This is a genomic window from Oleiharenicola lentus, from assembly GCF_004118375.1.
In the GTDB taxonomy this organism is placed as follows: Bacteria; Verrucomicrobiota; Verrucomicrobiia; order Opitutales; family Opitutaceae; genus Lacunisphaera; species Lacunisphaera lenta.
Map to the genome: position 1 here is coordinate 1,287,865 of NZ_SDHX01000002.1, position 115,343 is coordinate 1,403,207.

Consider the following 115,343-nt stretch of genomic DNA (forward strand, 5'->3'; position numbering starts at 1 on the left):
CACCGCAATCATGCCGGCACTGAGGCCCTGTAGCGTGCGACCGGCAAAGAGGGCGCCGAAGCCTTGCGCCACGACAATGAGGACCACGCTGACGAGAAACACGACGGCGGCGGCCACCATCAGGCGCTTGCGGCCGATGAAGTCAGCCAGCGCGCCCGCCGCCAGCGACGACACGGTGCCGCCGGCGAGCACGGCGGCGACAATGAGCGATTCCTGCGTGACGCTCAGCGTGATCGTCTTGTTCAGGTAGAGCAGCGCGGCGCCGATGATGCCGATGTCGTAGCCGTAGAGAAAGCCACCCATGCCGGAGATGAAGAGCAGCAGGGCGGTGTAGCGTCCGGGAGTCATGGGGATCAGAAAAGCGGAGTGGCGTGGGCCGCGGGGGGCGGCGGCACACCCAATTGCCGCGCCAGGGTCGGCGCAATGGCATCGGAACCTATGCGTTCGACGGCGCGGCCCGGGGAGACACCCGCACCATACCAGATGAGCGGGATGTGCGAATCGTAGTCGTAGGGCGTGCCATGGTTCGTGCCGTTGGGGGACCGGTCCACGATGTAGCGGCGTGGGGACAACACCACGTCCTGACTGCGCTCGACGTTGAAGCTCAGGCGCCAGGCGGCGAGTGCCTCGCCCGCGGTGAGCGCCGGGTTCAGCAGTTCGTCACGCGTCCAGACGATCGCCATCTGGGGCGAGGTCAGCAGCGCCTGCTTCAAGACTTGCTGGGCGGCGGAAGACGTCACGCCCCGGGCGGTGAGCGTGGCCGGGATGAGCCGGTAGCCGTAGCTGTCGCGCACCGTCCACGCCGCCCCGTCGGCGGGAGCGCCAAAGGCGGAGGTGAGCGCCGTTTCGACGGTTTGGTTCAGGACCGGCCAGTCGATGCGGCCGCCGCCGCTGCGCTCGGGCAGCGGCGCGACGCCATGATCGGCCGAGAGCACGGCGGTCCACCGCCCGGGTCCGACTTCGGCATCGAGGCAGGTCAGCAGTTCCGCGAGCGCGCGGTCGAGCCGCAGCACGGAATCCATGATCTCATGGCTGTCGGGCCCGAAGGAGTGTCCGCAGTAGTCGAGCTGGGAAAAGGCCACGCACAGCAGGTCGGGCGCGGCGCGACGGCCGAGTTTTTCGGCGCGCACGGCTTCCTGCGCGAGCCGGCTGAGCACCTCAGAACCGTGCGGATCAACACGGTAGGCGTTGTGAAACTCCGCATCGAGGGACGGGCGGCCGCCGTCTAATTTCCGCGGGAAGGTGACGCCGAGTCCGTGCCGCGCCTGCTCGCCGGGCATGTCATCGGGGCCCTGGACCCGGTCGTAGAATTCCCGGGGCAGCAACCGGTCCCACGTCTGCCCGTAGCGCGAGTTGATCGGGTTCGTGGCGTTGAATGCCTCCACCCAGGCCGGCAGCGTCGGGCGGTAATAGCGCGAAGTGACGATCCGGCCGAGATGCATCCAATAAACCGCGTCGGCCCGGCGGCCGCTGAGGAAAATCCCGCCGCGATCCTTGTTGGCGAGGCCGATCACCCGGGTGTCGTCGCCGAACGCCGCCTTGAGCTGGTCGCCCACCGTCGCCGCCAGCAGACGCGCCGGCGAGGCGGTCGGATCGGTGTCGGCCACCCCGCCGGGCAGACGAACCGGCGAGTCGGGCGCCCCGACGAGGGGTGCCGCGGGATCGGCCACCGAGCTGACCACCTGGCCGGCGGCCGGATCGAACCATTCGTTGGCAATGATGCCGTGGACACTGGCCGACACCCCCGTGAGCAGCGTCGAGTGCCCGGGGGCGGTGGCCGTCATGGCGTGACGGTGATGCGCGTCCGCATACACCGCGCCCCCTTCCAGCAGACGCTTGAAGCCGCCCTCAACGAACCAGGGACGGAAACGCTCCAGATAATCGGCGCGCATCTGGTCCACGGCGATGACCACGGCCAGGCGCGGCGCCACGCGGAAAACCACGCGCGAGGCGTCCCGATAGTTCACCACCAACAGGCCGCCCTCGGAGCTGACGGAGAAATCCTTCGCGTCGGTCTCAACCGTCAGACTCAGGCCCGGCAGTTGCCACGCATCGCGGCCGAGCCGGCTGAGCTGCGCGCCCGGGGCACTGACGTGAAAGGTGAAAGCACCCGGAGCGGCGGCGGTGACCGTGAGCCGGCCCGGCGTCGCCTCGGCGTCGGCCGGCGGCGTGGCGAAGAGCCTCACCCAGCCGACGTCGTCGCCGGGGGTGCGCCAGTGGATCGTGGCCGGATGAAACTGACCGATACCGGGCACGACCCCAAGCGTGCGACCGGTGATTTCACCGCCGATCATGACGTCGGACGACAACCAGGCCGTGGCGGTCCGCATGGCGGTGATCGGACGGCGGAGCAGGCGTTCGCCGCGAAAGGCGGTGAAATGCTCCATCACCTCGGCGGGCACCTGAGCCCCGAGTGCGACATAGGCCGGCGTGCACAGGAAGTCGTGGGCGTGGCCCATCGGTTTGGTCGGATCGGGCAACGGCGTGAACTCAGCCGGCAGCACCAGGCCCATCCACACGCCGGTGAGCGAGGCGTAGCGGCGCAGGTCCATGCCGTAGGCGCGGTCATAGGGCCCGGCCAGATTCCGCAGGCCCGCGTGGTAGAACCGCGCGACATCGCGCCAGAGCCCGGCCTCGAGTTTCGCGCCGAGTTCGCGGATGCGCTCCGTGGCCCCGTAGCGGCGCATGAGCGCAAGTCCGTAGAAGTCCACGCCGTAGTAGGTGGGCGAGTTGTATTCCTCAAAGGTCTCGTGCACCGCGAAGGCGGCGGCGACCTCCTCCGCCCAGCGCTCGCCGCCGGTCACCCAGTCGGGCCGGTGGAACCGGGCGCCGGCCCAGCTCCAGAGGAAACCGTGCATGAGCTTGATGTTGGTGTGATAGGGTTCTTCGCGTCCCTGCGTGAGCTCACCCTCGACGGCGAGGCGGATCGCGGCCTCCAGCCGCGGGACCAGCCCGGAGGGCAGGCGGTCGGGAAACTGCTCGAGCATCAACGCAAACGTGGTGCCGATGAAATGGCGCCAGTTGGGATCAAAGTCCTGCCAGAGTTTCGCGCCGGGACCGGGGACGGGCTCGTTCAGGAAGCGGAGGAAGGTGCCGTGCCAGCGCTGCCCCGGCACGTCCAGCTGGCGCGCAAGCACCGTCTCGATGATGCGCACGGCGCGCGCGCGGTCACCGGGCGCGTCGCGCTGGAGCAGGCCGAGCGCATACCAGGTGCTTTCGCGGGTGCGGTGCAGACCGGTCTCGCCCGGCGCGGGTGAGCGGGCCAGACCCGCGGCTTCGTCCCAAAAGGTGTCGCCGAAGGCCGTGGCGGCGAACAGCAGTTCGCGCGGGCGGTCCGCCGGCGCAGCCGGGGCCGTCAGCACGGGCGCGAGAAACAGGAGGAGCAGGCACCAGCAGGAACGCAGCGGGGACATGGGGTTCTGGGAGGGAGTCAGACAGGATTGGTGATGCGGGGCGATGCCAAGAAAACGGCCCGCCGGGAACGCCGGCGGGCCGCGTAAACCAAACCCAAGCCAAGCAAAAGTTAGAAGCGGGTCGAGAGGCTCAGGTAGATGGTCCGCTTCTGGCCGAAGTAACCGTCGCTGCCCTCGCGATACAGCTTGTCGGTGAGGTTCTTCACGTTGAGCTGCGCCTTGTAGGTGCGGTCACCGGCCTTGAACTTGTAGGAGGCCATCACGTCGAACACGGTGAAGGCGGGGATCTGCACGATGTTGTTGGGATCTTGCGAGAGGTTGGTGCCGTCGTTGTGACGCACGCCACCGGCCAGCGTCAGGCCGGCCAGCGGGCCGTCGGTGAAGCTGTAGCGGTTCCACACGTTGTAGGTGTTCTCGGGGATGCCACCGAAGCGGCGGCCGATGAAGGTCGCATTGTTCGACTTGGTGGTCTCGGCCTCGATGCTGTTGGCCCAGCCGAAGATCAGGCTGTAGTTGTCGGTCGGCGTCCAGTTGAGCTCGAACTCGAGGCCCTTGCTCGCCTCGGCGTTGCCGAAGATGTAATAGGGCGAGCGACCGGCGGCGAGTTCGCGGGCGGTGTCGCGGTAAGCGAGGTTGTCGCGCTCGATGTCGTAGTAGGCGATGGTGCTGGTGAGACGGCCCGCGAGCAGGTCGGCCTTCAGCCCGAAGTCCAGGCTCTGGCTCTCGACCGGCAGGGAGGGCACGCCGTCGGCATCCAGCTGGAAGTTCGGCTCGATCGACTCGCTGTAGGTGGTGAACAGGGCCAGCGCGGGCGTCACCTTGAAGAGCGCGCCATACTGCGGCGTCCACGCACCCTTCGCGCCGATGACGTCAAAGGTGGCGAGGCCGCCGTTGGCCGCGCTCTGGCTGGAGTTGGAGACCGGCTTGTCGTAGGTGATCTTGCCGGTGAACTTGTTGTAGCGGGCGCCGGCGAGCACGTAGAGGCGGTCGTCAAAGAACTGGGCCTGGTCCACGATGAAGTAGCCGGCGTTGTTCTCGGTGCGCTTGCGGGTGATGCTGAAGGTCTGGCCGCTGGCGGCGAAGACGCTCTCCACGCTGGCCGGGGTGCTGCCACCCGGGAAATAATAGGTGACATACTGGTTCGGCACGCCGGTCTTGGTCGAGTTGCCGGGGGAGTCGTTGTAGGTCTTCACCGTGGCGCTGGCGTCGTTGTAGAAGCCCGGGCGGGTGAAGATCACGCGCTGGTATTCCTGACCGAACTGCACGGTGTGCTTCGTTTTGCCGAGGTCGAAGCGCCAGGTCAGCTTGTTGTCCACGTTGTAGGAGTCGCGGACGTTGATGAAGCTCTCGGTGCGGAAGCGCAGGGAGCCGTCGGCATAGGGACGCACGTCGCCGTCGGAGGGCTGCAGGCCGGAGGTGTTGTCGAAGCCGTAGTTGAGCGAGGTCTGCCAGACCAGGTTTTCGTTGATCTTGAGCAGATAATCGAGATCGACGGTCTCCGAGCGCTGCACCTGCCAGGCATCGCGGGCGAGGGTGGTCTGGTAGCCGTAAGGCGCGAACATGTCGTAGAGCGGGTAGAAGTTCGCGGCGCCAACGGTGCCGGAAAATCCGAGCGTCGTCAGGTAGGCGCGGTTGGTGGAGTCGGCGGTGGTGGTCTGGCGGTTGATGCCGGCCTGCGCGGCGATCGCGCCGGCGACGCCGTAAACCTTGGAGTTCGCGAGCGCGCGGAAGGGATAGGCGCTGTTGTAGAAGACCTGGCGGTCGATGGTCTCCACATCGAAGCTGAACTGCTGGTTCGCCGTGGGCTTCCAGATGGCCGAGGCGCCGAAATAAATCTCGTCCTTGTAGTCGAAGGGGCGTTCGCCGCCCGCATCGATCATGCCGGCGCCGACCCGGACCGCGAGTTTGTCGCTGAGCACCTGGTTGGTGAAGAACTCGCCCTGGTAGTGGCTCTCGGTGCCGGCGGTGACCTTCACATCGGTGAAGTTGCCGGAGAACTCGGGCTTGGCGGTCACGTTGTTCACGATGCCGCCCGGACGCACGGCGCCGAAGAAGATGGCGGCCGGACCCTTGATGACCTCGATGCGGTCCATGTTCCAGGTCGTCATCAGCTGGCGGCGATACTGGCCGTTGCGGTAGGAGATCAGGCCGCCGAAGCCGCGGATCGTGACGGCGGACTCGCTGCGGGGGTTGGTGAGCACCCCGGGGACAAAGTTCAGCGCCTCGCGCATCTCGAACTGGCCGGCATCCTGCATCAGCTCGCCCGTGACGACGCTGATGGCCAGCGGCGTGTCGGCGATCTTGGTGCCGATGCCCGTGGCGGTGATGGCATTGGTGGCGCGGTAGCCCTCGGCCTTGCTCGAGGTGACGACGAAGCTGTCGAGGGTGAGGATTTCGGAATCGGCCGGAGCGGCCGCGGATTTGCTTTCCGCAGCGGTCTGCGCAAAAAGGCCGGTGGCGGCCGTGGCCAGGAGACTGGCATGAAGCAGGCGGATGAGAGCGATGGTTCTCATGGGGGGTTAGGGGCGGGGGGATGGGGACGGCGCGCCCGGTGGTGAACCAGGCAGCAGGGATTCTGCGTCCCGATGTAATTTCACCCGTGATGGCCGGCGAAGGGTTCTTGGTCTAACCGTTAGGAAAAGTCACAAAAAAAGGCCCGCCGGCAACCAGGCCGGCGGGCCGCAAACAGACCCGGCCCCCGATCAGTAGCGGGTCGAGAGGCTGAAGTAGATGGTGCGGGCGGGGGCGAAGTAGCCGTCGGCACCCTCGCGGTAACGCTCATCGGTGAGGTTTTTCACGTTGAGCTGGGCCTTCACGTTCCGGTCACCAAGCTTCAGGTTGTAGGAGGCCATCGCGTTGTAGGTGGTGAACGCGGGGAGCCAGACGCGGATGTTCGGATCCTGCGAGAGGTTGGTGCCATCGTTGTGCTGGAAACCGAAGCCGAGGGAGAGGCCTTTGACCGGGCCCTCCGTGAACGTGTAGCGGTTCCAGAGGTTGTAGGTGTTCTCCGGCTGGGCGCCGAAGCGGCGGCCGACAAAGAGCGCGTTGTTCGACTTGGTCGTCTCGGCGCGCGTGGTGCGTGCCCAGCCGGCGATGAGGGTGTAGTTGTTGTTCGGCGTCCAGTTGGTCTCGAGCTCGAAGCCCTCGCTCGCCTCCGAATTGCCGAAGATGTAGTAGGGCGACTTGCCGGTGGCGATCTGCTTGGCCGTGTCGGTGTAGGCGAGGTTCGCCCGGTCGATGGTGTAGTAGGCGAGCGTCGAGGTCAGGCGACCGTCGTAGAAATCGGCCTTCAGGCCGAAATCCAGCGCCTCGCTCTCAATGGGCTCGGAGGCGTTGCCGTCGGCGTCGATGGCGAGGTTGGGCTCAATGGACTCGCTGTAGGTCGCGAAGACGCCGAGCTGCGGGAGCAGCTTGAACACAAAGCCGCCCTGCGGCGTGATGCCGCCCTTGCCCTTGCCGATGTCGTAGTTGGCCAGGCCGCCGTTCTTCGCGCTCTGGCTGGAGTTGGAGACGGGCTTGTCGAACTTGGTCCGGTTGGTGAACGAGTTGTAGCGGGCCCCGGCGAGGACCAGCAGGCGATCGTCGAAGAACTTGGCCTGGTCCGCGATGAAGTAGCCATACAGCGCGTCGTAGCTCTTGCGGTCGATGTTGAAGGTCTGGCCGCTCTCATTGAAGACCTGCACGATGCTCACCGGCGTGGAGCCGCCCGGGAAGAAGTAGGTCACGTATTTGTTCGGCACACCCGAGACCGTGCTGTTGCCGGGCGAGTTGTTGTAGGACTGGTTGACCGGATTCAGGTAACCCGGACGGTCGAAGCGCACGCGCTGGTATTCCTGGCCGATCTGCAGGGTGTGCTTCGTCGGGCCGAGGTCGAAGCGCCAGGTCAGCTTGTTGTCCACGTTGTAGGAATCACGGATGTTGATGAAGAACTCCGTGCGGAACCGGACCGAGCCGTCGGCGTAGGGACGGGTGTCACCGTCGGAGGGCTGCAGGCCCGAGGTGTTGTCGAAGGCGTAGTTGAGCGAAGTCTGCCAGACGAGGTTCTCGTTGATCTTGGCCAGATACTCGAGATCCACGGTGTAGGACCGCTGGACCTGCCGCGCGTCGTTGCTCAGCGAGGTGCCGTAGTCGATCGGCGCAAACATGTCGTAGAGCGGGTAGAAGTTCGCCGCGGTCGCGGTGCCGGAATAGCCGAGCGTCGTGAGATACGCGCGGTTGGCCGAGTCCGCGGTCGTGGACAGCCGGTTGATGCCGGCCTGCGCGGCGAGCGCGCCGGGCTGCAGGTAAACCTTGGAGTTCACCAGCGAGCGCACGGGGTAGGAACTGAGGTAGAAGCGGTCGCGGTCGATCTTTTCCAGATCGACGCTGATCTGCTGGTTGGGCGTGGGCCGGTAGATGGCGGAAATGCCGGCGTAGAGCTCGTTGAGATATTCAAAGTCCCGGCTGCCGCCGGTGTCGATGCCGCCGACCCCGACGCGGTAGGCGAACTTGTCGTTCACGACCTGGTTCGTGTAGACCTCGGCCTTGTAGTAGCTGTCGGTGCCGGCGCTGACCTTCACATCGGTGAAATTGCCGCTGAAGACAGGCTTGGATGTCACCGTGTTGATGATGCCACCGGGGCGGACAGCGCCGAAGAAGATGGCGGCCGGACCCTTGATGACCTCGACCTGGTCCATGTTCCAGGTCGTCATCAGCTGGCGGCGATACTGGCCGTTGCGATAGGCGATCAGGCCGGTGAAGCCGCGGATGACGGCGCGGGACTCGTTGACCGGGTTGGTCAACACGCCGGGCACCATGTTGAGCACTTCGCGCACCTCGTTCAGGCCGGTGTCTGAAATCAATTCCCCCGTGACGACGCTGATGGCGAGCGGGGTGTCGCCGATCTTGGTGCCGATGCCGGTGGCGGAGATGGCGTTGGTGGCGCGATAGCCTTCGGCCTTGCTGGAGGTGACGACGAAATCATCCAGCGTGATGACTTCGGAGTCCGCCGGCTTGGCCGCGGGACTGGAATCCTGGGTGGTCTGGGCAAAAAGGCCGGTGACGGCCACGGCCATGAGGCCGGAATGGAACAGGCGGATGAGAGCGGAAGTTCTCATGAGTGGGTTAGGGGCGTGGTGTTGGGGAAGGGGCATCCGGTAAGGGCACCGGACGCCGGGAAACTGGCCCTAGGTGCGATTTTTCCCTCGCGGAGGCGACGGGTTCGTTTTCTAACCGTTAAGAATCGCATGCCCAAGCCCCCGACGATTCGCAGTCTCGCGCTGCAACTTGGTCTCTCCGTCGCCACGGTCTCCGAGGCGTTGCGCAACAGCCCGCGCGTGCAGGAGAAAACCCGCCTGCGCGTGCAGCGCGCGGCCGACCAGGCGGGCTACCGGCCGAACCCGCTGCTCGGCGCCACGCTCTCGGCGTTGCGCCGCTCGCGCCACCAGGGCTTCAGCGGCGTGCTCGCGCTGGTGGACGTGAGCCCCGACGGCGGCACCGACCTCATGCTGTTCCACCGCGAGGTCGCGCGCGGCGCGGAGAAGCGCGCGCAGGAACTGGGATTCCGCACCGAGCTTTTCTGGGTCGGCCCCAAGGCGCCGGCGCTCTCGGTGGCCCGGCTCAACGGCGTGCTGCGCGCGCGCGGCATCCACGGTGTGATCTTCCTGCCCTTCGACCGCCGGCAGGATTTTGTGAACTTCGACCTCTCGCAGACGGCGGCCGTCGGCATGGACCACCGGCTGCTCAACCCGAGCCTGCACACGATCCAGCCCGACCACTACCTTTCGATGCGGCGGGCCCTGGAGATCCTCACGCAGCGCGGCTATCGGCGCATCGGCCTCTGCCTCGAGGCCCGCAAGGACGAGCGGGTGGATCACAAGTGGAGCTCGGGCTTCATCTCGTTTTATCGCGTCAGCGGCCACAAGCTCGAGGTGCCGCCGCTGATCGCCCCGAAGCTGGAACCGAAGGTATTCAGCGCCTGGTTCAAAAAACACGAGCCCGACCTCATCATCGGCCACGAGCAGGGCGTGGTGGACTGGCTGGCCGCGCAAAAACTCCGTGTGCCGGAGGACGTCGGTTTCTTCCGCATCAACGTCACCGAGCGCTCCAAACCCTGCGCCGGCCTCGACCTGCTGCCCCAGCAGCTGGGCGCCACGGCGGTGGAAACCGTGGTCGGCATGCTGCACCGCCGTGAACAGGGCTCGCCGCCCTGCCCCACCAGCATCTCGATTGACGCCGTCTTCGCGGACGGACCGACGCTCAAGCCCGCCGCGGGCTGACGGCGCCGGCGGCCGGATGCGTCCGGCGGCATGGTCCGGACGTAGTTTTGGCATCCATGTCCCCGCTGCCGCTCATCGCCCTTGCCCTCGCCGGCCTCTGCGTGCTCTTCGCGCTGCTCTGGCTGGTGTGCCGGCGGCTCGACAACTACGGTTTTGTGGACGTGGCCTGGGCCTACGCGTTCGCGCCGCTCGCCGTGTTTTATGCCTGGTTCGGGCCGGGTTGGTTCCTGCGGCGTTTCACGCTCGCGGCCATGGGCGTGCTGTGGAGCGTGCGGCTCGGTTCGCATCTGCTGAAACGCGTCGCGGCCCACCACCCCGTCGAGGACGGCCGCTACGTGCAGTTGCGCAAGGACTGGGCCGGCAACTTCGGCCCCAAGATGGCCGGTTTCTTCCAGCTGCAGGCCGCCTCCGTCGTGCTGCTCGGCCTGGCATTCCTGCTGCCGGTGTTCAACACGGCACCGCGCTTCCACCTGCTTGAAATCATCGGCGTGTGCCTGTGGTTTGTCGCGCTCTACGGTGAAGCCATCGCCGACGCCCAGCTCGCGGCCTTCAAGCGCAACCCGGCGAACAAGGGCCGCGTGTGTGACGTCGGCCTGTGGCGCCTCAGCCGGCATCCCAACTATTTCTTCGAGTGGCTCGTGTGGGTGGCCCTGTTCGTCTTCGCCCTCGCTTCGCCCCGCGGCTGGGTCGCGGTCATCGGACCGGCGAGCATCCTGTTTCTTCTCCTGCGCGTGACCGGCATCCCGCTCACCGAGGAGCAGGCCGTCCGCTCCAAGGGCGACGCCTACCGCCGCTACCAGCAAACCACCAGCGCCTTCATCCCATGGTTCCCGAAACAACCCGCCTCCGCCCTGACCGCCCGCTGACTTCTGCGCCCCGCCCCGGCGGTGAAGCTGTCCGGCCGGCGCAACCCGATTTGTCCATGATCGACCGCCTGCTGGAAAAAAACCTCCTGCCCGACTGGCTCATCCGCCTCGGCATCCGCCGGCTGCTGCGCCTGCGGCTGCGCGAGATCGCCCATCCCTCGCCGGAAATCCAGGTGGCGCAGTTTGCCGAGTCGCTGCGCGGGATGCCGATCGCGATCAACACCGCCGAATCCAAGGAGCAGCACTACGAGGTGCCGACCGCCTTCTACCAGCGTTGTCTCGGTCCGCGGTTGAAATACTCCTCCTGCTTCTATGAACGCGGCAGCGAGACGCTGGCGCAGGCCGAGGATCGCATGCTCGCCCTCACCTGCGAGCGCGCCCGGCTGGCCGACGGCCTCGACATCCTCGAACTCGGCTGCGGCTGGGGTTCGCTCACGCTCTGGATGGCGGAGCATTACCCCCGCGCCCGCATCATCGGCGTCTCCCACTCCCGCACCCAGCGCGAGCACATCATGGCGGAGGCGAAGCGGCGCCATCTCGGCAACGTCGAGATCATCACCTGCGACATGAACGACCTGGACCTGCTGCCCAGCGCCTTCGACCGCGTGGTCTCGGTCGAGATGTTCGAGCACATGAAGAACTGGCCGCGCCTCCTGGGAAACGTCGCGCGCTGGCTGCGCGCGGAGGGATTCTTCTTCGCCCACGTCTTCACCCACGCCCGCTTCTGCTACCACTTCGAGGTCCGCGACGAGACCGACTGGATGAGCCGGTATTTCTTCACCGGCGGCCTGATGCCCGCACACGCGCTGTTCCCGCAGTTTCAGGACGACCTCCAGCTCGTGCAGGACTGGAAGGTCAACGGCCGCCACTACGCCCAGACCGCCGAGCACTGGCTGCGGAACATGGACGCACACCGCGCCGAGATCATGCCGCTCTTCGAGCAGACCTACGGCGTGCAACACGCCACCAAGTGGTGGGCTTACTGGCGGGTGTTCTACCTCGCCTGCGCCGAGCTGTGGTGGTTCCGCGACGGCGAGGAATGGCACGTCAGCCACTACCTGTTCCGCAAGCCATGAAGCTCCTCCGGGCCGGACTGCTGGGATCCCTGCTGGCGGCCACCGTGGCGGCTGCCGACGTGGACGCCCTGCTCCGCGAGGCGCAGGCCGCCGAGGCGCGGCTCGATTCGCGCCGCGCCCTCGAGCTGTTCCTGCAGGCTGACGCCGCCAAACCGGACGACGCGTTCATCCTGCAGAAAATCGCGCGGCAATATTCGGACCTCACCACCGAGCAGGCCGCGGTGGAGGAAAAGAAGCGTTACGCCCAGACCGCGCTCGACTACGCGCTGCGCGCTGTCGCCCGGGACCCGCAAAACCCGGTGAACGTGCTCTCGCTCGCCGTCTGCCACGGCAAGCTCGCCGTTTACAGCGACACCCGCACGAAGGTCCGCTACTCGCGGCTCGTAAAGGAAGAGGCCGAGCGCGCACTCACGCTCGATCCGAACTACGCCTGGGCGCACCACATTTTGGGCCGCTGGCACCACGAGGTCGCCTCCCTCGGAGTCACCGCGCGCTGGGCCGTGCGCCTGTTCTACGGCGGTCTGCCCGACGCGTCGCCCGAGGAGGCCATCCGGCATTTGGAACGGGCCGTCGAACTCGAGCCCGGTGAACTCAACCATCACCTTGAGCTCGGCTTCGCCTACGCTGCCGCCAAGCGGCAATCCGACGCCGAGAGGGCCTGGCAGCGCGGTCTCGCCATGCCCGACCGCGGCCGCCACGACACCGCGGCCAAACAGCGCGTGCGCAACGCCCTGGAACCCCTCTAGCCCTGAATCCCTGCGGCCCGTCTTACACCAGGACGAGCACGATCGCCACGAGCATCAGACCGGCGCCGATCAGGCGGTTGCGCAGCACGCCAGGTTCCTGATGCTGCTCCTGGCTGTGGAACCAGTGACCGATCGCCCAGACGACGGCGACGCTCACCAGGCCCCGCGCGCTATAGACGATGTTCACCGCCGTAGCACCGCCCCAGATGCCGATGGCCAGCACGATGCCGGCGTTGTTCACCGCCATCAGGCCGGAGCCGACGCCCACCCACTTCCACGCCGAGACGGTCATGGCGCGCAACGGCGCGCTGAACACCGGGATCAGCGCCAGTGAGTAAATGCCCACCCAGCCGAACATCGCCGGGGCAAATGCCGTCGCCCCCCAGCCGGGCGCCCATTTCTGGATGCAGACGTCGCCGAGACCGTAAAACGAAGCGCTCAGCCACGCGAGGAACACCGTCCGACCGATGTGCCGCGTTCCACGCAGGCCCGGGCCCAGATGGAGCAGCAGCACCGCCGCGGCACTGAGCCCGGCGCCGATCCACCAGCGCAGCGGCATCGCGCCGGCGTTGAGCAGCACGGTGAACAACGCGACCATGATGACCTTGGTGCCCATCACCGGGGTTGTGACCGTCACGTCGCCGTGCTTGAGCGCGAGGAACATGCAGGATTGTCCGAGCAAAAAGAAACCCGCGGCGAGCGCCGGCTGCCAGTAGAGCGTCAGGTCCACCACCGGGCGGCCGGCGGCAAGCCAGATGGGCAAGAAGGCGAGGCATGCCGTCCAGTTCGCCACAAAGGTCGTGCGCCACACGCCGACGCCAAGCTCGGCCGCCCGCTTGAAGGCGAGCGCCGCCAACACATAGGTGAAGGCGCAGGCCAGCGGGATCAGCAGATGCCAGGAGAAGGTCATTGCCCGGCAAAAAGCCGGACCCGCGGGTCCGGCTCAAATCTAATCGGTTCCGATCAAGGGTGAAGCCCGCTCAGAGCGCTTTCTTCAGGATCGCCTCGTATTGCTCGTGGTCCATTGCCCCGCTTTTCTCGTGCAGGATCTTGCCGTCGCGCCCGATGAGGAAGGTGGTGGGAATGGAGTTGAACCCGCCGAAGGCCTCGACCGCGGTGTTGTCGCCCATGACAACCGTGTAGTTCAGGGCGTTTTGCTCGACGAATTTCTGGACATGCTTCGGTCCCTTCTGGTCGAGCGATACGCCGACGATGACCACACCATCCTTGCCGTATTTCTTCTGCATCTCGATGTAGCCCGGGATCTCCATCCGGCAGGGACCGCACCAGGTGGCCCAGAAGTCCACGACGACGACCTTGCCCTTGAGGGCGGCGAGGCTGACGTCCTTGCCGGCGAGATCCTTGAACGTGAGAGCCGGGGCGGCCTGGCCGACGACGGAAGCGGAGGCGACCGCGCCCAGCAGCGCGAAACTGGCGGCGACAAAAAGGGAACGAAGCAGGTTTTTCATGGGTGCGAGGTGAGAGGTCCGGCGAACCGGTTTTGTTCCCGACGAAGAAAGGCCGGCACCGTCGTCAGACCTTGGATGCGGCCTCGGCGGCGGCGCCCTCGGTGGCGAGCATCTCGACGAACTTCTTCATGGCCGGCGTGAGCACCCGGCCCTTGCGGTGGAGGATGGCGAGCGGACGGGTGAACTCCTTGCCCTTGAAGGGAATGATCGCGAGCGTGCCCTGCCGCAGCTCTTGCTGGACGGTGGCCTGCGGCACAATGGCGATGCCGTGGTCGATCTCCACGGCGCGCTTCACGGTCTCGATGTTGTCGAACTCCATGACCGGCGTGATCTCGAGCTTGTTGTCGCGGAAGATCGAGTCCACGGCCTTGCGGGTCGGGATGTCGGGGTCGAAGCCGATGAACTTGTGGCCGGCGAGCGTCTTCAGGTCCACGTCAGTCTGCTTGGCCAGCGGGTGGTTCGGGTGCGTGATGAGCACGAGCCGGTCGTTGCGGAAAGGCAGCATCTCGATCTGGCGCTGCTTCTGCGGGAAGGCCACGAGGCCGAAGTCCACGGCGTTGTGGAGGATATCCTCATAGACGAGGTTCGAGCGGCGGTATTCGATGCGGACGTTGACCGACGGGAAGGCCTGGAGGAAGCGCTTCACGTAGGGCGGCAGCTCGTGCAGGCCGATCGAGTAGATGGTCGAGATGCGGATCGTGCCGCTGATGACCTTCTTCATCTCCTGGAGCTCGCTCTCGAGCTTCTCATACACATGCAGGATTTCCTTCGCCGCCTCGTAGATGCGCTGGCCTTCGCGGGTCAGGTTGAACTGCTTCTGGCTCCGGTCGATCATCAGCGTCTTGAAGTTGCGCTCCATCGCGCGCGCCTGCTGGCTGACCGCCGACTGGGTGATACCGTTGAGTTTCGCAGCCTTGGAAAAGCTCTTGGTTTCGACCAGATCCGCGAAGATTTTGAAGTTCTCGATTTGCATACGTCGTGTATGTTGCAAACCCAGCATAACGCTAACTTATCGCCAATCCATCTTAAAAGAGCCGCTCATAGATGTTTATCGATTACGAGACCTTCCGCCTGCGGGCCGACGCATTGCAGGCGCGAATAGCCGCCACCTGCGCCGCGATCGGCCGCCATCCCACCGAGGTCGCGCTCTTGCCCGTGACCAAGACGCACCCGGCGGCCGCCGCCGAGTATGCGGCGCGGCACGGCTTTGCCGCCGTGGGGGAGAACCGGGTGCAGGAGGCCATGGAGAAACGGCCGCAGGCCCCCGCCACCCTGCGCTGGGAACTGATCGGCCACCTCCAGTCCAACAAGGCAAAACTGGCCGCCACCCATTTCGACCGCATCCAGAGCGTGGACAGCGAGAAGCTGCTCACCGTGCTCAACCGCGCCGCCGGCGAGCTCGGGAAAAGGCTGCCCGTGCTGCTCCAGATCAACGCCGGCGATGACCCGGCCAAGTTCGGCGCCGAGCCCGCCGACGCCGCCCGCCTGCTCGACGCCGCGCTCGCCCAACCCCACCTGCAGGTGGACGGCCTCATGACCATCGCCCCGCTCTCCGACGATCCGGCCGTCGCCCGCCGGACCTTTGTCCGGCTGCGCGAGATCCGCGATGACCTGGCGGCGCGAACCCGTGCGCCCCTGCGCGAACTCTCCATGGGCATGACCGGCGACCTCGAAGCCGCCATCCGGGAAGGGAGCACCCTGGTTCGCGTCGGCACCGCGCTTTACGGCCCGCGTTGACTGTCTGCCGTAAGGCCAGAAAATTTTTGGGGTGGCCCGACATTTTCCCCGTTGCGCCGCCCTGCCGCCGGGCTTGTCTATGAGGCCGTGGAAACAAGCGGATTCACGCCCGAGCAAAGAGCCACCTTCGCCCGCCTGCTGGACGACACGTCGCCCGCGGTGCGGCAGTCGCTGCTCGCGCACTTCATGAAACACGGCCACCACAGCGTGGAGTTTCTCCGCCAGCTCGCGAGCCAGTCCGACCGCACGCTCGCCGCGCATGCCGGCTGGTTTCTGCGGGAGCTCGACTACTCCGACCCCGTGACGGAGTTCCGCGGCTTCATCCGCTCGCTCAACTACGAGCTCGAGACCGGCGCGCTGCTGCTCAGCCGCACCATCAACCCCGACATCGACATCGGCGCCTGTTGTGCCCGGCTCGACTCGATGGCCGCCCGTTGCCGCGAACTGATCGCCGAACCGGCCAGCGTGCGCGAGAAATGCCGCGTGATCAGCCGTGTGCTCTTCCACGAATACGGCCTGCGCGGCAACACCGACCACTACGCCGATCCGCTCAACAGCTACCTCGACCAGGTGTTGATCCGCCGCAAGGGCATCCCCATCTCGCTCTCGATCGTGTATCTGCTCGTGGCGGAGCGCCTCGGCCTCTCGCTCGAGCCGGTCGGCCTGCCCGGGCACTTCGTGGTGGGCTGCTACGCCGAGCAGCTGCCCTTCTACATCGACCCCTTCAACTCCGGCAGCTTCATCAACGCCGGCGAGGCCGTGGACCTGCTGCGCCGGCAGAGCACCCATCCCACCATCGCCGACCTCGCCCCCACGCCCGTGCGCGAGGTCCTCTGCCGTTGCTGCCGCAACCTGGTGAACCACTACTCCGTCGCCAACGATCCCGACCGCGCGCGGCTCTTCGCCGAGTTCGTCGCCGAGTTCGAGGCCACCTACGAGCGGCACACGACGTGATTTTTCGATTTTGCACGCCACCGGTTCCGCTGCCTCAATCGAAAATCTGAAATCAAAAATCGAAAATGACGGAGTCCTGACCCTCGCCGACCTGGACGGCTGGTCGCACCCCGGTCCCGCCCTGGCCGTGCTCGGTCACCCGATCAAACACTCGGTGAGCCCGGCGATGCACAATGCCGCGCTCGCCGCGATGGCGGCACACGACGCCCGCTTTGCCCCGTGGAAGTATTTCCGCTTCGACATGCCACCCGCGCAGCTGCCGGCGGCTCTCGCCCAGCTGCACGCCGCCGGCTTCCTCGGCCTCAACCTCACCGTGCCGCACAAGGTGCTGGCCGTTGGGCTTGTCGCGGAAATCGATCCCGCCGCCCGGGCCATCGGCGCGGTCAACACGCTCCGCCGCACGGCAACCGGCTGGAAGGGGTTCAACACTGACGGCTACGGCCTGGCCACCGCCCTGAAGACCGACCTCGCCCTCGATCTCGCCGGGGCGCACGTGGTGCTGCTCGGCGCCGGCGGAGCCGCCCGCGGTGCGGCCGTGGAATGTCTTCAGCGCCGGTGCGCCTCACTCCGCATCGGCAACCGCACGCGCGCCAATCTCGATACGCTGCTTGCGGCGCTGCGCCCGCTGGCGGGCGACACGGTGCTGGAAGGATTTGATCCCACGGAGCCGCCGGCCGCCATGCCCGCCGGAGTCGTCGTGGTGAACGCGACCTCCGCCGGGCTGCAGCCGGGCGAGCCCGCGCCAATGGATTTGCGCCGCCTCCCGCCGGGCGCCAAGGTTTACGACATGGTCTACAACCCGCCGCAAACCTCGCTGTTGCGTGACGCCGCCACCCTCGGCCTGCCGCACGCCAACGGCCTCTCGATGCTCGTCCACCAGGGCGCCCGCGCGCTCGAGATCTGGACCGGCGCCGCCGTGCCCGCCGCCGTGATGGACCTGGCCGCCCGGACCGCCCTCGGGCTGCGCGCCTGAGCCGCATCGCATGACTTCCGAACTCCAAGCCATCAGCGAACAGTTCCCCTGGTTCTTCCCGCTCTGGGCGGGAATCTTCGGCGCCTGCATCGGCAGCTTTCTCAACGTCTGCATCTACCGCATCCCGAAAAACGAATCGGTCGTGTCGCCGCCCTCGCATTGCGGCTGCGGCCAGCGGATCGCGTGGTATGACAACCTGCCGGTGCTGAGCTGGTTCATCCTGCGCGGCAAGGCGCGCTGCTGCGGCCGGCCCTTCAGTTTCCGCTATCCCGCCATCGAGCTGCTCACCGCCGCGTTGTTCGTCGCCTGCTGGCTGCTTTTTCCGCCGGGCAAAGCCGTCGCGGGGGCGGTGCTCTGCAGCCTGGTGATCTGCGCGCACTTCATCGACCACGACCACATGATCATCCCCGACGCCTTCACCATCGGCGGGGCGGCCGTGGGGCTGTTGCTTTCGTTCTTGCTCCCGGCCCTGCACGGCCAGCTGCACGAGCTGTGGTTCATCGCCGGCATGCGGGCCCTGCTCGACTCCGTGCTCGGCCTCTTCGTCGGTTCCGCGCTCGTGCTCTGGATCGCGCTCTTCGCCGAGGTCATCCTGCGCAAGGAGGCGATGGGCTTTGGCGACGTGAAATATCTCGGCGCGCTCGGAGCTTTTGTCGGCTGGCAGGGCGCGGTCTTCGGCATGTTCGGCGGCGCCATGCTCGGCTGCGGGTGGTTCATCGCCGCCTATGCCTGGCAGAAGATCACCGGAAAAAAGTCGCCGGTCGCCCTGCCCGCGGAAACACCCGAGGGCCAGCCCGCCGAACTCGGCCTCGGCGTGCACGTGCCCTTCGGGCCCATGCTCGGCCTCGCGGCGCTCATCTATTTCTTCTGGGCCCACCGCTGGGTGGACCCGTATTTCTTCGAGCTGAAGCTACTGTTTTGAACCCGGCGGCGAAAACCCCGGCGGCACGTTGCCCTGGCGGCCTTCGACGAGGATTTGGAGCAGTTGCGCGAGCGCGGTCTCGCGCGTGATGCCGCGCTCGGCCGCGAGCTGATCGGCGCGCTTCAGGAGCTGGCGCGCCATCGTCGCGGCCTGTTCGGGCGAGGCGCCGAGGCGCTCGCAGATGACGGTGATTTTTTTGACTTCGTCAGACACGGCGGAGAATTTTTATCCCGCGGCCATGCGGCGCGAGGCCGAGGGGTGCGGCGGGATCGAGATGCACGAGCGAGAGCATGGCCATCGCGAGAAACTGGCCGCCCTCTGTCGCGCCCGAGCGAACTTCGCCGGCTTTGCGTTCGCCCTGGAACAGCGCCGTGCCCGGCGCGGGCGGCGCACCGTCACCCTCGATCAGGTGCAACGCGCGCCGCACCTGGCCGAGGTTTTTCAACCGCGCGATGACTTCCTGCCCGAGGTAACAGCCCTTCGTGAAGGAAATCGCCACCTCGTCGAGCGCGCCTTCGGCGGGAAGGTCGCGCGGGCCGATGTCCGTCGGCACGGCGGGCAACGCGGCGCGCAAACGCGCGAGTTCCGCCGTGTTCCGATCCGCGGCCCCCGCAGCGGCGGAAAGCTGCGCCGCCACCTCGCTCGCGTGTGCGACGGGCACGATAATTTCCTGCGCCGGGGATCCCGCCCGGCGGCTGACGAATATCTGCGCTCCGGCAGGCAGCGTCAGGACGGGCGTCGCGCCTCCCCAGACGAGCCAGTTGGCCCACTCGGCCGTCTCATCGCGCAGTTCCACCTCGTCGGCGATCAAGTAGGCCTCGAGCCGCGCCAAGAGCACGGCGGCGCTGGCCGAAAAACAAATCACAAGGTAATCGTTGGCGGCCAATCGGATAACATGGCTGTCGGCCAGGACTTTGCCCTTCTGATCGAGCCACAATCCGTAGATTGCCCCCTTTTCGGCGAGTTTCAGATCCTGTGTGAACTGCCCCTGCAAATAGCTATTAGCGTCAGGGCCTTGAACGCGGAGGACAGCTGATGCGTTTTTTAAATCATTGGTTGGCAGATAGTAAATCACAGCAATTTGCAGTCTAGTGTTGGCATGGGACCAGCTTTATCAAGGAAGTTCTCTGAAAGGTCCTGCGAAGCATTTGACGGAGCTAAGGAACCACGTATTCCTTCCGTTATCCAATTTATCACTTCTCCCGCCTAGCGGGAGTTTTGGGGTAACTAAGAAAGCAATGGCCGGTCGTCTAGGGGTAGGCGACCGGCCTTTTCTTTGCCCCAGTGAGGAAAAGGATGTTCTTACCAAAACCGCGAAGCACGTGAAGCAGCGCGGGAACAAAGGTTCGCCCCACCAGTCACACTTTATCACTTCTCCTGCCTAGCGGGAGATTTGGGGTAACTAAGAAAGCAATGGCCGGTCGTATAGGGGTATACGACCGGCCTTTTCTTTGCCCAGGGCCAGAATGCGTCACGGGCAAGCCGAGGCTTGCTCCGCCCGGGGCGCTTCGCAGGGTTGGCCCCCTGTGCAGAAAACATCGGACATCAATGTCGTCGAGACGCGGGCCCTTCCCTCCCCGGCCGCCCTCCTGAAGGAAATCCCCAAAACCGAGGCCCAGGCCGAGTTCATCGCCAAGGCCCGTGCCGAAATCCACCGGCTCATTTTCACCGACGACAAGCGCTTCCTCCTGATCATTGGCCCCTGCTCGATTCACGATGTCGACGCCGGCCGCGACTACGCCCGCCGGCTCGCCGCCCTCGCCCGCGAAGTATCCGACCGCATCATGATCGTCATGCGGGTGTATTTCGAAAAACCCCGCACCACCGTCGGCTGGAAGGGCCTGGTGATGGACCCGCACCTCGACGGCTCGCACGACATCGCCGCCGGCCTGCGGCTTGGGCGCACCTTTCTCCGCGACGTGCTCGACCTCGGTCTGCCGACCGCCACCGAGTTTCTCGACCCGATCACCCCGCAATACGTGGCCGACCTCGTGTGCTGGGGCGCCATCGGTGCCCGCACGACCGAGTCGCAGACCCACCGCCAGATGGCCTCCGGCCTCTCGATGCCACTCGGCTTCAAGAACGGCACCGACGGCTCGATCCAGACCGCCATCAACGCCATCAAGGCCGCCGGCCAGCCCCAGACCTTCCTCGGCATCAACCTCGACGGTGCCTCCTCGGCCATCGTCACCCGCGGCAATCCCAACTGCCACGTCGTGCTCCGCGGCGGCAGCGCGGGCCCCAACTACGCGCCCGACCACATCGCCCGCACCGAAGCCATCCTCGAGAAGGCCGGCCTGCCCAAGTCCATCCTCGTGGACTGCTCGCACGACAACTCCGCGAAGAAACCCGAGCTCCAGCCCGACGTCATGCGCGCGCTGCTCGCCCAGATCACCGCCGGCAACCGCTCCATCATGGGCGCCATGGTCGAGAGCAACCTCGGCGCCGGCAACCAGACCTTCCCTCAGCCCAAGGAAAACCTGAAATATGGCGTGAGCATCACCGACGGCTGCATCGACTGGGCCGCAACCGAGGCCATGGTGCGCGAGATCTACGCCACGCAGGCCCCGCTCTTCCGATAAGGCGACCCACTGTCGCGCAGCACCCGCGCTAAATCCGCCCACGCTTCCGCAATTCGTGCGTTCCCCGCCGCCGCCTTTTCTGCTTAACTCCGCCCCACTAATCCCATGAAAGCCCCCATCCGTGTTGCAGTCACCGGCGCCGCCGGCCAGATCGGTTACGCTCTCCTCTTCCGCATCGCCTCCGGCGCGATGTTCGGACCCGACCAGCCGGTCATCCTCCAGCTCATCGAGGCCCCCGTCGAGAAAGCCCTCCAAGCCCTCCAGGGTGTCGCCATGGAGCTCGATGACTGCGCCTTCCCGCTGCTCAAGGGCATCGTGCAGACCTCCGACCCCGCCATCGGCTTCAAGGACGCCAACTGGTGCCTGCTCGTCGGCGCCAAGCCCCGCGGCCCCGGCATGGAGCGCGCTGACCTCCTCAAGGACAACGGCAAGATTTTCATCGCGCAGGGCCAGATCATCGACGCTGTCGCGGCGGCCGATGCCCGGATCGCCGTCGTCGGCAACCCGGCGAACACGAACTGCATGATCGCCGCCTCGCAGGCCAAGCGCCTCCCGCCCGAGCGCTTCACCGCCATGGTGCGCCTCGACCAGAACCGCGCCCAAACCCAGCTCGCCAAGAAGGCCGGCGTGGATCTGACCGCGGTGAAGGACATCTTCATCTACGGCAACCACAGCCCGACCATGTTCCCGGCCTTCGCGCACGCGACGATCAACGGCCAGCCCGCCGCCAAGGTCATCAACGACGACGCCTGGCTGCAGGGCCCGTTCTGCGAGACCGTCGGCAAGCGCGGCGCCGCCATCATCGCCGCCCGCGGCGCCTCCTCGGCCGCTTCCGCCGCCAACGCCCTCGTGGACCACGTCCGCTCGCTCGTGACGCCCGGTGCCATCCACTCGATCGCGGTGAAGTCCAACGGCCTCTACGGCTTCGACGCCAACGTCTGGGCCGGTCTCCCCGTCCGCACGACGACCCCCGGCAGCTACGAGGTCATCACCGGCTACGCCATGGACGACTTCGCCAAGTCCAAGATCGCCGCCACCAACAAGGAACTCGTGGACGAGCGCTCCTTCGTGGCCGACATGATCAAGTGACGCGAAGCGTCATCCTGATCCCGCCCGCGCGGGAGAAGGATCTGGTTCTCACCCCAAGGCGGCCCACCCGGGCCGCCTTTTTCTTGTTGGGGCGTGGCTTGACCACGCCCTGCGCGGGCGGACTCAAGGTCCGCCCCTACAAAATTCACAGCAACCCCGCCAGCACCCGGTCCTTCGTCAGCGCAAACGCCGAGCGCACCGCGAGGAACGCCGCGATCATTTCCCGCGGCGAACCGGCGCGCGGAAACCGCATCTCCAGCGTCGCGCCGTCGCACACGACTTCCGCCGCCACACCTTCCACCGTCAGCACGCAGTGCCGGCAATCCGAGGGATAACTCACCTTCAGCGGGTCGTCCGCCGGCCGCGCCTCGATCGCATCGATCACCGCCTCGACCTTCACGCCCTTCGCGAGCGTGAAGACGATCGTCGAAAAGGTTCCCGCGAACAGCCGGTCGAACTCCTCCCGGTGGACGAGTTCACCGTCGCGCAGGCTGTGCAGCGTGCGGGTGATGCGGAACGCCGCCGGGTCGTCTCGCTCCAGCGCATAGGCGATCTCCAGCGTGAAATCCTTCGCCGTGAGCACCGCCACCGGACTCGTCACGTCGAGGCTCAGGTCCGCGCGTTTGTAGCCGAGCGCGGCCTTGGCGCGCTGAAAATAGTCTTCGCCCTCCTCGGTGAGCTCAGCGGCGCAAAGTTTGCCGAGAAACGCCGTGGTCACGGCGTTCACCGCATCCGGCACCGTGTGGTGCGGCTTGCGAAAGCCCGCGAGATTTTTCACCGCGCCCGCGCCGTGGCCGAGCAGGCTGACGGCGGCGACATAGGTTGGAGGTGGCTCCGGCGCTTTGGGCATGGCCCGCGAGTGAGGCAGGCCTGCCAGATGTCCGCCAACGAAAAACGGCGGCCCCGAAGGACCGCCGTTTCATTCCCGCGCACCTCAGGCCGTGACGACGTTCGGCTCCTTGGTGCGGAAAAGTTTCACGAGACCGATGACACAGAGCACCGGGATCCAGATCGGCGCGAGCGCCACCACGAGCGCGAGGGCGACGGCGACGAAGGCCGCGACGAGCGAGAGACCGATGGATCCGAGCACCGCGGCGGCGATGAGGCCCACGATGGCGCCGAGGAAGAGCACCGGGCTGAGCTTGATGGCGATCACCAGCAGGGCCGCCACGAGGAGGATTTTGAGGAAAGTTTTCATAGGTAGTCCAAGAACACGGACCACCCGGAAAAAGTTGCAGCCCGGCCGCTCAGGCCGCGTCACGCAGCGAAAGCAGATCCTGCTTGAGGCCGACGACGACACCCTCCACCGCCGAGGAAATGCCCGCGATGTCGGGGTTTGCGCCGGTTTCCTCGGCGATCACCGCCCACACCGGTTGTGCCTCCAGGTCGCCGTCGGATTCCTCCAGACGCGTGCCGCTGAAACCGAGTCCGTAGAACTTCGCGAGGTAGTTGGCCACGCTCACCACCGCCACCGTCAGGCGGTGACCCTCCGCCCGCGCCGGTTCGGCGTGATCCGCGATGGCGGCGATAACCTCGCCGGGCAGGCCGCTCTGTTGTGCGAAAATCACCCCGGCCTCGCTGTGCCCGACACCGAAGCACACGGCCTCCAGCGCATCGAGCCGGCCCTCGCTGCTCCAAGCCTTGTCCATGATCGCACGGTAGGCCTCGGGTGCGACGGTCGAGAGCACGATCTTGCCCACGTCATGCAGCAGGGCCGCGAGGTAAAGCTGCTGGCCGGCTTCGCGCCCGAGCTGCTTTTCAATTTCCTCCGCGATGGCTGCCGTGGCCAGGGCGTGCATCCACAGGTGGCGCCAGTCCACGCCGCCTTTCGTGTTATGCGCGTCGCGCATCATGAAGAGCGCATGCGAAAGCGTGTTCACCCGCTGCAGACCGAGCATCTGCACCGCGGTCGCGACATCCTCGATCCGCTGCTCCGAGGCGACGAACGCGGAATTGGCCATGCGCAGCACGCGCACACACAACGCCGGATCCTTCTCGACCGCAGCCACCACTTCCTCGATCGCCCCATCGCTGCGCGCCGCCGCCCGCAGGAAGCCCTGCGCCAGCGCCTGCAACGAGGGGATCTGCTGCAGCGTCGCGAGCTTCGCCAGCGTGCTGGCCCGCAGCGCGGGTTGTGCCACAGGAATAAACGGCGCCCGTGTCACGCCGACCGGTGATCGCGACCACGACGGCACCATGGCGGGCGGCGCCATGGCGGGCGGCGCCACCGGTTCGGCTTCAACCGCCCGTGCGACCGACGGTGCATCCTCGGTTTTAGCCAACGGTTCCACCCGGGCAGGTGTCGGTGCCGCCGGCTTGGGCCGGAGGAAGAACCGCACCCACCAGCCGCGAAAAAAGGCTGACAGGGCCGCTGACATGAGGATTGGGAGTGACACCTCTATCGGCTCGCTGACATCCCCTCTTGAGCCACCGGCACGCATGAGCGCCCCCCCCGAATCGAAACCGCCCGTCCCCGTCGTTTGTGCCGTCATCGAGCGGGAAGGCCATGTGCTTGTGGCCCAACGGCCCCCGCACAAGCTCCTGCCTCTGAAATGGGAGTTTCCCGGCGGCAAGGTCGAGCCCGGCGAAAATCCCGCCGACGCCATCATCCGCGAGATTCGCGAGGAACTCGGCTGCGAAATCCGCGTCACCCGCGCGCTTCCGCCCTTCATCCACGACTACAAAACCGTGGTCATCGAGATGATACCTTTCGTTTGCGTGTTGGCACCCGGCACCTCTGAGCCGCACCCGCACGAGCACGTCGCGATCGCTTGGGTGCAGCCCGCAGCGCTGCGCGGTTACGACCTCGCTGCGGCCGACTGGCCGGTCGTGGACGCGTTGCTCCACTGATAGCATAAAGGTCCTGATGGGCGGGCACTTGTCCTTTCCAGGCTTCTGGTTATATCCTACCCACCCTTCCCCTTCCCATGACTACCCATCTGTTCCGCCGCGGCCTGGCCGCGTTTGCCGTGTGTGCCCTGGCCTCGGGTCTTTTCGCCCAGGCCCCCAAGATCAACTTCCCCGACGCTAGTCCGAGCGTCGCCATCACGCAGCGCGTCGGCCTCACCGACATCCAGATCAACTACAACCGCCCCGGCGCGAAGGGCCGCAAGGTTTACGGCGGCCTCGTGGCCTACGATCACATCTGGCGCACCGGCGCCAACACCGCCACGAAGGTCTCCTTCAGCACGCCCGTGAAGCTCAACGGCACCACCATCCCGGCCGGCACCTACGAACTCTTCACCATTCCCGGCGCCACCCAATGGACCGTGATCATCCACAAGAACATGTCCCAGTGGGGCGCCTACACCTACGACGAGAAAAACGACGTCGCCCGCTTTCAGGTCGTGCCCGTGGAGATGGATGATCACGTCGAGACCCTCGACATCAGCGTCAACGACATCCGCGACGAGTCGGCCACGCTGAACATTTCCTGGGAAAAGACGCGCGTCCCCATCGCCGTCACGCTCGACGTGAAGTCCACGCTCGTCCCCCAGATCGAGGCCGTCATGGCCGCGGGCGAGCAACTCCCCCCGAACGTCTACGCCCGCGCCGCCATGTATTACCTGGAGAACCACCTCGACCTCAAGAAGGCCGCGGCGTGGATGGACGCTGCCCTCGCCGCCCAGCCCGACGCCTTCTACCTCGTTTACCGCAAGGCCCTTATCCTCGAAGCCATGGGCGACAAGGCCGGCGCCATCGCCACCGCGCAGAAATCCCTCGAAGCCGCCCAGAAGGCCCCCAGCCCCGCGCTGCGCGACGAATACGTCGGCCTCAACCAGGCTCTCATCGACCGTCTGCAGTGATGACCGCCGGCGCCCCGACGCGCATCGCCGCGTGCATCCGTTGGAACCGGGGCGCCCTCGCCCCGGTTCTCGCCTTCGCCAGTCTGCTCGCCTGCGGCCCGGGTCGGGCCGAGGAGGCCGGCCGAGTCCCGGCCATCGTCCAACAGCTGCGCACCTTTGCCAACACCGGCACCGTGCTGCACGTCGCCGCCCACCCCGACGACGAGAACACGCAGCTCATCACCGCCATGGCCCGCGGCCGCGGCTACCGCACCGCCTACCTCTCGGTCACCCGCGGCGACGGCGGCCAGAACGAGCGCGGCCCCGACTTCGCCGAGAAACTCGGCGTCCTCCGCACGCAGGAACTCATCGCCGCCCGCAAGCTCGACGGCGGGCGCCAGTTCTTCACACGCGCCATCGACTACGGTTACTCCAAGTCGCCCGAGGAAGCCCTGCGCATCTGGGACCACCAGGCCGTGCTCGGCGACGTCGTGCGCGTGATCCGCACTTTCCGCCCCGACGTCATCATCACGCGCTTCCCCATCCCGCCCGGCAGCGGTGGCCACGGCCAGCACACCGCCTCGGCCATGCTCGCAGTCGAGGCCTTCAAGCTCGCCGCCGACCCCGCCGGCTACCCCGAACAGCTCAAGGAAGGGCTCCAACCCTGGCAGGCCAAGCGCATCGGCTGGAACGGCTGGGGCAACAACCCGAGCCCGCTCAAGGGCCCGACCATCCAGTTCGACATCGGCGGCGCCGACCCCGTGACCGGCGTGCCCTTCGGCACGATCGCCAACCAGAGCCGCGGCATGCACAAGACGCAGATGCTCGGCGTCTTTTCCGAACGCGTCGGCAGCCCCGGCCAGAATTTCCAGAACTTCCAGCTCCTCGACGGCGAGCCCGCCACGACCGACATCATGGATGGCGTGGACACCACCTGGGCCCGCATCCCCGGCGGCGCCGCGCTCATCCCGCTCATCGACGACGTCATCGCGAAGTTCAACCCCGCCGACCCCGCCGCCAGCGTGCCGGCGCTGCTCGCGATCCGCACGAAGCTGGATGGCCTGAAATCACCCGATCCGCTGCTGCAGGAAAAGCGTGGCGACCTCGACCGCATCATCGCCTCCTGTCTCGGTCTCACGGTCGAAACCACCCTCCCGCAAGCCGAGGTCGTAGCCGGAGAAAAGCTCGCCTTGCGCCATGACGTCGCTGTGACCGGCTCCGTTCCAGTCAAGTGGGTCTCGGTGGACTATACTCGTTTGCCGCTGGATTTCGCATCGGAAAAGTTGAAGATCTCCAAATCGCTGAAAGACCCCGATCAGGTCGAGTGGGTCACCGTCCGTCAATCGCACCTATTCGCCAAAATCGAGGTCAACGCCGTGATCCCTGCGGGGTCACCCATGGTCCGGGAGTCCAAGCAACCTCTCCCCGAATGGCTGCCAGTCAGCCAGCCCTACTGGCTGCGAGAGGAAGGCACGGCGGGTATGTTCCGGGTTGATCAGGTCCACCTGATCGGCACGCCTGAAAACCAAGCCGCCTTTCCCGTCGACTTTGTATTCGAGGTCGGTGGTGAACAGCTCGTCCTTTCCGACGAGCCCGTGCAGATCGTCGCCGGCGCCCCCGAGGCCCAGCAACGCCGCCGGCTCGCCGTCATCCCGCCGGTCTCGCTCGGCTTTGCTCATGACATCGAGCTCTTCGCCCCCGGCTCCACCAAGGAAGTGACCGTTGCAGTAACCGCCGCGCGCGCCGGTTCGCGCGGTTCTCTGCAACTCGCCGCGCCCGCGGGCTGGACGATCACCCCGGCCAAGCGGTCCTTCGAACTCGCCACAGCCGGCGACAAGGTCGCGCTGACTTTCAGTGTCACCGCCCCGGCCAAGGCCGGTCGCGCGAGTCTCGCGGCCATGGCCGAAGTCGGTGGTGCCACCTACGGCACCGAGCGCCTCGTGCTCGATTACCCGCACCTGCCCGTGCAACTGCTCCAACGCCCGGCGCACACGCATCTCGTCGCCGTTGACACCCAGATCCGCGGCCAGCGCGTCGGCTACCTGCCGGGCGCGGGCGACAGCACCGTCGAAAGCCTCACGCAGCTCGGCTACGAGGTCGTCACGCTCACCGGCGCCGATCTCAACCCCGCCAAACTCGCCGGCCTCGACGCCGTGGTCCTCGGCGTGCGCGCTTCCAATGACCGCGCCGATCTGGCCGCCAACTTGCCGGGGCTCTTCGCGTGGGTCGAGGCGGGTGGCACCGTCATCGCCCAATACAACCGCCCCAACAACCTCAAGGCCACCACGCTCGGGCCCTACGAGCTCTCCATCGACGGCCCGGCTCCGCGCCTGCGCGTGACCGACGAGGACGCCCCTGTCACCTTCCTCGCCCCGGACCATCCGGTGCTCAACGTGCCCAACAGGATCACGTCCGCCGATTTTGCGGGCTGGGTGCAGGAACGCGGCGCTTACTTCCCGAGCAAGTGGGACGAGGCGCGCTACACCGCCATCCTCGCCATGAATGATCCCGGCGAGGCCCCGCTCCGCAGCAGCCTGCTCATCGCCCAGCACGGCAAGGGCTGGTTTGCTTACACCGGGCTCTCGTTCTTCCGCCAGCTGCCCGCCGGCCACCCTGGAGCCCACCGGCTCTTCGCCAACCTCGTGTCACTGGGGAAATGAAGCGTCCCAATCCCTTCAACCACTCATCCACACTCATGGAGACTAATCACCGGAACGTCCTGATGGATTTCATTAGTGGCCCATTAGTGTGATTTAGTGGTTACGCCTTCGAGCATGCCCACTCCCGAACCCCCCGACGACTCCCCTGGCGTGCCCGGTTTCCGCACCTGGCGCGGGGTCTATATTTTCGTCTTCGTGTGCTTCCTCGCGGTCGTCGCCGCCCTGACGGTGTTCACGCACTATTTCGGATGAACTCGATCGACTGGCTCGTGCTGCTCGGAACCATGCTCGGCATCGCCGGGTATGGCATGTGGCGCACGCGCCATACCGATCACCTCGACACCTACCTGAAGGGCAACCAGACCACCGGCTGGTTCACCATCGGTCTCTCGGTCGCTGCCACCCAGGCGAGCACCATCACCTACCTGTCGCTGCCCGGCGTGGCTTACGAGAACGGCATCGCTTTCATCCAAAACTATTTCGGCCTGCCGCTGGCGCTGATCCTCGTGTGCGCCGTCTTCCTGCCCATCTACCGGAAACTCGGCGTTTACACCGCCTACGAGTATCTCGGCAAACGCTTCGACCAGCGCACGCGGCTCTTCGGGGCCGGTGTGTTTCTCCTGCAACGCGGCCTGCAAAGCGGCATCACGATCTACGCTCCGGCCATCATCCTCTCCACGGTGCTCGGCTGGCGGCTGGACGTGATCATCGTTGGCATCGGCCTGGTTGCGATCATCTACACCGTCACCGGTGGCAGCGCGGCGGTGAACCTCACCCAGAAGTGGCAGATGGCCGTGATCTGGATCGGCATGCTCTCCGCCTTCGGCATTTTGCTCGCGCGCCTGCCCGACCACGCCACCGCCATCGCCGGCACGATGGGCAAGCTCGAGGCCGTGGACTGGTCGCCCGACCCGGACAAGCGCTACACGTTCTGGAGCGGTCTGCTCGGCGGCTTCTTCCTCTCGCTTTCCTATTTCGGCACCGACCAGTCGCAGGTGCAGCGCTACATCGGCGGCGCCGCGCTGCGCGAGGGCCGGCTCGGCCTGATGTTCAACGCCGTGCTCAAGATCCCGATGCAGTTCTTCATCGTGATGCTCGGCGCGCTGCTCTTCGTGTTCTACCAGTTCACGCCCGACGCGCCGGTGGTCTTCAACCAGGCCGCCTGGCAGCAGCAGGCGCAGGGCCCCCGCGCCGCCGAGTTCCGCGCCCTGGAGGAACGCTACGCCGCCGCCCACGCCGACCAGCTCACGAAGATCAAAACCTGGACCGCCGCCCGAGAATCCGGCAATGAGGCGGCCCTCGACACCGCTCAGCAGGCGCTGCAGGCAGCGCAAATAGCCGCCCAGTCCGTCCGCCAGGAAGCCCGCGCCGCCCTCCAGGCCGCCGCGCCCGAGGCCAAGAAGACCAAGGACTCCGACTTCGTCTTCATCACCTTCATTCTCACCCAGCTCCCCCACGGCCTCATCGGGCTGCTGCTCGCCGTGATGTTTGCCTCGGCGCTTTCCTCCAAGGCCGGCGAGCTCAACGCCCTCGGCACGACCACCACCATCGACCTGTGGCGCCACTTCCGCCCGCTCGCCGAACACGATGAGGCCAAGAACGTCCGCGCGGCCAAATGGTTCACCGCGATGTGGGGTTGCTTCGCCATCGCCTTCGCCCTCTTCGTAAGCTTCCAGGAAAACCTCATCGAGGGACTGAACATCGTGGCCTCCATCTTTTATCCCACGCTGCTCGGCCTGTTCATCGTGGCCTTCTTCTTCAAACGGGTCGGCGGCACCGCGGTCTTCTGGGCCGCCCTCGCCGCGCAGGCCGTGGTGCTTGGCATTTTCTTCGCCGGCAAGGTCTGGCCCGCCCACGAAATCGGCTACCTCTGGCTCAACCCCATCGGTTGCGCCGCCTGCGTGTTCTTCAGCCTGCTGTTCCAGGCCGTGCTGCCGGCTCGCGCACCATCTTCGCCCTCGAGCACACAGGCCCTATAGGGCACATAAGGCTTATAGGCCCCATCTTCTCTCACTCTCACTTTCACTTGCCCTCCCCCGTCATCTGTTTCGGCCAGCAACCCTGCGGGTTTTTCCCGCGGCGGTTTCTCTATGCCAAGTTCATGACCGCCCGCCGGCTGCAGGCGGAGCTTGGCGGTGAGATCGTGTTTTTCTACCACGACAGCGACCACGACCCGCGCGAGACCCAGACCGTTCTCCGCCACCGCAAGACCGGCGAGCCTGCGACGCTCAACTTCACCTTCGCCAACAAGGTCCAGCGCAAGTGGTCGCCGCTCTACGCCAAGCGCATCCCGGCCGACTGGGCCGCCAACACCGCGCGCCAGCTCGGTGCCTACGTCTCCCCGGCCGCCACCGAGATCTTCAAGCGCACCGCCGCCGCCCAGGTGGGCACCGTCGCCGACTTCTGCCTCGAAATGTATCGCGGCCTCGGCCTGCTCGACGGCGTGCGTGTCGTCCGCTCCGGCGACCCCGCCGTGCGCCTTGCGGGCTGCGCCGTGGATGACTGCTTCGTGGACGTCACCCACGAGGGCGAGACCGTCCGCGCCCGCCAGATGCCCGACGGCACACTCTGCCTGCACGAGGGCGGCGACGCCTACGTGAAGCTGCCCGCCTGCGCCTTCACCCCGGAACAGATCAGCCCAACGCGGGACAGCCGCCTGCGCTGGATGCAGTCCATCATCCACTGCACCCACTACATCGCCGGCGCCGGTGAACAGGCCTACCTGAACCCGGCCGACGCCCCCGACATCACCTTCGTGCGCCGCGACGAGATCGACCGCTCCGACGAAGCCTGGGCGGACCTTTAGGAGCGTGGCCGTTTCGGCTTCGCTCAAGGCCCCTAGCCTGTCGTGGGGCTCGTCCACGCCTTGGGCGCGCACAAGGCGCGCCCCTACTTGAGGGCAACATTCCCGGTTTGCGCCGTATCCGTTTCCTCCGTTACCTCCTTTGCAGCCATGAAAACCGCCCCCACCCCGCCTGAACGCACTCCGCTCGTCGCCTTCGGCGCGCACCCCGACGACATCGAGTTCGGCTGCGGCGGCATCATCGTCCGTGAGACCCGGGCCGGCCGCCCTGTCCATCTCGTGGTCTGCTCGCGCGGCGAGGCCGGCACCAATGGCTCGCCCGCCCAGCGCACCAAGGAGGCCGAGGCCGCCGCGAAACATCTCGGCGCCACGCTCGAATTTCTCGAACTCGACGGCGACGCGCACCTCGAACTCAAGTCCGCCCACGCCGTGAAACTCGCCGCCGTGCTCCGCCGGGTGCGCCCGGCCCTCGTGCTCGCGCCCACCGTCGAGCAGAACCAGCATCCCGACCACTGGCGCCTGGGCACGCTGGTGCGCGACGCCACGCGCCTCGCCCGCTACGGCGGCCTGGCCGAGCTGCGCGACCTCACGCCCCACGCCATCGGCGAACTGTTCTTCTACGCGCTTGGCCCCGGCGCCGAACCCCGCACCACCCCGCCGGTGCTCATCGACGTGTCGGCGCCCGAGGTCATGACCGCCTGGAAGGCCGCCATGGAGGCCCACGCCTCGCAGATGAAGACCCGCAACTACGTCGAACTGCAGCTCGACCGCGCCCGCGTCCACGGTCTCAACGCCGGCGTCGGCCATGCCCAGCCGCTCTGGCCCAACGACCCGCTGGTCTTCGCCTCCCTCGCCCCGCTCACCCGCGCGGCCCACAAGTTCTGAGTTCCCCTTTTCCGGCACAAATAGCGCAATAAATCCTCGGCCGGCATTTGCATCTTGGTCGCTTTGTGTGCCTTTTGTGACCGCTCTTCTATAGGTCTCTCGTCCCTCGTCTCTGGTCCCTTCCATCTTCATGTCTGACCGCCCGCTCCGCCTCGGCATCATCTGCCACCCGTCCGTCGGGGGCAGCGGCATCCTGGCGTCCGAACTGGGTGAGGAACTGGCGCAACGCGGCCACGAGATCCACTTCATCAGCCACGCGGCGCCGTTCCGCATGCCGCGCGACCACCCGCGCATCCGGTTTCACCCGGTTCAGGTCAACGACTACGACCTGTTCAAGTATCCCGACTACACCCTGCCGCTCTCGGTGAAGATCGCCGAGGTCAGTCGCGCGCACCGGCTCGACGTGTTGCACGTCCACTACGCCGTGCCTCACGCCACCGCCGCCATGCTCGCGATGTCCATGCTCCCGGTGTTCGAGCGCCCGAAGGTCATCGTCACGCTGCACGGCACCGACGTGATGCTGCTCGGCTGCGACGCCGGCTACGGCCCGGCCATCCGCCACGCCCTCGACCAGGCCGACGGCGTCACGACCGTGTCGCAGTTTCTCCAGCGCGAGATCAAGGCCCATCTCGACTTCCACGGCCCCGTCGAGGTCATCCCCAACTTCTTCGCCCCGCAGCCGCCCACGCGCACCCGCGACGCCGTGCGCGCTGAACTCGGTCTCGCCGACGGCGAGGCGATGGTGCTGCACACCTCCAATCTCCGCCCGGTCAAACGCACCGACCTGCTCCTGCAGACCATCGCGCAAATCCGCCCGCGCGAATCCTTCAAGCTGGTCGTGCTCGCCGGCGGCAAGACCGCCCCGTTTCTCGCCGAGGCGGCCCAGGCCGGCCTCGGTGATCGCATCGTCGTGCGCGAGAACGTCACCGCCATCGAGGACTATCTGCACGCCGCCGATCTCGCGCTGTTCACCTCCGAGATGGAGAGCTTCTGCCTGAGCATCCTCGAGGCCATGACCTTCGAGTGCCCGAGCGTGGCCTTTGCCGTCGGCGGCATTCCCGAGGTCATCGAACACGACAAGCACGGCCTGCTGGCGCCCTTCGGCGACACCACGGGCCTGGCCCGTCACGTTGAGTCCCTCCTGACCGCCCCCGCCCGCCGCGCCGCCCTCGGCAAAGCCGGCCGCGAGCGTGCCGTCGCTTTTTTCTCCGCCGACCGCATCGTCAGCCGGTATGTGGACTACTACCGGCAGGTGGGGATCCGGACCTAGGATTGCTTTGTAGGGTCGTCGCTTGCGACGACCTAATGCACGAGGTCGGCCCAAGGGCCTACCCTACAGGGACAGAGAAAATCGATCCCTACTCCACCTTCACCAACCTCACGCCATAGATGGAGGCGGTGCGGTTCTTTTCCTTGGCGGCGAATTTTACGGTGAGCGGGCCGGTCGCGGCTAGGTCGGCGGGCACCGCGTAGGTGACATCGACAAAGCGGTCTCGCTGCTCGCCTTTTAGCTCAACCGTCGCGATGATGCGGTCGTTCACCAGCAGGTCGAAACTGCGGCCACGCTCGCCGCCGTCGTAGGTGACGATCAGCTCCAGTCCTGTGGCCACGGAGCCGGTAACCGCCGGGACATTCAACTTGTAGGCAAACCAGCCGCCGGTGGCCTCGCGCGACCGGCGGCCATGCAGCGTGCCCGAGCGCGTGGCTTCGCCGGCGAAACCGTGCTCAACCTCCGACTGCTGCTCGCCCGGGGCGACGAAATCCAGCGTGCGCGCCTCCAGCGCCAGCCGCGCGCGCTCCGATGCCTCCAGCGCGGCGACAACTTCCGGGTATTTCTCCGCCGAGACCGTCCGCCAATAGAGCATGTAGCGGGCGTCATGCACGCGGAAGAACGGCACCAGCTCCAGGCTGCCGAATTCCTGCGGCTTGATCACGTCGGCGGCCGTGAAGGCCAGCGCTCGCCCTGGAACCGGCCGGATGGCGGCGACGAGCTTGGTCTCGTCCCCCACGAGCATTGGCGCGCGGTCGAGCGGCAGATACGGTCCGGGCGCGATGTGCCCCATGCGGCCGTCGTTGGCCACGAGGCCTTCAAGCCCGTCGGTGCCGGTCCGGGCCGCCAGCACGATCGGGCCGTGCAGCACGGCGGCGTAGTCTAAACCGTCCGGCAGGCGCTCAAGCGTCGTGCGCATCGGCAGCGCGATCTCCACGCGGTCGCCGTCACGCCACTCACGTTCGATTTCCAGATAGGAAGCGGGCGCCGTCAGAGCCTGAAAGGTCTGGCCGTTAACCGTGACGACCGGGCGTTCGCACCAGCCGGGATGTCGGACGCGCACGGCGAAGCGCTGCGGCTTCGCCGTCGAAACGACCAAGCTGGTCCTCTCTGCGTCGGGGAATGCCGTCTCCTGCCGCACCCGCACGCCGCGCTCGGTCCAGTCGAGTTCAGAGGCCACGAAGAGGTTCACGAACAGAGCGTCGTTGTCCGCCGAACGGCCATAGATGAAGGCGCCGTATTTGCCGTGGTTTTCCATGCCGGTGCCGACGCAGCACCAGAAGCAGACCTCGGGTTGTGAATACACGCGATAGTGCCGCGGACGGATCGGCGTGAAATAGACGTAGCCGCCGTGGCCGGGGTGCTGCGAGGCAAGGATGTGGTTGTAGAGAGCCCGCTCGTAGTAGTCGGCGTAGCGCGCGGCCGGCTCGGCGCGGAACAACGCCTCGGTGAGGCGGAGCATGTTGTAGGTGTTGCAAGACTCCGGGCCCTCGCGCGACTCGAGCAGGGCCGAGAAATCCTCGGTCGGGTTGAAGTGCTCGCGCTCGCTGTTGCCGCCGAAGGCCACGCCGCGCGGACCGCTTACGCGGGTCCAGAAAAAGCGCGCCGCGTCGCGCCAGGAGGCATCCCCGCCGAGCTCCGCAACCCGCGCGAAGCCGATGACCTTCGGAATCTGGGTGTTGGCGTGCAGGCCAGTGAGTCGGTCCTCGTGCCGGAGAAGCGGATCGAGGATCGCGCGATGGGAAAACCGCTGGGCTAGGCGCAGGTACTTCGCATCGCCGGTGATGGCGTAAACATCGGCCAGCACCTCGTTCATCCCGCCGTGCTCGGTGCCGAGCATGGCCTGCATCTGCTCGTCGGTGAGCCGGGCCAGCAAAGTGTCACACCAGTCCGCGAGGCGCACGAGCACATCGCGAGCCTGGGTGCTGCTGGCGAGCAGCCAGGCGTCGCGCAGGCCGGCGAAGAGCTTGTGCTCGTTATACCATGGCACCCAGGCGCCGTTCAGGCTGAAGCTCTGGAAATTGTGGCGACCCGCGGCGATGTCGTTCCAGAGCGTGCGTCCGCGCGGAATGCCGCCGACATAGCCGTCACCTCCGGCCTGCTGGCACTCGGCCAGCCCGGCGACCAGCGCGTCGAGTCGCCGCTGCCATTCGGCGCCACCGCCCGTCGCAACTTCCTGCGCCAGCGCGGTGAGATAGTGGCCGGCGCTGTGGCCGGAAAGACCCATGCTTTCCCAGTTGGGATACTTCGGTTTCGGCGAGGGCAGGCCCGCTTCGATCCGGAACGGAGCCAGCAGGCGATCCACGTCGTGGGCGAGCAGATAGCGGCGGTTGACCTCCTGCGCGTGCTTGAACGGCCCGTCGAGCAACCGCACCCGCGCCAGCGGAAACGTCTCGGCCTGTCGCGCCACCGGCACCTCGGCCTGCGCCGACGCCATCAACCAGAAACAACCAAGCACGACCGGCACGCGGAGAGTTCTCATGGGGTGAAGAGAGCTGGCATTTAACTTCCGCCCCCACCTCAGGGCAAGGACGGCAGTCAGCATCCCCACTGGACCGTCACACCGAAACCAGGATTCGGTCTGGAGGCCGCCTCACTGAACCATATAAACACCCCTGTCGTTGTTTGAGCCCCTACACCGGTCCACCCCTTGACCGAATTTGATTACCCCTCCGCCCATGAAAACCCGCGCCTCTTTCTTTCTGATCTTTGCCGTGCTTGCGGTGCTTGCCGGTTCACTGTCGGCGGCCGATGCCGCCAAGGCCGACCCCGAGAGTCGCGAGGCCAGGGAACAGCGCCTCGCGTGGTTTCGGCAGGACAAGTTCGGCCTGTTCATCCACTGGGGGCTCTACTCCATCCCGGCGGGTTACTGGAAGGGACAGCGTTCCCCCGGCATCGGCGAGTGGGTGCAGCACCGCCTGAAAATCCCCAATGCCGAATACGCCGACCTCGCCCGGTGGTTCAATCCAGTGCGCTTCGACGCCGACGCCTGGGCCCAGCTCGCGCAGGACGCCGGGATGAAATACGTCGTCATCACCTCGAAGCACCACGACGGCTTTGCGCTCTTCCGGTCCGCCGCCAGCCCCTTCAACGTCGTGGACGCCACGCCGTTCAAGCGCGACGTCGTCGCCGAGCTTGCCGCCGCCTGCGCCAAGCGCGGCCTGCGCTTCGGCGTCTATTATTCACAGTCGCAGGACTGGCACGAGCCGGGTGGCGCGGGCAACAACTGGGACTTCCCCGGCAACGACACCAAGGAAAAGAGCGGCGCCTTCGACCGCTACCTGCAGGAAAAGGTCGAGCCCCAGCTGCGCGAATTGCTCACGAATTATGGCCCGATCTGTCTGATCTGGTTCGACACGCCGCAGCTCATGAACGGTGTGAGCCAGGCGCACCGCGGCAAACGCCTGACCGACATCGTCCGCTCGCTGCAGCCCGCCACGCTGATCGACGGCCGGCTCGGCACGGTCGGCGACTACCAAAGCACGGGCGACAACGTCATCCCGCCCAAGGCGAGCGACGCCGCCTTCGAGGTGCCGGCCACGCTCAACCACACCTGGGGCTACCGCAGCGACGACCACAACTGGAAGTCGCCCGGCGAACTTATCTTCAAGCTGGTGGACATCGTGTCCAAGGGCGGCAACTACCTGCTCAACGTCGGCCCCACCGCCGAGGGCGTCATCCCGCAACCCAGTCAGGACAACCTGCGCGAGGTCGGCGCGTGGCTGCGCGTGAACGGCGAGGCGGTCTATGGCACCGGCCGTTCGCCCTTTGGCGAGGAGTTCGGCGAATACGCGACCAACCTCAAGGATCGCGCCGGCCAGCCGGTCTTCCTCGGGTTCAACGACTGGCGCTGCACCACGAAGCCCGGAAAACTCTACTTCACGCTCTTCAAGGTCGAGCGCGACGGCCCGCTCGGCGTCTTCACGTTGCCCGCCTTCAAGAACCGCATCTCGTCCGTTTATGCGCTGACCGACGCCGGCCGCACGCCGCTCGAGGTGAAAACGCACGCCGACGGCCGGCGCTTCTTCCACCCCGAACGCTGGGTCAACGACTCGATGGGCACGGTCTATGTCGTCGAATACGAGGGCGATCAGATCGAACGCTGAGAAATGGCCCTTCCCGAAAAGAAAGCCCAGTCTTAAGTTTTGCGCCTACGACAGCTCCGCGCTCAGCGGAAGAGGCGCTGGGCGAAGTGGTGGAGGTTGCTACCCCAGGTTTCACCGTCGTGGCCGTGGTCGTCCACGTTCCACAGGTGCGGGACGCCGTGCTCCTTGAGGTAGCGGTGCGTGCGCTGCGAGAAGTTGATGAGGCCGTCCTTGTTGCCGCAGGAGATGTAGAGGAGCTTGAGCTGCGCCTTGGCGGCGGCGGGATCGGGCACAAGCTGCTCCGGCGGCTTGGTATTGGGCGCGGCGGAGAAAGCGCCGATCCACGCGAAAGTGTCGAGATGGCCCAGGCCGAAGTTGAAAGTCTGGCCGCCGCCCATCGAGAGTCCGGCGAGGGCGCGGTGCTCGCGGTCGGTGTAGGTCGAATACTTCGCCTGCACGGCCGGGATCAGGTGGTCGAGCAGGTCGCGCTCGAACTTGGCGAAACTGGCGGCCTTCTCGGGCTGGAAAGGATTCTGGCCGGGCGTGTCGTCGGCCAGCGCACGGCCGTTGGGAAGGACGGTGATGAACGGCACGGCTTTTCCTTCGGCCATGAGATTGTCGAGGATGGCGTGGGCCTTCACGTAGCCGGTCCACTCGTGCTCATTGCCACCGATGCCGTGCAGGAGGTAGAGCACGGGGTATTTCTTGTCGGGCGAGTAACCGGGCGGGAGATAGACCTGCGCCTTGCGGCGCGTGCCGGTGACGGCGGAGTCGTATTCGAAAGGCTCGAGCCGACCGCGCAGGGCGCCGCCGGGCAGGTCGCGGTAGCCGGCCGGCGGCTCGGGAAAGAGACGGACATCATCTTCGGCGAGGACGATCGGCCGCGCGAAGTTGGCGCGGGCACGCTCGGGGGAGGTTTCCTCGGGCTTTTCCTGGGCGGAGACCGCCGTGGCGGCGAGGGCGAGAGTGAAGGTGAAGAAGAGGCGGAGTTTCATGAGGCAGAGGTGGCTGTAGGGCGGGGTTCGGAGACCCCGCCTCGGTCTTTGGGGGGAGGGCACATCTCCTGATGTGCCGCGGCCCAGCAGGAGCTGGGCCTTCCATGGCGGGCTGTTGATTCTCGTGCGTTCATGTCCTTTCGCGGCTCGATCATTCGAACAGCACGGCACCGCCGCCAACTTCGAGGGTGAGGGTAAGCTTGCCGTCGGCGCCGACGGTGACCTGACGGGTGGCGGCTTTTTGCTCCGGCGCGTCGTGGATGAGCGTGAGCGTGCGGCCGGCGAGGAAGGGAAGCGAAAGCGCGAGCTCCTTCCGTTTCTGCTCTCCATTGGAGGCGGCGACAAACCAGCGGTCGCCATGACGACGGGCGAGCGCGACGTCCTTGCCCGGATAACCGGCGAGGTAGCGCGTCTCGTCCCACACGGCAGGCACCTGCTTGAGGAAATCGATCACGAAAGCCGGCTGCTCCCGAAGGTTGTCCGGCGTGAGGCCGAAGTGCTGGAGCGGCGACTGGTAGAGGACGGTACTCGCGAGCTGGAAGGCGTCGGACGTGCGGCGCTTGTTGCCCTTGCCCGCTTCCTTGTGGAAGCTGCGATTCAGCACCAGCGGGCCGTAGTCGAAGGGGGCGACGGCGTTGCGGGTGAACGGATAGACCGTGCTGTTTTGAGCCTCCCGGTCGGCGAAGTCCTGGGAGAAGATGAGCATCTCGGAGGCCATGCCGGCCTCGCTGCTCATGAAGTTCGGATACATGCGCTCCCAGCCGCGCGGCAGGGTGGCGCCGTGGAAGACGAGCATGAGGCCGTGCGCGTTGCCGTCGGTGAGAATGTCCTCGTAGAGCTTGATCGTCGTCTGCTTGTCGCCGCCGAAGAAGTCCACCTTGAGGCCCTTCACACCGATGGATTTGAGCCAGGCCATCTCGTTCTGGCGCGCGGGCGCGGTGTCCATCCGGTTGCGCGGGTCCTGCGGGGCGTCGTTCCAGGCGCCGTTGGAGTTATACCAGAGCAACACGTCCACTTTCTTGGAACGCGCATAGGCGACGAGTTCGGCGAGCTTGGCGCGGCCGAGGTTTCCCTCCCAGAGCGCGTCCACGAGAATGTATTCCCAACCCATCGCCGCGGCGAGATCGATGAAGGCGCGCTGGTCGGGCTCGTTCATGCTCGGGTCCTGCCAGACGAGCCAGCTCCAGGTGGAGCGGCCCGGGACGTAGGATTGTGACGGCGCGTAGAGCGGCGCCACGACATCGGTGGCGACGGTGCTTTCGACGATCGGCGCGAGGTTCGCGCCGACGGTGAGCGTGCGCCACGGCGTGAGCAGCGGCAGCGAGGCTGAGACCGAGGCGTCGCCGATGCCGCCGTTTTCCCCGGGCTGCGGCAGGGCGATGCGATACAGGCCGTCCGGCGTCGGGTCGGCCAAACGGGTGCCCGCGTAGTGGCTGGAGGTGCCGGTTTCGGACACGAGCACCCAGCCATCGGCGCCGATGCGGAAGAGCGCGGGGAAGGTGAAGCCCGCGCCACTCGGGGATCGGGTGCCCACGGGCACGTCAATCTGGTAACCCTCCTCGTAGCTGGGCTTCGAGGCCATCCAGCCGTCGCCAGGCTTGGCCTGCCAGGTGGCGAAGGCGGTGGCGGCCGCAGGGAAATTGAAACCGGTGGCCTCGCCCTGGATGGTCACGCGGCGGCGGTCCTTGCCCGAGAGCCGGTAGGCGAAAGCGACATCGCGGTCGCTGACGCGGAAAATGACCTCGAGGTTGTCGCCCTTCTCGTTGGTGAAGCGGGCGGTGAGTTCGTTGGCCACGTAATGCACCTCGCGCACCTTGCCGTGCGGCAGCGTGTAGCGCTCGTCGAGCTTCGCCGTGCTGGAGCCGGCAGCTTTCAGGCCGCTGGCGAAGCTGCCGAGGCTCGTCTCCAAGCCAAGCGGCGAGGGTTCGAGGACCGTGCGCCCGTGATGGCTGACCGTGTAGGTGAGCGCGCCGCCATCGAGCGACAGTTTGACGGCGAGGGAGCCGTCGGGGCTGCGGACCTCCTGCGCTTTGAGCGCGAGGGCGAGCGGGAGGAAACCGGCGAGACAGAGGAGCAGGCGCAGGGATTTCATGACGGGAAGAGTTGGGTTCAGCGGAACAGGCGCGTGGTGAATTCGCGGAGGTTGCGGCGCTCGGTCAGCCAGACGTGGCCGGTGCCTTCTGACACGTAATAGGCGTGTTTGATGCCGAGCTCCGTGAGCCGGGCATGGAAACCGTGAAATCCGGTCATCATGCGCTCGGGTTCGGCGCCGCCATGGCCGAGGAAGAGCAGCTTGGTGCTCGCGTTGAACTTCGCGGCATCGGCGAAGACGCCGCCGTAATAGGTCGCGGGATCGGCGATCGTGCCGCCGGTGCCGCTCAGGCCGCCGATGGAGGCGAAGAGGCCGGGTTGGCGCAGGCCGATCATGAAGGCCTGGCCGCCGCCCATCGAGAAACCGGCGATGGCGCGGTGTTCGCGATCGGCGATCGTGCGATAGTTGGCGTCCACGAGCGGAATCACGTCCTGCAGCAGGACCTGCTCGAAGGTGCCGAAGCGCGCGATCGTGCGGGCCTGCATCTCCGCCGGCGAGAGGTTGGCGTTGGCGCCGGGGCCGAAGGGCACCTCGGCCTCGCCGGGTTTCACGGCGTAGCCGCGCTCCATCACGATGAGCATCGGCTTCGCCTGCCCGGCGGCGATGAGGTTGTCCATGATCTGGGCCACGCGGCCCTGAATGGGCCAGGCGCGCTCGTCCTCGCCGCCGCCGTGCTGGAGGTAGAGCACGGGATAACGCGCGTCGCGGTTTTGGTCGTAGCCCGGTGGCGTGTAGAGGAAGAACCGGCGCGGACCCTGCGTGACCTTGGAGTGATACCAGCGTTCGCGCACCTCGCCGTGCGGCACGTCCTGCGACTGATAGTAGGCGCCGGCGTCGCCCGGCTCGGGGATCTCGAGGCCGCTGGTCTGCTTGCCCGTGCCGTAGAAGGTCTCGCTGCCCGGGTCGTTGACCGCCACGCCGTCGATCACGAGCCAGTAGTAATGGAAACCCGGCACCTGCGGCTCGGTCGTCACCGTCCAGAAGCCCTCGGCGTCCTTCACGGCGTCGAAGGTCTGGTAGATGCGGAACTGCACGCGCTGCGCCTCGGGTGCCTTCACACGGAAGACGACGCGGTTGTCGGGCAGGAGCCGCGGGTAGGCAACGCCGGGAATGTTGGTTGCAGCCGGCACGCCGGGCGCCGGTTCGGCGGCGAGGACGGTCTGGGGCAGACCGGTCCCGAGGAGACAAAGGGCAAGGATGAGCGGGCGCATAAGCTTAGTTGGTTTTGATTTTCACCTGCCAATGGGTGGCGACGGTGCGGAGTTCGGCGAGGGTGAGGGGGATGACGGCGCCGTGCTTGGGACGCTCGAAGTTGGTGCCCTTCATCACGCCCTCGTTGAAGCGACCAAGGTGGCGGAAGGTTTTGAAGTCCTCGGTCTCGCTGAAGCCCATGTTGTTGGGCCGCGCGCCATAGACATCATACATGAGCACATAGGTGTTCGTGCCGGTGCGCTTGAAGATGTTCGGCGCCTCGGTGTCCACGGTCTCGGGATCGATGCGGTCAGGCGTCGGGGTGTAACCATCGGCGAGGCGGGCGGAGGAGGCGTAACGGATCTTGGCGCCGGCAACGTAGAACATGTGCCAGGTACCGTCCACGAGCGTGAGGTCGGCGTCGATGCCGCCGATGCCGGGGATTTTTTGCGGCACGGTCACGAGCTTGGTGAACGCCTCGTCGGCGTGGGCCCAGAAGATGTTGGCGTGCTTGTTGCCGTAGCGGATCGTGAAGTAGACGACCATCTTTCCGGCAACGGGATCGTAAGTCGTCTGCGGCGCCCACGCACAGTCGATGTCGCCGAGCTCGGGGAAGGCCAGGTCCACGCGAAAGATCGTGTGCGTCCAATGGATGAGGTCCCAGGATTTCATCAGCACGAGGGCGCGGTTGTTGCCCCAGCCGTATTTCTCCTCGGGGCGCTGCCAGCGGGTGTCGCGATGGCCGGCGCGCTGGCCGAAGATGTGGAGGTCGGTCATCGCGAGGTAGAACGCCCCGTCGGGCCCGCGCGCGATGTGCGGATCGCGCACGCCTTTCTGCTCAGCGAGCGCCGCGCCGGCGAAGACCGGATCGCCGCCGTTCACGTCGGTGAAGGTCGTCCCGTCGCGACTGATCGCGAAATACGCCGAATGCGTCTGGTCCTTGAAATACACCATGAGGTAGCCGCCCATATCCTTCTCCGATCGCGAGCCCGCGGTGGCGGGTTTCTCGAGCGAGGGCACGATGACCGTGCCCACCGGACGGCGCGAGGGCGCGGGTGCTGCCGGGGCTTGGCCGAAAGCGGTGGCCGCCGCGAGGGCGGCGAGGAGGAGGCAGGAGAAGTGTTTCATGGGAGAATTTGTAGGGCGAGGTCTCCGAACTCCGCTGTGGTTTCTTTTGGAGGGTCGGCGCTTGCGCCGACCTTGTGCGCGAGGTCGCCGCAAGCAGCGACCCTACACAATCAGGCGGGATTCGGAGACCCCACCCGACAATGAGCTTACTGCGCCCAGGCCGCGCCTTCGGGGGTGCGACGCCAGGCAAAGTAGGAGTCGAGCACGGCGAGCGCGTCGGCGCTTGGCACGGGGCCGGGTTGCGCGGTGTTTTTGAAATACATCACACGGCGGTCGCTGTCGGTGTAGCGCGGCCAGGCAGGCACGCCGGGGCCGTTGGGGTCCCCGCGCTTGGCGAAGTTCGTCCAGTAGGTGGACACAGTGTCGGAGATGGCCCAGTCGCCCGGCGTGAGCTTGGCGTCGTTGCGGTCGTGGGTCTGGAACACATAGGGCACATCCACGCCGTGCGGCATGCCGTGGTCGGCGGACGGACCGTCCGCGGGACGCGCGGGATGCTGGTCGAAGTAGTAATAGAAGACCTTCGTCCGCCCGGCGCGGGCCTGGAGTGTCGCCCAAACCCAGGTATGCCAGCCGAAGGCGGCGTCACGCATGAGGTCGCGCGCGGTCTTCGGGACGGTCGTGGCCGTGGCGGGATAGGCGGCGAGCAGTTTTTCGGCGAAGGGGCCGTAGCGCTTCTCGACGTTGGCGCGGTATTCCTCGGGCGTTTTCTCGCGCGCGAAACTCAGGCCTTCGTCAGAGTTGATGCCGACGAGGATGTCCACGGCGTTGTATCGACCGGCCTCGTAGAGCTTGTGCTGGTCATCGGGGATGATGAAGCCGTCCACGATGGGCCAGGCGGCACCGCTCCCCCACCCGGCCGGGAGTTTGTCGGGTGGCAGTTTCCGCAGCTCGGCGATCGACGAGACACCAGCCTTCTGGACGAAGGCGACACCCGAGGCCTCGGCCTGCGCGAGCGTGCGCATGTTTTCGCCCGGATAGGTCGTCGGACGCGTCGGGCCGAAGGAACCGCCGCTCTGCGAGATCGCGCCGCGAAAGAGTCCTTTGGCCTCGGGCGACGCGCAGAGCATGCTGACGGAGATGCCGCCGGCGGATTCGCCGAAAATCGTGACCTTTGCGGGGTCGCCGCCGAAGGCAGCGATGTTGCGCTGCACCCACTTCAGGCCGGCGATCTGGTCCATCAGGCCCCAGTTGCCGGACGTCTTGCGTCCGGTTTCGGCGCTCAGCTCCGGATGCGCGAGGAAACCGAGCGGGCCGACGCGGTAGTTGATCGTGACCAGCACGACGCCCTTGCGCGCGAGGTGCTCGCCGTTGTGGACCGGCGTCGAGGTCGAGCCGAAGGAGAAACCGCCGCCATAGATCCACACAAGCACGGGGAGCTTGTCGCCGGGCGACTTCGCCGGCGTCCAAACGTTGACGTAGAGACAGTCCTCGCTGACGCCGCCCTTGCCGTCGCCCTGGTAGGGATCGGGGCCGAACTTGTCGGCGGCGCGCACGCCCTCCCACTTTGCGGCGGGCTGCGGCGCGCGCCAGCGGAGATCGCCGACCGGCGGCACCGCGAAGGGAATGCCTTTGTAGACGGCGAGGTCCTTTTCGGTCACGCCCTGCACGAGACCGGTGTCGGTCCGGACGGGCGCGGGAGCCTGGGCGAAGCCGAGCGTGGCGGCGGCGAGGGCGAAGAGGGCAATCAAGGCAGGGGTTTTCATCGGGAAAATTGAGGGTGCATGGGTATGTTTATTTCAAACACAGACCGTCATTCTGAGCGTAGCGAAGAATCCAAGGGGCGGACGTCTCCTGTTGGGTTGTCGTATGTGCACCTGGATCCTTCGCGGGGCTCAGGATGACAGGGATGGGAGTTTTGCAGGGTGTGACGCGTGTCCAGGTCGCTCGTGAAGGTAGAGTTCTGCTGATCGAGAAAATCCCCTCATTTCTGGCGCCAGAGGTTGGGCAGGAAGCGTTCATGGAGGAGGTGGCGCCAGGTGGCCCAGTCGTGGGCGCCGTTGCCGCCGACGTAATACTCGTGCTTGATGCCGTGCTTCACGAGGGCCTGGCGGAGGTTCTCGCTGCGCTCGCCCATGCGGCCGTTGTTCTCGCGCGTGCCCAGACCCACGAAGAGGTAGGCAATCTTCGCGTTCACGTCAGGCGTGTTGAGGAAGGTGGCGAAGGATTTCTCGGTGTCGAAATCGCCGGCGCTGAGCACGCCAAAGTTGGCGAACAGGTCGAGCGAGTTGAAGCCGACGTACATCGTGTGGCGCCCGCCCATCGAGAGTCCGGAAAGCGCGCGGCCCCGGGGATCGCGGCGCACGGAATACTCGCGCTCCACGAGCGGGATGACGTGCGAGCGCAGCTCGGCCTCGAATTTCTTGAAGGTCAGCTCGGTGTGCTTCGGATGGTTGCGGTGCACGACCTGGTTGTTGGGGATCACGATGACCATCGGCTCGGCCTTCTTCTCGGCGAGCAGGTTGTCCATGATGAAGTTCACGCGGCCGTCGTAGATCCAGTTGTGCGGGAGCTCGCCGCTGCCGCCGACGAGGTAAAGCACCGGGTAGGTCTTGGTGCGGTCGTAGCCGGGCGGCGTATAGACGAAGAGGTCGCGCTCACCCGCGGTGACGTCGGAGTGGTAGATGTGCCGCGTGATCGTGCCATGCGGGACGGGGCGCGCGTCGTAGTAGGCCGGGCCGTCGCCGTGAACGATGAGTTGGCTGTAAGGCGGCATGCCGGTGAAGGCCGCCTGCGTGTTGCTCGGGTCGACCACCTGCACGCCGTCAACGCGGATGAGGTAGGCATACATGTCGGGCGGCAGCGGCCCGAGCGTGAGTGTCCAGATGCCGTCGGCGCCCTTGGTGAAGGGAAGCGTCTCGCCCCAATTGCGGCCGAGGGCGGCGAGCACGGCGCCGTTCAGCTCGACGTTCTGTGCATCGGGCGCCTTCACGCGGAACGTCACGGTGCGGTCAGCGTGGACCTCGGGCGAGTTGAGCGGCGCGCTGAAGGGCACGAGGCCCTCGGCGTTGCGCTGCGGGTCCCAGTCGAGATTCACGTTGGCTTGCTGGGCGCGGATAAATCCGGGTGCAAGCAGGGCGGCGGCGAGGGTGAGCGTGAAGAGGGGTTTCATTGGAGGGGTGTAGCGCGGGGTTCGGAGACCACGCCCGATTATGTAGGGTCGCTGCTTGCGGCGACCTCGCGCGGAGGTCGACCCAAGGGCCGACCCTACACTTATTGCTTCAGGGCGATCTCCAACTGGGTGAAGGAATGCGCCGGGAAGGTGTGGGCGAGGCGGTTGCCGGTGAACGCGAGGTCGGTGGTGACGGTGCGCACCTGCTCCGCGGTGGCGGTGTTGGTGGCGGCGGTGGAATCGGCGTTGATGAGGTGCACGCGGCCCTTGCCGGTGTAGGCGCCGGACTGGAGCTCGACGTCGGCGGCGATGGCGTCGGTCTCGCTGCGGTTCACCACGTTGACCAGCAGCTTGCCGTCGGCCGCATTGAGCACGGCGGTGACGTCGAGCGTGGGAATGTCCTTGAACGCCTTGTTGCTGTAAGTGGCGCAGCGCAGGTGGACGTCGAGCGCGGTGCCGCGGCAGTGGTTCGAGTAGAGGAAGAACGGATAGTAAAGCGAGGTCTTGTAGCCGCCCTCAGGGGTGATGCCGGTGAGGCTGGTCAGGAAGGTGAGGTTGGCCATCTTGACGATGTCGGCGTGGCGGATGAAGGCGTTCAGGTGCTGGGCCAGCAGCAACGGGCCGGCGAGGGTGTTGCCCCGTGCCCCGTATTCGTCGAACGAGATGTAGATCGGCCGGTCCGTCTCGGATTTGACCATGGCCTTCTGAATCTGGCCCTTCGTGACCTGGATGATCCGGTCGATCTCCATGCCGAGGGACATCTCGTCGGCGAAGGTCGGTTTCTCGATGCCGCGCAGGACCTGGAACACGTATCGGTGCAGGGAAATGTAGTCCACGTAACCGGCCATCTGATCGAGCACGTAGTCGTTCCAGTCGGTCCAGCCGTCCTTGGGGTCGTAGCGTTTCGTGACGAGCGGGTAGTTCGACGAGCCGGCGGCGACCAGTTTGATATCCTTGTCCACCGCGCTCATCATCTTGGCGGCCTCGATGGCGAACTTCGTGTAGTCCTCCTTGTTCTTGTAGCCGAGCTGCCACGGACCGTCGGGTTCGTTGCCGAGGGCCCAGTATTTCACCTTGAAGGGCTCGGGGTGGCCGTGCTTCACGCGCAGGTCGGCGTAGCGCGTGCCGGCCGGCGCGTTGCAATACTCCACCCAGCGCGCGGCCTCGTCGATCGTGCCGGTGCCGGCGTTGATGCAGATAAAATTCTCCGCCCCGACCAGGTTGCAAAAGGCCACATACTCGTCGGTGCCCATCTGGTTCGATTCCTTGCGCGTGCGCGACAGGTCGAGCGAGACCGGGCGGGCGGCCTTCGGGCCGATGCCGTCCATCCAGTTGTAACCCGACACGAAATTGCCGCCGGGCCAGCGGACGGCCGTGACCTTCAGCTCCTTGATCTGCTGCAGATATTCCTTGCGGAAGCCGTTCTCGTCGGAGTGCGGCGAGGCCGGATCATACAGCGGGCCATAGACGATGTCGGGGCGATCGCCGCGGGAGAGCGGCTCGAGGAAGCTGCCGTAGATGTTGGGGTCGATCGCGCTGATGGTGCGGTCGAGGTCGATCTTGATAAGAGCGGGCTCACCGGCCGAGAGGCGGCCGAGGAGCACTCCGGTCATCAGGAAGGAGCCGAGCAGGAGGGCGGATTTTTTCATGGGGTAGAAGCTGTAGGGTGGGGTTCGGAGATCCCACCCTACAACGAAATCACTTGGCCGCTTGTGCCTTCAGGAAGCCGTTGTGGTCGAGCCAGTGGGTGAAGGGTTCGAACCAGTAGTAGGTGGGATGACCGGGATAACCCATGCCGAAGCCGTGGCCGCCGTCCTGATAGAGATGGAATTCCACCGGCTTCTTGGCGTCATACCACGACTTGATCAGGCCGAACTGGCCGTTGAAGAGGAAGTCGTTGGCGGCAATGGCCACGAACAACGGCGGGGCATCTTTCGGCACCTCGACCGGGCCCATGCCGCCGTAGATCGGGGCGATGAAGGCCAGCTTCATGGTCTTGGAATTGAGCGTGCAGTGCATCGTCAGCCCCGCGCCGGCGGAGAAACCCATCATGCCGATGCGGCTGGTGTCCACGCCCCACTCCTTGGCGCGGGAAAGAATGAGCGCATAGGCGGCCTCGGCGTCGGCCAGCTGGTTGGTGAGGTCCGGGCGCGGCGGCCGCGGGGGCTCGGCCGCGGCCGGAGCCGCTCCGCCGGCGGCCCCCCCGGCGGGCGGGGTCACGGCGGCGAAGGTGCGGTTCATGGATTGCTGGAGGCCCTCGATCGTGGGCGGAGTTGGGATGAGGCGATACTTGAGCACGAAGGCGGCGACGCCCCGGTCGTTGAGGGCCTTCGCGATCTTCCAGCCCTCGTTGTTGATGGACAGCCAGCGGAAGCCGCCGCCGGGCGCCACGATGACGGCGGTGCCGTTGGCCTTGGCCGGATCGGGCAGATAGGGCGTGAGCGTGGCGGTGGTGACGTTGCGCACCATCGGTTCGCCCCACTGGCGGAACCAGCTTTCGGAGGCCGGTTGGTTCTCGACGCCGCCCGTGCCGAGCACGATGGCGTTCGGCTCCGGAATGGGATCCAGCGGGTAGATGGTGCCGTCCTGCGCAAAGGCGGACACGGCGAGGGTGAGCAAAGCGGCCAGCGCGGAGGCTCTGGCCAGTTTCAGGAACGAGGCGGGCATGGACATGGCGGGGTTGGGGGGCGGGTTTGCAGTTTGCGATGAACGCAGGGGAAGGCTGACCGACCGCGGGGCAAAGCTAGGGAATTTGCTGCGGGCGGACCTGCAAAAGACTGGGAGCAGGCATAGGATTTTAATCCGCGGGCGGCAAACCGGCGCGCAGGATTACCGTTCAGTGAACTGAGGGAAGGCATCACGGTGAAAATCGCGCCGCATCGAAACGTGGAGCCGGTCGCCGCCGCGTAAAATAATGGCGTCTCCAAGATCGCCGCTTCCGGCGTAAGGTAGCCCGGTTCGTGCTCCCACCGAGCAACCCGGCGAATGTTCGTAATACGAACATTGGTCGGGGAACGTTACTCTGGGACACCCGGCCCAATGTTCGTATTACGAACATTGGCGGGTGGAGTTGTGGTGTGCGGGCGGCGGAAAAGCCGAACCGATGGAAATGGTGGGCAGGGGTTGGGATCAGGCCGACTTGGATGACATCGACCCTGGGCGCGAGACACGCTGCGGGACGTTCGCGCCGGGGCTTTCGCTCATTGCTCCAAGCACTGGAGGGCTGGCCTTACGGCGTGCCCGCCCGCTAAGACGCGGGGTCTCCCTCGAATCAGCGTGCTGGCACGGCGACACGCAGAAGCGGCCGCATCTTCTCCGCGTAGCGCCGGCCGAGCTCGCGGTAACCCGCGGGGCTGAAGTGCAGCTTGTCGCCGACCGCTTCACAACCGTCGGAGGAAACGAAGTGCGCGGTCGGGATGAGCTTGGGCAGGTCGGCGATGACGGGGTTCATGCTTGCGCATTTGCCCTGCTGGTCGGCGGGCACCAGGCCGCCCACGAGCAGCGGCACCTCCGCGGCGTTCAGGCCGAGGTCGGCGAGCAGCTTTTCATAGACCGCCTTCACCTTGGTGGACCACGCGGGGTCGCCGACGTTGGACTCGCCCTGGTGCAGGAGAATGCCGCGGATGACGCCCGACTGCTGGGCGACGCGCGCCATGTCCACGAGGCGCTGGTAGGGATTGCCGGCGTAGGCGTTGAGCGCGCCCTTCATCCACGCGGGCGCGTTGGGGATGTATTCGGGAAAAGCCTCCGGGTTGAAGAGTTCGATCTTGCAACCGCCGACCGAGACGTTGACCACGCCGACGCGATGATCCGCGGGCAGCGCGGCCACGAGCGTGCGGCCGAAATAATCCGCCGGGCTCATGCCGGAATTCGGGCGGCAGAGCGGCGGCACGGCCGGATACCATTTGCCCTGCTCGCGACCCAGCGCAGGGAAATCCACCGCGGCCAGCACCTGGAAACGGGGTTCCGCGTAGGACTTTTCCTCGGCGGGAATACCGGGGAAGCCTTCCATGTTCGACTGCCCGAGGCAGAGGAACACGTGGAAATTCTTGTCTTGGGCGCGGGCGACGGCGCCCGCGAGGAGCAAACCGGCCAGCAGCAGGCGGCAGAGCGAGGTTTTCATGGAAAAAATCAGAGGACGCGAAACACGCGGATGATGACGGTGCCCGCGCGCGGTCCGCCGGCGATGGAGCTGACGAACTGCGACTGGTTGAGCCAGGCGTGCGGGCCGTCCGGCGCCTCGAAGCGCAAGGCCGTGCGCATGTAGGCGCCGCCGGCGGCGATGACACCCTGGTTGCGCACAATGATGACGGTGCCGTCTTCGGCGCGCACCGAATAAAGCGCGTCGGCCTCGACCACGCCGTCGGGCCGGATCGTCTGCCAGTCGGCCCCGCCGGGCAGAATCGTGCCGCGCAGCCTCGGGCCGGCGAACGTGCCGCCGGTGATGGGAATGTAGAGCCGGCCGCCGCGCGGCGTCGGGCCGACGTTCACCGGCGCGTCGATGGACACGACCGCCTCATAGACAAACTCGGTCTGCAACGGCGCGACCACGGGCGGCGGCAACGAGATCTCGCCGCGGACGGAGATTTTTTCCGCCGTGGGAAAATCCGCCGGCACGGGGAAATCGGGGGTGCGGCCGGCGAGCCACTGGAGCGCGCGGACCACCACGGTCTGCAGGCCGGCGCACCGCATGCGCGCAGGCTGCGTGTCGCCCTTCCACACGTGGCCAAAGGTCGAAGTATAGACGCGGCCCTTCCCGTAGGCAACGGTCCACTCGAGCGGCCACGACTGCTGCGTGCGCGGGTCATGGCCGTGGGACAGCACCTCGAGGTTCTGCGCCGGACCGCGCGCGAAGTAATAGACCTCGATGTCGGGCGTGAGCCATTCGCGGGGCAGGCCGGCATGGATCGGGTGGTCGCCGAGGCGTTTCACGACCGTATCAAGGCGGGCGCCGTGGCCGGTGTCGCCGCCTTCCCCCGCCGGAATGCGCACGACTTTCCCATCCGGCCCGACCGCGAGCGCCCAGCCGAAGTCGCGTTTCCGCCAGCCGAGGCCGATCATCTCGTTGTAGGCGGGCCAGCCGGCGAAGGCGTTGTTGCCCGCGTGCCACACATAAACGCCGCCGCCCTGGCGCACGTAGTTTTCAAAATCCTCCTCCACCGCGCGCGGCCAACGCGGGCCGCCGCCGAGATCGTTGCAGGTCTGGATGACGACATCGTAATCGGAAAACTTGGGCCGCCACGCGTCCCAGCCCGGCGCGTCCTTTGTGGGCGGCGCGGTCGAGACGCTCACGTCGAACAAGCACGTCGGTTCCAAGATGCCGCGGATGAGCGCGGTGGTGAGCTGCCAGTCGTGGTTGCTGTAGCCGTCCACGAGCAGCACGCGCACGCGCGACCCGGCAGCAAAGCCGGAAAGGGCGAGGAGCAAATAAACCCAACACGCGACGACGGCGCGTTTCTTCATGCAGGGGGGCATATCTGCGCGGCAGATTTCAGGATGGCGGTCATGGGGTGGGGCAAACGGCAAATAACTCAACCGCCACAAACGACCGCGTTCGAACTGTGCGTTGCTATCACTTTGGACGGAATCCCGGGGGCGGGCTTACTCTGCTGCGGCTTCGGTCCAGACGAGCACGGTGCCGTCCTTGCGGGTCGGCGACGTGCCGGGCCAGTCGGCGCCGTAGGGCTCGCCGGTGGTGGGGTCGAGGCCGACGAAACGATTCGTCTTCAGTGAGAGCAGCATGCACTGGCGGTCGCGCAGCATGTCCTGCCACATGAACAGGCTGGCCGCGGATTCCTGCTTCATCGGGCGCACGTCGGCGGAGAGGCCGGCGCCGACGACGGTGAGCCAGCCGCTGCCGTCCATCACTTCGAGCGCGACGCGGCCTTGGCCGCGATCGTGCACCCGGAAGCGCGCCTGCGCGCCGCTCGCCGGCTTCGAGCCGGGTTGCGCGGAGTGCAGCATGCCGTGCGGGTTGGCCCAGACGACGCTGCCGTGGGCGAGGTTCGTAAACGTGACGACCTTGCCAAGCGGGATGTTCTGCGAGCGGTCGGCGAGCGGCTCTTCCACCGTGAAGCTCGCGAAGTCGGCGTGGCCGCCCTCCTGGCCCGCGGTGTTGAACGCGAAGAGCCCGAGGCGCGTGCCCTGGAAGGTCTTCAGCTGATACGGCAGGCGGATCAGGCCGCCGATTTCGGTGAAGGTCTTCCCATCGATGCTGTAGCTGAAGCGCGCGAAGTCCTCGTCGTAATCGCCGGTGGCGCGCAGCCAAACACGAGGTGCGGCGAGCGGTTGCTCGATGGTTTCGTTCTTCAACTGCTCGTAGAAGCGCAGCACGTGGCCCGCGTCGGTGCGCACGACGCCGAGCGTGGCGAAAGGCATGTTGACCAATGCGAGACCGGCGGTGTCGCCGGGACGCAGGCCGGAGGCGTCGAGCTCGGCGGTGGCCACGGACACCGGACCGATGACGCGCTGCGTGAGCGTGTTTTTCGCCCAGAGGAACTGCGAGGCGGGCAGCGTGTGCAGGCGAAGCGCGCCGGGCTGGGCGGTGAGCGACCATTTCGCGTTCACCGGGTTGTGGTTCCATTGCCAGACGGGCAGCAGCTTCGGGGCGGTGAAGTCGTCGCTGCGCTGATAAGGTGCGTGTGGTTCGACCTTCGCGCTGACGGCGGGCTTGGTCCACGTGCGCGGGGTGCGGCCGAGGTTGCTGGGCAGGCCGAAATACGGCCACCCGTCCTGCCACGTGACGGGCGAGAGCGCGGTGGTGCGGCCGACAGAACGGAAATCCATCATCGAGAAGCCCCACCAGTCGCCGTTGGGCAGGTCCACGAGGCCGCCTTGGTGCAACGGCACGGCGCCGTGCTGGTTGCCGCCGGGAGGCGTGAGTTTGAAGGTGTCGCCGGGTTCCGGCACCTTCATGCCGAGGCCGATGGGATTAAGCAGCCAGCCGCGCTGGGTGCCGAGGGTTTCCTTGGCGGCAATAACGGCGGTCTCGTAGGGCCCATGCACGCGGTCGGCGCGCGCGGCCTGCATGCGGCCGGTGGGCGCGTAGTTGGCGCTGATGATGAAATACTTGCCCTTGATCTTGTAGATGTGGTGACCCTCGCCCATCGCGTGGCCGCGCGAGATGACGACGCGCTCGCTGCCCTCGATGAAGCCGCTGAGGTCGGGCTTGAACTCGATGACCTTCACCTCGTCATACCCGTAAACCGCGTAGATGCGTCCGTCGTCGTCGAACAGCACGGACAGGTCGTGGATGCCGGTTTTGATGGAGCGGTGCGCCCACGGGCCGGCGGGGTTGGTGGCGGTGAAGACCTGCAGGCTGTGGCCATTGACGTTGGAGAAGAGGTAAAACTTCCCGTCGTGGTAGCGAATGCACGGCGCCCAGATGCCCTGGCCGTAGGCCTCCTTGCCGCCCTCGAGGTTGAAATCGGGTCCGAGTTCGAGGCGGTCGAAGGCGTAGCTCAGAAATTTCCAGTTCACGAGGTCCTTGGAGTGCAGGACCACGAGGCCGGGCATCGCGTGCATCGTGGTGCCCGCGAGGTAGAAGTCCTCGCCCACGCGGATCAGGTCGGGATCGGAGAACTCGTCGTAGAACAGCGGGTTCGTGTAGGTGCCGTTGCCGTTGTCGGCGGTCCAGGAAGCCTCGGCGAGCGCCGAGGAGGAGAGCGTGAAGGCGAGTGTGAGGGTGGCGAGGAGGCGAAGCATGGGAGAAGGGAGATTGTTGTAGGGCGGGGTCTCCGAACCCCGCCTATATCGAATATTTGATAGGCCGACGGAGGTTTTCACCACACCCCGCCCTGCGGGCACCCCTCTCAAGAGGGGATTTTTTCGCTGCGAAAGTGCGGGTCCCCTCTATGTAGAGGGGTGGCGCGAAGCGACGGGGTGTGTAGAGTGGGCATTGCTGCATGTGAAATATGCAGGCTCCAAAGGCGGGGTTCGGAGACCCCGCCCTACAGGTTACAGGTTTGAGATGCGGAAGATCGTGAGCGAGTTGGCGGGGGCTTCGTAGGTGAAGTCGGCGGAGAGCGGCACGGTCTCCGTGACGGGGGCGACGGCCGGCGGGGCGCCGTCGGTGTTGACGACGTCGGCATCGGCGCCGCCGAAGACGGTGCGCTGTGCGGTGGCGGGCAGTTTCTTTGCGCCGGCGAGCTTGAGCGCAACGGGCTGGGCGGTGGCCTCGCCGTTGACGATCTTCACGATGAGATCGCCGCTCACGCTGTCGCGCACGGCGGAGGCGGTGAGCTTCGCGCCCGCGGGACCGGCTTCGAGCGCCACCGGCAGGGCGGCGTCGCCCATGTTGTGGCCGAAGAGCTTTTGCACGGTGTAGTTCAGGCTCGGGAAGACCTCGGTGGCGTTGAAGTAAATCATGTCGGGATGCCACTGTGTATGCTGGCGGCGGGCGAGCAGCGGCGCGTAGGAGGCGAGCAAGACGACATCGCCGTTGCGCTCGAGGCTGGTGAGGTGCGCGGCCTCGGCGATGGCGGTGCGCAGGGTGTTGCGGCGGTCCTTCTCGTGCGCGGCGTATTCGCCGAGATAAACCTTAGGGCCCTTGCGGTCGTAGTGGTCGTAGCGGGCGAGGTTGTCCCACATCCACTGCGGCGGGACGTAGTAATGCTCGTCCACCAGCGCGAGGTTCAGCTCGCGGGCAAAGGCCCAGCCTTGGTCGAAATCCTCGCCGCTCGCGAAGGGCCCGGAGGTGCCGATGACGGTGATCTCCGGATGCTTTTCCTTAAGCACGGCGTTGATCATCGCGAAGCGCTCCTTGAAGTCGGGCGTGATGGCGTCCTCGTTGCCAACGCCGAGATATTTCAGGCCGAAGGGCTCCGGATGGCCGGCGGCGGCGCGCACCGCGCCCCACTGCGAGGTGGCCGGGCCGTTGGCCCACTCGATGAGGTCGAGCACGTCCTGAATGTAGGCGGGCATCTGCTCCAGCGGCAGGCCCTCCTGGCCGCGGCCCGGCGAGTGGCCCGCGTGCTGGCAGCACACGCCGGCGGTCACGACGGGCAACGGAATCGCGCCGATGTCCGCGCAGAACTGGAAGTATTCGAAATACCCGAGGCCCATCGTCTGGTGATAACCCCAGGAGTTGCGCGCGGCGCGGCGCTGCTCGACCGGACCGACGGTGTCCTTCCAGTCGTAGTAGGCGTGGATGCCCGTGCCGTGCACGAGGCAGCCGCCGGGGAAGCGTACGAAACGCGGCTTCAGGTCGGCGATGGTCTGCGCGAGGTCGCGGCGCAGGCCGTTGGCGCGTCCCTTGAACGTGTCGCGCGGCAGCAGCGAAACCATGTCGAGGGCGAGCCCGCCCTGGTCGTGCGCGAGAAGGACAAAGCGCGCCTCGGGGTCGGAGCGCGACGGCGTGAGCGTGGCGGTGTGCTTGGTCCACGCGCGGCCGGAGACCGTGAACTTCGCCTCGGCGAGCACGCTGCCGTCCTTGGCCTCGAGACGGACGGTCACGGGCATCGGCTTCGACTGGTCACCCGGGCCCCACATGATGCCCATGTAGGCCTGGTAGGCCCAAAACGACGCCTCGTAGGCCTTGCCCGCCTCGAGTGGCAGTTGGTCGAAACCGCGGTTGGCGAGCCCGACGCCGGTGCCGGGCTTGGTGACGGTGAGGATGAGGTAGTGGGGATTGTTGACGTGGACCGGCCGCGAGTTGCCGAGTCCAAGGTGGCCCTCGCCCTCGCCGGTCTTGACGAGGTCCCAGAAGGAGAACGGTCCCCACTTGGCCTGCTCGGTCGGGCTGTATTCGAAGGAGCGGTTCTGGATCAGTTCGGCGTAGAGTCCGCCGTCGGCCGCGTAGTTGAGGTCCTCGAAGAAGATGCCGAAAAGTTCCGGGCTGATGGGCTTGGCTGGGGCGGCGAGATCCACCGTGAGTGTGCGCGGCGCGGCGGCGAAAACGGAGGCGGTGAAAGCAGCGGCGAGCAGACAGGCGGGGGTAAGGCGCTTCATGGGCGGGAGAGTGTTGGCTGTGAGACGGAAATTTCGAGCGACGGAAAAGGGGACCGTAACGTGGGGGCTTTTGTAGGGGCGTGGCTTGTCCACGCCCGCGGGTGCGCACAAGGCGCGCCCCTACATCAAGGCTTCAACTCCCCCTTCAGCCGCAGCGTGGAGCCGAGGTCCTCAACCTCGAAGAACCGGGCGCGCTCGACGCGGCGGTTGGGCTGGTGGATCACCATCACGAGGCGGCCGTCGAAGGTGTTGAACAGCATCGGGTGCCCGCCGTCGTCGGTCCAGAGCGGTTCGGCCTGCTGCTCCCACGGACCAAACACGCTGCCGCTCTTCGAGCGCGCGAGGCCGACGGCGTATTTGCTCGGCCCGTAGCTCGACCAGAGCATGAGCAGCGTGCCGTCCTTGGTGCGGTGCAGCCAGTTGCCGTCGCTCACGTAGGCGTGGTAGCGCTTGCCCTGGTAGAGTTCGCCGATGTCGCCGCGACAGCGCACCCACGGGCCCTCGGAGGCCGAGAAAAGGAACTTCGGCTCGCCGACGGCTTTTGCGAGATCGTCGCTGAGACGCACGATATCGAAACTGCCGTCGGTGATTTGCGCCCATTCGTGACAGAAGACCATGTAGGGCACGCCGTCCTCGACCCACAGGCTGCCGTCGAGTGCCATCCAGTCGGGCGGGGTCTGCGGGCCGCGCCCCAGCGGCTTGAAAGGCCCGAGCGGCGAATCGGCCACGAGGATCTCGGTGCCACGCTTCACATTCTGCGGACGGCCGGCGGGCGTCGGCAGCGTGTCCTTGGACGTGATGGTTACGAAGAGGTAATACTTCCCACGATACTCATGCACCTCCGGCGCCCACACCGTTTCGCGGCCCCAGTGGTCGGCGGGCACTTCCCACACGGGCACGGGATCCTCCCAGGTTTCGAGATCCTTGGTTTTGAAAACCATCACGGCCTTGCGCTCGATGTTGCCGTCGAAGATGCCCGACGTCGTCGTGCCGTAGATGTAGTAGGTCTGCGAGGCCGGATCGGGCAGCACGAACGGATCGCGGATGCGGACCTCCGCGCGTTGCACGGTGGCGGAGGCGGTCACGGCGAAGCCGCAGAGAAAGACGAACAAGGTGAACGCACGGACGCAAAACAGGGACATGGGGCGGAGGGGTTGGATGCTTCGGATGACTCCGGCCAGAGAAACAGGGGCTGTCCCGGCTAGCCAGCATCAAGGCCGCATCCAGCCTGGGCGCGGGTATTCCCGGGGGAGAGATGGAAATTCTGTCCGGCGGCGCGATGAGGGCTGGAAATTGGCGGCGTTCTGGTTTCCAAAAGGCCATGCGTCTCACCCCGTCGCCCCGTCTCTTCGCGTTGATTGCCGGCCTGTGCGTGTCGCTCGTCACCGCCGTCGCCAACCCCGATCTCACGCTCCGCTACACACGCCCCGCCGCCGAATGGGTCGAGGCGCTGCCGGTCGGCAACGGCCGCCTCGGCGCCATGGTCTTCGGCGGCATCCATCAGGAACGTCTCCAGCTGAACGAGGATACGCTGTGGGCCGGCGGCCCCTACGATCCCGCCAACCCCGAGGCGCTCGCCGCCCTGCCGGAAATCCGCCGGCTCATCGCCGCGGGCGACCACGAGGCCGCCCAGAAGCTGACGCAGCAGAAGTTCATGGCGAAGCCGATGACCCAGATGCCGTATCAGACCGTCGGCGACCTGATGTTCACCTTCTCCGGCGGCGAACCCGCCGCGACCTACCACCGCGAGCTCAACCTCGACACCGCCGTCGCCACGACGCGGCTCACCATCGGCAACGGCCCCTGGGGCACGGTTCGTTTTTCCGAGGTCTTCGCCAGCCCGGTGGACAACGTGATCGTGATGCGCGTCACCGCCACCGCACCCAACCGGCCCGACCAGGGCCGCCTCACCTTCACGCTCGGCGCGTCGAGCCACCAGCACGCCACCAGCAAGACCGAGGGCGAGGACACGCTTCTGCTCGACGGCCGCAATGGCGCCTCCGCCGGCATCGCGGGTGCGCTTAAGTTCCAGGCCCGCATCAAGGTCATCCCCGACGGCGGCAATCTTCGCGCCGACGGCCAACAGCTGCACGTCAGCGGCGCGCGCTCCGCCCTCGTGCTCATCGCCGCGGCCACAAGCTTCAAGAAATACGACGATGTGAGCGGCGACCCCGACGCCCTCAACCGGGCCACGCTCGCCACCGCGTCCGCCAAGACCTACGACCAGCTGCTCGCCGCCCACGTCGCGGAACACCATCGCCTCTTCCGCCGCGTGTCGCTCGACCTCGGCCGCACCCCCGCCGCCGATTTGCCGACCGACGAGCGCGTGCGCCGCTTCGCCACCGGCGACGACCCGGCGCTGGCCACGCTCTTTTTCCAATACGGGCGCTACCTCCTCATCAGCAGCTCCCGCCCCGGCACGCAGCCCGCCAACCTGCAGGGCATCTGGAACGACAGCCTCACCCCGCCGTGGGGCAGCAAATACACGATCAACATCAACACCGAGATGAACTATTGGCCGGCCGAGATCACGAACCTCGCCGAGCTCACCGAACCGCTGTTCGGGATGATCCGCGACCTGAGCGAGACTGGTGCGAAGATGGCGAAGGCCCATTACAACGCGAACGGCTGGGTGACCCACCACAACACCGACCTCTGGCGCGCGACCGGTCCGATCGACGGCGCGATGTGGGGCATGTGGCCCACGGGCGGTGCCTGGCTTTGCACCCATCTGTGGGAGCATTACCTGTTCTCCGGCGACCGCGACTTCCTCGCCCGCGCCTACCCGCTCATGAAGGGCTCGGCCCAGTTCTTCCTCGACGCGCTCGTGCCCGCGGGCGACCACCTCGTCACCAGCCCGTCCAACTCCCCCGAGAATGCCCACCGCCCGGGTGTTTCGATCGCGGCCGGTCCCGCCATGGACAACCAGATCCTGCGCGACCTCTTCATGGCCTGCATCAAGTCGTCGGAAATCCTCGGCGTGGACGCCGACTTCCGCGCGAAGCTCATCGCCACGCGCGCCAAATTCCCGCCCGACAAGATCGGCGCGCAGGGCCAGCTGCAGGAATGGATGGAAGACTGGGATGCCGGCGCCCCCGAGCAGCACCACCGCCACACCTCGCACCTCTACGCCCTCTACCCCAGCGACCAGATCGACATCCTGAAGAATCCCGAATTCGCCGCGGCGGCCCGCCGCTCGCTGGTGCTGCGCGGCGACGACGCCACCGGCTGGGCCATCGGCTGGCGCATCAACCTCTGGGCCCGCTTGCATGAGGGCGAACGCGCGATGGACATTTTGCGGCTCCTGCTCCGCCCCGAGCGGACCTACCCCAACCTCTTCGATGCGCACCCGCCCTTCCAGATCGACGGTAACTTCGGCGGCACCGCCGGTATCGCCGAGATGCTGCTCCAGTCACACGGCGGCCAGCTTCAGTTCCTCCCCGCCCTGCCCAAGGCCTGGCCCACCGGCAGCGTGAAAGGCCTCCGCGCTCGCGGTGGCTTCGAGATCAAGGAACTCGCGTGGAAGGACGGCAAGCTGACCAAGGCGGAGATCCTCTCCACCCTCGGCGGCGAAGTCACCCTACGCTACGCGGGCAAGGTTGCCACCCGTTCGACGAAAGCGGGCGAGATCTTCGTGTTCATGCCGTAAGGTGGGAGCCAATCCGGTTTAACCCAGAGGTCGCAGAGAACACGGAGCGCAGGGTGGCGCCCGTTGCCTGTTTCTACGAACCGGCGGGCCTTGAGCCTGTCGAAACGACTCCTGAACGCGCGGAGGGCGCCCGCACCACCACGAATTACGGCACGGAGGGCAGGTCTCCGCTCCGGCCGCATCCAATCCGGTCGTTGCGGAGACCGACCCTCCAAAACTACCGCCTTACTGCTCTGCGATGCGCAGGTTGCGGAACTCGACCTTCATCTCCACGCCGCCGTGGATTTGGAGGCCGAGCGGGGCGGCGCCGGAGAACTTGGGGTCGGTGTATTCCGAGGCCTTGGTGCCGTTGATCCAGCAGGTGAAGGTGTCGCCCTTCGCCTGAATCCGGAACGTGTTCCACTGGCCTTCGGGGTGCATGAGCTCCTTCGCCGTCTTGGCCTGGCCGGCCTCGGGATAGGCCGGTTTGCCGCCGGTGTAGAAGCTGCCGGTCATGTCCACGCGGAGGCTGCCCGAGACGCCGAGCTGCAACTGGAGGCGGGGCTGGCGCATCTCGATGCCCGTGTCCACGCCACGGGGCGTGGTCGTGGTCCAGCGCACATCGAACTCCAGGACAAAGTCGCCGTAGGCCTTTTCCGTCCAAAGATAGTGCCCGGTCTTGGCCGCATCGTTTTCGCCGACGAGCACGCCGTCCTCAATCCGCCAGAACGCCGCCGCGCCCTCGCGCTTGAAGCCGCTCAGATCCTTGCCGTTGAACAGCGGCACCCACTGCGGCTCCGTAGCCGCACCCTCCGATGCCGCGCGGACGGGGGCGAGGAGGACGACGAGCAGGAGGGGCAGGACCGAGCAAAATCGTGTTTTCAAAGGAAGCGGGGTTGCGGCTGGCCAGATAGTATCGCGCGGTTTTCGCCAACCACAACCCCTCAGGTGGCGAGCCGATCGGTGGTGGTGAGGGGAGTTGAACCCCTGCGCCCCGGTGCTTGCATTCTGCCACGCCGGGGGGCAAGTTACCCGACCTGTTCTTTGACGGCGCACGACGTCAGCGGTCCTCTTGTCACCTGTGACTTGATCCTTGTTACTTTCCCTTTTGGGGGTGTTCCGGATTCGACCCTTGGTTGGAGTGCGCGGCTGCCTTTGGAGAGTCGGGGGACTCTCTTTAATCCACCCTCGAAAAAACAAACGGCAACAACGAAGAAATGCTCATGGCGGCTTAATGCCCGTCACGTTCTCACTCTGACTCCTGCTAGGGGCTGAGAACGACGACAGCAGGAATAGCGGTGAGGGCCATCGTGACCTCGCCGCCGTATCTTCAACCACGGTTGGCTGGTCGGGGAGCGCGCGTTGAAGCGCCCCGGTCGGCGAGATCAAACCAACGCTATAAAGGTAGATGCCGTGCGCGAAGGCCCGGGGCACAGGGGTTCAACTCCCCTCACCTCCACCATTTGCTCCCGCAGCCCGCGCCCGACCGGCGCGGGCTTCTTTGTCGGCGCCGCTCCCCGCATGGTTTCCCCGGATGCAAAAAGTCCGTTAACCCCGCGGCTCGCGCGGACCGGCGCCCCCAAGTTCCGCCGCGGACGGAACTTAATCGCCGGCCGGCTGTTCGTAGTCAGGACGCCGGACCGCGGCGCGGGCGCACCATTTATCGGTGTGCATCCCGCGCTGACATCGGTTGAACTGCTCCCCGCGAGTCCGACACCTCCTCCTTCCCATGAACAAGCATTCGAAATTCTCCCTCCCCGCGTGGCTGCGCACCCTGTGCCTGGTGTCCCTGCTGGCCGGTCTGCCCGGCTTCGCCGCAGCGAACACCGCCGCCGACGTGATCGTCTCGACGACCCCCATGAAGCTCGTGGCCGAGGGCGCCGGCGTGCACGGCCAGCTCGCGGTGGCCAAGGAGGTCATCAGCCCCGAAACCGGCGGCGACCTGGTTTACACGATCACGGTCGAGCCGTTGCACGGCCGCGTCGGCCTGGCCGGCGGCGACGACGAGGATTTCTACAAGAACAAGAGCGGTCGTCTCGGTTATTTCGCCTACCAGCCGCGCGAGGCCTATGTCGGCGAAGACTCGTTCACCTACACCGTGCGCAACGAAACCTCGGGCCTGGTCTTCCAGAACCGGGTCGTGATCGAGGTGAAGCCCGCCGCTCCGCTCGTGCTCGAAACGCTGGTCATCACCGCGCCCCGCGAGCGCGCGCTCGCCGAGCACGCCGTCGCCATCACCACCCGGCCCAACATGTCCGTCACCCGCCAGGTGCCCAGTCATGCGAACTTCCTGCCCGCGGACGCCCGCGCCGCCCTCGCCGACCCTCGGGTCGCGTTTGTCCTGGCCGAGGAGGCCCGCCCGCAGCACGGCACGGCCCGCCTCGACCGCGCCACCGGCCAGCTGACCTACAACCCGAACCCCGGCTTCATCGGCGAGGACCGCTTCAACTACTACACCTTCGACGAGCACAACCCGGCCGTCGGCATGGAGAACGTCGTCATCGTCTCCGTCGAACCCATCCGCGAGCCGAAGCACATCACCGCGGACCGCACCAAGAGCCGCGAGGTGGACCTCGTGTTCGTGATCAACAACTCGCCCTCGATGGCCCAGCACCAGGCGCGCATCGCCGAGAACCTCCGGCGCTTCCGCTCGCTCTTCGACGAGCGCGACCTCGACTACCGCATCGGCGTGCTCACGACCGACTTCGTCAACGCCGACGCCGGCCGCCGCGACCGGCAGTATTTCAAGAAGGTCCGCTCCGTGCAGCTCGACGCCGCCGGCAACCCCGTGCTCGACCGCAAGCAGCGGCCGAAACCGGCCACCAAGCAGGTGGCCAGCAACGGCTCGCTCGTGACGCTGCCCGTGCTGCCGCAGCCCTGGGTCACGCCACAGACGCCCGACGGCGTGTTCGCCGAGCTCGTGAAGGTCGGCACCAACGGCGACAGCAACCGCACGGCCTTCACGTCGGTGTATAATTTCGTCGCCCGATACCACAGCAAGGAGCACGCGTTCCTGCGCCCCGATGCCACGACCATCGTGGTCTATTTCATGGATGAGGAGGAGACCCGCATGGCGGTCTGGAAGGAATTGGCGAAGCCGACGGCCGAAGGCACGCGCGAGGCGGAGTGGATCCAGAACGGCAAGCTGCCCGAGCTCCTCAACCAGTTCAACGCCCGCAACCCCGAGAAGCGCCAGACGCTCGACGGCTACATCAACTACTGGGTGTTGCGCCCCTTCATCATCGTGAAGGGCAACAAGCGCGGAAAGATCGAGATGCACGCCGTGGTTTCGCCCGGCAACGTCTCGCACCGCCGCGCGGCCGAGCTCACCGGCGGCACGGTGCTGAACATCAACAGCGACTTCTCCGCCCCGCTCGCCGAACTCGGCGACCGCATCGCCGACACCGTCGCCGTCGCCCTCGACCCGGTGCCGCCCGGCTCAACCCTCTACAAGAAGAGCCTGCGCGTGCTCGTGAACGGCCAGGAAGTGAAGCCCGACTCCGCCAATGGCTGGGTTTACGACGAACTCACCCACAGCATCCGTTTCCAGGGCGCCGCCAAGAAACAAGCCTTCGCCGCCAAGATCGACATCCGCTACGAGGAACACCACTGAGCAGAGCGGAAGCACGGAGATGCGTCGTGAATCCCGCTTTGCGGGAGGAGCAGCGCGAGGCTGGCCGCGAGTGAGTCTCCAAAGGCGGCCGGTGCGGAGACCGGCCCTCCACGAAAGGAAGCGCGACTCGGTTGCGCCTACTTTGCGGACGGCTGCGGCGGCCGGGTGTAGAATTTGTCGTGCGCGAGGAGTTTCAGGCGGTGCACGGCGAGGCTCAGGTCGGCGAAGGTCGCAAGCGCGGCCGGGTCGGCGGGCTGTTCCTCCATGCGGCATTGCATGCGGAAAAAGCGCTCGCCCAGGGCGCGCTGTTCGTCGGTGTCGCCGAGCTGAAGCAGGAGCTTCCGCACCCGGTCGGCAAGGCGCCGGGCTTTTTTGACCTGCCGCAGCGCGGCGGCGGGGTCGGTACGGCCAGCCTGCATTTCCTTGAAAACGCCGCACTCAAAGATGCGGCATTGGCGGGGCCGGTCCGCGTAGAGCCGGCAGGTGCGGTCCGCGCAGAGGGCCTTGCACGGCTGGGGAAAACGCCCGACAGGATTGCGGCCGCGGGAAAGGGTAACCGGCAGGCCCAGGGATTTCAGCCGCCGCACATCGTCACCGGGTTCGAGCTGCACGCCGTCGAAGAGCGTGCCGTCGCAACACAGGCCGCAGGCGAGGCAGAGTTGTTCGCTGGAAGTCACGCTCCAGCATCCGGCGGCCGCGGGGCGGAGGGCAAGCCCGGCCGGGCCCGAGGCCGGACGACTCCGAGTCAGGCCGGATTCAGCCCGCGCGCCGCGCGAGCGTCTTGAAACGCCGTTGCGCGTGGGCGGGCCAAGTTTGGCGCAGACGCGCGGCGACCAGCAGCATCAGGGTGGTGTCATCGAGTTCGGGGCCGAGCAGGCGCACGCGGGCCCGCACCTGGCCCAGGGGCTTGCGGAGGAAGCGGGCATCCCGCAGGTGCGCCTGTTGCCCAGGCGGAAAAGCGAGATGGCTGAAGAGCACGTCGTCGGTGTTTTCCAGCCAGGCCGCAACTTCCGTCTGGCCGTGCGTGCGCAACCGCAGGGTCAGCGCGGACCGCGCCGCACGCGCGGCGGCAGCCGCGGTGGCCGCGCGCAGCGAGGCGAAGCCGTCGGCCACGACGTGGACCAGCGCCGGCGGGACCTTGTAGAGGAGCTGTTCCTCCAACGTGCCGAGACAGACCTGAAAGCGGGCGCCGGGAAAATGGCGGTGCACGGCGCGGGGGAGATCCGGTTCGCTGCCGCCCACGACAATCTCCGCGGCCGGCAATCCGCGCCGGCGCAGGCCGGCCAACAGACCGGTCCACGGTTCCGCGCCCGGCGGCACGGCGGCGACGCCCAGCACCTCCAGGCCGCCGCGCGCATCGACGCCAACGGCAATCTGCACCGTCGTCTCGCGCGGCCCGGAAGGCGGTTTCTGGGTGAATGTGACCGCCTGCAAAAACAGACTGGTGCGCGGACGCGCGAGCGCCCGCTGGGTCCAGGCGGTGATCTCGCGGGCGACGGTGCGGGCCCGCGCGGCCAGCTCGGGCAAGCCCGAGTCCGCACCGAAGAGCCGGCACGCCGCGAGTTCCGCCTGCGCGGGGGAGACCCCGCCGTGAAAAAGCGCGAGCACCGTTTCCTCGAGGCCGGTGCGCCCCTGGTCGTAGCGTTGAAGGATGTCGTTCACCGTGGCCGAGAGCGGAGTGGCTGGCGTGGACTCGGATGCAAACGCCGCCACCGGGCGGGTGGGTGATGCGGCGCGCCCGGGCCGGGAGATCAGGCGGGAGGAAGCGGTGACCGGCGGCATGCCACGAGTCACGCAGCGGACCCGTGGCGAGCAAGATGACAGAGGTCCCAATCGCGCGTATAGCCTAGGTCATAGCCGCGGCGGGCGAAACATCTTGCGCCGGGATTCCGCGTGCGGGATTTTTTGCCGCATGCCCCCTCCCCGTGCCAGGCCGTGCGCACCCGCCGGCAGAGCACACGAACGATCCGGAACGCCGGACCGAAGCGCCTTCCGTCGTCCCGGCCGGCTGGGCCTTGGTCTCGCCGCGCTGTGCCTGGTCCTGACCGGCGGGCGGGCCGCCGATCCGGCGCCGGGCGGCGAACTCGGCCTGCCGTTCACGCGCTTCTATTCCTTTGAGGAAATCGGCAACGCCTCGCGCGGCATGCGCCTCGACTTCGACCCGCTGGGCCGCATCGCGGTGACCCGCGCCGGCTCCTGCATCGTGCTCAACGACACGAGCTGGATCGACATCGCGGACCGCGTGGGCAACGGCCGGGTGATGGAGCGGCTGGTCTTCAGTCCCACGAAGGACGCCTTTTACGGGGCCTTCGGCACCTGGGGTCACGCCCGGATGGAAACCGGCCGGCTGCGGCCGCAGGCCCTGACACCCGCCGATGCGCCGGCCTGGGCGCTGAAATCAAACTTCAACGAGCTGCTCGCGCTCCCCGAGGGCACCTATTTTGCGAGCCTCAACGGCCTCGTCTATTGGGACCGCGCCAGCGGCCGCCAAAGTTTTCTCGAGATCCCCGGCGTGGCCCGGCTGTTCCACCACCGCGGCCAACTCTACGTCTCCTCCTACGCCAAGGGCCTCTGTGCGGTGGACGTCGTCCGCGGGACGGTGCAAATGATCCGCGAACCGGTGCCCGAGGGCGCGGAGGTGGACCAGGTGGCGGCGTTCGACGCGGGGCGGGTGATCACCGCGAATGTCGCCGGATTGCTGCGGTTTTTCGACGGCCGGGATTTTTCCGCCTTCCCGGGCCCGTTGGGCGAACAGGCCCTGGGCCGCGTGGGCGCCCTGGTGCGGCTGCCCGACGGCAATCTCGCCGTGGCGGTCAACGGCAGCGGCGTCCACATCGTGGCCCCCGACGGCCGCGTCCTGCTGGCGCTGACCACCTCGGAGTATCAGCGCGTGACCGATCTCGCCTCGCGGGAGGACGGCGTGCTCTGGGTGGTGACGGAAACCGGCATCGAGAAAATCCTCTACAACAGCCCGCTCACCGTGTTCGGCCAACGGCAGGGCCTGTCACTGAGCTGGCCCCAGCTGGTGCGCTGGAACGATCGCATCGTGGTCGCCTCCGGCGGGCGGCTCTATGCGGCGATGGATGGACGCCCCGGCGAGACCACGCGTTTCCAGCTCATGGGCGAGCAGCCCGCTTCCGCCGTCTGGGCGGTCGCCACCGTGGGCGAAGAGCTGATCGTCGGCACCTACCAGGGCATCCACGTGCGCCGGCCGGGCGGGAAATTCGAGACGGTGCTGACCGGCATGGACGTTGCGCGGCTGGTGCCGGTGAACGACGTGCTCTACGCGCTCGGCGCCACGGAAATCACCGTGTTGCGCCGCACGGACGGGGTCTGGAAGGAATGCGCCCCGCGCGTGCCGGGCGTGGGTTACCCGATGATCGTGCACGGGTCCCGCCACGCCGCGTGGATGGAACTGGGCCCGAACCGCGCCGCGCGCGTGCGCCTGCACGACGGCCGCCTGCATGTGCGCGTGTTCGACGAATTTCCCTGGAAAGCGTCGCGCTGGATCAATGTCGGCTGGGCCGGCGACACGGTGGTCCTCACGGGCCTGCCGGACGGCCGCGTTTATTTCGACGAGGCGAGCGAGACCTTCATCCCGCGCCCGGAGCTGGGCCGGATGCTCGACCTGGCGCCCTTCCCGCTGAACCGCTTCCGGCAGGACGAGTCCGGCACGATCTGGGCGACGCATGACGACGGGTTGCTGACCCTCCGGGTGGAGAACGGGCAGCCGGTGTTCGACACCGGCAGCTTCGGTCGCATCAACGACCGGTTCCCGCTCGTGCAGCTGCTGCCCGGCGACGACGTCTGGCTGCTCACCGGGCAGTCGATCTACCACCTCAACCGGCATTTCGTGGCCGAGCCCAAGCCGGCCTTCCGCCCCGTCCTCGTTTCACTCGCCGCGGGCCGGGCCGGGCGCGAACTGCTGGAGCGGCCCGGTCCCCTGCCCGCGCTGCCGGTGCTGGCGCATGCGGACAACAGCCTCGTGCTGCGGTTTTTCGCCGGCAGCTACGCCTCGCGCCAGCCGCCGGTCTACGAGTTCCGCCTGCATCATGGCGCCGAAACCACCGTGGTGGTGGGCAACGGCTCCCTGCTCACGCTGAACAATCTCCCGGAGGGCCGCTACCGGCTCGAGGCGCGGTTGTCCGGCGCCGTCATTCCGGCCGGCCCGCCCCTGTTCGTCGAGTTCGCCATCGACCCGCCGTGGTATCGTACCTGGTATGCCTACGGCGGCTACCTGCTCGGCCTCGCGACCCTGCTCCGGCTGCTCCTGCGCTGGACCACCCAGCGGGCCCGCTCGCAGAACGTGATCCTGGAGCAGGTCGTGGCCGAGCGCACCGGCGAGCTGCGGATCGCGATGCAACGGCTGAACGACGAGACGCGCCAGACCGCCACCCTCGCCGAGCGCAACCGGCTCGCGGGCGAGATCCACGACAGCGTGCAGCAGGGCCTGAGCGGCCTGATGCTGCACCTCGACGCCACCCTGAAGCTGCCCGGCCTGCCCGAGCCGGTGCGCTCCCGCCTCAGCGTCGCCCGCAACATGGTCTCGTTCACGCGCCACGAGGTGCAGCATGCCGTGTGGGACATGGAATCGCCGATCCTTGAGGGCACGGAGCTGGGCGACGCGCTGAAGAAGATCACCGCGCTGATCGACCCGGGCGCGGCCGAGATGCAGGTGATCATCGAGGGTGCGCCCACCGGGCTGCCGTCGGCCACCAAGCACCACCTGCTGCGCATCGCCCAGGAGGCCATCACCAACGCCGTGCGCCACGCGGCCGCCCGCACCATCACCATCACCCTGATCTACGAGGCCGGCGGGGTGGCCCTGCGCGTGGCCGACGATGGCAACGGCTTCGTGCCGCAATCGGTGCTCAGCAGCGGCTTTGGTCATTTCGGCCTGCGCGGCCTGCGCGGACGCACCGAGAAGATCGGCGGCGAACTCCAGATCAACAGCACGCCCGGCCTGGGCACCGTGGTGTCCGTCGCGGTGCGCGCCCCGCTGCCCGTCGTATGAGCCACGCGAGCCGCAAAATCCGGATCCTGCTCGTGGACGACCACATCGTCCTGCGCATGGGCCTGGTCACGGCCGCCAACGGCGAGCCGGACATGGAAGTCGTGGCCGAGGCCGACAACGGGCTTGATGCGCTCCAAGCCTACCGGCAGCACCGGCCCGACGTGGTGGTGCTCGACCTGCGGATGCCGGGCATGGGCGGCACCGAGGTGATCCGCCGGCTGCGCGATGATTTCGGCGACGTGTGCGTGCTCGTCTTCAGCAACTATGCGAGCGGGGAGGAGGTCTTCCAGGCCTTCCGCGCCGGCGCGCGCGGGTTTGTGGTGAAGGACATGCCGCTGGAGCGCCTGCTCGAGGCGATCCGGCGGGTGCACGCCGGCGAGCAATACATCCCGCCGGAGATCTCGTCGCGCATGAGCGGCCGCGTGATCTCCCAGCTCTCCTCGCGCGAGGTCGAGGTGCTCTCGCTGGTCGCGAAAGGACTCAGCAACAAGGAAATTGCCGCCCGGCTCGACCTGGTGGAGGGCACGGTGAAGGTCCATCTCACCAACATTCTCGGCAAATTGCGCGTGGCGGACCGCACGCAGGCGATCCTCGCCGGCGTGAAGCAGGGCATCATCCAGCTGGAGTGATTTCCCGGGGTTTGGGCGGCCGGTGCACCGGACAAGCTCAACCGTTGATATAACTTTGGTCATGGGGGTGCCTTGACCACCGGGTGGTTGCGGGTGAATCGCCGAAGGCTGAACCCTTTGCGCGGAACTTGCCCCACCCCGCCATGCCTTCCGTCCGGTTCACCCCTGCCGCCCGGTTTTGCCGCTGCCCGTCAGCGGTAGCGTTCGCGCCCGTCCACCCATGAAGGAACGGGTCACGCAGACGGACATCGCGCGCGCCGCCGGGGTGCACAACACCACGGTTTCGCTTTCATTGCGCAACTCCCGGCTGATTCCGTTGGAGACGCGTGAACGCATCCAGTCCATCGCGCGTTCCTTGGGTTACTCGCCTGATCCGGCCCTGCGCGCCCTCGCCGCCTACCGCAACGCGTGCCGGCAACAGCGCCGCGCCGAGACGCTCGTCTACCTCACCCGGGGCGACACCCGGCAGGGCTGGCGCCAGTCGCCGGTGGAGGGGATTTATTTCACCGCCGCCGAGCGCCGGGCGACCGAGCTGGGTTTCAACTTCCGTCACATGTGGCTCGACGAACCGGGCATGAATCCCCGCCGCCTCGACCGCATGCTCGCGCATGAGGGCATCCGCTGCCTCCTGCTGGCCCCGCATCTGCCAATCGGCGAGACGCTGGACACGATGGACTGGTCGCGCCTCTGCGCCGTGCGGATCGGCAACTCCTCGCTGCTCGCGCCCGATCTCAACCAGGTTTCCACCGATGTCGGCGCGATCGTGCGGCTGGCCCTCCGCCAGGTGCTGCTCGCGGGTTACCAGCGACCCGGCCTGGTGCTGCCGCGCCGCACGGATGAGCTGGCGGACCGCACCTGGTCCGCGGCCTTCGGCGCGGAACAATACCGCCGCAACCTTCCCTCCCTCCCGGTGCTGCTGCTGCCCGACAGCCCGGTCGAATGCAGCCATGCCCTCGTCAGCTGGCATCGGCTGCACCGTCCCGATGTGGTTCTGGGCGTCAGCCCGCTGGTGCGGCCGCTCCTGCGGCAATCCGGATTCGAGGTGCCGGCGTCCGTCGCGTATGTGGACCTGCTGCTGCAGGACGTGCTCGGCACGCTCGCCGGCGTGCAGGGCAACCATGCCCGGATCGGCGAGCTGGCCGTCGAGCTGCTGAACGCCCAGCTGGAAAAAAACCAGTTCGGGCTGCCGACGGTTCCCACCATCACCTCCGTAGCCGGACGCTGGTGCGACGGGGCCTCCCTGCCCAGCCGGCGGCCCGCGACCGACGAACAGCCCGCCGCGATCCTGCCGGCCAATCTCGTGGCCTGACCCGGTCAGCGGACGGCCAGTCCGCCCAGAACCACCGGCACGATGGACTCGACCGGTTGGCCGGCGACGAGCGCCGGATTGTAGCGCAACGTTTTCAGCACCGCGGCGAGCGCGGCATCCGCCAAGGGTTTTTTGCCGTCGGCATCGCGGAAAGTCCCGGTCACGCGGCCGTCCTTGGCGACACGCACATGGCAGGTTTCCTTCAACTGCGCCGGATGAAGCGAGGCCCAGGCATCGAGCCGGAGCGCCGTGGTGATCAACGCAGCCGGAAGGGTCCGGCCCCTGTTGGCCGCGATGTATTCGATGACGCGGTACTCGCGCGCCTCCTCGTCGGACAGCGGCACACGGCGGGGAGACAAGGGAGTCGCGAGCTCCTTGGCCCCGTCGTAAACATGGACGTCGCAGCCTTCCAGGGTGTAACCGGGCGGAAATCCGCTTTGAAACACGGTCACGCGGCGCGTCTCGCCCGCGAGCATCGGACTGAGCGGATGCAGGTAAACCCACGGGCGCACCCGATCGGACCGGGTGCCGGGATCACGGAGCCGGGCGATGATCCCGCAGTAAGGCTGCGCGAGGTCCGACTCGGCGGTCACCGCAAACGACACCCGGATGGCGTCGTAGTTTTCCTCGCCGGACAAACGGGCCGACTGTGCGCCCACGTCGTAAACCTGGCTGTTGGGCGTGGCCAGGGCCTGGTTCAGATTCGCCTCGGCGGAAGCCTGGACGCTTTGGGCGCTGTTCAAGGCGCGGCGGGCATCGGCCATGTCCTCGGGATTGCTGGCGCCCGCCACCGCTCCGCTGGCCCCGGCCACCTGGAGATTGGCCCGGCGCAGATCGGCGTTGGCGAGATCCACGAACGCCGTCTGGCTCGCGGCGAGCGCCGCCGTCCGCGCGAGCTGGGCCGAGGGATCGGCGTCGGCCGAGTAAGCCCGCTCAAACTTGAAGTGGTCGAGCCCGACCTTGGCATCGGCCAACCGCAGGGTTTCGGTGACACGCAGGTTGGCGGTCTGCGCCAACGGCAACCGGACCGGCTTGCCCTCCGGCGCGATCACCACGGAAGCCGCGGTGACGCCCACGACCGGGTGGTAAGCGCGGCCCTTTTCCGCGGCGAGCTCCACTCCCATGAAGAGGACGTGGGTGGCCGAGGCATCCGCGCTGGCCGGACCGGTTGTCCGGTCGGCGGCGGCCACCGCGGTCGGCAGGAACGGGACGAGGACCAGCCAAAACGTGTTCCATGGCGGGACACGGAACGGAGCGACCGTGGTTTTCATGGGGAGGGGAGGTGGAATAGTGGCCCGGGCTACCGGTCCGGGTTCAGGGTATCGAAGTGAGCCGGGTTTCCGCGGGTCTCAAGCCCGCGCTGGTGGCCGTGAGCCGGATGTCGCCCGCCTGGCCGGGCCGGGCGCGGATGATGACGAGGCAGAGGCCGCTGAAGGCCTGGCGCGAGGGCGCGGGAAAGGCTTCAAGGTCGGTAGGGTCGCCGTTGTCGGTCGCGACAATTTCACCCGGGCCGGCGATGGTGAAGTTGACGCGGTTCGTGGCGCGCGGGGCGGTCTGCCCGGCCGAATCGGTCACCCGCACGGTGACAAACGACAGATCGTAGCCGTCGGCCCGGATCGTGGCGCGATCGGGCGACAACGCGAGGGCGGCGGGTTCGCCCGCGGTCTGCACCGTGTCGCGCGCCCACTCACGACCGGCCCGGTAGGCGACGACTTCCAGTTTGCCCGGCTCGTAGGTGACGTCGTCCCAGCGCAGGCGGTATTCGTAGGCGCCCTTCTTTTTCCGACCAAGCGAGCGGCCGTTGAGAAAGAGCTCGGCTTCGTCGCCGGACGTGAAGACATGCACGGGCGTGACCTGGCCGACGCGCTCCGGCCAGGTCCAGTGCGGGAGCAGGTGGGCCATCGGGTGGTCCGGCCGCCAACGCGCCTGGTAGAGCCAGAACCGATCCTTGGGGAAACCCGCGAGATCAATGATGCCGCAGTAGGAGCTGCGAGCGGAGTAGTAGGGCGTGGGCTCACCAAGGTAATCCCAGCCGGTCCACACGAATTCGCCCGCCACGTAGGGATGCCGGTCGAGCGAGCCGAAAACCTTGTCAGCCGTGGAGCCGAAGTCCACCGCGTGCAGTTCGTAGGCGGAGACGTGGTGGTTGCGCGAGTCCCCACCGCGGCCGTCGCGCACGGGGGCGCTGACCAGGGGCGAAACCGGGAACAAATAGACGCCGCGGCTGCTGAAGGCCGAAGCGCTTTCGCTGCTGATGATCAGCTTGCCGGGAAATCTGGCCCGGAAATGCGGATACTGCGGCGGCGTGCGGATGCGGTCCGTGCCCTCGAACTCGGGTTCCTGGCGGATGCCCTCGCCCTGGTAGTTGAGGTTGATGGCGTCCACGACCGCGGGCAGCGGCATGTCGGGCTTGGCCCAGTTCATCGCCGTGGTGGTCGGACGCGTGGGGTCCTCCTCGCGGGTGATGTCGTGCAATCGTTTCGCCACGGCCGCGCCGGCCGCGTCGGTGTATTGCTCGCCGACCTCGTTGCCGATGCTCCACATGATGACCGACGGGCTGTTGCGGTCGCGGCGGACGAGGGCGCGCAGGTCGGGCTCGGACCAGTCGGGGAAGATGAGGTGGAAATCGAGCGGCGTCTTGCGGCGCTCCCAGCAGTCGAAGGACTCGTTGATGACGAGGAAGCCCAGGCGGTCGGTGAGCTCGAGCAGCTCGGGCGCGGGCGGGTTGTGGCTCAGGCGGATCGCGTTGCAGCCCATGTCGCGGAGAATTTCCAACTGGCGCTCGGCCGCTCGCAGGTTGAAGGCCGCGCCCAGCGCACCGAGATCGTGATGCTGGTTCACCCCCTGGAGGCGGATGGGCTCGCCGTTCACGCGCACGCCACGCTCAGGGTCGAACTTCAGCTCGCGGATGCCGAATTTCGTCGCGTAGGTGTCGAGCACCTCACCGCCGCGCAGCACGCGCGTAACCGCGACGTAGCGATGCGGCGACTGCGTGGGTGGCGGACCCCAGAGGCGCGGATTGGCCAGGGTGAGCGTGCCGTGCGTGGCGGCGCGCTCGCCTGCTCCGACAGTCAGTTCGACCGGCGAAAAACTCGCCACGGCCCCGCCGCTGCGGGCGCCGGCCGCGTCGAGTTCGTAGATGTCCGTGGCCACGCTGACCGTGGCGGAGGCCGCGGCGGTGTTTGCCAGGGTGACCTCAAGGCTCACGGTGGCAGACTCCCCGGAAACCTGCGGCGTGGATACGAAGGTGCCCCACTGGTCCACGTGCACCGGCGACACCTTGGTAAGCCACACGTTCCGGTAGAGGCCGCCGCCCGGGTACCAGCGCGACGAGGCCGGCGGGTTGTCGAGACGGATGGCGAGCTGGTTGACGCCGCCGGGCACGGCGTAGGGCGTCAGATCCACGCGCCAGGAGGAATATCCGAACGGCCAGCCGCCCACGAGCCGGCCGTTGAGCCACACGGTCGCGTAAGACATGGCGCCGTCGATCTCGAGGAAGAGGCGTTTGCCCGCGTCGCTGGCGGGGAGGTCGAGCTTGCGGCGATACCAGCCAATGCCCCAGCTCGGCAGGCGGCCCATGCCCCCGACATCGCCCGTGCGAATGAACGGGCCGGCGATCGCCCAGTCATGCGGGAGACGCACTTCCGACCACGCGCGGTCATCGAACGCGGCCTGCACGTAAGGCACGTCGCCGCCGGGGTCGCCCGCCGGGCGCGCGTGGCGCTTCGCGGGATCCTTGATGAAGGCGTTGGCGGTCGGGAGAATCCAAGGCTTGAGCACGGTCTTTGCCTCGGCCGCGAGGCGCGCGGCCTCCTCGGGTTTGGCGTCGGCCGGACCGTCGTCGCGCCGCGAGCCGATCTCGGGGCGCACGTCGTAACGCAGGTCCACCGTGTTGCCGGCCGGGTCGCCCGACTGAAAGCGCCAGCCGTCGTTGAGCGGGAGGCGTTCACGCGGGGCCGCGCAAACCGCAGCGCCCAGACACAGGCAGAGAAAAACCGAGAAGCGGGTGCGGGTGATCATGGGAGAAACTGACGGAGAAAAGAAAGCCCCCGGCCGGTTTTGAGGCCGGGCCGGGGGCGATGATACCTCGTGTAACCTGATTAGAACGAGAACGAGTTCGTCACGAACCACTCCTGGGTGGGAGCGATGCGGACCGAGGCCCAGGTGCGGCCATCGGGCTGGACGGAGATCGGAATGAGGCCGTTGTTGTCGCCGACATTCCGGACGTTCACCTGGATGCGCCAGTTGATCTTGTCGCTGAGCTTGCGCTCATAGCCGACCCAGACGTCGAGGGCGTCTTCCGCGGGGCCGTAGTAGGGCTGGTTCAGGTCGAAGCTGGCGAGACCGGCGGCGCCCGGCACGAGCGGGTAGCCGATCACGACCTTGTCCTGCCAGCGGTAGCTGCCGCCGATGCTGAGGTTCTTGAGGCGGCCGCCCTGGAACGTGTAGTTGGCCACGGCGTTGTAGCGCCACTTGCGGAGTTCGGAAGCGGCGGTGTTTTCCTGCAGCTTGAGCAGGGTGTATTGGCCGCGCCAGGGATTCCAGGCCTGACGGAGTTCATTGCCGGCGGAGTAGTCGGAGTTGAACCGGACGAGATCGCCGGCGGGGCCGGCCATCAGCGTGTCCATGTAGGCGACCAGTTCGTCGAGCACCGGGCCACCCACATTGGTGCGGACGGCGGTCGTCTTGGAGGCATTGAGCGCGACGCGGAGGCCCTTGATCGGGTTGGCCGTGAGCTCGAACTCGTAACCCTTCGACTGCGTGTCGGCGGTCACCGCGAAACCCTGCATCAGCGGGGCCGTGCGGTAATCATACACGCTGGCCGGATTCGGGAGGATGGGGTTGGCCTCATACTGGCCGCGGGTCTGCAGAGCGGCCTGCGTCGTCGGGCCCGCGCCGTAGTTCCACGCCGTGAAGTAGCCCTTGCCGGCGAGCCAGATCTGCATGTCGTTGATCGCCTTGATGGCGGCGTCGCGCCGGGTGTTGGCCTCGGTGACGGTCTCGAGGCGGGAACCGGCGGGGCCGGTGGCGAGGGCGCCGGAGGCCACCGGGCGACCGGTCGTCGTGCTGACGTAGACCGGGTCCCAGAGATAACGCTGACCGGTGTAGGGATTGAGGTTGGTCTGGCCGGCCGTGGACCACGCATAGGCGGACATGTAATAGACCTTGATGTTGCGCCAGTTCAGCGCGTCGCGGATCGTGCCGTAGATGCCGCTGTTATCCAGCTGGGTGCTGGCACCTGACAGGGCGGTCTCATACTTCCTGGCGTTGAGGGAATACTTGCCGTCCTTGGTGGAGAGCAGGAGGCCATACTCCTTCGTCTGTCCGGTCGGGTTGCCGATCGAATTGCCGTAGATGTCGCGGCGCAGGTCGGTCACCTGGAAGTTGTTCGACTTGTTATACGACAGGCTGACGTTGATCGGGAGCGGGTCACGGTCGCCGAGCAGCTTGTTGATATGCACGACCACCCCACCGGCAGTCGAGTGGTCCTTGAAGACCTGCGACAGCGGGAAGGCGTCGGGCAGCTTGTAAACGCTCGGGTTCAGATTGAGCGCACCCCGAGCGGCCGCCCCGGCGGTGGGCTGAGCCGTGACGTTTTTGCTCTTCACCTCATCATAGCGCCAGCCGGCCGTGGCCACGATGGCGTCGTTCCAGAGGAAGCCCTGCCAGGAGCCGGCATAGGAGGTGGTCTGACGCAGGCTCTTGGCCGCGGCCGTGAGCAGGCTGAGATCCTCGCCGTTGTTGTAACGCAGCAGCTTGTTTTGGAAGTTGTTGTTCCAGCCGACGTAGTTGGCGGGATTGGAAACCTGCGTGAGCTGCGCGTAGGGCAGGCCGGTCGCCGTATTGATCACGGGATTGCCGTTGAAGAACGGCTGCAGGTTGGCCGGCACGTTCCACGGATCGCTGAAGTTGACGCCCGTCGGATTCCGCCAGGTGGAGTCAAACTGGTAGATGTTGCCATCCTGCAGCGTGACCGCCGACTGGATGCCGGGGATGTTGGCGCCGGACGCCGAGCTGGCGCTGGCGAGCGAGGGCCCGAGGTAGATCACCGCCACCGGGGGCAGGTTGGTGATGCCGTCGGGATTGCCCTGCAGCTTGTAGGCCGCGTAGGCCGCGGAGTTGGCATACATCTGCCACGAGCGGTTCTCGGTGTTGTATTTCTCGCTGCTGTAAACGCCGTTGAAGCGGTGCTTGCCGAGCAGCTTCGTCAGGAAGCTGTCGCGGTCGAGGAAGTCGCCGGCGCGGACTTCACCGAAAATCGAACCGCGCAGATACTTGCGGTCGCTCTCGTAGGAATTGCCGCGACCGGGGCCGCCGGCGATGTAGGGACGCCCGAAGTTCGAGTTGGCGACGTTGCCGTTGCTGGCGTTGGTCGGGCCGGTGACGTAATCCTGGAAGTTCTGCAGGATGTCGATGTTGAGGGTCGGGTTGCCGAGCAGGGCCTGACCGCCGCGGTTGTACTTCTGGCGGTCATAGGTCAGCTGCACGCCGAGACGGTCGTCGAAGGCGGTCTGGCTGAGGTCCACATTGTAGGCATCCCAGCCTTCCCACTCGTTCTTGGTCGGGCCGTCGATCAGCTGGTTGTAGAAATCGAAGACCGTGGGATCGGTCAGCGACATGTTGCGGTATTGACCGTATTGGAAATTGGTCAGGCGCGCATTGTTGGCGTAGGCGTTGAAACTGCCGATCTGGGAGAACACGTCGGCGTAGCGCTGTCCGATGATCGAGGTGGAGGCGCCCTGCGGCACACCGGCGGCGTTGAGCGCGCCCGTGTTCACATAACCGCCGTAGATGCGGTAGAGCTGGTTGCTCGTGCCGTCGATCAGCCAGAGCGGCTGCTGCTGGTTGACGAGACCGCCGAGCCAGGGGCTGAAGGTCGCGGCGGCGGAGCCGATGGTGTAACCGTTCGGGACGGCGAGCTTGCCCATGCCGCCCTGGAGATTGTTGGGGTCGAGATTGATCGGCCGGAACCACGGGGTGATGCTGTCCTGCGGCGGGATATTGCGCGGGCGGTTGGCTTTGATCTCACCGTTCTCATACTTGATCTTCAGGCTCGTGCGGAACGAGGGATCCTTGAAGAGCTGCGGGTCGAAGCGGAGGGCGCCATAGATGCGCTTGTCGTTCTGGTAGGCGGGATCCTGCTGGTATTTCTCCTGATTGTAGAGGGCGTCGAAACGGACCGCGAGGACGTTGTCGATCAGCACCTGGTTGAAATCGAGGCTGGTGCGCTGGCTGCCGTAGGAACCGAAGCGATACTCCAGGCCGCCACGGTTGCGGAACATGGCGCCGTTCAGCGAGGCGTTCACGATGCCCGCCGGACTGCCAAGACCAAAGAGGATGGAGTTGGGGCCGCGCTGAATGTCGATGCGGTCCACATTGTAGCCGTCCCACGGGATGTCGGTCGTGAAGAAGTCACGGGTGTTGTCCGCCGAGGCGAGACCGCGCACGCGCTGGGCGCCACCGGGCGCGCGCAGGCTGCCGGTTTCGTCCACGCTGGTGCCGTTGCCCAGGCCGGCATAGGTGCCGCGGGTGCCGGCCACCTCGGCGTTGGTCGTGTATTGGAGCAGGGTGCTGTTGTCGGTCGCACCGATGTCCTTCATGAATTCCTTGGTGATGACGCTGATCGCGGAGCCGACGTCCTTGAGGTCAGTGCGGATGCGGGTGCCGGCGAGGGTGGAGGTGGCCACATAACCGGTATCCTCCTCGGCAGTCACTTCGAAGGGTGAGAGCACGAGGACCTCCTCCTGCTCCGCAGGAGTGGCCGGGGTGGGTGCCGGAGCGGTCTGGGCAAGCAAGCCCTGCCCGGAGGCAGCGGCCGCGAACAAGGCGAACACGACTGTTCTTGGTGTCTTCATGGGGGTGATGCTGGGTGTGCGGCGACACACCAATGAGCGGCGCGAAATAGGGGTAGCGCCGGACGCTGGTGGCACCGGTCCCGTCAAGATGAGCCGGGGCACCTAACGGACAACGGCCCGGTCATTCAAACATCTGAACCAAGTCGGCTGCGGCTGGCCTCACCTCGGTCCCAGGAAAATCGCTATACATTGATAAGCAGAATGATAAAAAGGCGTCGCGCTCCTTGTCTCCCGCTTATCCCGTCTGTTCTAATGTGCGCGCACCAAGGCCGGCTTCGCCCGCGGGAGGGACGCATGTCCGGCTCAGTGCAGCGCGTTGAGAATCAGCACGGTGAGGAACGATCCCACCACAATGGAAAACACCTTCGAGGTCATGGTGATCGTCACCGCCTGTTGCAGCGACTGGTTGGTGCTGACCTTGCGCAGAACCAGCACCAGCACGATGGCCGCGAGGGCCTCGTCGGCGTAAAGCAGCGTGAACATTTCCAGCACCACGTAGCCGATGACGCCCACGATGGCGCGCACGGCGGTGTCGGCCGCGGCGGCGATCATCAGTCCGCTCCAGTCCACATCGGCACCCCAGTATTTGCAGGTGAGCTTGAGCGCCGCGAGCATCAGCGCCCATTTGATGAAAAGCTCCGTAAAGAAACCGGTGAGGTTGAACGACGGCTCCGGCCGGTGTTCGGCCGACTCACCGAGGGTTTCCAAATCGGTGATCGCCTTCTCCATCTCGGCGCGGGCCTTGGTGTCAGATTCGGCCAGGGCCTTTTCGAGCTTCGCCTCCGCCTCGGCCTGGGCCTTTTGTTCTTCGGGCGACAGTTTGGGCTCCGCCGGCTCGGCTTCCGTCGGTGCCACCTCTTCCGTCGGCGCGGCGGCCGGGGTCGGCGCCGTTTCCTGCGCCGCCAAATCCAGGCCCTTCACCACGACGACCTTGCCCTGTTCGATCTCGATGCGGACGTTGTTCGGGTAAATCAGGATCTCCCGGTCCCCGCGCCTCAACACCGACACCGGCTTGCCGAGTTCCTGCAGCAGTTCGGCCTTGCTCATGTCGTAGCGCACGGCCGCCCCGGCACTCGCCAGAAGCAGAAACAGGACAGTCAGCCAGCCTCTCACCATGGCGCGAGGATTCCCGACCGGACGCCTGCGGCAAGGGCAATTTCCCGTCGGACGGCTGAACCGGTGGGCAGCCCGCGTGCGGCGCTCCGCGGAGAAAAAGCGGGGCCAGCGCGCTGCTCCACTCCTTCGCGTCAGATCAGGGCATTGCGCCGGATGACCTCGGCATACCACCTGGCGCTGAGCTTCGGCGTTCGGCGTTGGGTTTCAAAATCGTTGTGCACGATTCCGAACCGCCGCTGGTAGCCGTCCTCCCACTCGTAGTTGTCGAGGAAGGACCAGAGAAAATAACCCTTCGCCGGCACGCCCTCGCGCATGGCGGCGCGGAGCTGGGCGAGGCAGTTGCGGACGTATTCGCGGCGATGCAGGTCGGGCACTTCGCCGCCAGCGGCGGGAGCCTCCTCGTTGTAGCCGGCGCCGTTCTCGGTGATGTAGAGCGGCAGCGGGCCGTAGAGGTCGGTGACGTGCTTCGGGCCCCAGTAGAGCACCTGCGGCAGCAGGTAGAGCCACGCGCAGTCGGACGCCGGGAAACGCGCCGGGAACGGCACTTTCTCGGGCCGGCCGCCCTTGCCCGCGCGGACGAAGAAGCCCGTGTAGATGTTGAGCCCGAGGAAATCCATTTTCTGGGAGATGAGCGGCAGGTCGCCTTTCTCCGTCTTCGCGCCGTCACGACCGGTGATGCGGCAGTAGGCCGCGCCGTAGCGACCGGTGAACAGCGGCTCGAGCACGCGCACGTTCTCCTCGACGAAGGCGCGCCGCGCTGCCGCGACGTTTTCCGCACGCAGGTCGAGCGGGAGTGTAACGATGACATTGTCGGTCAGGCCGGCGCGGGCGCCGCGGCCGCCGTGCTCCCGCACCGCGCGCATGCCGTGGCCGTGGGCCAGCAGCGCATGATGGTAGGTCTGGTTGACGATCCGCTCGGACTCGCGGTGGCCGGGCGCCTTGCTGCCGGTGCCGTAACCGAGCCGGGTGAAGCAGAAAATCTCGTTCAGGGTGATCCAGTTCTTCACCCGGTCGCCGTAGGCCTTCACGATCACGTCGGCGTAGCGCGCGAACGCCTCGGCCGTGCCGCGCACGCGCCAGCCGCCACGGTCCTCGAGGGCCTGCGGCAGGTCCCAGTGGAACATCGTCACCCACGGCGTGATGCCGTGCTTCGCCATCGAGTCGAACAGCCGGTGATAGAAATCGACGCCCTTTTGGTTCACGGCACCGTCTCCGTCCGGCAGGATGCGCGGCCAGGCGAGCGACAACCGGTAGTGGCGGATGCCGAGCTTCCGCATCAGCGCGAAATCCCCGTCGAAACGGTGGTAGTGGTCGCACGCAACGTCGAGTGTGTCGCCGTTGAGCACGGCGCCCGGCTGGCGGCTGAACGTGTCCCAGACGGACGGACTTTTGCCATCGGTGAAAGCGGCGCCCTCGATCTGGGGCGCGGCGGTGGCCACGCCCCACGTGAAGCCGGCAGGGAAGCGGAGAGGTGTCATGTAATGGTTACGCGGCAGGTCTCCGCGGGGTTGCAAGTGCGGAGAAAAACCTGCCCGCCTCCCCTATGCAGACAACGTGCCGTACACTCTATCGGTTGCGTAGTTTTTCGTTCAGCGCGCGGGGGCAATGTCGTGCAATTCTACGAAGAAAACCAGCGGTGTGTCCCGCGGGAGTTGCGGCGGCCAGTCGCGCGGTTTGAACGATAGGGCCGGAGGGACGTAGATGAGAGCCTTGCCGCCCACGCGGAGCAGTTGCACGCCCTCGCCAAGGCCGGGCAGCAGGTCCTTCACGGCCGCCTTCACGCGCGTGCCGGAGAGCGCCGGCAGGGTCTTGCCCTCGGGCAGACCGGCTGCGTAGCTGATGACCACGGTGTCGGCGGCCGTGGGCGGCTCGCCCGTGCCCTCTTCGGTGATGCGGTAGTGCAGACCGCTGGGCAGCTGCTTCACATTCTCCTTTTCCCGGAGGAAGCGGAAGTAGTCGCGCACCGGATCGGGCCGTTCGGCCTCGAGCATGGACTGGACCTTGGCGCTGATTGCGTCGCGCAGTTTAGCCGCGGGCTCATCAAGCGGCAGCCCGCGGCCCTCGAAGCTCGAGCGGAAACCATCCTGAAACGCGGCGAACTGCTCCGGCGTCCACTTGAGGTCGGAGATACGGTTGTTTTCCGCCATGAAAGATCCTAGCGCGGCGTAGGGCGCCAGCTCGCGCGACCACAAAACCGGGGATGGAGACGGGGCGGGTGGAGGCGGTGTCTTTGGTTCGCGGGTGTAGAAAATCCAGCCGAAGAGGGCCGTGTTCAACGACAGGGAAAACAACGCCAAGGGCGTGATGGTCGAAGCGGTGACAGGCGGAGCGGGCTTCTTTTTCATGGAGCGGTGGGGCGGCGAACACTGCGGCGGAAGATGAGCGCGCGTCCGTTGTTCTGGGTGACAAGAAATTCAATCCGGCCGTCGCCGTCGAGATCGCTCGCGACCAGCGCGCAGGCTTCGCCGGGCACCACGAAACCGCTCTCGGCCGCCGGCACGGGCGTGAAACCGCCGCGACCGTCGCCCCGCAGCAACCAACCAAGGCCGCCGTCGAAACGGCCGGTTTCGGGCGTAGGCGCGAACGAGTTGCCCGCGGCCAGCAGGTCGGCGTGACCGTCGCCGTCGAGGTCCCCGGCGTGCAACGCGGTCATCGGCGCGATCTGCGCGAGGCGCGGCAGCGGTGTGAATTTCCACGTGCCGTCGGGCTGTGAGAGAAACAGGCCGTTGCGCAGCTCGGTCGCGGCCAGCTTCGCCGCCGCGGCGAGCGCGTCGGCCGGAAACACGTCGGTCAGCGCCGCCTTGGCGTAGGCGACCGCCGTCGGGAACGGGCGCAACGCAGCGGGCAGGAGCTTCGCGAGCGTGTCACGGTCGCGCAGCGGGTAGAGTCTTCCCTCGCGCCACTCGGCCTCAATGAGCTGCGGCGCGGTGCCGCCCACGCTCACACCGGCATAAAGCAGAGCCGGCTCGGCGGCGGAGGCGCGGTAGCGGGTGTTGAGCCCGGTGTTGCCGGCGGCGAAATCGGGGCGGCCGTCGCCGTTGAAATCCGCCGCCGCGAGCGAGCGCCACCAGCCGGTGCCGGCGGCGGCGAAGCCAAGTTTCTCCGTCACGTCCTCAAAACCCCGGCCTTCGCGGTTGCGGAAGCACGCCACGCGGCCCCACTCGCAAGCCACGAGCAGGTCCAGCCAGCCGTCGGCATCGACGTCACTCCACAGCGCCGCGGTGACGAGACCGATGCGCTCCAACCCCGGAGCCACCTCCGCCGTCACGTCGGCATAGCGGCCGTCGCGCCACGCGAGCAACGCGCTGCGCGGCACTTGTGCGTAGGCTCCGGGCACGGAGCGACCGCCGATGAAAATGCCGACGCGCCCCTGGCGCTCGAAATCCGCCGCCGCCGCGGCTCCGGCGCTCACCGGCAGCGAGGGCAGCAAACCGGACGCCGCGGCGAACCGCCCGCGCCCGTTGTTGAAAAACAGGCGGGGCTCGTAGGCCGCGCTGTCCGCCGGCGCCGCCGTGCCGGTCTTCGTCAGCAGCAGGTCCATGTCGCCATCCTGGTCGGCGTCGAACGCGAGCATCGGTCCGTCCGGCAGCGTGGCGTCGGGGAAGAGGTTGGCTCCGTATGCCATGAACTGGCCGTCCCCGAGATTCGTGAGCAACTTGCCGGCCTGGCCACTGACCCCGCCGATCACCAGGTCGGGCTGCCGGTCCCCGTCGAGGTCCGCCGCGAGCACACTGGGGCCGGTGCGGTTGAGCCGCCACGGCAGCAGAGGCTCGCGACTCCATTCGTTGAAAGGTTTCTCACGGCTCTCAATGACCGGTTCCAAACGCGCTCCCGTCTCCGTGAAGAACGGCAACGGTGTGGTCTCCGGGCGCGTGGGCTCGGCCTCGGCGGGCTCGGTGATCGTGTAGCGCCGGTTGGCCTGCAAATGCTCGAAAACCTGCCGCACGCCGCCCGGCCACTCGACCGAGAGCCGTTTCACCTCGGCCTCGGCGCCGAGACCGAAGTGCAGTACCGGCTCGCTTGCGGAGAGATACCCGCGCGCCAGCACGAGCGTGCGCACCTGCCGGCCTGACGCGGTTTCAATGCGCACCGTCGCGCCGACGCCGAAACGGTTGGCGCGAGTGCCACGCAGCGCGACCGTGACGGCGTTGCCCGTGCTCGTGTCGTTGCGGCAGACCGTCGGCGCGCCGTCCATGTTCGCAAACACGAGGTCAAGGTCGCCGTCGCCGTCGAGATCGCCGGTGGCCGCACCGAACGAAACCCCGGGGTGATCCAGACCCCAGGCCCGGCCGCTTTCCTCGAAGCGCAGGTCGCCGAGGTTGCGGAAGACGAGGTTGGCCTCGGCCAGCACCGGCGTCGCCTGCATGATGCGCATGCGCTCGCCCATGCTCTCGCGTCCCATCATGCGCTGGATGATGTCGTGCCCGTGGAGCTCGCGCACCATGCCGTTGGTGAAGAACGCGTCGAGGCGGCCATCGTTGTCCAGATCCTCCAGCCGCACGGACCAGGTCCAGTCGGTCGCGTCGAGTCCCGCGAGAAACGCCGCTTCGAGCGCGCGACCGGCACCAGTGCCGAGCAGCAGGGCGTTGCGCATGAACTGCGGGGCGACCGCGGGATTTTTCTCATCCTCGGCGAGGCCGGCGCGGATCTTGGCCTGGCCGCGGTGGTCCTTCAGGCGCGAGGTGCAGGCCATGTCGGCGACCAGCAGGTCGAAGTGGCCGTCGCCGTCGAGGTCACCGAGGTCCGCGCCCATCGAGGAATGCGGCGTGTGCGGGACGGAACGGTCGAGGATGTCGGTGAACGTGCCGTCGCGGTTGTTGCGGTAGAGCTGGTCGGGGTCCTTGAAATCGTTGGCGACGTAGAGATCGGGCCAGCCGTCCTCGTCGAAATCCCACCAGGTCGCCGAGTGGCCCTGCGTGTCGCCGCGGAGGCCGGCGCGGTCGGTCACGTCCGTGAAGGTGCCGTCTCGATTGTTGCGATAGAGCCGGTCGCGCTGGCCGTTGGGCCGGCGCTCGCCGTCGAGCAGGTTCGTCTGCACATAAACATCCATCCAGCCATCGCGGTCATAGTCGTGGAACGCCGCCATGCCGCTCGCGTCGCTGAGCGCGAGCCCGCGCGCGGCGGCCTCCTCGCTGAAGGTGCCGTCGCCGCGGTTGATGAAGAGCAGATTCGGGGCGTTGAAGCGGCAGACGTAGAGATCGGGCCGGCCGTCGTTGTTCACGTCGGCAAAGGCCACGCCCTGCGACCAGACGCCGCCGGAGCCGGCGAGGCCGGCGCGATCAGTCATGTCCTCGAAGTGCAATCCGCCGAGATTGCGATAGAGCCGCGTGCCGCCGGTCTTGATCGTCAGGGCCACGTCGGGCCGACCGTCGCCGTCGTAGTCCGCGATGGCCACACCCGTGCCGATGGCGCCGAGCGAAAACTCACGGTAGCGGCGGCCCCACATCTCGGGGTCATCGTAGGCGTTGATGGCATTCAACCCGGTCTGCTCGGCGGGCAGGGTGGTGAAACGGGTCATCCCGGCTACCGCCGAGCGCGGTGCGAAGGGAGCCGATTCCAGCCCGGATGGGTTTTCCGCCCACGCCACCCCGGCCACGAGCAAGGCCGTGGCCAGATGGAGGATCGGCCGGATAAGGGGATTGGGGCAGAGGGAAGCCATGCGGGGGCGACGCGGGCAGACTGCTCTCTGATGACGCCGTTTTGCGTTGGCCAGCCGAAGGTTTGCGGACCAACACTAAACGTTAGAGTGACACCCCGCTTGCTGACTGCCGGCCAGCGAAGTGTGCTCCGCTACACGTTAGAGCAACCCCGCCGCCACCCCACCGGCCCCACCCTTGCCACGCTTGCGCTCACCGCTGCTCATTGCCTCCGCCTTGCTGCTAACCGCAGCCGGCGGACTGGTTTGGTCGCGCCAATCCGAATCCCGCCAATGGGCCCGTGCGCGGCCGGCGTTGCCCGCGACGGTAGGCGACAGCGCCCCGGGGCTCGATGCGCGTCTCGCCGCGTGTGCGGCCCGTTTTGCGTCTTGGCCCGCTGACCGGGTGGCACTCGCGGAGTTCGCCCAGCTCTGTCAGGCCAACGGACGGCTCGCCGAGGCCATGCAAGCCTACGAGGCCCTGCTGCTCGTCGACCCGGACGAAGCCCGCTGGCCACACCTGCTCGCGAGTTTGCTCACCGGCTACGGTCGCCACGCCGATGCGCTTCCCTTGCTCGAAAGGGCGGCCACTCTCGCACCCAACCAGCCGATTGTCTGGCTACGCCTCGGCGAGGTGCGCTTGAAAAGCAACCGGCCCGACGAAGCCGTCGCCGCCTTCACCACCGTGCTGAAGTTGAAACCCGGCGACCCGCATGCGCTCTTCGGCCTCGCCCGCTGCGACCTGCAGAGCGGACGCCTCACCGCCGCACGCAGCCGCCTGCAGGAAGCCGTCGCGGCCGACCCGGCCCTACCCGGCGCGCAATCCCTGCTCGCCACCGTTTGGGAGCGCCTCGGCAATCCGGCCGCCGCCGAGGCCGCGCGCCGGCGCGTGAGCGGCGACGGCCGCTACACCGAGGCGCCCGATCCGTGGGCGGTGGATCTCGCCGCCCACGGCCACGATCCCTACGCGCTCCTGGTCGCAGCCTCTGCGCTTTCCTCGGACGGACAGCCTCGCTCCGCGCTGCCGCTGCTCGCGCGCGCCCTCACCCTCGCCCCGCAGGACGCGCGGCTGCACCGCCAGTTGGGCAACACCCACGTTCGCCTCGGCGACCTGTCATTCGCCCGTGCCCCGCTCGAACGCGCCCTCACGCTGGCCCCCGGCGACGAAAAAATCCGCACCGATCTCCTGAACCTGCTCAGGGAATTGAAGGACAGCCCCGCCGCCGAGCAGGTGGTGCTCGATGGGCTCACCGCCTGCCCGGACAGCAACGCATTCCGCTTCGAGGCCGGCCTGATCGCCGCGCGGGCCGGGCGCAACGAGGAGGCCATCGCACGCTTCACCGAGGTGTGGACCCGCGAATCCGGCCTCACCGCCGCCCCCTGCGAGCTCGCCGCCACCTACTTCGCCGCCGGGCGCGAAGCCGAGGGTGCTGCCGTGTTGGAAAAACTCGCCGCGCAACATCCGGACGACGCCGGCGTGCTCACGCTCCTCGTTCGACGTGGCATCTCAACGCGCGACCCGCGCACCGGCGACTGGCTGCGCCGCGCCCAGACTGCCAGCCGACCGCCCCCGCTGCTCGCCGAGCTGCGCCAGGCCTACTTCGCCCGCTTCGGCGTGATGCCATGAACCTGCCCCCGGCCAATCCTTCCGCCCCGCCCGCCCGCCGGCCCACGCTCAAGGACGTGGCCCGCGAGACCGGCTACCACATCACCACGATCTCGCTCGCCCTGCGCGGCCACGCGAGCATCCCGACGGAAACACGCCAGCGCATCGAGGAGGTCGCGCAGCGCATGGGCTACCAGCGCAACCCGGTTTTTTACGCGCTCAGCCGTTTCCGCCAGGAAGGGCGCGTGCGTGCGCCCGCCCCGCGCATCGCCTACCTCGAGAACTACGGCGCCGGCTCCGGCAACTCGCGTCCGCCCTACCAACAGTCCATCTACGAGGGCGCCCGCCGCCAGGCCGAGTTGCTCGGCTACCAGCTCGAGGTGCTCGCCGTCGGCGAGGACGACCACGACGCACGCAGTCTCAGCCACCACCTGCGCGACAACCACATCACCGGCGTCGTGATCGGCAGCTTCCAGCCCGGTTTCGCCGAGATCGCGCTGAACTGGGCCGACTATGCCGTCTGCAAGATCCATTCCCGCCACACCGAGCCCAACGCCACGGTCGTCGCCAACGACCAGCTGCGCGAGGTGCGCATGGCGTTCCGCCGCCTCGCCGCGCTCGGCTACCGCCGCATCGGCCTCGCCGTGGGCCGCGCCGACGAGGACGCCAGCGGCCACCGCCACACCGCGGGTTACCTGATGGAGCAGGCGGCCGTGCCCGCCGACCGGCAGATCCCGCCGCTCATCTTCCCCTACAACACCGATGCCGGCATGCTCGGCGGCATGATCACCCGCTGGGTGCGCCGCCACCAGATCGATGCCGTCATATGCAACTGGACGAGCGTGCGCGAGATCATCGAGGCCGCCGGCCTGCATGTGCCGCAGGATGTCGCCTGCGCCTGTCTCTGCCTCTGCGACGCCGCGCCGGAGGGATTGGCCGGCGTCCGCCCGCACCTGCACCTCGTCGGCGAGCGCGCCGTGTCCATCGTGGTCACGCAGCTCAAGTCCGGTCAGCCCGGCCTGCCCGAAGTCCCTTCCTCCATCTATGTCCAAAGCACCTGGCAAGACGGCCCGTCGGCGCCGCCCCGCAACTGAGGCGGTCGTCGCCCCGGCCCCGGCCGCGAAGCAATACTACACCCTGGCCGACATCGCAGCCAAGGCGGAGGTGCACGTCACCACGGTCTCGCTCGCGTTGCGCGATCACCCGAGCATCCCGCCCGCCACCCGCGCGCGCATCCGCGCCGTCGCCCGCGAGTTCGGCTACCAGCGCGATCCGCTGCTCGACGCCCTGAATTTTCACCGCGCCCAGCGCAACCCGCAGGCCCGCCGCGCCAGCACGGCCTTTGTCGTGCATGCGGCCACCACGCGCCTCTTCAGCGGCAACCACTACCAGCCGCTCGTCTATGCCGGCGCCAAGGCCGCCGCCGAGGCCCACGGGCACTCGCTCGAGATCTTCGTCGTCGGCCACGGCCATCTCGCGCCGGCGCGCCTCAACACCATCCTCAACGCGCGGGGCATCACCGGCGTGCTGCTTTCCACGTTCGAGATCGACATCGGCCAGCTCGACCTCGACTGGAGCCAGTTCTGCGCCGTGAAGATCGAGTGCCTCCACCTCGCGCCCAACCTCGACGCCGTTTCCAACGACCAGATGCAGGTCGCCCGCCTCGCCATGCGCCGCCTGCGCACGCTGGGCTACCGCCGCATCGGCCTGGCCACCGCGCGCGAGGACCAGACGCGCCTCGGCGAATCCTTCGGCATGGGCGTGCTCGTCGAGCAGGCCTCCCTGCCAGAGAACGAGTGCGTGCCGCCGCTCATTTTCAGCCTCGCCGAGGTGCCCATGCTGCACCGCCTCATCCCCGAGTGGATGCGCGCGCATCAGGTGGACGTCATCATCTCCAATTGGAACGAGCTCTTCGACGTCTTCGCCACCGCGCAGATCAAGCTGCCCGACGATGTCGCCTTCGCCTCGCTCGACGTGCCGCCCAGCATGCCGCACATCGCCGGCGTCGTGCAGAACCACCGCCTCGTCGGTCAGCGCGCGATGGAGCAGCTCGCGATCATGACCGACGCCTACCAGCGCGGTGTGCCCGAGGCGCAGTCTGTCACCTACATCCCCGGTTACTGGCAGGACGGCGTCACCGCGCCGAAGAAGCCGCACTCGGCCCCGACCCCGCTCGAGGTGTTGTGAGGTTGGACTGACTCTGGGGTGGAGCCCGCGCTCCGCGCGGGCTGGATCGGAACAATTGCGTGACCGCGCTTGAGCGCTCGGGCGAAAGCGTGGCCACAAAGAGACGCCGTGTGCGACAAGCCCGCCGTCGCCCCGCTCCCCTTGAAGTAATGCGGCTGCGTTTGCGCGCTTTACTCTACCGATTGAGCGCCGGGCTCTACCGTTTGAGGGCCCGGCGCTTTTGCGGGCATCCCCGCCAGCTGTGGGAATGCGCGCGCCCGCGAAAACCCAGCGCGGACGCAGCCCCTTCACCCCGAAGATCCTTTTGCCCCCCCATGGGCGCCCCCCGGCGTCCGGCAAAAACCCAAAACCATATGAACCCAGCACTGCAGAACTGTCAGTTCACCGGCCGCCGCCTTCGGCTGGCCGGTCCGGTCTTGTGCGCCGCCTTGCTCGCCTCCGCGGGCCAGGGCTTCGCCCAGACCGCTCCCGCGGCTCCCGCCAGCGAGGAGACGGAGGTCGTGAAACTCCCGACCTTCTCGGTCTCGACGGAGCGCGACTACGGCTATCGCGCCTCCAATTCGATCGCCGGCTCGCGCACCAACACGCCCATCAAGGACCTACCCGTGAACATCCAGGTGTTCACGAAAGACCTTATGGACGACCTTGGCCTCATGACCCAGGTGGATCTCGAGGCCTACAACGGCTCGCTCGTGAACGGCGGTTCCGACCGCAATTCCAACAACTCCATCCAGCAGGCCTACAACGCGTTTCTTTTTCGCGGCTTCCAGCAAAACTGGGGCCTGCGCGACGGTCTCCGCGAATATGATCCGGTGGACCTGCAGGGCATCGCCCGCGTCGAGGTCGTCAAGGGCCCCGTCGCCGCGCTCTACGGTCTCACCTACCCCGGTGGCGTGATGCAGAACATCACCAAGTCAGTCGAAATGGGTAAGACCTTCGGCCGCGCCAACGTCAGCATCGACAGCGAAGGCGAATATCGCGCCGCGCTCGACGCCAACTACAGCGGCAAGCTCAACGAAGGCGAGTTCGGCGCCCGCTTCAACGGCGCCTACACCCAATCCAAGGACCAGCGCGCCCACTCCGAGGGCAAGGTCGAATACAGCCAGCTCAACCTCGCCTGGAAGCCGCTCGCGAGCACCACCATCGAGTTCCTCATGGAGCACGGCTACCGCGAGAAACCCAACGGCCTCGGCTTCTTCAGCCGCGGCGAGACCGGCGCCGCCGGCAACTTCGCCGACATCCCGCTCCAGATCTTCCACCCCGACATTCCCTGGGAGTGGAACTGGTCCGACGGCGCCAACATGCGCTCGCTCGAGACCAACCTCTACCGCGGCAAGATCACCCACACCATCGGTGACCTCGACCTGCAGGCCCACTGGCAGTATTCCGACCGCCAGCAGATCGACGGCAACGGCTGGGACGCCTCCGGCAACAGCCAGAGCGGCGACGGCTGGGAAGCCGGCGGCGGCTGGACCACCTATGCCGGCCAGGAAGTGATCGAGATGGGTTACTCCTACCGCGACTGGTCCAACCAGATGCACACCTACGGTTTCACCGGCGTCTACAAGCTGGATGTCGCCGAGACGAAGCACACCTTCGCGTTCGGCGCCAACGCCTGGGCCGAGAAGTTTGTCTCACGCTCTTCAACCCAGGCCGGCGCGGCCAACCCGATCCGTCTGCGCTTCCCCGTCAAGTCCGGCATCCCGATCAACACGAGCTACGCCCCGCCGCCAGACTTTCACCCTGTCACCGACGGCAACGGCTACACCCACGAGAACAACTCGAACGACTACTACTTCGCGAACTGGCAGATGTCGGCTTTCAACAATCGCCTGAACACGAATGTCAGTGTCAACCGCACCAACGTGAAGCTCATGCAGTGGGCCAACGGCCAGGCCACCACCCCCGGCGTGACCAAGCAGTCGAAGACTTCGCCCATGGTCGGTGCGGTCTACAAGGTTACCGACGCCGTCTCGGTGTTCGGCCTCTACTCGACGTCGCTGTTCCCCGACTCGGGCAAGGACAGCCGCGGCGGCCAGTTCACCCCGCAGGTCGGCAAGGGCCTGGAGTTCGGCGCGAAGTTCGAGACCGCCGACGGCAAGCTCAGCGGCACGGTCACCTACTTCAGCATCCTGCGTGAAGGCGGTTCGCAGAACGACCCCAACAAGAATAACGTCAACACCGACGAATACGACCGCCTCACCGCGCTCGGCACCCCCGCCGCGCTCGCCCAGCGCGACGCGCAGTGGAGCAGCCGCCCCCTCGGCGACCTGATCCAGGGCGGCGAACAGGAAGGCAAGGGCTTCGAGGTGGACGTCGTTTACCAGCCCACCAAGAACTGGCAGGTGGTCGGCAGCTTCGCCAACGTGGACCACGAGTTCACGAAGTCGGCCGTCGCCGCCACCATCGGCCAGACCTACCCGCAGGCCATCAAGACCCGCTACTCGCTGCTCACCCGCTACACCTTCACGGAAGGCGAGGCGAAGGGCGCGTTCGTAGGCCTCGGCCTCAGCGGCGGCTCCAAGGCCCTGATGGACTACGTGAACTTCGGCGGCAAGGACGTCGCGCGCTTCGAGCCCGCCCGTCTCAACGCGGACCTGTTCGCCGGCTACAAGTTCAAGTTCCTCGGCCGCGACTCGTGGGTCCAGCTGAACGTCAAGAACCTGACCGAAGAGGACAACTACTTCGGTTGGAAGGCCACCGGCTCCGCCACGAAGCTCGCCACCGAGCGCTACGAGGTGCCGCTGCCGCGCGTCTATCGCCTGACCTTCGGCATCGATCTCTGATCCTTGGTTAGATTCAGGTAGGTATCTGGAGGGCGGGTGGTTCCCGCCCTCCTTTTTTATGCCCGGATCAATGTCCTTATCCTCAACAAGCGTGTCATTCTGAGCGCAGCGAAGAATCCAGTGAACGGCCTCCGAACCTGCCCTGCGGCCGATTTCCGTTCCCCGTCCCCGCCTTTCCTTCCTCCTTCCTAATTCCTCATTCTTCCTTCCTCCTTCCCCCGTGTCCCTCACCCCCGTCCGCCGCCGCCTGCTGCTCGCGCTCTTCATGATCGCGCTGACGGCGCTGCTGCTCGTCGGGGCGGAACTCACGCTGCGCCTCGCCGGTTTCGGCCACGATCCGCATTTTTTCCGCAAAGCCAAAACCACCGACGGCGAACTCGTCTGGCGCGAGAACCGCGACTTCACTGCCCCATTCTTCGGCGAGACGCTCGTGCGCCGGCCGCAGCCCGTGCGGCTGCCGCTGAAGAAAGCCCCCGGCACCTACCGCATTTTCATCCTCGGCAGCTCCGCCGCGATGGGCGACCCCGAGCCCGCCTTCTCGCTCGCCCGCGTGCTCGAAGTGCAGTTGCGCGCCGCCTACCCGTCGGTCCGCTTCGAGGTCGTCAACGCCGCCGTCACGGCGATCAACTCTCACCTCGTGCGCGGCATCGCCGCCGACTGCGCGCAACTCGAGCCCGACCTCTTCATCGTCTACGAGGGCCACAACGAGGTGATCGGTCCCTTCGGTCCCACCGGCGTCTTCACACCGTTTCTGAAAAGCGAAGCCGCCGTGCGCACTCTCGTCTGGCTCAAGGGAACGCGCTTCGCCCAGCTCGCCGCCCGCCTCGGTCGCAGCAAAAGCGCGCCCGACAACTGGGGTGGCATGCAGATGTTCCTCCAACAGCAGATCCGCGCCGACGACCCGCGCCTGGACACCGTGCGCGCGCATTTTCGCGCCAATCTTACCGCCATCGCCGCCTCCGCGCAGCGCGCCGGCGCCACCACGCTGCTCTGCACCACCGTCGCCAACCAGCGCGATTTCGCCCCGTTCCTCCCCGCGAACGGCGAAGCCGAGCAGGCCTACCAGCAAGCCCGCCTCATCCTCGACGCCGGCCGCGACCACGAAGCGCGCGCCCTCTTTCAGCGTGCCGTCGACCTCGACACCCTTCGCTTCCGCGCCGACTCCGCGCTCAACCAGGTCATCTGCGACCTTCCGGACAAAGTTCGTATTACGAACTTTGGCGGGCTCGCGATCATGGACCTTGCCTCGACCCTCGCGGCGAACAGCTCGCACGGCGTGCCGGGCAACGAGTTCCTGTATGAGCACGTCCACCTCACGCTGCGGGGCACGCATGAGGCAGTGCTCGCGCTCCTGCCGACCGTCGCCGCCGACCTCAAGGCGCGCAATCTCGCATCCGCTCCGGTGGCTGGACCGCTCGCGCTTGATGAAGTAGGTCTCCGCCTAGGTTACAACACGCACGAACAAGCGATGATCACGCTGGAGCTCGTGAACCGCTTCTCGAAGCCGCCCTTCACCGGCCAGAGCGACCATTCCGCCCGCCTCGCCGCGTGGCAGCGCCGGGCCGATGCCGCGCAGACGCTCCTCGCCCGCCCCGACGCCACCGACGCACTGCGTGAACTCGGCCGCCGCGCCGTGGCGGCCTCGCCCGACGACTGGCTGCTCGCCCGCAACACCGGCGCCATGCTGGTCGCGCGCCAACAGCCCGCCGAGGCCCTGCCCCTGCTCCAGCGCGCCGCCGCCTGGATCGACGACGACGTGGACACCCTCGTAGCCTTAGGATGGGCCCACCACGCCCTCGGCCACACCGCCGAAGCCAGCGCCGCCTTCGCCAAAGCCCGCGCGCTCGAACCCCGCTATCCCAACCTGCCGAAAGCCGAAGCTGAATAGCGACCCATGCCCCACCACCTTGCCCAGATCAACATTGCCCTCGCCCGGGCGCCGCTCGTCAGCGAGATCATGCGCGACTTCACGAACGCGCTCGCCGAGATCAACGCACTGGCCGAAGCCAGTCCGGGATTCGTGTGGCGGTTTCAGGAGGAGAACGGTAACGCGACCGTCGTCCGCACGTTCCCCGATCCGCGGATCATCGTGAACATGTCACTCTGGCAAGATGTGTCTTCACTGAAGAACTACGCCTTCCGCTCGATGCACGGGCGCTTCTTCGCCCGCCGCGCGGAGTGGTTCGAACCGATGACGACGCCCCACCTCGCCTTGTGGTGGATCCCCGCCGGCACGTTGCCCACGCTCGACGACGCCAAGGCCCGCCTGCAACTGCTCCACGAAACCGGCGAGACCGCCGCGGCCTTCACCTTTCGCGCTCCCTTCCCAGCACCTGATAGCCCGGCGACCTGAACCTCAACGCGGCGTGCAGAAAACCTGCACGGCATAGACCTGCTCGTGCCGGGCGACGGGGCTGCGCATGGGGCGGGCGGCACAGCCAAGGGCGGTGAACTCCGGGTTCACGAGGTTGGCGCGGTGGCCGGGCGAGTTCATCCACGCGTGGACCACGTTGTCGGCGAAGGCCGCGTAGCTTTGCAGCGTCACCGGCTGCTTGGTGTCCACGCGGTAGAACTCGTTGCGCCCGCCGCGCTGGCGCACGCCGACTTCGGTGACACCCGGCGGCAGGTCGAGCAGGCTCTGCTGCGCGATGTTCTCCGCCACCGCCCGGTAATCCACGCCGGCGGCGCGCACCCGGTCGGCCGGCGTGGCGGTGAGCGGGAGCGGGTTTTCGTGCGTGAGCTGACCCTGCAGAATGCCGATGGACGCCTTCTGCGCCGCCGCCCGATCAAGCGCGGGCAGATGCGCGAAGGGCGTCAGCCCGAGCTGCACGCGCACGCGGTTGGTCGCGTGGAAGATTGCCGCCGCCATCAGATCCTCGTTGAAATCCGCGAAAGCCACCCGCGCCTGCACCGCGGGGAGCGCGGCGAAGTCGGCCGGTTTCATGGCCTGCCAGTCGGCGGCGGAGGCGTGACCGGCCAACATGAACAGGATAGACAGAATGCGTCCGACCAAGGATTTCACGGCTGCACGGGCGCCACGGGTGGGTTCCGCAGCCCAGGTTTTCCTTTCGTGTCTTGGGTGTATTTCGTGGTGATAAACGCTCTCACCCCGCCGCCATGATCTCGTCGTAGGCCACGCCGAGGTTGCCGGGCAGGCGGTTGCCGCGACCGGGCGGCTGGTGGAAATCCGGGAAGCCGGGCAGGTTCTCCAGCTTCTGGATCTCCTCCTTGGACTTGCCGGCCTTGATCTCGCTCTCGACGTGCGCGAGGAGCCCGGAGAGATAGTCGCGGAACACGAGCAGATCGGCCGGCGTGCCCGTGACGCCGAACTTCGGATTACCGTGGCCGAAAATGTAGGTCGCGTCGGGCGGATAGTCCTTGGCCACTTTTTCGAGCAGCTTGACCCAGCCGCGGATGCTCGCGCCACCGGGCCGGTCGATCACGGGATAGAGACGGTTGAACATCAGGTCGCCCAGGTGGACGACGTTGGCCTGTTCAAAGAGCACCACGATGTCGCCGCGCGTGTGCGCCGGACCGAAATACTTCGCGCTGACCGCCTCGTCGCCGAAGCCCTGACGGTAGCCGTCGGTGAAGCCCAGCGTGGGCAGCAGCGCGGGGTCGAGGGTGCGCTTGTCGGCCTCGGCGCGGGCGCGCATGAGTTCGGGGACGTTGGCGTGCGCGATGACCTGCTTCGCGGCCGGACGGAGCACGGCGTTGCCACCGGTGTGGTCGCCGTGGTGGTGCGTGTTGATCACGGCGTCGATCATGCGCCCGTCACGACCCGGCAGGTCGCGCAGGAGCACGCTGGCGGTCTGGGGGAACTGCGTGTCCACGACGGCCAGCGCGTCGCGATTCGACAGCCAACCGACCGTCCCACCCTGGCCGGTGAACAGGCCGACGTTGCGGCGCAGGAGCTTGAACTCCGTCACCGGCGGCGGCGGCGCGACGGGCACGGAGGGGGCGGCGGGCGGGGTCTGGGCTGACAGGCGGCCGCGGCCCAGCAGGGCGAGGGAGGCGGCTGCGCCGGAACTGATTAGGAAAGCGCGGCGGTTCATGCGCCGTAGGCTAGCCAGCCCGACCGTGGTCGCCAGTGATTTTTCCTGTAACCGGGGGCGGCGGGCCCGGTTATCCCCCTCGCACACCGCCATGATTCCGTTCCATGTCCCTCGCCACCGTCACGCAATTCCGAGTTCCCTCCGACGCCGCACCGGCTAGCCTGCCCGACGCCGTGGACGCCGCCAACGACCATGAACTCATGATTGCCGTGCGCGCCGGGGAGGTCCGGAAGCTCGGCGACCTCTTTGAGCGCCATCACCGCCCGCTCTACGGGTTTTTCGTGCGCCTGACCAACCAGCCCTCGGTCAGCGAGGACCTCGTGCAGATCGTGTTCTACCGCATCCTCAAATACCGGCACACCTACCGCGACGAGGGCAAGTTCTCCGCCTGGATCTACCACCTCGCGCGGAAGGTCGCCGCCGACCACTTCCGCAAGCACGCCCGCACCCCCACCCCGGCCGACCCGGCCGATTTCCACGACGAGCCCGACCACGCCGCCGCGCCCGACTCCCAAGCCGGCACTTCGGACGACCTCGCGCTCATGCGCCGCGCGCTCGCCCGCCTTCCCGAGGACCACCGCGAGGTCCTCGTGCTCTCCCGCCTCCAGCACCTCAACCACCAGGAAATCGCCAAGCTGCTCGACTGCTCCGTCGGCGCCGTGAAGGTCCGCGCCCACCGCGCCCTCAAGGAACTCCGCGAGGTCTATTTCAAGATCCGCAAGGAACAGGCCGCCTGACGACGGAGCAACAAGTGCCAAGGTCCAAGTAACAAGACCCAGCCCCCGGAGCCCACACCCTAAATCCCAGACCCCATTTCCCTCCCATGAACTGCCAACGCGTCCAGGACAACTTCATCGACTACCAAGACGGCACCCTGCCGCCCGATGAGTCCGCCACGCTCCGCGCCCACCTCGCTTCGTGTCCGACCTGCCAGCGCGAGTGGTCCGCTCTCCAGGAAATGACCCGCAAGCTGGATGCCCTGCCTGCCGTCGAGGAGCCCAGCCCGCGCCTACGCGAGCAATTCTACGCCATGCTCGAGACGCACCAGCAGGAAGCCGACAGCGTCAGCCCCTTCGCCCTCGCCCGGAGCCGCCTCGACCGTTTTTTCGCCGCGCTTCTGCCCTCCACGCCTCCGCTGCAGTTCGCCGGCGCGGTCGCGGTGCTGGCCCTCGGCCTGTTCGCCGGCGCCCGTTTCCTCCAGACGCCGGTTCCGACTCCCGTTCCGACCGCAACCACCGCCGCCTCGAAGGCCGACGCCGAGCGCCTCGCCAAACTCGAGCAGGAACTCGCCGACCAGAAGACCCTGATGAACGACATGGGCAGCCTCGTCGCCGCCTCGCTCCTCCAGCAGAAGTCCACCAGCGAGCGCCTGCAGACCGTGCTCGCCACCATGGACCTCAAGAGCCCCGACCGCCGCGTGCTCACCGACCTCGTCGGCGCCCTCGCCCTCGATCCCTCGGTCAATGTCCGCCTCTCCGCCGTCGAAGCCCTCGCCCAACACGCCGACGAGGAGGTCGTCCGCCAGGGCCTGCTCGCCAGCCTCCCGCGCGAATCCTCGCCGCTGGTCCAGGTCGCGATGATCGAGCTTCTCACTTCCGTCCGCGAAACCGCCGCCGCCCCGCTCTTCGAACAGCTCAGCCGCGACGAGGCCGCCGACAAGACCGTCCGCGACTCCGCCCGCCGCGGCCTGGCCGTCCTCCGCACCCCTTCACCCACTGACACTCTCAATAACAACAACCCGTCCAATCCCAACGTCTCATGAATTCCCGATTCTATCTCCGTCTCGCCGGCTTGCTGGCCGCGACGGCACTCCTCCTGAGCCCCGGCCTCCGCGCCGCGGATGAGGAAACCGAAACCGACGGCGCCACCGCGCGCGTCAAGTTCTCCGACCCAGGAATCCCTGGTACCCTCAAGCTCAGCATCCCGTGGGCCGAGCTCCACATCATCGGCACCGATGGCAACGAGGTCATCGTCACCTCCTCGCTCGACCAGAAGGGCCGCGCCGAGGTGGATGACGAGGGCTTCCGCCGCCTCGACGAGGACGTGACCTTCGAACTCGCCGAGAAAGACAACGTCGCCGTCGTCACCGTGGCCGGCGACAACGCCTGGGCCTCGCACGGCGCCGAGTTCATGATCAAGGTCCCGCGCAACACCAACCTCGTGCTCCGCACCTCCCTCGGTGGCGAGATCCTGGTGGACGGCGTGGAGGGCGACCTCGACATCAACAGCATGAACGGCGAGGTCACGCTCCGCGACATCGCCAGCTCCGCGGTCGTCAACACCCTCAACGGCGAGATCAGCGCCACCTTCAAGTCCGCCCCGGTCAAACCGGTCTCCCTCTCCACCCTGAACGGTGAGATCGACGTGCGCCTCCCCGGCGACACCAAGGCCAATCTCCGCATGCGCACCCACAACGGGTCCATCCGCACCAACTTCCCCGACAAGGTCCTCCAGACCAAGACGGAAAAGGTCACCGGCTCCAGCGCCCCGGTCGCGGTGTCCTCTGACGATGTGCACCGCGAGTTGTCCCGCGAACAGGCACGCATCAACAAGGAAGTCGCCCGAGCCCGGCGCGACGCCGCCAAGGCCACCGCCGACGCGGTCAAGGCCGCGACTGAAGCCACCAAGGAAGCCATCGAGGCCGCGGTCGAGGCGTCCGTTAACGTCAACGTGAACCTGGACGGGGTCGTCCCCGTGGCCCCGGCCGCTCCGGTCCCACCCATCCCCCCCCTGCCCAACTTCGGCGGCAAATCCATCGTCGGCACCCTCAATGGCGGCGGCGTGGACATCAAACTGACCTCGATGAACGGGACCATCACCCTTCGTCAGGTTAAGTAAGGCGGCGTCCAGCCCCTTTGGATCAGAAACCGGTTCCTCCACGGGACCGGTTTTTCTGTTTCTGCCGCCAATTCATCCAGGCAAACCCGAGCCCGGCCCCAGAAATTTGCCCGCCGGCAGCCATCCAGACTTATAAGCGGATCGTTTTCGCTATTTGCAGTTGCATGGCGTCAGCCGCCGCCCCACCGTCCGCCGAGCCGGGCCGGTCAGCAGTGGCTCGGCCTTTGCTTAACCACACTGATGCCGGACAACTCCGCCCTCATTCTCCGCCTCCTGATTTTGGCCACTTTTGGCGGCCTGTTGCATCTCCTTCTCCGTCGCATCATCCCCGCTTTTGCGCCCGTGGTTGTCGGCCGGAATCGCGATGATCTCCGCTTCTGCCTCAAGCCGCCCGGCGCCTCCACCGCCTCCTCCCCCCGGCCTTCGAGCGCCACCCCGTTTCCCCCGCGCGCCAACGGCGAGCTGATCCTGCTCGTGGACGACGAGGCCAGCGTGCGCAATTTGCTCACGACCGTGCTGCTCAATCACGGCTACGAGGTGATCATCGCCCGTGACGGTGCGGAAGGCGTCGCCGTTTTCAGCGAGCACAAGGATCGCGTGGCGCTGATCATCACCGACATTTTCATGCCCAAGAACAACGGCCGGAGCTTCGTGGACCTGATCCGGCCGCTGCGGCCGGACATCCGCGTGCTGTTCATGAGCGGCCTCGAAGCCAACGGCTCGGGCCGCGATCCCGGCCGCAAGTCCTCCTCGGATCCCTTCCTGCTTAAGCCCTTCAAGCCGGCCGCCCTGTTGAACACCATCCACCAGGTGCTGCATCCGGATTCCACGAAGGCCTGAGTCCCGCATGGCCCTCGAACCGGAGCCGCCGGAACCGCCCGAGCCGCTGCCCCTGTCGGCGGAGGCCGCTGTCACCGCCGACCAAGCGGTCAAGCATGGGACCGAGGAGCACGCCCCCGGCCACCACGGCCCGTTTCACACCCACTGCGAAAACTGCGGCACCAAACTGGAGGGTCCGTGGTGCCACCGATGCGGCCAGCACGACTTCGAGTTTCATCGCTCTTTCCGGCATGTGTTCATGGAGGCGCTGGAGACGCTCTTCCACTTCGAGGGAAAATTTTTCCGCAACATCGTCACGCTGCTGTTTCAGCCGGGACGGCTCACCGCCGACTTCAACGCCGGCAAGCGGGCGGCGCAGATGCCGCCGTTCCGGCTCTATATTTTCGTCAGCTTCGTCTTCTTCCTGCTGATTTTTATCGGGGAGAAGGACGATTCGTTCGTCCGCGAGACCGAGGGCAAACCCCACCAGGGCCTGACCATCGGCGGCAAGCCGGTGAACGTCGCCACCCTCGGCAACGCCTGGCGCGACACCGCCACCCAGATGAAGCCCGAGGACTGGCAGGACCCCGCCAAGGTCACCGCCGCCTTGGAACAAGTGGCGGCCAAGACCGAGGCGGCCGGGCCCGCGGCCGACCCGGCCGACGGGACCGCCCCGCCGAAACGGCTCGTGGACGAGGTGCGCGAATCCGCCGAGCAGATGCAGGCCGAGATCGCCAAGGCGCGGGCGGAGCCGGGCCAAACCCGCGAAGAGGACACCGCGCTCGAACGCTTCCTCGAGGAACAAGGCCGGCGGCTGACCGATCCGGAGCGCCGCCGGCAGCTGTCGCATTGGATCCAGTCCCACCTCCCGCACATGCTGATGTTCTGCCTGCCGTTCTTTGCGCTCTACACGCGCGTGCTGTTCCGCAAATCCGGCCAGGTTTATCTCCAGCACCTCGTGCTCTCGGTGCATTTTCACACCTTCATCTACCTGTGGGTGCTTCTCAGCCGCGGCTGGGAAGGACTGGCCGGGCTGCCAGGCTGGGGCCTCGACAGCTGGGTGGCCTTCGCCTGCAACTTCTGGCTGGGGATCTATCCGTTCGTCATGCTGCGACGCCTCTTCGCCAACTCGTGGCCGAAGACCGTGGTGAAGACGTTCCTGCTGACCGTCATCTACGGGCTCACGCTCAGTCTCGGATTCTTTGCGACGGCCGTCGGCGCCTTCCTGCTGACCTGAGCGCGGAAAATGGGCTCGCGCCGCCGGGCGCGCCGGATTCCCCTAGCGCGTGGCCACCTCGCGCAAACCTGTTCCGTCCGCCGAAACGCTTCCGCTCTACGACTGGCTGCGCGACCGCGCCGCCGGCGTTCTCCTCCACCCGACCGCGCTGCCCGGCGGCCAGGGCTGCGGCGTGCTCGACCAGCATGCTGTGCGCTTCCTCGATTTTCTCGCCGCCGCCGGCATCAAATACTGGCAGGTGTGCCCGCTCGGTCCGACCGGCTACGGCGACTCGCCCTACCAGTGCTACTCCGCCTTCGCCGGGAATCCCAACCTCGTGGACCTCGTGCCGCTCGTGCGCTACGGTCTTCTGCCCGCCAGCGAACTCATGGCGCTCGCGCCGCTCTCCGCCGACGCGGTGGACTTCGAGGCGATCGGCCGCCTGAAGCCGCGCCTGCTCGGCATCGCCGCCGCGCTCCGCCGGCAGAAGCACACCGCCCTGCCCTACGGCGACTACGCGGCCTTCTGCAAAAAGGAGGCGCGCTGGCTCGACGACTACGCGCTCTTCCGCGCGCTGAAGGACCATTTCCACGGCGCCCCGTGGTGGGAATGGCCCGCCGAGGCCCGCGATCACCGCCGGGCGCAAAAATCGCCCCTGCGCAAACAGCTCGCCGACGCCGCCGACGCCTACCGTTTCGGGCAGTATCTGTTCTTCGGCCAGTGGGCCCAGCTGCGCGCCGCCGCGAAGGAGCGCGGTGTCGGCATCATCGGCGACCTGCCGATCTTTGTCTCCGCCGACTCGGCCGACGCGTGGGCCGCACCGCACCTCTTCGAACTCGACCCGCAGACCTTCCTGCCTGTCGCGGTCGCCGGCGTGCCGCCGGATTATTTCTCGGCCGACGGCCAGCTCTGGGGCAACCCCCTCTACGCGTGGCAGGCGCACCGGGCCGACGGCTACGCGTGGTGGTGCGACCGCCTGCGCGCCTCGCTCGAGGTGTGCGACATCGTGCGCATCGACCATTTCCGCGGCTTCGAGTCCTACTGGCGCATCCCGCTGCCGGCCGAGAACGCGCGCAAGGGCGAATGGCTGCCCGGGCCCGGCCTCGAGCTGTTCCGCGCGTTCAAGGCCGCGCTGCCCGATGCGCGCATCATCGCCGAGGATCTCGGCGTGCTGACCGACGAGGTCCACGCGCTGCGCGAGGCCACCGGCCTGCCCGGCATGCTCGTGCTGCACTTCGCGTGGGGCAGCGACGCGAAGAACTCCTACCTCCCGCACCATGCCCCGCGCAACGCCGTGATCTACCCCGGCACGCACGACAACGACACCACCGTCGGCTGGTATCGCACCGCGAGCGACTTCGAGCGCGACCGCGTGCGCCGCTACCTGCGCGTGTCGGGCGAGGACGTCGCGTGGGATTTCATCCGGCTGTGCTACGCGAGCCCGGCGCGTCTCGCGATCGTGCCGCTGCAGGACCTGCTCGTGCTCGGCAGCGAGGCGCGCTTCAACACGCCGGGTTTGCCCTCGGGCAACTGGCGCTGGCGCGTGCGCGCCGACGCGCTCGAAAAACTTTTCTCCGGCACCGCCGCCTACCTGAAGGAGATCGGCGCGCTCTACGGACGCTGAACGCGCGAATTTTTCCGCGCGCGCGTCACCGCGAAAATTGTGACTCTTGCGAAAATTTTGCGTGCAACTTCACGCAACGCGTTCTAAAAATTTTTCATGGCCAAGAAAAAACCTGCCAAGAAGAAGGCCAAAAAGGCCGGCAAAAAGAAGAAGTAACGCGTTTCGCGCTGCTCTTCATTCTTCCGCCGACGCCGGTCACCCCTCCGGCGTTGTTAACAAAACCCCGCGGCCTCGGCCCGGGGTTTTTTATTTCACCGCGGCCCAGACGCGCTGCACGTCGTCGTGCTCCGACAGTTCGTGCAGGAACTCGCCGACCTCGGCGCGGGCCGTGTCGTCCAGCTCGGGGAACTGCTTGGGCAGGTAACCGAGCTCGGCGGTGACGACGGTCCAGCCGTTGGCCTTGAGCCAGGTGGAGACCGTGTGCACGCCGGCCCGATCCGTGATGAAGCGCGCGCCGGTGGCGCCTTCCGGGATGTCGTCGTTCTCCGCGTGCGTCAGCGGCGAGAAATCGTTGGCGCCGGCCTCGATCGCGGCGGTCTCGAGGTCCGTGCCGGCCGCGGCGGTGTGCGCCTCCACCATGCCGACGTGGTCGAAGAGGAACTTGTTGCTGTGCGCGGCGCCGAGCACGCCCTTCTTGAAGAGCACGCGGATTTCCGGGGCGGTGCGCTGCTGGTTGTCCGTATAGACCTCGACGATCACCGCGACCTTGTGCGGCGCATAGCCCTCATAGACGACGTGGTCCAGCGAGCTCTTGTCGCCGCCGGTGCCGGCGCCCTTGGCGATGGCGCGCTCGATGACGTCACGGGTGACGCTGGCCTTCTTGGCCTTTTCCACCGCGGCGAAGAGCCGGGCGTTGCCCGCGGGGTCGCCGCCGCCGAGCTTGGCGGCCACGGTGATTTCCTTCACCAGCTTGCCGACCACCTGGCCTTTCTTGAGGTTTACGATCGCGCGTTTCGCATGCAGCCATTGACGTCCCATAAGGGTGCCAAGCTAGGACACCCGGCCCGTGCGCCGCAAGCCTGCTGACACAGGGCTGTCAGTGCGCTCTGCTAACCTGCCGCTTATGCCCGCCACCGACCCCTCCGCCCCGCCGCGCTGCCCCTGGGCCGAGGCCGAACTCCAGCACGTTTACCACGACACCGAATGGGGCGTGCCTTCGCACGACGACCGTCACTTTTTCGAGATGCTGATTCTCGAGGGCGCCCAGGCCGGTTTGAGCTGGGCCACGATCCTCGCCCGGCGCGAAAACTACCGCGCGGCCTACGGCGGCTTCGAGCCGGCCGCGGTCGCCCGCCAGGACGAGAAGAAGCAGGCGCGGCTGCTCGCCGACCCGGGCATCATCCGCAACCGGCTCAAGATCCAGGCCGCGGTGATCAACGCCCGCGCCTTCCTCGGCGTGCAGGCGGAATTCGGCTCCTTCGACCGCTACGTCTGGGGCTTTGTGCAGGGCCGCCCCCGCGTGAACCGCTGGACCGCCCCGGCGCAGGTCCCGGCGCGCACCGCGGAGTCCGACGCTCTGAGCCGGGACCTGAAGAAGCGCGGCTTCAAATTTGTGGGCACGACCATCTGCTACGCCTTCATGCAGGCCACCGGATTGGTGAATGACCACCTCGTGTCCTGTCCGCGGCACCAGGCCTGTGCGAAGCTGCGGTGAGCCGGATGAGGGCAGCCAGCTTGCCCGTTCGACGAGCTCAGGGCCTTGAGCCTGCCGAAAGGCTGGCGCCACGATTTGGGTGAAGCCTTCGTAGCGTGAGCAAGCTCCCCGCCCTACAGTTCTTGCTCCCGTCGGCGGCGTGCGTCACACCTCGCCGTTCATGTCCTGGATTGTCGGCAGCCTTCTCTCCGCCCTGTTCCTCGGTTTCTACGACCTGAGCAAGAAACACGCGCTGCACGGCAACGCCGTCCTGCCCGTGCTGTTCCTGAGCACGGTCTGCGGCGCGGTTGTGTGGCTGGCCCTGCTCGGAGTCGGGATGGCGGTCCCGGCGGCGCTGCCCGCTGCCTTCGTGCCGGCGCCGATGACGCCCGGGCAGCATGGGTTGGTTTTCCTGAAGTCCGTGATCGTGGCCTCGTCGTGGGCCTTCACCTATTTTGGCATCAAACACCTGCCGCTATCGCTGGCGGCGCCGATCCGGGCCACCGGGCCGCTCTGGACTCTGCTCGGCGCGCTCATCGTGCTCGGCGAGCGTCCCTCCTGGCTGGAGAACGCGGGGATTTTCGTGACGCTGGCGTCGTTCTGGGGCCTCTCGGTCGCGGGACGCGCGGAGGGCGTGCATTTCCACCGCAACAAGTGGGTGGGCTGCATGGTGGCCGGCACGCTCTGCGGCGCGGTGAGCGGACTCTACGACAAGCACCTGCTCGGCACCGTGGGCCTGAGCGCGGCGCAGGTGCAGGCCTGGTTCACGCTCTACCTGCCCGTGGTGATGCTGCCGCTCATCGTGGGCTGGTGGCGCCGCTGGTGGCCGCGCAACGAGTTTCACTGGCGCTGGAGCATCGCGCTCATCGCGCTGTCGCTGCTGGTGGCGGACTTTGTGTATTTCGAGGCGCTGCGCGATCCCGAGGCGCTCGTTTCCGTCGTCTCCAGCCTGCGCCGCGGCAGCACGCTGGTGGCCTTCGCCGGCGGCATCTGGCTGTTTCACGAGACGAAGGGCGCGGCGAAGCTGCCGGCCGTGCTGGGCATCGTCGCCGGCATCACGCTGACCCTCCTCGGTTGAACCCACCGGAATGGGCAAAGTTTGGTTGGATTCTTGAACACTGACGACTAGCTTGGACGGCAGATGACCACCCCGCATCGAGCGCTCCGGCAAGGAGCCTGCCTTGCCGGCCTGCTGCTTGCCCTGACGCTGCGCGCCGAACCCGTCACCGCGCCGGCGGCAAACCTCCGGCCGCTGGCGGCGCGGCAGCCCCTCATCGTCGGCGTGACCACCGATAGCTATCCCTACGGGTTCATCGACGCCCAGGGCCGGGCCACCGGATTTTCCACGGACCTGCTGGATGCCGTGGCGCGCGTGATGCAGCTGGAGATCAAGCGGGTGGCGATGCCGGGGCGCGAGCTGCACGACCGGTTCCGCGAGGGCGAGTTCGACATGCTGCAGATTTACAGCCAGACGGCCGAGCGCGACAGCTACTCCGACTTCACGGTGCCGTTTCTCACCCTGCGTGGCGCGGTGTTCATCCAGGAAAAGGGCAGCCCCATCCGCCGGCTGGAGGATTTCAACGGCCGGAAGTTTGCCATCATCGGCACGCGCAGCATGGGCGAGCGCTTCATCGCCGACCACGGGCTCCGGGTGGATCAGGTGTCCGTGAGCGCCAGTGAGGAGGCGCTCCGGCTGATCTCACGCGGCGAGGTGGCCGGCAGCTTCCTTTCCCAGCTCACCGCCCTTTCCGTGATCGAGGAGCGCCGGATCGGCAACGTGGCGATGTTTGGCGAACCGCTCGCAGGCTACGACATCCGGCATTGTTTTGCCGTGCACAAGGGCGATGCGCTGCTGCTGGCCCGGCTCAACGAAGGCCTGTCCATCCTCCATCGCACCGGCGAATTCGGCGAGATCTACCAGCGCTGGTTCGGCCGGATCGACTCGCCGCTGATCACGCGCGACCAGGCGGTGAACTACGGCCTGATCCTGCTGACGCTCGGTCTCGCCGGCGCGCTTACCGCCTACCTCCGCCTCCGCTTCCTGCACCGCCGCATCGCCACCCAGGCCGACGAGCTCAACCGCCAGCAGATCCTGCTGCGGGCGCTCTACGACAACATCCCGCTCACGGTCTGCGTGCTGGAGGCCACGGACTCCGGCGGGCACCGCGTGCTGCTGCTCAACCGCGCGGCGGAGGTCCTGTTCGCCCTGCCGGCCGGAACCGCCGCGGGCCGGCTGCTCGATGAGCTGCCGCTCGAACCGGAGCTGCGGGCGGAACTGACCGGTTTCATCTCCAGAAACCGGGCCGTCAGCAGCTTGGTGCGTGAAAACCGCCACTTGCCGCGCACCAACCGGGATTTTTCCCTGATGCTCGTGCCCCTGCTGTCGGGCCCCGCCGAAATTCGGCGCTGCTGTCTGCTTTTGGAGGACACCACGGAGCGGCGGCGGCTCGATGAGGAGGTCGCGCAGTCCCGCAAGCTCCGCGCCGTCGGCGAACTGGTCGGCGGCATCGCCCACGAGTTCAACAATCTGCTCACCCCGATCCTGCTCAAGAGCGGCGAGATCATGCTGGACCGGCCGCAGGACCGGGAGCTCGGCAAGTCTGTCGGTCTGATCGCCAGCACGGCCCAACGCGCCGCCGAGCTGACCCGCCGGCTGCTGACCTTCGGCCGCAAAAACGAATCCCGGCCCGAGGTCGTGCGGTTGTCCGCCGCCATCGACAGCTGCTTTGCCCTCCTGCGCCTGACCATGGACCGGCGCATCCGCTGGCAAAACGACACGCCCGCCGAGCTGCCGCCGCTCTACCTCAACGCCACCGACCTCAACCAGATCCTCGTCAACCTGATCCTGAACGCCCGTGACACCTTGCTCGACCGGCTGCAGGTTCCCCACCCCGACACCTGGATCCCGCAGATTCGCATTGATGCGGCCGCCGTGCCGGCCGAGGCCCGGCCGGCTCTTGCCGACGTGCCGACGCCCGGCCTCACCGGCTGGGTGCGCCTTGTCGTGCAAGACAACGGCATGGGCATGCCGGCCGAGGTGCGCGAACGGATCTACGAGCCCTTTTTCACCACCAAGTCGGTCGGCCAGGGCACCGGTCTCGGGCTCGCCACGGTCTGGCACCTCGTCCACATGTGCGGCGGCCATATCGAGGTGGATTCCGTGCCCGGCGAAGGCACCTCGTTCCTGATCTTCCTGCCCATCCTGCCCGCACCCCTGCCGACCATCCCGATCAGCGCGCCGGCCAATCTGCATCCCTCCGGCAACGCCCGGGTCTTCCTCGCCGAGGATGACGACTTTGTCGCGCAAACCGTCACCGCGGTGCTCAAACGCGAGGGCCATGTGATCCACCGGGAACCCGATGGCAGCACCGCGTGGCAGACGCTGGAGACCAGGTCGGAGGAATTCGACCTGCTCGTGCTCGACGTCAACATGCCCGGACTCAGTGGCATTGATGTGTTGCGGCGGGTGCGGGCTGCCGGCCGCTACCGCGGGCCGGTCATCGTCATGAGCGGCCGGTTGGGCTCGGAGGAAATGGAACTGCTCACCGCCGCCCGGGTGGATTGCATCATCCACAAGCCCTTCGAGGTGGCGGACCTGATCGCCAACCTGCGCAAGGTGCTCGCGAACCGCCGCGCAGGCTGAACTTGGTCCCCGCCCGCCGGCCTTTTCCTTTGCCTGGTCCCTTGCGCCGGCGGATTGGCTTTGGCTCGTTTGTCATTGTGCACAATGCGCTTCCAAGCCAAGTTCTGGCACAGCACACCATGAAGCGCACACCACGACTGACGCTCGGCGCCTTTGTTTTTGGCTGCCTGTTTGCCACCTCTCTCGCGCAAACCTACATTTGGACCGGCATCGGTGATGGTTGGCGTGGTCCCACCGCCCCGACCGGAGCCGGCGGCGAAACCCTGGTTTTTGGCGACGCCGTGCGCGATGTCATCCACCTGCCGACCACGTTCAATGTCAGCACCCTCGATTTCACGATCGATGACTCTTTCCGCTTTGTTCCCAGCGGCGCCTCCACCGCGCTGACCCTGACGGGGGGTATCGACGCCACGGGTCAGACCGGCGTGCGGTTCGATTTCGCCGAGGGCATCTCCACCACGCTTTTGGGCAACCAAACCTGGAACTTGGGACAAGGGGGCGTCGCCACGATTCACGGCAAGCTCAGTGGCACCGCCGATCTGACCGTCACCGGCACCGGTCAGGTTCTGTTGCTGGCGAACACTTCGGGCAATGCCACGGATTTTTCCGCCACCCTCACCTTGGCTCCGGACTCCACCGCACCGATTGGCACCATATCCTCCCTTGTGCTCTGGGGTGCCGATTCCATCGGCACGGGCAGCGTGGTTTACTCCAACGGCGGCGCCCTGACCACCCACCTCGCGCCGACCCTGGCCAATAATTTCACCTTCAACAGCGGACCTTTGCTTTCGGGCCAAGTCGCCTACGCCCCCATCAATTTTCGCAATTGGGACGGCCCTGCCACGACCCTCACGGGGACCATCACTCTGGCCAACAACACGACTCTCATCGTCAACACGGGTTTCGCCAACAAGATGTCCGGTGAAGCCCCCAACAACACCGGCATCCGGCCGCTCCCCGGCCCGGTTTCCCGCAACCCCCTGCTGATCTCCGGCAACATCGTGGAGACCGGCGGCGCCCGCAGCCTCTATGTAGGTGGCCCCGGCCTGATGATTCTCACCGGCACCAACACCTACACCGGCGGCACCAAGGTCGGCTTCCGGCTCAACCCCGCCACCGGTGCCAACCAGAACTTCCAGGTCGGCTCGCTGGTCTTTGGAAGCGCGAGCGCCGTGCCTGCCACCGGCTCCATCCTCTCCGGCCAAACCAACCTGAACGGCGCCCACGGTTACGTCGGCATCGCCACGAGCGCGGTGCCCAACGCCGGTGACTTCGCCAACTTCCTTCTGAAATTCGATCCCACCTCCTCCGGCTCCGTCGGTCTCGATTCGCTCACCGCCGGCCTGCCCTCCGGTTCACCCTCCACCTTCACCGACAACATCAACCTGACCGGTTTCACCACCACCGCCTTCGAGGGCATACGGCTGGGCACCGCGACGAGTGTCACCCTCACTGGCAGCATCACGCCCCAACTTACCGCGAACTACAACTTCGGCAACGGCGGCGGCAAACTCTACGTCGCCTCCGCGTTGGTCAATCACACCACCTCGACCTATGTCGCGACCAACAACGGCGGCGTGGCCCTCATGCTCTATCTGAAGGGCGCCAACACCTACACCGGCGGCACCTACGCCAACAACGGCTTCATCATTTTTGACGGCGCTTCCTCCATCCCCGCCTCCGGCATCCTGCGCGCCGGCGGCGCCGCTGCGAACGTCGGCCAAAGCTACATCGGCTTCACCGACACCACCCTGGGCGGCACGGCCGTGAACGGCGCCACGCTTCTCAGCGGGCTGTTCACCAAGTTCGACAAACCCAACACGTGGGGCGTTATTGGCTTCGACTCCACCAATGTGGGCACACCCACCACCGTGACCAACCTCGACCTCACCGGGTTCAACAACGGTGTGTTTGTCGGCACCACCACCAAGGCCGTGCTCACCGGCGGCATCGCGACGACCACCGAGCTGTCCGGTGGCAACGCCTCAGACACCTACCGATTCACCGCCGCGGACGGGGGCACCTTGGTCGTGGACGCCACGCTGTTCGACGGCGCCGGTGCCCGTTCGGTCATGATCGGCGTTCCGGGCGGTTTCACGAAGATGGCTGACGGCACCGTGGTCCTGAGCGCCGCCAACAACTATACCGGCGGCACCACCATCAACGGGTTTGGCGGCATCACCCTGGCCGGTGCAACCGACACTTCTTTCGGCACCGGCACGATCACCCTGATGTCGCAGCCGAACCAAAACGGCACCATCGGCCTTTCCGCCACCACCGCGGGCCGCACTTTTGCCAATCAGATCGACTTCGCGGTGCCCGGCACGGGGATCACCCCGCAGCTGTTTTTTACCGGCTCCAACAGTTTCACCCTCTCGGGGAACATCACCGGCCCGGCGGCGGGCAACTCCACCGGCGTTGGCGCCGTCTTCCTGACGAACCCCACTCCCATCAACGTCACCCTCAGTGGCGATAACACCGGCTACAACGGCGGCTGGATTGTCCAGAACGGCACGCTCACCTTCGCCAGCGCCAACGCCGCCGGCCACGGCACCCTTCAGCTCGACAGCGACGACGCCACCGCCGCCTTCACGACCAGCGGCACTCTCTACGGCATCGTCGGGACGAACGGCGGTCATCTCCACCTCAACAACGGCATCAACCTCACCTTTGATACCAGCACCGTCGACGGCACGTATGAATTTGGTGGCGCCATAACCGCCCCCGGCAACGTGTCCACCACCGCTTCATTGCAGGTTACCGCGACCACGGGCGGCGAGACGCTCTACCTCTACGGCAACAACCAGTATTCCGGCGGCACCAACATTACCGGACACGGCGCCCTGGGCCTGGGCGCCAACTCCTCCGCCGGCACCGGCACGATCACGATCAATGCGACCAACGGCGACGGTGGCCTCATCCTCAACGACAGCGTCACCCTGACCAACGCCCTTGTGCTCACGCAGGGTGCGCTCGCCGGTCTCGGCACCTTCGCTCCCACTTCCTTCAACGGCACTCCCGGCGCGCCCATCACCATCGGGCCCCTCCAGTCGTTGTTCCCCGGCATTCCCGACAGCTTCTTTCCGGGTGAGCTCACTCTCTCGGGCAACACGGTGTTCAACAACGGCGGCAGCTACATCTGGGGCCTGCAGGACGCCTCGTTTGCCGAGAGCTCCGGCTCGCTCTATATCACCGGCAACCTCGACCTTTCCTCGGTTTCCGTCGCCTCCTTCAACCTGCTGCTCGAATCTTACGATGCGTTTGGCGACGAGGGCCTCGCGGCGGGTATCACCATGGGCAACAGCTACCAGTTCCTGCTGATCGAGACCGGAGGCACCATTTCCGGGTTCAGCGCCGACAAGTTCCTGATCGATAGCAGCCTGTTCCAAAACAACCTGTTCCCGACCTCCGCCTTCACCCTCACGGCCGACTCGCAGCACATCTACCTGAACTTCCAGGCCGTGCCCGAGCCTTCGACCTACGCGCTGCTCGCGCTCGGTTCCGGCTGGGTGGCCTTCGCCCTGCGCCGCCGGCGCCAGGCCTGAGGCCTCCCGCCGCGCATAACCGCGGCTTTCCTTTTCGCGGACCCGGGCTACGGTGCGAACCGGATGTTCGCCAACCTGCTCCAGTTTTTCCGCGACCGCGATCCCGCTGATTTCGACGGGCCCTTTGTCCAATCCGTGCAGGTCAAGCGGCCGGTGCCGCGCAATCCGCGGGTGGAGCGGGTGATCCTGCTCTGCTGGGCGCTTATCGCCGTGAAACACGTGCTCGTGATCTGGGCTGTGCACCATTACCCTGTGCCCTTTCACCAACTCTGGGTGAATTTCCCCACCTTCGTCCTCGGCCTCGTCGCGACCTGGGCCTATTACGCCCGCGACTAGTCTCCCTTCTCCCTTCTCCCTTCTCCCTTCTCCCTTCTCCCTTCTCCCCATGCCCCTCGTTCCCGGTCTCCGCAGTCCCTACGCCAAGATTGGCCGCCTCGTCTATTTCGGGCGCATGCTCGACAAGATGCGCCTCCACGCCGCCGGCCGGCTCCCGCTCGCCGACTACGGCGCCAACCTCGGCAAGGGCTTCGACAGCCGCTGCTGCAATTTCCTCCGCGTGAAATACGAGGACCTGCAGGCCCGCGTGCTCGCCGGCGATCTCGATGATGCCGCGCTCCTCGCCTGGTGCCACGAGCGCGGCGGCGCCCGCACCGACGAGGAATGCGAGATCTGGAACGGTTTCATGATCAAGCGCGGCTGGCGCGACGGCGCGGCCGGGACCCTCGCCCAGCGCATCACGGAAAGCGGCCTCGTGGGTCAACCGGTGCTCACCATGTTCGACTACCTCGATTACGACGAGGGTCGCGCCTCCGCCCCGGAGCGTCCTTGGGAAAAAATCTGACCCTCATGGGCGACGCGCTCTGGAAACGCCTGCAGCTGCTCGTCTCCCTCCTGAGCGTGCTGCTGGTGCTGGCGCTGCTGGCCGCCGGCGCCGTCTGGTGGCGCATCCGCGCCAGCCTGCCCCCGCTCGACGGCACCCTTCCGCTCCCGGGACTCGCCGCGGAAGTGAAGATCGAGCGCGACGCGCTGGGCGTGCCCACGATCACCGGCGCCAACCGCCTGGATGTCGCCCGCGCCAGCGGTTACCTCCACGCGCAGGACCGTTTCTTTCAGATGGACCTGACGCGCCGCAGCGGCGCCGGTGAGCTGGCGGAACTCTTCGGGCCGGCTGCCTTGGCCTTTGACCAGGGCCGGCGCCTGCACGGCTTCCGCCCCCTCGCCGGTCGCGTGCTCGCGCAATTGCCCACCGCTCACCGCGCCCTGCTCGAGGCCTACACCGCCGGCGTCAACGCGGGCCTGGCCGCCCTGCCGCGCACTCCTTGGGAATACACCGTCCTGCGCACCGATCCCCGGCCCTGGCAGCCGGAGGACTGCCTGCTCGTGGTCTATGCCATGTGGCTCGACCTGCAGGACACCACCGGTGACGACGAACGCAGCCGGCTCGCCCTGCGTGAGACCCTCGGCTCCGAAGCCGCACACTTTTTTGCCCCACCCGGCACCGCGTGGGATTCTGCACTCGACGGCAGCACGTTGGACCCTGCGCCGCTGCCGCGCCTCCAACTGCGTCCGCCGGAGGAAAATTCCGCCGCACCGGTGCCGCTCGCGCCACCCGCCCCCAAACCCGGTTCCAACAGCTTCGCCCTGGCCGGTGAGCACACTTCTTCCGGCGTGCCCCTGGTCGCGAATGACATGCACCTCGACCATCGGCTGCCCCACGCCTGGTATCGCGCCGTGCTGAAGTGGCCCGGTCCCGATGGCACCGTGCACCGGCTGGTCGGCGTCACGCTGCCCGGTGTGCCCATTCTGGTCGCCGGCAGCAACGGCCGCGTAGCCTGGGGGTTCACCAACGCCTACACCGACACGGCCGACGTGATCGTCGTTGAAACCGATCCCATTGCGCAGGTGTTCTACCGCACCGCCGCCGGGCAGAAGGAAATCACCGGGCGCAACGAGACCATCACGGTGAAGGGGGCCGCACCCGTGGACTTCAAGGTCCGGCTCACCGAGTGGGGCCCCGTTTTCGGCCGCGACGCCGATGGCAATCTGCTCGTGTTGCGTTGGACCGCGCACGATGCCGGCAGTCTCAACCTCGAATTTGCCGCCATGGAAACGGCGGCCGGCACCGCCGAAGCGTTGGCCATTGCCCGCCGCACCTGCCTGCCCAACCAGAACCTCATCGTGGCCGACACGGCGGGAGGCATGGCCTGGACCATTCTCGGCCGGCACCCGCGCCGGATTGGTTACGACGGCCGCTACCCGGTTTCCTGGGGCTACGGCGATCGCCGCTGGGACGGTTGGCTGGCTCCCGAAGAAACTCCCGTGGTGCGCGACCCCGCCGATGGTCTGCTTTGGACCGCCAACCAGCGACTCGTGGGCGGCGAAGCTTACGAAAAACTCGGCGACGGCGGCTACGACAACGGCGCCCGGGGCGCGCAGATCCGCGACGGACTCCGTGCCCTCGTCGCCTCGGGAAAAAAGGCCGGGCCCGCCGACCTGCTCGCGCTTCAGCTCGATGACCGCGCGTTGTTTCTGGAGCGCTGGCAGCAGCTGCTGCTTGGCGTGCTCGACGACGCGGCGATTCAAGAACGCGGTTCCCGGGCCGACCTGCGCGACGCCGTGCGTGCTTGGAACGGACGCGCGAGCACCGACTCGGCCGCCTTTCGCCTCGTTCATGCCTGGCGTTGGCGCGTCGCGGAGCATGTCTTCGCGCCCTACCACGCCCAGGCCCGCACGGAAGATCCCGGGTTCAATCCGGAGCATTTCCAACTTGAGCACGCGCTCTGGCAGCTCGTCAGCGAGCGTCCCCCGCACCTGTTGAACCCCGCCTACAGTTCCTGGCCAGCGCTGCTCCTGCAGGCCGCGGACGAGGTGCTCGCCGAATCCGACCGCGCCGGCCTTTCACCCGACAAATGGACCTGGGGTGCGCACAACCGCCTGAAGATGCGCCACCCCTTCAGCCGCTTGCTCCCCGCGTGGATCGGCCGCTTCCTCGACATGCCCGCCGATCCCCTGCCCGGCGCGACGGAGATGCCGCGCGTGCAGACACCGGAACACGGTGCCAGCGAGCGGCTCGTCGTGTCCCCCGGCCGCGAGGAGGAGGGCCTCTTTCACATGCCCGGCGGCCAGAGCGGGAACCCGGCCTCGCCCTTCTACCGCGCCGGCCACGAAGCCTGGGTCAAAGGCGACCCCACCCCGCTGCTCCCCGGCCCGACGAAACACACGCTGGTGCTGCAACCGTAGTCGTTTCAACACAACCGCCGTGTCATTCTGAGCGCAGCGAAGAATCCACGTGCACGACCGTTGTGGCGTAAGCCGCCCCCATTCCACTGGATCCTTCGTTTCACTCAGGATGACAGGCTCCGGTTGCTTCCAGCTTGGGCTTGTTCCGTCCTCCGACCTCTGACATCTGTCCTTCGTCATGCCCTTGCACGTCCTGCACCACCCGCTCGGCACGCACGTGCTGACCCACCTGCGCGACAAGACCACCAAGCCCGCGCTGTTCCGCACGCTCAGTTACCAGATTTCGCTGCTGCTCGCCCTCGAAGCGACGCGCGACCTGGCCACGGAGGAGAAAAAGATCGAGACCCCGCTCGAACCAATCACCGGCCGCGTGCTGGCGCGCCCGCTCGCCGTGGTGCCGATCCTCCGCGCCGGCCTCGGCATGGTTCAGCCGTTCCTCGACACCTTTCCCGACGTCTCCGTCGGCTACGTCGGCCTTGAGCGCGACCACACCACCGCCATCGCCCGCAGCTACTACTGCAAGCTCCCGCCCCTCGACGGCAAACGTGTGATCGTCGTGGACCCGATGCTCGCCACCGGCGGTTCCGCCGCCCAGGCGCTCGACGTCGTGAAGGCCGCCGGCGCAAAAGAGATCGTCTTCGTTTGCATCGTCGCCGCCCCTGAGGGCGTGGCCACCGTCGAAAAATCTCATCCCGAAATCCCGATCCACGCCGGCGTGCTCGACCGCCAGCTCAACAGCAAGAAATACATCCTCCCCGGCCTCGGCGATTTCGGCGACCGGCTCTACGGAACCTGAACCGAGCGTCGGGTAAGCAGAGTATTTTGGAAAAAATGCTCCATGACTGATTGGAATGCTGAGCGGCCGCGAGGCCGCGCCCTGGCTGACAGGACCAGAAAAGTTAACCGAAGCTGGTCATTCTGCGCGCAGCGAAGAATCCAGCGATGAGCTTAAAGCTTATGCCAGCTTCGGCACCGCGTAGGGCACCCGGTAGGCGCGCGTCAGCAGCGCATTGGCCTCCGCCGCACCTGTGCCGGTGAACTGCTCCTGACCGCTCACCAGGTTAAGCGGTTGGCCAAGCAGCAGGCGGGACGTCTCAAGGTTTACCTGGTTCGCACCGAGGTGCGCGAGCATGCGATCAAAAGTCTCCGCGAACGCGGGCAGACCTCCCAGCACTTCCTTCACCTTCTGGACCGGACCGGCGGCGCCCCGCTGGTGCGAGATCCCGCCCAGATGACAGAGCGCACTTGAGATGTGCCCTTCCTCGATCGGGCCGTAGAGATCAGCCATCCTCCGGCTGCGCACCACGGCGATGAAG

At 66.9% G+C, this 115,343-nt stretch carries 84 protein-coding genes and 1 other RNA gene (2 of these 85 only partly in view); 45 read left to right on the forward strand and 40 right to left on the reverse strand.

The genetic code is table 11. The features are described from left to right. From ESB00_RS19020 to ESB00_RS19035, 4 genes are all read right to left on the reverse strand, one after another. Positions 1-348, reverse strand: the beginning of a protein-coding gene (locus ESB00_RS19020) for a sugar porter family MFS transporter (protein WP_129049809.1). 1,071 nt of this gene lie to the left of the window's left edge; the window shows 348 of its 1,419 coding nt (coding positions 1-348); the start codon lies at positions 346-348; its stop codon lies off the left edge, out of view. A 5-nt stretch (positions 349-353) separates the two neighbouring features. Beyond that, positions 354-3,413 (reverse strand): alkaline phosphatase family protein, encoded by a 3,060-nt coding sequence (locus ESB00_RS19025; RefSeq protein ID WP_129049810.1) that lies wholly within the window; start codon positions 3,411-3,413, stop codon positions 354-356. A gap of 110 nt (positions 3,414-3,523) precedes the next feature. Further along, entirely contained in the window at positions 3,524-5,926 is a 2,403-nt protein-coding gene (locus tag ESB00_RS19030) for a TonB-dependent siderophore receptor (RefSeq protein ID WP_129049812.1), read from the reverse strand. Positions 5,927-6,115: 189 nt separating this feature from the next. Beyond that, positions 6,116-8,509 carry a TonB-dependent siderophore receptor gene (locus ESB00_RS19035; protein WP_164976322.1) on the reverse strand — a complete coding sequence of 798 codons (2,394 nt, stop codon included), beginning with the start codon at positions 8,507-8,509 and terminating at the stop codon, positions 6,116-6,118. A 129-nt stretch (positions 8,510-8,638) separates the two neighbouring features. Between ESB00_RS19035 and ESB00_RS19040 the strand changes: the two genes are divergently transcribed. From ESB00_RS19040 to ESB00_RS19055, 4 genes are read left to right on the forward strand one after another with little or no spacing between them, the layout of a single operon-like run. Next, a complete protein-coding gene (locus ESB00_RS19040; protein WP_164976323.1) occupies positions 8,639-9,670 on the forward strand; it encodes a LacI family DNA-binding transcriptional regulator in 1,032 nt (343 codons plus the stop codon). Positions 9,671-9,726: 56 nt separating this feature from the next. After that, entirely contained in the window at positions 9,727-10,536 is an 810-nt protein-coding gene (locus tag ESB00_RS19045) for a DUF1295 domain-containing protein (RefSeq protein WP_129049817.1), read from the forward strand. 56 nt (positions 10,537-10,592) lie between these two features. Continuing rightward, complete coding sequence (locus ESB00_RS19050) at positions 10,593-11,612, forward strand: SAM-dependent methyltransferase (protein ID WP_179954393.1); 1,020 nt, start codon at positions 10,593-10,595, stop codon at positions 11,610-11,612. After that, positions 11,609-12,358 (forward strand): tetratricopeptide repeat protein, encoded by a 750-nt coding sequence (locus ESB00_RS19055; RefSeq protein ID WP_129049818.1) that lies wholly within the window; start codon positions 11,609-11,611, stop codon positions 12,356-12,358. Before ESB00_RS19050 ends, ESB00_RS19055 begins: the two co-directional genes overlap by 4 nt. Positions 12,359-12,380: 22 nt before the next feature. On the opposite strand, the gene ESB00_RS19060 is transcribed toward ESB00_RS19055, so the two are convergent. From ESB00_RS19060 to ESB00_RS19070, 3 genes are all read right to left on the reverse strand, one after another. Beyond that, positions 12,381-13,268, reverse strand: a complete 888-nt coding sequence (locus ESB00_RS19060) for a DMT family transporter (RefSeq protein ID WP_129049819.1) — start codon at positions 13,266-13,268, stop codon at positions 12,381-12,383. Between the two features lie 70 nt (positions 13,269-13,338). Further along, positions 13,339-13,827: a TlpA family protein disulfide reductase gene (locus tag ESB00_RS19065; RefSeq protein ID WP_129049820.1), complete on the reverse strand. Its 489-nt coding sequence runs from the start codon at positions 13,825-13,827 to the stop codon at positions 13,339-13,341. Positions 13,828-13,891: 64 nt separating this feature from the next. Next, positions 13,892-14,800 carry a LysR family transcriptional regulator gene (locus tag ESB00_RS19070; protein ID WP_129049821.1) on the reverse strand — a complete coding sequence of 303 codons (909 nt, stop codon included), beginning with the start codon at positions 14,798-14,800 and terminating at the stop codon, positions 13,892-13,894. Positions 14,801-14,871: 71 nt separating this feature from the next. Between ESB00_RS19070 and ESB00_RS19075 the strand changes: the two genes are divergently transcribed. From ESB00_RS19075 to ESB00_RS19090, 4 genes are read left to right on the forward strand one after another with little or no spacing between them, the layout of a single operon-like run. Further along, on the forward strand, positions 14,872-15,564 hold the full coding sequence (locus ESB00_RS19075) for a YggS family pyridoxal phosphate-dependent enzyme (protein ID WP_129049822.1): 693 nt from the start codon (positions 14,872-14,874) through the stop codon (positions 15,562-15,564). Positions 15,565-15,615: 51 nt separating this feature from the next. Beyond that, positions 15,616-16,518: a transglutaminase-like domain-containing protein gene (locus tag ESB00_RS19080; RefSeq protein WP_218938794.1), complete on the forward strand. Its 903-nt coding sequence runs from the start codon at positions 15,616-15,618 to the stop codon at positions 16,516-16,518. Positions 16,519-16,528: 10 nt separating this feature from the next. Beyond that, positions 16,529-17,491 (forward strand): shikimate dehydrogenase, encoded by a 963-nt coding sequence (gene aroE, locus ESB00_RS19085; RefSeq protein WP_179954394.1) that lies wholly within the window; start codon positions 16,529-16,531, stop codon positions 17,489-17,491. Positions 17,492-17,501: 10 nt separating this feature from the next. After that, positions 17,502-18,413 (forward strand): prepilin peptidase, encoded by a 912-nt coding sequence (locus ESB00_RS19090; RefSeq protein ID WP_129049823.1) that lies wholly within the window; start codon positions 17,502-17,504, stop codon positions 18,411-18,413. Here ESB00_RS19090 and ESB00_RS19095 read toward each other — a convergent pair. Beyond that, entirely contained in the window at positions 18,402-18,626 is a 225-nt protein-coding gene (locus ESB00_RS19095; RefSeq protein ID WP_129049824.1) for a hypothetical protein, read from the reverse strand. The genes ESB00_RS19090 and ESB00_RS19095 overlap by 12 nt on opposite strands. Next, complete coding sequence (gene ygfZ, locus ESB00_RS19100; RefSeq protein WP_281278173.1) at positions 18,619-19,488, reverse strand: CAF17-like 4Fe-4S cluster assembly/insertion protein YgfZ; 870 nt, start codon at positions 19,486-19,488, stop codon at positions 18,619-18,621. The genes ESB00_RS19095 and ygfZ overlap by 8 nt, the downstream gene beginning before the upstream one ends. Before the next feature lie 451 nt (positions 19,489-19,939). Between ygfZ and ESB00_RS19105 the strand changes: the two genes are divergently transcribed. Together ESB00_RS19105 and ESB00_RS19110 are read left to right on the forward strand one after the other, a co-directional pair. Beyond that, on the forward strand, positions 19,940-20,995 hold the full coding sequence (locus tag ESB00_RS19105) for a 3-deoxy-7-phosphoheptulonate synthase (RefSeq protein ID WP_129049826.1): 1,056 nt from the start codon (positions 19,940-19,942) through the stop codon (positions 20,993-20,995). A 105-nt stretch (positions 20,996-21,100) separates the two neighbouring features. Further along, positions 21,101-22,084, forward strand: a complete 984-nt coding sequence (locus ESB00_RS19110; RefSeq protein ID WP_129049827.1) for a malate dehydrogenase — start codon at positions 21,101-21,103, stop codon at positions 22,082-22,084. A gap of 145 nt (positions 22,085-22,229) precedes the next feature. Here the strand turns inward: ESB00_RS19110 and ESB00_RS19115 are convergent, their stop codons facing one another. The 3 genes from ESB00_RS19115 to ESB00_RS19125 all read right to left on the reverse strand — a co-directional run bounded on the left by ESB00_RS19115 (position 22,230) and on the right by ESB00_RS19125 (position 24,462). Next, on the reverse strand, positions 22,230-22,934 hold the full coding sequence (locus ESB00_RS19115) for a hypothetical protein (protein ID WP_129049828.1): 705 nt from the start codon (positions 22,932-22,934) through the stop codon (positions 22,230-22,232). An 84-nt stretch (positions 22,935-23,018) separates the two neighbouring features. Next, on the reverse strand, positions 23,019-23,282 hold the full coding sequence (locus tag ESB00_RS19120; RefSeq protein WP_129049829.1) for a hypothetical protein: 264 nt from the start codon (positions 23,280-23,282) through the stop codon (positions 23,019-23,021). Positions 23,283-23,331: 49 nt separating this feature from the next. After that, the gene (locus ESB00_RS19125) at positions 23,332-24,462 is read right to left on the reverse strand and encodes an HDOD domain-containing protein (RefSeq protein WP_164976325.1); all 1,131 of its coding nucleotides are present in this window, start codon (positions 24,460-24,462) and stop codon (positions 23,332-23,334) included. A 61-nt stretch (positions 24,463-24,523) separates the two neighbouring features. Between ESB00_RS19125 and ESB00_RS19130 the strand changes: the two genes are divergently transcribed. The 8 genes from ESB00_RS19130 (at position 24,524) to bshA (ending at position 33,487) form a co-directional block, all read left to right on the forward strand. Continuing rightward, positions 24,524-24,934, forward strand: a complete 411-nt coding sequence (locus tag ESB00_RS19130) for a (deoxy)nucleoside triphosphate pyrophosphohydrolase (RefSeq protein WP_129049831.1) — start codon at positions 24,524-24,526, stop codon at positions 24,932-24,934. Between the two features lie 77 nt (positions 24,935-25,011). Beyond that, complete coding sequence (locus ESB00_RS19135) at positions 25,012-25,890, forward strand: DUF2911 domain-containing protein (RefSeq protein WP_129049832.1); 879 nt, start codon at positions 25,012-25,014, stop codon at positions 25,888-25,890. Next, positions 25,890-28,529 carry a PIG-L family deacetylase gene (locus ESB00_RS19140; RefSeq protein WP_129049833.1) on the forward strand — a complete coding sequence of 880 codons (2,640 nt, stop codon included), beginning with the start codon at positions 25,890-25,892 and terminating at the stop codon, positions 28,527-28,529. Before ESB00_RS19135 ends, ESB00_RS19140 begins: the two co-directional genes overlap by 1 nt. Before the next feature lie 114 nt (positions 28,530-28,643). Further along, positions 28,644-28,781 carry a hypothetical protein gene (locus tag ESB00_RS19790; protein WP_164976326.1) on the forward strand — a complete coding sequence of 46 codons (138 nt, stop codon included), beginning with the start codon at positions 28,644-28,646 and terminating at the stop codon, positions 28,779-28,781. After that, on the forward strand, positions 28,778-30,508 hold the full coding sequence (locus ESB00_RS19145; RefSeq protein ID WP_129049834.1) for a sodium:solute symporter family protein: 1,731 nt from the start codon (positions 28,778-28,780) through the stop codon (positions 30,506-30,508). Before ESB00_RS19790 ends, ESB00_RS19145 begins: the two co-directional genes overlap by 4 nt. 47 nt (positions 30,509-30,555) lie before the next feature. Further along, entirely contained in the window at positions 30,556-31,335 is a 780-nt protein-coding gene (locus ESB00_RS19150; RefSeq protein WP_129049835.1) for a hypothetical protein, read from the forward strand. 147 nt (positions 31,336-31,482) lie between these two features. Then, a complete protein-coding gene (locus ESB00_RS19155; protein ID WP_129049836.1) occupies positions 31,483-32,217 on the forward strand; it encodes a PIG-L family deacetylase in 735 nt (244 codons plus the stop codon). Between the two features lie 130 nt (positions 32,218-32,347). Then, the gene (gene bshA, locus ESB00_RS19160; protein WP_129049837.1) at positions 32,348-33,487 is read left to right on the forward strand and encodes an N-acetyl-alpha-D-glucosaminyl L-malate synthase BshA; all 1,140 of its coding nucleotides are present in this window, start codon (positions 32,348-32,350) and stop codon (positions 33,485-33,487) included. A gap of 88 nt (positions 33,488-33,575) precedes the next feature. Here bshA and ESB00_RS19165 read toward each other — a convergent pair whose 3' ends face one another. Next, the gene (locus ESB00_RS19165; protein ID WP_129049838.1) at positions 33,576-35,969 is read right to left on the reverse strand and encodes a glycoside hydrolase family 127 protein; all 2,394 of its coding nucleotides are present in this window, start codon (positions 35,967-35,969) and stop codon (positions 33,576-33,578) included. Between the two features lie 196 nt (positions 35,970-36,165). On the opposite strand from ESB00_RS19165, the gene ESB00_RS19170 reads away from it, so the two are divergent. Beyond that, the gene (locus ESB00_RS19170) at positions 36,166-37,593 is read left to right on the forward strand and encodes an alpha-L-fucosidase (RefSeq protein ID WP_129049839.1); all 1,428 of its coding nucleotides are present in this window, start codon (positions 36,166-36,168) and stop codon (positions 37,591-37,593) included. A gap of 62 nt (positions 37,594-37,655) precedes the next feature. Here ESB00_RS19170 and ESB00_RS19175 read toward each other — a convergent pair whose 3' ends face one another. The 13 genes from ESB00_RS19175 to ESB00_RS19235 form a co-directional block, all read right to left on the reverse strand. Further along, positions 37,656-38,567, reverse strand: coding sequence for an alpha/beta hydrolase (locus ESB00_RS19175; protein WP_129049840.1), 912 nt, complete (start codon positions 38,565-38,567; stop codon positions 37,656-37,658). Between the two features lie 151 nt (positions 38,568-38,718). Further along, entirely contained in the window at positions 38,719-40,659 is a 1,941-nt protein-coding gene (locus ESB00_RS19180; protein ID WP_129049841.1) for a glycoside hydrolase family 97 protein, read from the reverse strand. A 17-nt stretch (positions 40,660-40,676) separates the two neighbouring features. Next, positions 40,677-41,870, reverse strand: coding sequence for an alpha/beta hydrolase (locus tag ESB00_RS19185; protein ID WP_129049842.1), 1,194 nt, complete (start codon positions 41,868-41,870; stop codon positions 40,677-40,679). Between the two features lie 4 nt (positions 41,871-41,874). After that, positions 41,875-42,978, reverse strand: coding sequence for a glycoside hydrolase family 43 protein (locus tag ESB00_RS19190; protein ID WP_129049843.1), 1,104 nt, complete (start codon positions 42,976-42,978; stop codon positions 41,875-41,877). A gap of 146 nt (positions 42,979-43,124) precedes the next feature. Further along, a complete protein-coding gene (locus ESB00_RS19195) occupies positions 43,125-44,681 on the reverse strand; it encodes a carboxylesterase/lipase family protein (protein WP_129049844.1) in 1,557 nt (518 codons plus the stop codon). A 218-nt stretch (positions 44,682-44,899) separates the two neighbouring features. Then, positions 44,900-46,087: an esterase gene (locus ESB00_RS19200; protein ID WP_129049845.1), complete on the reverse strand. Its 1,188-nt coding sequence runs from the start codon at positions 46,085-46,087 to the stop codon at positions 44,900-44,902. A gap of 101 nt (positions 46,088-46,188) precedes the next feature. After that, positions 46,189-47,736, reverse strand: a complete 1,548-nt coding sequence (locus ESB00_RS19205; protein WP_129049846.1) for an alpha-L-arabinofuranosidase C-terminal domain-containing protein — start codon at positions 47,734-47,736, stop codon at positions 46,189-46,191. Positions 47,737-47,785: 49 nt separating this feature from the next. Further along, entirely contained in the window at positions 47,786-48,754 is a 969-nt protein-coding gene (locus tag ESB00_RS19210) for an alpha/beta hydrolase (RefSeq protein ID WP_425465758.1), read from the reverse strand. Between the two features lie 604 nt (positions 48,755-49,358). After that, positions 49,359-50,210 (reverse strand): sialate O-acetylesterase, encoded by an 852-nt coding sequence (locus ESB00_RS19215; protein ID WP_129049848.1) that lies wholly within the window; start codon positions 50,208-50,210, stop codon positions 49,359-49,361. Positions 50,211-50,218: 8 nt separating this feature from the next. Next, positions 50,219-51,550 carry a DUF3237 family protein gene (locus ESB00_RS19220; protein WP_164976327.1) on the reverse strand — a complete coding sequence of 444 codons (1,332 nt, stop codon included), beginning with the start codon at positions 51,548-51,550 and terminating at the stop codon, positions 50,219-50,221. Between the two features lie 138 nt (positions 51,551-51,688). Next, positions 51,689-53,791 (reverse strand): glycoside hydrolase family 43 protein, encoded by a 2,103-nt coding sequence (locus ESB00_RS19225; protein WP_129049850.1) that lies wholly within the window; start codon positions 53,789-53,791, stop codon positions 51,689-51,691. Between the two features lie 252 nt (positions 53,792-54,043). Further along, a complete protein-coding gene (locus ESB00_RS19230; protein ID WP_129049851.1) occupies positions 54,044-56,035 on the reverse strand; it encodes an alpha-L-arabinofuranosidase C-terminal domain-containing protein in 1,992 nt (663 codons plus the stop codon). 125 nt (positions 56,036-56,160) lie between these two features. Beyond that, entirely contained in the window at positions 56,161-57,177 is a 1,017-nt protein-coding gene (locus ESB00_RS19235; RefSeq protein WP_129049852.1) for a glycoside hydrolase family 43 protein, read from the reverse strand. A gap of 179 nt (positions 57,178-57,356) precedes the next feature. Here ESB00_RS19235 and ESB00_RS19240 point away from each other — a divergent pair, with 179 nt between their 5' ends. Then, entirely contained in the window at positions 57,357-59,684 is a 2,328-nt protein-coding gene (locus ESB00_RS19240) for a glycoside hydrolase family 95 protein (protein ID WP_129049853.1), read from the forward strand. A gap of 225 nt (positions 59,685-59,909) precedes the next feature. Here the strand turns inward: ESB00_RS19240 and ESB00_RS19245 are convergent, their stop codons facing one another. Then, positions 59,910-60,548 carry a 3-keto-disaccharide hydrolase gene (locus ESB00_RS19245; RefSeq protein ID WP_164976328.1) on the reverse strand — a complete coding sequence of 213 codons (639 nt, stop codon included), beginning with the start codon at positions 60,546-60,548 and terminating at the stop codon, positions 59,910-59,912. A 225-nt stretch (positions 60,549-60,773) separates the two neighbouring features. On the opposite strand from ESB00_RS19245, the gene ssrA reads away from it, so the two are divergent. Together ssrA and ESB00_RS19255 are read left to right on the forward strand one after the other, a co-directional pair. After that, positions 60,774-61,125: a transfer-messenger RNA gene (gene ssrA / locus ESB00_RS19250) on the forward strand. 267 nt (positions 61,126-61,392) lie between these two features. Continuing rightward, positions 61,393-63,276 carry an Ig-like domain-containing protein gene (locus tag ESB00_RS19255; protein ID WP_129049855.1) on the forward strand — a complete coding sequence of 628 codons (1,884 nt, stop codon included), beginning with the start codon at positions 61,393-61,395 and terminating at the stop codon, positions 63,274-63,276. Between the two features lie 137 nt (positions 63,277-63,413). Here ESB00_RS19255 and ESB00_RS19260 read toward each other — a convergent pair whose 3' ends face one another. After that, entirely contained in the window at positions 63,414-63,953 is a 540-nt protein-coding gene (locus ESB00_RS19260; RefSeq protein WP_164976329.1) for a YkgJ family cysteine cluster protein, read from the reverse strand. A gap of 79 nt (positions 63,954-64,032) precedes the next feature. After that, entirely contained in the window at positions 64,033-65,058 is a 1,026-nt protein-coding gene (locus ESB00_RS19265; protein ID WP_129049857.1) for a transposase, read from the reverse strand. Positions 65,059-65,188: 130 nt separating this feature from the next. Here ESB00_RS19265 and ESB00_RS19270 point away from each other — a divergent pair, with 130 nt between their 5' ends. From ESB00_RS19270 to ESB00_RS19280, 3 genes are all read left to right on the forward strand, one after another. Further along, entirely contained in the window at positions 65,189-68,290 is a 3,102-nt protein-coding gene (locus ESB00_RS19270) for an ATP-binding protein (RefSeq protein WP_129049858.1), read from the forward strand. Beyond that, positions 68,287-68,919 carry a response regulator gene (locus ESB00_RS19275; RefSeq protein WP_129049859.1) on the forward strand — a complete coding sequence of 211 codons (633 nt, stop codon included), beginning with the start codon at positions 68,287-68,289 and terminating at the stop codon, positions 68,917-68,919. The genes ESB00_RS19270 and ESB00_RS19275 overlap by 4 nt, the downstream gene beginning before the upstream one ends. A gap of 220 nt (positions 68,920-69,139) precedes the next feature. Further along, a complete protein-coding gene (locus tag ESB00_RS19280) occupies positions 69,140-70,228 on the forward strand; it encodes a LacI family DNA-binding transcriptional regulator (RefSeq protein ID WP_129049860.1) in 1,089 nt (362 codons plus the stop codon). Between the two features lie 5 nt (positions 70,229-70,233). Here ESB00_RS19280 and ESB00_RS19285 read toward each other — a convergent pair whose 3' ends face one another. The 7 genes from ESB00_RS19285 to ESB00_RS19315 form a co-directional block, all read right to left on the reverse strand. Next, positions 70,234-71,499 (reverse strand): hypothetical protein, encoded by a 1,266-nt coding sequence (locus ESB00_RS19285; RefSeq protein ID WP_129049861.1) that lies wholly within the window; start codon positions 71,497-71,499, stop codon positions 70,234-70,236. A 43-nt stretch (positions 71,500-71,542) separates the two neighbouring features. Then, positions 71,543-74,248: a beta-galactosidase GalB gene (galB, locus tag ESB00_RS19290; RefSeq protein ID WP_129049862.1), complete on the reverse strand. Its 2,706-nt coding sequence runs from the start codon at positions 74,246-74,248 to the stop codon at positions 71,543-71,545. A gap of 80 nt (positions 74,249-74,328) precedes the next feature. Beyond that, positions 74,329-78,084, reverse strand: a complete 3,756-nt coding sequence (locus tag ESB00_RS19295; protein ID WP_129049863.1) for a TonB-dependent receptor plug domain-containing protein — start codon at positions 78,082-78,084, stop codon at positions 74,329-74,331. A gap of 303 nt (positions 78,085-78,387) precedes the next feature. Next, positions 78,388-79,200 (reverse strand): hypothetical protein, encoded by an 813-nt coding sequence (locus ESB00_RS19300; RefSeq protein WP_129049864.1) that lies wholly within the window; start codon positions 79,198-79,200, stop codon positions 78,388-78,390. A gap of 131 nt (positions 79,201-79,331) precedes the next feature. Beyond that, on the reverse strand, positions 79,332-80,678 hold the full coding sequence (locus tag ESB00_RS19305) for a GH1 family beta-glucosidase (RefSeq protein WP_129049865.1): 1,347 nt from the start codon (positions 80,676-80,678) through the stop codon (positions 79,332-79,334). 111 nt (positions 80,679-80,789) lie between these two features. Then, positions 80,790-81,545, reverse strand: a complete 756-nt coding sequence (locus tag ESB00_RS19310) for an FKBP-type peptidyl-prolyl cis-trans isomerase (protein WP_129049866.1) — start codon at positions 81,543-81,545, stop codon at positions 80,790-80,792. Next, the gene (locus ESB00_RS19315; protein WP_129049867.1) at positions 81,542-84,859 is read right to left on the reverse strand and encodes a VCBS repeat-containing protein; all 3,318 of its coding nucleotides are present in this window, start codon (positions 84,857-84,859) and stop codon (positions 81,542-81,544) included. Before ESB00_RS19315 ends, ESB00_RS19310 begins: the two co-directional genes overlap by 4 nt. 184 nt (positions 84,860-85,043) lie before the next feature. On the opposite strand from ESB00_RS19315, the gene ESB00_RS19320 reads away from it, so the two are divergent. The 6 genes from ESB00_RS19320 to ESB00_RS19345 all read left to right on the forward strand — a co-directional run bounded on the left by ESB00_RS19320 (position 85,044) and on the right by ESB00_RS19345 (position 93,767). Next, entirely contained in the window at positions 85,044-86,462 is a 1,419-nt protein-coding gene (locus ESB00_RS19320) for a tetratricopeptide repeat protein (RefSeq protein ID WP_164976330.1), read from the forward strand. Beyond that, on the forward strand, positions 86,459-87,535 hold the full coding sequence (locus ESB00_RS19325; protein WP_129049869.1) for a LacI family DNA-binding transcriptional regulator: 1,077 nt from the start codon (positions 86,459-86,461) through the stop codon (positions 87,533-87,535). The genes ESB00_RS19320 and ESB00_RS19325 overlap by 4 nt, the downstream gene beginning before the upstream one ends. Continuing rightward, the gene (locus ESB00_RS19330; protein WP_164976331.1) at positions 87,486-88,628 is read left to right on the forward strand and encodes a LacI family DNA-binding transcriptional regulator; all 1,143 of its coding nucleotides are present in this window, start codon (positions 87,486-87,488) and stop codon (positions 88,626-88,628) included. The genes ESB00_RS19325 and ESB00_RS19330 overlap by 50 nt, the downstream gene beginning before the upstream one ends. 353 nt (positions 88,629-88,981) lie before the next feature. Beyond that, positions 88,982-91,414, forward strand: a complete 2,433-nt coding sequence (locus tag ESB00_RS19335) for a TonB-dependent siderophore receptor (RefSeq protein ID WP_164976332.1) — start codon at positions 88,982-88,984, stop codon at positions 91,412-91,414. A 220-nt stretch (positions 91,415-91,634) separates the two neighbouring features. Then, positions 91,635-93,302 carry a hypothetical protein gene (locus tag ESB00_RS19340; protein ID WP_129049872.1) on the forward strand — a complete coding sequence of 556 codons (1,668 nt, stop codon included), beginning with the start codon at positions 91,635-91,637 and terminating at the stop codon, positions 93,300-93,302. Positions 93,303-93,308: 6 nt separating this feature from the next. After that, entirely contained in the window at positions 93,309-93,767 is a 459-nt protein-coding gene (locus tag ESB00_RS19345; RefSeq protein WP_129049873.1) for a DUF3291 domain-containing protein, read from the forward strand. A 3-nt stretch (positions 93,768-93,770) separates the two neighbouring features. On the opposite strand, the gene ESB00_RS19350 is transcribed toward ESB00_RS19345, so the two are convergent. Both ESB00_RS19350 and ESB00_RS19355 read right to left on the reverse strand, forming a co-directional pair. Next, complete coding sequence (locus tag ESB00_RS19350) at positions 93,771-94,397, reverse strand: CAP domain-containing protein (RefSeq protein WP_129049874.1); 627 nt, start codon at positions 94,395-94,397, stop codon at positions 93,771-93,773. A gap of 121 nt (positions 94,398-94,518) precedes the next feature. Beyond that, positions 94,519-95,469, reverse strand: coding sequence for an MBL fold metallo-hydrolase (locus tag ESB00_RS19355; RefSeq protein WP_129049875.1), 951 nt, complete (start codon positions 95,467-95,469; stop codon positions 94,519-94,521). A gap of 104 nt (positions 95,470-95,573) precedes the next feature. Here ESB00_RS19355 and ESB00_RS19360 point away from each other — a divergent pair, with 104 nt between their 5' ends. The 6 genes from ESB00_RS19360 to malQ all read left to right on the forward strand — a co-directional run bounded on the left by ESB00_RS19360 (position 95,574) and on the right by malQ (position 101,966). After that, a complete protein-coding gene (locus ESB00_RS19360; RefSeq protein WP_129049876.1) occupies positions 95,574-96,206 on the forward strand; it encodes an RNA polymerase sigma factor in 633 nt (210 codons plus the stop codon). 86 nt (positions 96,207-96,292) lie between these two features. After that, positions 96,293-97,231: a zf-HC2 domain-containing protein gene (locus tag ESB00_RS19365; protein WP_129049944.1), complete on the forward strand. Its 939-nt coding sequence runs from the start codon at positions 96,293-96,295 to the stop codon at positions 97,229-97,231. Beyond that, a complete protein-coding gene (locus ESB00_RS19370; RefSeq protein ID WP_129049877.1) occupies positions 97,228-98,307 on the forward strand; it encodes a DUF4097 family beta strand repeat-containing protein in 1,080 nt (359 codons plus the stop codon). Before ESB00_RS19365 ends, ESB00_RS19370 begins: the two co-directional genes overlap by 4 nt. A gap of 240 nt (positions 98,308-98,547) precedes the next feature. Next, positions 98,548-99,147, forward strand: coding sequence for a response regulator (locus tag ESB00_RS19375; RefSeq protein ID WP_129049878.1), 600 nt, complete (start codon positions 98,548-98,550; stop codon positions 99,145-99,147). Positions 99,148-99,154: 7 nt separating this feature from the next. After that, entirely contained in the window at positions 99,155-100,363 is a 1,209-nt protein-coding gene (locus ESB00_RS19380) for a DUF3667 domain-containing protein (protein ID WP_129049879.1), read from the forward strand. Positions 100,364-100,412: 49 nt separating this feature from the next. Continuing rightward, positions 100,413-101,966 carry a 4-alpha-glucanotransferase gene (gene malQ / locus ESB00_RS19385; RefSeq protein ID WP_129049880.1) on the forward strand — a complete coding sequence of 518 codons (1,554 nt, stop codon included), beginning with the start codon at positions 100,413-100,415 and terminating at the stop codon, positions 101,964-101,966. A 246-nt stretch (positions 101,967-102,212) separates the two neighbouring features. Here the strand turns inward: malQ and ESB00_RS19390 are convergent, their stop codons facing one another. Further along, complete coding sequence (locus ESB00_RS19390; RefSeq protein ID WP_129049881.1) at positions 102,213-102,944, reverse strand: YebC/PmpR family DNA-binding transcriptional regulator; 732 nt, start codon at positions 102,942-102,944, stop codon at positions 102,213-102,215. A gap of 85 nt (positions 102,945-103,029) precedes the next feature. On the opposite strand from ESB00_RS19390, the gene ESB00_RS19395 reads away from it, so the two are divergent. From ESB00_RS19395 to upp, 8 genes are all read left to right on the forward strand, one after another. After that, positions 103,030-103,620 (forward strand): DNA-3-methyladenine glycosylase I, encoded by a 591-nt coding sequence (locus ESB00_RS19395; protein WP_129049882.1) that lies wholly within the window; start codon positions 103,030-103,032, stop codon positions 103,618-103,620. 160 nt (positions 103,621-103,780) lie between these two features. Next, the gene (locus ESB00_RS19400; RefSeq protein WP_129049883.1) at positions 103,781-104,677 is read left to right on the forward strand and encodes a DMT family transporter; all 897 of its coding nucleotides are present in this window, start codon (positions 103,781-103,783) and stop codon (positions 104,675-104,677) included. Positions 104,678-104,740: 63 nt separating this feature from the next. Next, positions 104,741-107,242 (forward strand): transporter substrate-binding domain-containing protein, encoded by a 2,502-nt coding sequence (locus ESB00_RS19405; RefSeq protein WP_129049884.1) that lies wholly within the window; start codon positions 104,741-104,743, stop codon positions 107,240-107,242. Positions 107,243-107,361: 119 nt separating this feature from the next. Next, positions 107,362-110,787, forward strand: a complete 3,426-nt coding sequence (locus ESB00_RS19410; RefSeq protein ID WP_129049885.1) for a PEP-CTERM sorting domain-containing protein — start codon at positions 107,362-107,364, stop codon at positions 110,785-110,787. A gap of 63 nt (positions 110,788-110,850) precedes the next feature. Continuing rightward, complete coding sequence (locus tag ESB00_RS19415; protein WP_129049886.1) at positions 110,851-111,123, forward strand: hypothetical protein; 273 nt, start codon at positions 110,851-110,853, stop codon at positions 111,121-111,123. A gap of 49 nt (positions 111,124-111,172) precedes the next feature. Further along, positions 111,173-111,628 carry a DUF5069 domain-containing protein gene (locus ESB00_RS19420; protein WP_129049887.1) on the forward strand — a complete coding sequence of 152 codons (456 nt, stop codon included), beginning with the start codon at positions 111,173-111,175 and terminating at the stop codon, positions 111,626-111,628. A 5-nt stretch (positions 111,629-111,633) separates the two neighbouring features. Beyond that, the gene (locus ESB00_RS19425) at positions 111,634-114,027 is read left to right on the forward strand and encodes a penicillin acylase family protein (RefSeq protein ID WP_129049888.1); all 2,394 of its coding nucleotides are present in this window, start codon (positions 111,634-111,636) and stop codon (positions 114,025-114,027) included. 178 nt (positions 114,028-114,205) lie between these two features. After that, positions 114,206-114,823 carry a uracil phosphoribosyltransferase gene (gene upp / locus ESB00_RS19430; protein WP_129049889.1) on the forward strand — a complete coding sequence of 206 codons (618 nt, stop codon included), beginning with the start codon at positions 114,206-114,208 and terminating at the stop codon, positions 114,821-114,823. A 159-nt stretch (positions 114,824-114,982) separates the two neighbouring features. On the opposite strand, the gene ESB00_RS19435 is transcribed toward upp, so the two are convergent. Beyond that, positions 114,983-115,343, reverse strand: the 3' portion of a protein-coding gene (locus tag ESB00_RS19435; RefSeq protein WP_129049890.1) for a Gfo/Idh/MocA family protein. Its footprint extends 1,136 nt past the window's final position; only the last 361 of its 1,497 coding nucleotides appear in the window; its start codon lies off the right edge, out of view; it ends in the stop codon at positions 114,983-114,985.

Bases quoted from the DNA above. Each gene is read 5' to 3' on its own strand.
- ESB00_RS19025 (WP_129049810.1), bottom strand. From the start codon at position 3,413: ATGTCCCCGCTGCGTTCCTGCTGGTGCCTGCTCCTCCTGTTTCTCGCG.
- ESB00_RS19030 (WP_129049812.1), bottom strand. From the start codon at position 5,926: ATGAGAACCATCGCTCTCATCCGCCTGCTTCATGCCAGTCTCCTGGCC.
- ESB00_RS19035 (WP_164976322.1), bottom strand. From the start codon at position 8,509: ATGAGAACTTCCGCTCTCATCCGCCTGTTCCATTCCGGCCTCATGGCC.
- ESB00_RS19040 (WP_164976323.1), top strand. From the start codon at position 8,639: ATGCCCAAGCCCCCGACGATTCGCAGTCTCGCGCTGCAACTTGGTCTC.
- ESB00_RS19045 (WP_129049817.1), top strand. From the start codon at position 9,727: ATGTCCCCGCTGCCGCTCATCGCCCTTGCCCTCGCCGGCCTCTGCGTG.
- ESB00_RS19050 (WP_179954393.1), top strand. From the start codon at position 10,593: ATGATCGACCGCCTGCTGGAAAAAAACCTCCTGCCCGACTGGCTCATC.
- ESB00_RS19055 (WP_129049818.1), top strand. From the start codon at position 11,609: ATGAAGCTCCTCCGGGCCGGACTGCTGGGATCCCTGCTGGCGGCCACC.
- ESB00_RS19060 (WP_129049819.1), bottom strand. From the start codon at position 13,268: ATGACCTTCTCCTGGCATCTGCTGATCCCGCTGGCCTGCGCCTTCACC.
- ESB00_RS19065 (WP_129049820.1), bottom strand. From the start codon at position 13,827: ATGAAAAACCTGCTTCGTTCCCTTTTTGTCGCCGCCAGTTTCGCGCTG.
- ESB00_RS19070 (WP_129049821.1), bottom strand. From the start codon at position 14,800: ATGCAAATCGAGAACTTCAAAATCTTCGCGGATCTGGTCGAAACCAAG.
- ESB00_RS19075 (WP_129049822.1), top strand. From the start codon at position 14,872: ATGTTTATCGATTACGAGACCTTCCGCCTGCGGGCCGACGCATTGCAG.
- ESB00_RS19090 (WP_129049823.1), top strand. From the start codon at position 17,502: ATGACTTCCGAACTCCAAGCCATCAGCGAACAGTTCCCCTGGTTCTTC.
- ESB00_RS19110 (WP_129049827.1), top strand. From the start codon at position 21,101: ATGAAAGCCCCCATCCGTGTTGCAGTCACCGGCGCCGCCGGCCAGATC.
- ESB00_RS19115 (WP_129049828.1), bottom strand. From the start codon at position 22,934: ATGCCCAAAGCGCCGGAGCCACCTCCAACCTATGTCGCCGCCGTCAGC.
- ESB00_RS19120 (WP_129049829.1), bottom strand. From the start codon at position 23,282: ATGAAAACTTTCCTCAAAATCCTCCTCGTGGCGGCCCTGCTGGTGATC.
- ESB00_RS19125 (WP_164976325.1), bottom strand. From the start codon at position 24,462: ATGTCAGCGGCCCTGTCAGCCTTTTTTCGCGGCTGGTGGGTGCGGTTC.
- ESB00_RS19130 (WP_129049831.1), top strand. From the start codon at position 24,524: ATGAGCGCCCCCCCCGAATCGAAACCGCCCGTCCCCGTCGTTTGTGCC.
- ESB00_RS19135 (WP_129049832.1), top strand. From the start codon at position 25,012: ATGACTACCCATCTGTTCCGCCGCGGCCTGGCCGCGTTTGCCGTGTGT.
- ESB00_RS19140 (WP_129049833.1), top strand. From the start codon at position 25,890: ATGACCGCCGGCGCCCCGACGCGCATCGCCGCGTGCATCCGTTGGAAC.
- ESB00_RS19790 (WP_164976326.1), top strand. From the start codon at position 28,644: ATGCCCACTCCCGAACCCCCCGACGACTCCCCTGGCGTGCCCGGTTTC.
- ESB00_RS19145 (WP_129049834.1), top strand. From the start codon at position 28,778: ATGAACTCGATCGACTGGCTCGTGCTGCTCGGAACCATGCTCGGCATC.
- ESB00_RS19155 (WP_129049836.1), top strand. From the start codon at position 31,483: ATGAAAACCGCCCCCACCCCGCCTGAACGCACTCCGCTCGTCGCCTTC.
- bshA (WP_129049837.1), top strand. From the start codon at position 32,348: ATGTCTGACCGCCCGCTCCGCCTCGGCATCATCTGCCACCCGTCCGTC.
- ESB00_RS19165 (WP_129049838.1), bottom strand. From the start codon at position 35,969: ATGAGAACTCTCCGCGTGCCGGTCGTGCTTGGTTGTTTCTGGTTGATG.
- ESB00_RS19170 (WP_129049839.1), top strand. From the start codon at position 36,166: ATGAAAACCCGCGCCTCTTTCTTTCTGATCTTTGCCGTGCTTGCGGTG.
- ESB00_RS19175 (WP_129049840.1), bottom strand. From the start codon at position 38,567: ATGAAACTCCGCCTCTTCTTCACCTTCACTCTCGCCCTCGCCGCCACG.
- ESB00_RS19180 (WP_129049841.1), bottom strand. From the start codon at position 40,659: ATGAAATCCCTGCGCCTGCTCCTCTGTCTCGCCGGTTTCCTCCCGCTC.
- ESB00_RS19185 (WP_129049842.1), bottom strand. From the start codon at position 41,870: ATGCGCCCGCTCATCCTTGCCCTTTGTCTCCTCGGGACCGGTCTGCCC.
- ESB00_RS19190 (WP_129049843.1), bottom strand. From the start codon at position 42,978: ATGAAACACTTCTCCTGCCTCCTCCTCGCCGCCCTCGCGGCGGCCACC.
- ESB00_RS19195 (WP_129049844.1), bottom strand. From the start codon at position 44,681: ATGAAAACCCCTGCCTTGATTGCCCTCTTCGCCCTCGCCGCCGCCACG.
- ESB00_RS19200 (WP_129049845.1), bottom strand. From the start codon at position 46,087: ATGAAACCCCTCTTCACGCTCACCCTCGCCGCCGCCCTGCTTGCACCC.
- ESB00_RS19205 (WP_129049846.1), bottom strand. From the start codon at position 47,736: ATGAAAAAATCCGCCCTCCTGCTCGGCTCCTTCCTGATGACCGGAGTG.
- ESB00_RS19210 (WP_425465758.1), bottom strand. From the start codon at position 48,754: ATGCCCGCCTCGTTCCTGAAACTGGCCAGAGCCTCCGCGCTGGCCGCT.
- ESB00_RS19215 (WP_129049848.1), bottom strand. From the start codon at position 50,210: ATGAAAACCTCGCTCTGCCGCCTGCTGCTGGCCGGTTTGCTCCTCGCG.
- ESB00_RS19220 (WP_164976327.1), bottom strand. From the start codon at position 51,550: ATGAAGAAACGCGCCGTCGTCGCGTGTTGGGTTTATTTGCTCCTCGCC.
- ESB00_RS19225 (WP_129049850.1), bottom strand. From the start codon at position 53,791: ATGCTTCGCCTCCTCGCCACCCTCACACTCGCCTTCACGCTCTCCTCC.
- ESB00_RS19230 (WP_129049851.1), bottom strand. From the start codon at position 56,035: ATGAAGCGCCTTACCCCCGCCTGTCTGCTCGCCGCTGCTTTCACCGCC.
- ESB00_RS19235 (WP_129049852.1), bottom strand. From the start codon at position 57,177: ATGTCCCTGTTTTGCGTCCGTGCGTTCACCTTGTTCGTCTTTCTCTGC.
- ESB00_RS19240 (WP_129049853.1), top strand. From the start codon at position 57,357: ATGCGTCTCACCCCGTCGCCCCGTCTCTTCGCGTTGATTGCCGGCCTG.
- ESB00_RS19255 (WP_129049855.1), top strand. From the start codon at position 61,393: ATGAACAAGCATTCGAAATTCTCCCTCCCCGCGTGGCTGCGCACCCTG.
- ESB00_RS19265 (WP_129049857.1), bottom strand. From the start codon at position 65,058: ATGCCGCCGGTCACCGCTTCCTCCCGCCTGATCTCCCGGCCCGGGCGC.
- ESB00_RS19270 (WP_129049858.1), top strand. From the start codon at position 65,189: ATGCCCCCTCCCCGTGCCAGGCCGTGCGCACCCGCCGGCAGAGCACAC.
- ESB00_RS19275 (WP_129049859.1), top strand. From the start codon at position 68,287: ATGAGCCACGCGAGCCGCAAAATCCGGATCCTGCTCGTGGACGACCAC.
- ESB00_RS19280 (WP_129049860.1), top strand. From the start codon at position 69,140: ATGAAGGAACGGGTCACGCAGACGGACATCGCGCGCGCCGCCGGGGTG.
- ESB00_RS19285 (WP_129049861.1), bottom strand. From the start codon at position 71,499: ATGAAAACCACGGTCGCTCCGTTCCGTGTCCCGCCATGGAACACGTTT.
- galB (WP_129049862.1), bottom strand. From the start codon at position 74,248: ATGATCACCCGCACCCGCTTCTCGGTTTTTCTCTGCCTGTGTCTGGGC.
- ESB00_RS19295 (WP_129049863.1), bottom strand. From the start codon at position 78,084: ATGAAGACACCAAGAACAGTCGTGTTCGCCTTGTTCGCGGCCGCTGCC.
- ESB00_RS19300 (WP_129049864.1), bottom strand. From the start codon at position 79,200: ATGGTGAGAGGCTGGCTGACTGTCCTGTTTCTGCTTCTGGCGAGTGCC.
- ESB00_RS19305 (WP_129049865.1), bottom strand. From the start codon at position 80,678: ATGACACCTCTCCGCTTCCCTGCCGGCTTCACGTGGGGCGTGGCCACC.
- ESB00_RS19310 (WP_129049866.1), bottom strand. From the start codon at position 81,545: ATGAAAAAGAAGCCCGCTCCGCCTGTCACCGCTTCGACCATCACGCCC.
- ESB00_RS19315 (WP_129049867.1), bottom strand. From the start codon at position 84,859: ATGGCTTCCCTCTGCCCCAATCCCCTTATCCGGCCGATCCTCCATCTG.
- ESB00_RS19325 (WP_129049869.1), top strand. From the start codon at position 86,459: ATGAACCTGCCCCCGGCCAATCCTTCCGCCCCGCCCGCCCGCCGGCCC.
- ESB00_RS19330 (WP_164976331.1), top strand. From the start codon at position 87,486: ATGTCCAAAGCACCTGGCAAGACGGCCCGTCGGCGCCGCCCCGCAACT.
- ESB00_RS19335 (WP_164976332.1), top strand. From the start codon at position 88,982: ATGAACCCAGCACTGCAGAACTGTCAGTTCACCGGCCGCCGCCTTCGG.
- ESB00_RS19345 (WP_129049873.1), top strand. From the start codon at position 93,309: ATGCCCCACCACCTTGCCCAGATCAACATTGCCCTCGCCCGGGCGCCG.
- ESB00_RS19350 (WP_129049874.1), bottom strand. From the start codon at position 94,397: ATGTTGGCCGGTCACGCCTCCGCCGCCGACTGGCAGGCCATGAAACCG.
- ESB00_RS19355 (WP_129049875.1), bottom strand. From the start codon at position 95,469: ATGAACCGCCGCGCTTTCCTAATCAGTTCCGGCGCAGCCGCCTCCCTC.
- ESB00_RS19360 (WP_129049876.1), top strand. From the start codon at position 95,574: ATGTCCCTCGCCACCGTCACGCAATTCCGAGTTCCCTCCGACGCCGCA.
- ESB00_RS19365 (WP_129049944.1), top strand. From the start codon at position 96,293: ATGAACTGCCAACGCGTCCAGGACAACTTCATCGACTACCAAGACGGC.
- ESB00_RS19370 (WP_129049877.1), top strand. From the start codon at position 97,228: ATGAATTCCCGATTCTATCTCCGTCTCGCCGGCTTGCTGGCCGCGACG.
- ESB00_RS19375 (WP_129049878.1), top strand. From the start codon at position 98,548: ATGCCGGACAACTCCGCCCTCATTCTCCGCCTCCTGATTTTGGCCACT.
- ESB00_RS19380 (WP_129049879.1), top strand. From the start codon at position 99,155: ATGGCCCTCGAACCGGAGCCGCCGGAACCGCCCGAGCCGCTGCCCCTG.
- ESB00_RS19390 (WP_129049881.1), bottom strand. From the start codon at position 102,944: ATGGGACGTCAATGGCTGCATGCGAAACGCGCGATCGTAAACCTCAAG.
- ESB00_RS19395 (WP_129049882.1), top strand. From the start codon at position 103,030: ATGCCCGCCACCGACCCCTCCGCCCCGCCGCGCTGCCCCTGGGCCGAG.
- ESB00_RS19400 (WP_129049883.1), top strand. From the start codon at position 103,781: ATGTCCTGGATTGTCGGCAGCCTTCTCTCCGCCCTGTTCCTCGGTTTC.
- ESB00_RS19405 (WP_129049884.1), top strand. From the start codon at position 104,741: ATGACCACCCCGCATCGAGCGCTCCGGCAAGGAGCCTGCCTTGCCGGC.
- ESB00_RS19410 (WP_129049885.1), top strand. From the start codon at position 107,362: ATGAAGCGCACACCACGACTGACGCTCGGCGCCTTTGTTTTTGGCTGC.
- ESB00_RS19415 (WP_129049886.1), top strand. From the start codon at position 110,851: ATGTTCGCCAACCTGCTCCAGTTTTTCCGCGACCGCGATCCCGCTGAT.
- ESB00_RS19420 (WP_129049887.1), top strand. From the start codon at position 111,173: ATGCCCCTCGTTCCCGGTCTCCGCAGTCCCTACGCCAAGATTGGCCGC.
- ESB00_RS19425 (WP_129049888.1), top strand. From the start codon at position 111,634: ATGGGCGACGCGCTCTGGAAACGCCTGCAGCTGCTCGTCTCCCTCCTG.
- upp (WP_129049889.1), top strand. From the start codon at position 114,206: ATGCCCTTGCACGTCCTGCACCACCCGCTCGGCACGCACGTGCTGACC.